At 71.7% G+C, this 112578-nt stretch carries 106 protein-coding genes and 1 pseudogene (1 of these 107 only partly in view); 50 read left to right on the forward strand and 57 right to left on the reverse strand.

What is annotated here, in order from left to right; translation table 11 throughout:
• Together ACSMXR_RS23575 and ACSMXR_RS23580 are read right to left on the reverse strand one after the other, a co-directional pair.
• Nucleotides 1-639, reverse strand: partial view of a polysialyltransferase family glycosyltransferase gene (locus ACSMXR_RS23575; RefSeq protein WP_473169857.1) — the 5' portion only. It extends 831 nt beyond the left edge of the window; 639 of the gene's 1470 nt are visible here — the first part of the coding sequence; its start codon is at nt 637-639; the stop codon falls past the left edge of the window.
• On the reverse strand, nt 636-1616 hold the full coding sequence (locus tag ACSMXR_RS23580; protein ID WP_137232348.1) for a glycosyltransferase family 2 protein: 981 nt from the start codon (nt 1614-1616) through the stop codon (nt 636-638). The genes ACSMXR_RS23575 and ACSMXR_RS23580 overlap by 4 nt, the downstream gene beginning before the upstream one ends.
• A 208-nt stretch (nt 1617-1824) precedes the next feature.
• Here ACSMXR_RS23580 and ACSMXR_RS23585 point away from each other — a divergent pair, with 208 nt between their 5' ends.
• From ACSMXR_RS23585 to ACSMXR_RS23640, 12 genes are all read left to right on the forward strand, one after another.
• Complete coding sequence (locus tag ACSMXR_RS23585; RefSeq protein ID WP_137232347.1) at nt 1825-3207, forward strand: DUF6716 putative glycosyltransferase; 1383 nt, start codon at nt 1825-1827, stop codon at nt 3205-3207.
• Between the two features lie 53 nt (nt 3208-3260).
• Entirely contained in the window at nt 3261-4505 is a 1245-nt protein-coding gene (locus ACSMXR_RS23590) for a cytidylyltransferase domain-containing protein (RefSeq protein WP_473169858.1), read from the forward strand.
• Between the two features lie 12 nt (nt 4506-4517).
• Nucleotides 4518-5450 carry an N-acetylneuraminate synthase family protein gene (locus tag ACSMXR_RS23595; protein WP_381790179.1) on the forward strand — a complete coding sequence of 311 codons (933 nt, stop codon included), beginning with the start codon at nt 4518-4520 and terminating at the stop codon, nt 5448-5450.
• A gap of 10 nt (nt 5451-5460) precedes the next feature.
• On the forward strand, nt 5461-6492 hold the full coding sequence (locus ACSMXR_RS23600; RefSeq protein ID WP_137232344.1) for a hypothetical protein: 1032 nt from the start codon (nt 5461-5463) through the stop codon (nt 6490-6492).
• 171 nt (nt 6493-6663) lie between these two features.
• Complete coding sequence (locus ACSMXR_RS23605; RefSeq protein WP_137232576.1) at nt 6664-7899, forward strand: amidohydrolase; 1236 nt, start codon at nt 6664-6666, stop codon at nt 7897-7899.
• Nucleotides 7900-8073: 174 nt separating this feature from the next.
• Nucleotides 8074-9120 (forward strand): BMP family lipoprotein, encoded by a 1047-nt coding sequence (locus ACSMXR_RS23610; RefSeq protein ID WP_137232343.1) that lies wholly within the window; start codon nt 8074-8076, stop codon nt 9118-9120.
• Between the two features lie 311 nt (nt 9121-9431).
• Entirely contained in the window at nt 9432-11015 is a 1584-nt protein-coding gene (locus ACSMXR_RS23615; protein WP_218526454.1) for an ABC transporter ATP-binding protein, read from the forward strand.
• Nucleotides 11012-12130 (forward strand): ABC transporter permease, encoded by a 1119-nt coding sequence (locus ACSMXR_RS23620; protein ID WP_137235662.1) that lies wholly within the window; start codon nt 11012-11014, stop codon nt 12128-12130. Before ACSMXR_RS23615 ends, ACSMXR_RS23620 begins: the two co-directional genes overlap by 4 nt.
• Nucleotides 12127-13392, forward strand: a complete 1266-nt coding sequence (locus tag ACSMXR_RS23625) for an ABC transporter permease (protein ID WP_381790169.1) — start codon at nt 12127-12129, stop codon at nt 13390-13392. The genes ACSMXR_RS23620 and ACSMXR_RS23625 overlap by 4 nt, the downstream gene beginning before the upstream one ends.
• Complete coding sequence (locus tag ACSMXR_RS23630) at nt 13389-13805, forward strand: cytidine deaminase (protein ID WP_137235664.1); 417 nt, start codon at nt 13389-13391, stop codon at nt 13803-13805. Before ACSMXR_RS23625 ends, ACSMXR_RS23630 begins: the two co-directional genes overlap by 4 nt.
• A 118-nt stretch (nt 13806-13923) precedes the next feature.
• On the forward strand, nt 13924-15201 hold the full coding sequence (locus ACSMXR_RS23635; protein WP_473169859.1) for a thymidine phosphorylase: 1278 nt from the start codon (nt 13924-13926) through the stop codon (nt 15199-15201).
• A gap of 97 nt (nt 15202-15298) precedes the next feature.
• Entirely contained in the window at nt 15299-15889 is a 591-nt protein-coding gene (locus ACSMXR_RS23640; RefSeq protein WP_473169860.1) for a Uma2 family endonuclease, read from the forward strand.
• Nucleotides 15890-15970: 81 nt separating this feature from the next.
• Here ACSMXR_RS23640 and ACSMXR_RS23645 read toward each other — a convergent pair whose 3' ends face one another.
• Nucleotides 15971-19309, reverse strand: coding sequence for a S8 family peptidase (locus ACSMXR_RS23645; RefSeq protein WP_473169861.1), 3339 nt, complete (start codon nt 19307-19309; stop codon nt 15971-15973).
• Between the two features lie 200 nt (nt 19310-19509).
• On the opposite strand from ACSMXR_RS23645, the gene ACSMXR_RS23650 reads away from it, so the two are divergent.
• A complete protein-coding gene (locus tag ACSMXR_RS23650) occupies nt 19510-19884 on the forward strand; it encodes an STAS domain-containing protein (RefSeq protein ID WP_473169862.1) in 375 nt (124 codons plus the stop codon).
• A 98-nt stretch (nt 19885-19982) separates the two neighbouring features.
• Here ACSMXR_RS23650 and ACSMXR_RS23655 read toward each other — a convergent pair whose 3' ends face one another.
• From ACSMXR_RS23655 to ACSMXR_RS23665, 3 genes are all read right to left on the reverse strand, one after another.
• A complete protein-coding gene (locus ACSMXR_RS23655) occupies nt 19983-21008 on the reverse strand; it encodes a sigma-70 family RNA polymerase sigma factor (RefSeq protein WP_364889374.1) in 1026 nt (341 codons plus the stop codon).
• A gap of 191 nt (nt 21009-21199) precedes the next feature.
• Nucleotides 21200-21916 (reverse strand): L,D-transpeptidase family protein, encoded by a 717-nt coding sequence (locus ACSMXR_RS23660; protein WP_030084635.1) that lies wholly within the window; start codon nt 21914-21916, stop codon nt 21200-21202.
• Nucleotides 21917-22051: 135 nt separating this feature from the next.
• Entirely contained in the window at nt 22052-23362 is a 1311-nt protein-coding gene (locus tag ACSMXR_RS23665) for an MFS transporter (RefSeq protein WP_218524993.1), read from the reverse strand.
• 62 nt (nt 23363-23424) lie between these two features.
• On the opposite strand from ACSMXR_RS23665, the gene ACSMXR_RS23670 reads away from it, so the two are divergent.
• On the forward strand, nt 23425-24378 hold the full coding sequence (locus ACSMXR_RS23670; RefSeq protein WP_137235672.1) for a LysR family transcriptional regulator: 954 nt from the start codon (nt 23425-23427) through the stop codon (nt 24376-24378).
• Between the two features lie 27 nt (nt 24379-24405).
• Entirely contained in the window at nt 24406-25155 is a 750-nt protein-coding gene (locus ACSMXR_RS23675; protein WP_473169863.1) for a hypothetical protein, read from the forward strand.
• A gap of 23 nt (nt 25156-25178) precedes the next feature.
• Here the strand turns inward: ACSMXR_RS23675 and ACSMXR_RS23680 are convergent, their stop codons facing one another.
• Nucleotides 25179-25856: an alpha/beta hydrolase gene (locus tag ACSMXR_RS23680; RefSeq protein ID WP_137235685.1), complete on the reverse strand. Its 678-nt coding sequence runs from the start codon at nt 25854-25856 to the stop codon at nt 25179-25181.
• A 187-nt stretch (nt 25857-26043) separates the two neighbouring features.
• Between ACSMXR_RS23680 and ACSMXR_RS23685 the strand changes: the two genes are divergently transcribed.
• Both ACSMXR_RS23685 and ACSMXR_RS23690 read left to right on the forward strand, forming a co-directional pair.
• On the forward strand, nt 26044-27198 hold the full coding sequence (locus ACSMXR_RS23685; protein ID WP_137235674.1) for an adenosine deaminase: 1155 nt from the start codon (nt 26044-26046) through the stop codon (nt 27196-27198).
• Nucleotides 27199-27332: 134 nt separating this feature from the next.
• Nucleotides 27333-27635 carry a hypothetical protein gene (locus tag ACSMXR_RS23690; RefSeq protein WP_030084645.1) on the forward strand — a complete coding sequence of 101 codons (303 nt, stop codon included), beginning with the start codon at nt 27333-27335 and terminating at the stop codon, nt 27633-27635.
• Nucleotides 27636-27720: 85 nt separating this feature from the next.
• Here the strand turns inward: ACSMXR_RS23690 and ACSMXR_RS23695 are convergent, their stop codons facing one another.
• The 5 genes from ACSMXR_RS23695 to afsQ1 form a co-directional block, all read right to left on the reverse strand.
• The gene (locus ACSMXR_RS23695; RefSeq protein WP_030084647.1) at nt 27721-27930 is read right to left on the reverse strand and encodes a PspC domain-containing protein; all 210 of its coding nucleotides are present in this window, start codon (nt 27928-27930) and stop codon (nt 27721-27723) included.
• A 94-nt stretch (nt 27931-28024) separates the two neighbouring features.
• Entirely contained in the window at nt 28025-28597 is a 573-nt protein-coding gene (locus ACSMXR_RS23700; protein WP_137235675.1) for a VanZ family protein, read from the reverse strand.
• Between the two features lie 103 nt (nt 28598-28700).
• Nucleotides 28701-29339, reverse strand: a complete 639-nt coding sequence (locus ACSMXR_RS23705; RefSeq protein ID WP_218524991.1) for a hypothetical protein — start codon at nt 29337-29339, stop codon at nt 28701-28703.
• The gene (locus ACSMXR_RS23710) at nt 29336-30865 is read right to left on the reverse strand and encodes an ATP-binding protein (protein ID WP_376185880.1); all 1530 of its coding nucleotides are present in this window, start codon (nt 30863-30865) and stop codon (nt 29336-29338) included. The genes ACSMXR_RS23705 and ACSMXR_RS23710 overlap by 4 nt, the downstream gene beginning before the upstream one ends.
• The gene (gene afsQ1 / locus ACSMXR_RS23715; protein ID WP_006127084.1) at nt 30862-31539 is read right to left on the reverse strand and encodes a two-component system response regulator AfsQ1; all 678 of its coding nucleotides are present in this window, start codon (nt 31537-31539) and stop codon (nt 30862-30864) included. Before afsQ1 ends, ACSMXR_RS23710 begins: the two co-directional genes overlap by 4 nt.
• A gap of 182 nt (nt 31540-31721) precedes the next feature.
• Here afsQ1 and ACSMXR_RS23720 point away from each other — a divergent pair, with 182 nt between their 5' ends.
• On the forward strand, nt 31722-32489 hold the full coding sequence (locus ACSMXR_RS23720; RefSeq protein WP_473169864.1) for a SigE family RNA polymerase sigma factor: 768 nt from the start codon (nt 31722-31724) through the stop codon (nt 32487-32489).
• A gap of 207 nt (nt 32490-32696) precedes the next feature.
• On the opposite strand, the gene ACSMXR_RS23725 is transcribed toward ACSMXR_RS23720, so the two are convergent.
• Entirely contained in the window at nt 32697-33404 is a 708-nt protein-coding gene (locus tag ACSMXR_RS23725; protein WP_137235678.1) for a uridine kinase family protein, read from the reverse strand.
• A 62-nt stretch (nt 33405-33466) separates the two neighbouring features.
• Here ACSMXR_RS23725 and ACSMXR_RS23730 point away from each other — a divergent pair, with 62 nt between their 5' ends.
• Complete coding sequence (locus ACSMXR_RS23730; protein WP_103512210.1) at nt 33467-33886, forward strand: hypothetical protein; 420 nt, start codon at nt 33467-33469, stop codon at nt 33884-33886.
• Between the two features lie 78 nt (nt 33887-33964).
• On the opposite strand, the gene ACSMXR_RS23735 is transcribed toward ACSMXR_RS23730, so the two are convergent.
• From ACSMXR_RS23735 to deoC, 3 genes are read right to left on the reverse strand one after another with little or no spacing between them, the layout of a single operon-like run.
• Complete coding sequence (locus ACSMXR_RS23735; protein WP_473169865.1) at nt 33965-34882, reverse strand: aldehyde dehydrogenase family protein; 918 nt, start codon at nt 34880-34882, stop codon at nt 33965-33967.
• Nucleotides 34875-36311, reverse strand: coding sequence for an aldehyde dehydrogenase family protein (locus ACSMXR_RS23740; RefSeq protein ID WP_356569626.1), 1437 nt, complete (start codon nt 36309-36311; stop codon nt 34875-34877). Before ACSMXR_RS23740 ends, ACSMXR_RS23735 begins: the two co-directional genes overlap by 8 nt.
• Before the next feature lie 5 nt (nt 36312-36316).
• Nucleotides 36317-37264, reverse strand: coding sequence for a deoxyribose-phosphate aldolase (gene deoC, locus ACSMXR_RS23745; RefSeq protein WP_473172436.1), 948 nt, complete (start codon nt 37262-37264; stop codon nt 36317-36319).
• Between the two features lie 134 nt (nt 37265-37398).
• Between deoC and ACSMXR_RS23750 the strand changes: the two genes are divergently transcribed.
• Nucleotides 37399-38037: a PH domain-containing protein gene (locus tag ACSMXR_RS23750; RefSeq protein WP_137235681.1), complete on the forward strand. Its 639-nt coding sequence runs from the start codon at nt 37399-37401 to the stop codon at nt 38035-38037.
• A gap of 73 nt (nt 38038-38110) precedes the next feature.
• Here the strand turns inward: ACSMXR_RS23750 and ACSMXR_RS23755 are convergent, their stop codons facing one another.
• From ACSMXR_RS23755 to ACSMXR_RS23765, 3 genes and pseudogenes are all read right to left on the reverse strand, one after another.
• Complete coding sequence (locus tag ACSMXR_RS23755) at nt 38111-39751, reverse strand: phospho-sugar mutase (protein WP_473169866.1); 1641 nt, start codon at nt 39749-39751, stop codon at nt 38111-38113.
• A gap of 137 nt (nt 39752-39888) precedes the next feature.
• Nucleotides 39889-40712: pseudogene (locus ACSMXR_RS23760) on the reverse strand (purine-nucleoside phosphorylase).
• 115 nt (nt 40713-40827) lie between these two features.
• Nucleotides 40828-41265, reverse strand: coding sequence for a gamma-glutamylcyclotransferase family protein (locus ACSMXR_RS23765; protein ID WP_007458837.1), 438 nt, complete (start codon nt 41263-41265; stop codon nt 40828-40830).
• Between the two features lie 294 nt (nt 41266-41559).
• Between ACSMXR_RS23765 and ACSMXR_RS23770 the strand changes: the two genes are divergently transcribed.
• Together ACSMXR_RS23770 and ACSMXR_RS23775 are read left to right on the forward strand one after the other, a co-directional pair.
• Nucleotides 41560-42999, forward strand: a complete 1440-nt coding sequence (locus ACSMXR_RS23770; RefSeq protein WP_137232030.1) for an NAD(P)H-quinone dehydrogenase — start codon at nt 41560-41562, stop codon at nt 42997-42999.
• A gap of 186 nt (nt 43000-43185) precedes the next feature.
• Nucleotides 43186-44148 (forward strand): DeoR/GlpR family DNA-binding transcription regulator, encoded by a 963-nt coding sequence (locus tag ACSMXR_RS23775; RefSeq protein ID WP_078611261.1) that lies wholly within the window; start codon nt 43186-43188, stop codon nt 44146-44148.
• Nucleotides 44149-44302: 154 nt separating this feature from the next.
• Here ACSMXR_RS23775 and ACSMXR_RS23780 read toward each other — a convergent pair whose 3' ends face one another.
• Both ACSMXR_RS23780 and ACSMXR_RS23785 read right to left on the reverse strand, forming a co-directional pair.
• Complete coding sequence (locus tag ACSMXR_RS23780; RefSeq protein ID WP_444545324.1) at nt 44303-44845, reverse strand: TetR/AcrR family transcriptional regulator; 543 nt, start codon at nt 44843-44845, stop codon at nt 44303-44305.
• Between the two features lie 175 nt (nt 44846-45020).
• A complete protein-coding gene (locus tag ACSMXR_RS23785; RefSeq protein ID WP_137232028.1) occupies nt 45021-46775 on the reverse strand; it encodes an acetyl/propionyl/methylcrotonyl-CoA carboxylase subunit alpha in 1755 nt (584 codons plus the stop codon).
• A 352-nt stretch (nt 46776-47127) separates the two neighbouring features.
• Here ACSMXR_RS23785 and ACSMXR_RS23790 point away from each other — a divergent pair, with 352 nt between their 5' ends.
• Nucleotides 47128-47583 carry a hypothetical protein gene (locus ACSMXR_RS23790; RefSeq protein ID WP_364886807.1) on the forward strand — a complete coding sequence of 152 codons (456 nt, stop codon included), beginning with the start codon at nt 47128-47130 and terminating at the stop codon, nt 47581-47583.
• Between the two features lie 22 nt (nt 47584-47605).
• Here the strand turns inward: ACSMXR_RS23790 and ACSMXR_RS23795 are convergent, their stop codons facing one another.
• From ACSMXR_RS23795 to ACSMXR_RS23810, 4 genes are all read right to left on the reverse strand, one after another.
• Nucleotides 47606-48217, reverse strand: coding sequence for a nucleoside triphosphate pyrophosphatase (locus ACSMXR_RS23795; protein WP_381853358.1), 612 nt, complete (start codon nt 48215-48217; stop codon nt 47606-47608).
• 26 nt (nt 48218-48243) lie between these two features.
• A complete protein-coding gene (mmpB, locus tag ACSMXR_RS23800) occupies nt 48244-48372 on the reverse strand; it encodes a morphogenic membrane protein MmpB (protein ID WP_010058523.1) in 129 nt (42 codons plus the stop codon).
• A 75-nt stretch (nt 48373-48447) separates the two neighbouring features.
• Nucleotides 48448-48654, reverse strand: coding sequence for an acyl-CoA carboxylase epsilon subunit (locus ACSMXR_RS23805; RefSeq protein ID WP_137232025.1), 207 nt, complete (start codon nt 48652-48654; stop codon nt 48448-48450).
• A gap of 29 nt (nt 48655-48683) precedes the next feature.
• Nucleotides 48684-50264, reverse strand: coding sequence for an acyl-CoA carboxylase subunit beta (locus ACSMXR_RS23810; RefSeq protein WP_030086854.1), 1581 nt, complete (start codon nt 50262-50264; stop codon nt 48684-48686).
• Between the two features lie 155 nt (nt 50265-50419).
• Here ACSMXR_RS23810 and ACSMXR_RS23815 point away from each other — a divergent pair, with 155 nt between their 5' ends.
• From ACSMXR_RS23815 to ACSMXR_RS23830, 4 genes are all read left to right on the forward strand, one after another.
• On the forward strand, nt 50420-51328 hold the full coding sequence (locus ACSMXR_RS23815; RefSeq protein WP_473169867.1) for a biotin--[acetyl-CoA-carboxylase] ligase: 909 nt from the start codon (nt 50420-50422) through the stop codon (nt 51326-51328).
• 178 nt (nt 51329-51506) lie between these two features.
• The gene (locus ACSMXR_RS23820; RefSeq protein ID WP_473169868.1) at nt 51507-52706 is read left to right on the forward strand and encodes an adenylate/guanylate cyclase domain-containing protein; all 1200 of its coding nucleotides are present in this window, start codon (nt 51507-51509) and stop codon (nt 52704-52706) included.
• Nucleotides 52707-52845: 139 nt separating this feature from the next.
• Nucleotides 52846-53658: an enoyl-CoA hydratase/isomerase family protein gene (locus ACSMXR_RS23825; RefSeq protein ID WP_137232022.1), complete on the forward strand. Its 813-nt coding sequence runs from the start codon at nt 52846-52848 to the stop codon at nt 53656-53658.
• Nucleotides 53659-53771: 113 nt separating this feature from the next.
• Nucleotides 53772-54926, forward strand: a complete 1155-nt coding sequence (locus ACSMXR_RS23830; RefSeq protein ID WP_030086860.1) for a GGDEF domain-containing protein — start codon at nt 53772-53774, stop codon at nt 54924-54926.
• 115 nt (nt 54927-55041) lie between these two features.
• Here ACSMXR_RS23830 and ACSMXR_RS23835 read toward each other — a convergent pair whose 3' ends face one another.
• The gene (locus tag ACSMXR_RS23835; RefSeq protein WP_473169869.1) at nt 55042-55779 is read right to left on the reverse strand and encodes a translation initiation factor IF-2; all 738 of its coding nucleotides are present in this window, start codon (nt 55777-55779) and stop codon (nt 55042-55044) included.
• Between the two features lie 122 nt (nt 55780-55901).
• Here ACSMXR_RS23835 and hutH point away from each other — a divergent pair, with 122 nt between their 5' ends.
• Complete coding sequence (hutH, locus tag ACSMXR_RS23840) at nt 55902-57452, forward strand: histidine ammonia-lyase (protein ID WP_137232020.1); 1551 nt, start codon at nt 55902-55904, stop codon at nt 57450-57452.
• A gap of 96 nt (nt 57453-57548) precedes the next feature.
• Here the strand turns inward: hutH and ACSMXR_RS23845 are convergent, their stop codons facing one another.
• Complete coding sequence (locus ACSMXR_RS23845; protein WP_473169870.1) at nt 57549-57863, reverse strand: hypothetical protein; 315 nt, start codon at nt 57861-57863, stop codon at nt 57549-57551.
• Between the two features lie 108 nt (nt 57864-57971).
• Here ACSMXR_RS23845 and ACSMXR_RS23850 point away from each other — a divergent pair, with 108 nt between their 5' ends.
• From ACSMXR_RS23850 to ACSMXR_RS23860, 3 genes are all read left to right on the forward strand, one after another.
• The gene (locus ACSMXR_RS23850) at nt 57972-58421 is read left to right on the forward strand and encodes a hypothetical protein (RefSeq protein ID WP_242741381.1); all 450 of its coding nucleotides are present in this window, start codon (nt 57972-57974) and stop codon (nt 58419-58421) included.
• 235 nt (nt 58422-58656) lie between these two features.
• A complete protein-coding gene (locus ACSMXR_RS23855; protein ID WP_137232018.1) occupies nt 58657-59925 on the forward strand; it encodes a L,D-transpeptidase in 1269 nt (422 codons plus the stop codon).
• Nucleotides 59926-60157: 232 nt separating this feature from the next.
• Nucleotides 60158-60529, forward strand: coding sequence for a DUF1330 domain-containing protein (locus tag ACSMXR_RS23860; protein WP_381906542.1), 372 nt, complete (start codon nt 60158-60160; stop codon nt 60527-60529).
• Nucleotides 60530-60603: 74 nt separating this feature from the next.
• Here the strand turns inward: ACSMXR_RS23860 and ACSMXR_RS23865 are convergent, their stop codons facing one another.
• The gene (locus ACSMXR_RS23865) at nt 60604-61056 is read right to left on the reverse strand and encodes an RDD family protein (RefSeq protein ID WP_364886796.1); all 453 of its coding nucleotides are present in this window, start codon (nt 61054-61056) and stop codon (nt 60604-60606) included.
• A 487-nt stretch (nt 61057-61543) separates the two neighbouring features.
• On the opposite strand from ACSMXR_RS23865, the gene ACSMXR_RS23870 reads away from it, so the two are divergent.
• The 3 genes from ACSMXR_RS23870 (at nt 61544) to ACSMXR_RS23880 (ending at nt 64184) form a co-directional block, all read left to right on the forward strand.
• Nucleotides 61544-61720: a hypothetical protein gene (locus tag ACSMXR_RS23870; RefSeq protein WP_170994527.1), complete on the forward strand. Its 177-nt coding sequence runs from the start codon at nt 61544-61546 to the stop codon at nt 61718-61720.
• A 345-nt stretch (nt 61721-62065) separates the two neighbouring features.
• A complete protein-coding gene (gdhA, locus tag ACSMXR_RS23875; RefSeq protein WP_137232016.1) occupies nt 62066-63454 on the forward strand; it encodes an NADP-specific glutamate dehydrogenase in 1389 nt (462 codons plus the stop codon).
• A gap of 157 nt (nt 63455-63611) precedes the next feature.
• Complete coding sequence (locus ACSMXR_RS23880; RefSeq protein ID WP_473169871.1) at nt 63612-64184, forward strand: hypothetical protein; 573 nt, start codon at nt 63612-63614, stop codon at nt 64182-64184.
• A 20-nt stretch (nt 64185-64204) separates the two neighbouring features.
• Here ACSMXR_RS23880 and ACSMXR_RS23885 read toward each other — a convergent pair whose 3' ends face one another.
• Nucleotides 64205-64615: a YrdB family protein gene (locus ACSMXR_RS23885; RefSeq protein ID WP_473169872.1), complete on the reverse strand. Its 411-nt coding sequence runs from the start codon at nt 64613-64615 to the stop codon at nt 64205-64207.
• Nucleotides 64616-64792: 177 nt separating this feature from the next.
• Between ACSMXR_RS23885 and ACSMXR_RS23890 the strand changes: the two genes are divergently transcribed.
• Nucleotides 64793-65278 (forward strand): helix-turn-helix domain-containing protein, encoded by a 486-nt coding sequence (locus ACSMXR_RS23890; RefSeq protein ID WP_473169873.1) that lies wholly within the window; start codon nt 64793-64795, stop codon nt 65276-65278.
• A gap of 89 nt (nt 65279-65367) precedes the next feature.
• Here ACSMXR_RS23890 and ACSMXR_RS23895 read toward each other — a convergent pair whose 3' ends face one another.
• Entirely contained in the window at nt 65368-66288 is a 921-nt protein-coding gene (locus tag ACSMXR_RS23895) for an alpha/beta fold hydrolase (protein ID WP_473169874.1), read from the reverse strand.
• Nucleotides 66289-66387: 99 nt separating this feature from the next.
• On the opposite strand from ACSMXR_RS23895, the gene ACSMXR_RS23900 reads away from it, so the two are divergent.
• Nucleotides 66388-67092 (forward strand): TetR/AcrR family transcriptional regulator, encoded by a 705-nt coding sequence (locus tag ACSMXR_RS23900; protein ID WP_473169875.1) that lies wholly within the window; start codon nt 66388-66390, stop codon nt 67090-67092.
• A gap of 66 nt (nt 67093-67158) precedes the next feature.
• On the opposite strand, the gene msrA is transcribed toward ACSMXR_RS23900, so the two are convergent.
• Entirely contained in the window at nt 67159-67824 is a 666-nt protein-coding gene (gene msrA, locus ACSMXR_RS23905; RefSeq protein WP_137232010.1) for a peptide-methionine (S)-S-oxide reductase MsrA, read from the reverse strand.
• Between the two features lie 75 nt (nt 67825-67899).
• Nucleotides 67900-68799: a LysR family transcriptional regulator gene (locus tag ACSMXR_RS23910; protein ID WP_137232009.1), complete on the reverse strand. Its 900-nt coding sequence runs from the start codon at nt 68797-68799 to the stop codon at nt 67900-67902.
• Nucleotides 68800-68901: 102 nt separating this feature from the next.
• On the opposite strand from ACSMXR_RS23910, the gene ACSMXR_RS23915 reads away from it, so the two are divergent.
• Nucleotides 68902-70113, forward strand: coding sequence for an MFS transporter (locus ACSMXR_RS23915; protein ID WP_473169876.1), 1212 nt, complete (start codon nt 68902-68904; stop codon nt 70111-70113).
• A 53-nt stretch (nt 70114-70166) separates the two neighbouring features.
• Here ACSMXR_RS23915 and ACSMXR_RS23920 read toward each other — a convergent pair whose 3' ends face one another.
• Nucleotides 70167-71270 (reverse strand): hypothetical protein, encoded by a 1104-nt coding sequence (locus ACSMXR_RS23920; RefSeq protein ID WP_030086884.1) that lies wholly within the window; start codon nt 71268-71270, stop codon nt 70167-70169.
• A gap of 66 nt (nt 71271-71336) precedes the next feature.
• Here ACSMXR_RS23920 and ACSMXR_RS23925 point away from each other — a divergent pair, with 66 nt between their 5' ends.
• Nucleotides 71337-72482: a cystathionine gamma-synthase gene (locus tag ACSMXR_RS23925; protein WP_218524972.1), complete on the forward strand. Its 1146-nt coding sequence runs from the start codon at nt 71337-71339 to the stop codon at nt 72480-72482.
• 95 nt (nt 72483-72577) lie between these two features.
• Here the strand turns inward: ACSMXR_RS23925 and ACSMXR_RS23930 are convergent, their stop codons facing one another.
• The 4 genes from ACSMXR_RS23930 to ACSMXR_RS23945 form a co-directional block, all read right to left on the reverse strand.
• On the reverse strand, nt 72578-72775 hold the full coding sequence (locus ACSMXR_RS23930; RefSeq protein ID WP_137232005.1) for a DUF1059 domain-containing protein: 198 nt from the start codon (nt 72773-72775) through the stop codon (nt 72578-72580).
• 70 nt (nt 72776-72845) lie between these two features.
• On the reverse strand, nt 72846-73103 hold the full coding sequence (locus tag ACSMXR_RS23935) for a hypothetical protein (RefSeq protein WP_242741373.1): 258 nt from the start codon (nt 73101-73103) through the stop codon (nt 72846-72848).
• Complete coding sequence (locus ACSMXR_RS23940; RefSeq protein ID WP_473169877.1) at nt 73100-73576, reverse strand: sigma factor-like helix-turn-helix DNA-binding protein; 477 nt, start codon at nt 73574-73576, stop codon at nt 73100-73102. Before ACSMXR_RS23940 ends, ACSMXR_RS23935 begins: the two co-directional genes overlap by 4 nt.
• A 74-nt stretch (nt 73577-73650) precedes the next feature.
• Nucleotides 73651-74181: a MarR family winged helix-turn-helix transcriptional regulator gene (locus tag ACSMXR_RS23945; RefSeq protein WP_218524970.1), complete on the reverse strand. Its 531-nt coding sequence runs from the start codon at nt 74179-74181 to the stop codon at nt 73651-73653.
• A 158-nt stretch (nt 74182-74339) separates the two neighbouring features.
• Here ACSMXR_RS23945 and ilvA point away from each other — a divergent pair, with 158 nt between their 5' ends.
• From ilvA to ACSMXR_RS23965, 4 genes are all read left to right on the forward strand, one after another.
• Nucleotides 74340-75569, forward strand: a complete 1230-nt coding sequence (ilvA, locus tag ACSMXR_RS23950) for a threonine ammonia-lyase (RefSeq protein WP_218524969.1) — start codon at nt 74340-74342, stop codon at nt 75567-75569.
• 124 nt (nt 75570-75693) lie between these two features.
• Nucleotides 75694-76665 carry an ATP-binding cassette domain-containing protein gene (locus tag ACSMXR_RS23955; RefSeq protein ID WP_218524968.1) on the forward strand — a complete coding sequence of 324 codons (972 nt, stop codon included), beginning with the start codon at nt 75694-75696 and terminating at the stop codon, nt 76663-76665.
• A complete protein-coding gene (locus ACSMXR_RS23960) occupies nt 76662-77528 on the forward strand; it encodes an ABC transporter permease (RefSeq protein WP_473169878.1) in 867 nt (288 codons plus the stop codon). The genes ACSMXR_RS23955 and ACSMXR_RS23960 overlap by 4 nt, the downstream gene beginning before the upstream one ends.
• Nucleotides 77529-77557: 29 nt before the next feature.
• A complete protein-coding gene (locus ACSMXR_RS23965; protein WP_137232000.1) occupies nt 77558-78385 on the forward strand; it encodes a DUF899 family protein in 828 nt (275 codons plus the stop codon).
• A gap of 112 nt (nt 78386-78497) precedes the next feature.
• Here the strand turns inward: ACSMXR_RS23965 and greA are convergent, their stop codons facing one another.
• Both greA and ACSMXR_RS23975 read right to left on the reverse strand, forming a co-directional pair.
• Entirely contained in the window at nt 78498-78995 is a 498-nt protein-coding gene (gene greA / locus ACSMXR_RS23970; RefSeq protein ID WP_030086899.1) for a transcription elongation factor GreA, read from the reverse strand.
• Between the two features lie 195 nt (nt 78996-79190).
• Nucleotides 79191-79607: a DUF4307 domain-containing protein gene (locus ACSMXR_RS23975; protein ID WP_030086901.1), complete on the reverse strand. Its 417-nt coding sequence runs from the start codon at nt 79605-79607 to the stop codon at nt 79191-79193.
• A 171-nt stretch (nt 79608-79778) separates the two neighbouring features.
• On the opposite strand from ACSMXR_RS23975, the gene mca reads away from it, so the two are divergent.
• Complete coding sequence (mca, locus tag ACSMXR_RS23980) at nt 79779-80660, forward strand: mycothiol conjugate amidase Mca (RefSeq protein WP_137231999.1); 882 nt, start codon at nt 79779-79781, stop codon at nt 80658-80660.
• Nucleotide 80661: 1 nt separating this feature from the next.
• A complete protein-coding gene (locus tag ACSMXR_RS23985) occupies nt 80662-80892 on the forward strand; it encodes a hypothetical protein (protein ID WP_030086905.1) in 231 nt (76 codons plus the stop codon).
• Between the two features lie 217 nt (nt 80893-81109).
• On the opposite strand, the gene ACSMXR_RS23990 is transcribed toward ACSMXR_RS23985, so the two are convergent.
• The 9 genes from ACSMXR_RS23990 to ACSMXR_RS24030 form a co-directional block, all read right to left on the reverse strand.
• Complete coding sequence (locus ACSMXR_RS23990) at nt 81110-84331, reverse strand: tetratricopeptide repeat protein (RefSeq protein WP_473169879.1); 3222 nt, start codon at nt 84329-84331, stop codon at nt 81110-81112.
• A 241-nt stretch (nt 84332-84572) separates the two neighbouring features.
• Nucleotides 84573-86189 carry a hypothetical protein gene (locus tag ACSMXR_RS23995; RefSeq protein WP_473169880.1) on the reverse strand — a complete coding sequence of 539 codons (1617 nt, stop codon included), beginning with the start codon at nt 86187-86189 and terminating at the stop codon, nt 84573-84575.
• A gap of 180 nt (nt 86190-86369) precedes the next feature.
• Entirely contained in the window at nt 86370-86573 is a 204-nt protein-coding gene (locus ACSMXR_RS24000) for a hypothetical protein (RefSeq protein WP_473169881.1), read from the reverse strand.
• Nucleotides 86574-87064: 491 nt separating this feature from the next.
• Nucleotides 87065-87733 (reverse strand): C40 family peptidase, encoded by a 669-nt coding sequence (locus ACSMXR_RS24005; RefSeq protein WP_381853419.1) that lies wholly within the window; start codon nt 87731-87733, stop codon nt 87065-87067.
• 292 nt (nt 87734-88025) lie between these two features.
• Entirely contained in the window at nt 88026-88865 is an 840-nt protein-coding gene (locus ACSMXR_RS24010; RefSeq protein ID WP_381853422.1) for a carbohydrate ABC transporter permease, read from the reverse strand.
• A complete protein-coding gene (locus tag ACSMXR_RS24015; protein ID WP_381853425.1) occupies nt 88855-89808 on the reverse strand; it encodes a carbohydrate ABC transporter permease in 954 nt (317 codons plus the stop codon). The genes ACSMXR_RS24010 and ACSMXR_RS24015 overlap by 11 nt, the downstream gene beginning before the upstream one ends.
• A 7-nt stretch (nt 89809-89815) precedes the next feature.
• Nucleotides 89816-91084, reverse strand: a complete 1269-nt coding sequence (locus tag ACSMXR_RS24020; RefSeq protein WP_381853429.1) for an ABC transporter substrate-binding protein — start codon at nt 91082-91084, stop codon at nt 89816-89818.
• Between the two features lie 15 nt (nt 91085-91099).
• Nucleotides 91100-92695 carry an FAD-dependent oxidoreductase gene (locus ACSMXR_RS24025; RefSeq protein WP_473169882.1) on the reverse strand — a complete coding sequence of 532 codons (1596 nt, stop codon included), beginning with the start codon at nt 92693-92695 and terminating at the stop codon, nt 91100-91102.
• Nucleotides 92696-92745: 50 nt separating this feature from the next.
• Nucleotides 92746-93759 (reverse strand): LacI family DNA-binding transcriptional regulator, encoded by a 1014-nt coding sequence (locus ACSMXR_RS24030; protein WP_381853435.1) that lies wholly within the window; start codon nt 93757-93759, stop codon nt 92746-92748.
• A gap of 500 nt (nt 93760-94259) precedes the next feature.
• Here ACSMXR_RS24030 and ACSMXR_RS24035 point away from each other — a divergent pair, with 500 nt between their 5' ends.
• From ACSMXR_RS24035 to ACSMXR_RS24045, 3 genes are all read left to right on the forward strand, one after another.
• The gene (locus ACSMXR_RS24035) at nt 94260-96479 is read left to right on the forward strand and encodes a glycosyl hydrolase family 28-related protein (RefSeq protein WP_473169883.1); all 2220 of its coding nucleotides are present in this window, start codon (nt 94260-94262) and stop codon (nt 96477-96479) included.
• A 5-nt stretch (nt 96480-96484) separates the two neighbouring features.
• On the forward strand, nt 96485-97447 hold the full coding sequence (locus ACSMXR_RS24040; RefSeq protein ID WP_473169884.1) for a glycoside hydrolase family 26 protein: 963 nt from the start codon (nt 96485-96487) through the stop codon (nt 97445-97447).
• Between the two features lie 283 nt (nt 97448-97730).
• The gene (locus ACSMXR_RS24045) at nt 97731-99752 is read left to right on the forward strand and encodes a thioredoxin domain-containing protein (RefSeq protein WP_473169885.1); all 2022 of its coding nucleotides are present in this window, start codon (nt 97731-97733) and stop codon (nt 99750-99752) included.
• Nucleotides 99753-99819: 67 nt separating this feature from the next.
• On the opposite strand, the gene trhA is transcribed toward ACSMXR_RS24045, so the two are convergent.
• Complete coding sequence (gene trhA / locus ACSMXR_RS24050; protein WP_137231995.1) at nt 99820-100512, reverse strand: PAQR family membrane homeostasis protein TrhA; 693 nt, start codon at nt 100510-100512, stop codon at nt 99820-99822.
• Between the two features lie 222 nt (nt 100513-100734).
• Here trhA and ACSMXR_RS24055 point away from each other — a divergent pair, with 222 nt between their 5' ends.
• On the forward strand, nt 100735-102561 hold the full coding sequence (locus tag ACSMXR_RS24055) for a phosphoenolpyruvate carboxykinase (GTP) (protein ID WP_473169886.1): 1827 nt from the start codon (nt 100735-100737) through the stop codon (nt 102559-102561).
• 169 nt (nt 102562-102730) lie between these two features.
• Here the strand turns inward: ACSMXR_RS24055 and ACSMXR_RS24060 are convergent, their stop codons facing one another.
• From ACSMXR_RS24060 to ACSMXR_RS24090, 7 genes are all read right to left on the reverse strand, one after another.
• Nucleotides 102731-103423: a hypothetical protein gene (locus ACSMXR_RS24060; RefSeq protein WP_240805896.1), complete on the reverse strand. Its 693-nt coding sequence runs from the start codon at nt 103421-103423 to the stop codon at nt 102731-102733.
• A 130-nt stretch (nt 103424-103553) separates the two neighbouring features.
• Nucleotides 103554-105176: a vWA domain-containing protein gene (locus tag ACSMXR_RS24065; protein WP_381906516.1), complete on the reverse strand. Its 1623-nt coding sequence runs from the start codon at nt 105174-105176 to the stop codon at nt 103554-103556.
• 14 nt (nt 105177-105190) lie between these two features.
• Nucleotides 105191-106471 carry a toxic anion resistance protein gene (locus tag ACSMXR_RS24070; RefSeq protein WP_473169887.1) on the reverse strand — a complete coding sequence of 427 codons (1281 nt, stop codon included), beginning with the start codon at nt 106469-106471 and terminating at the stop codon, nt 105191-105193.
• 52 nt (nt 106472-106523) lie between these two features.
• Nucleotides 106524-107612 carry a hypothetical protein gene (locus ACSMXR_RS24075; protein ID WP_473172437.1) on the reverse strand — a complete coding sequence of 363 codons (1089 nt, stop codon included), beginning with the start codon at nt 107610-107612 and terminating at the stop codon, nt 106524-106526.
• A 159-nt stretch (nt 107613-107771) separates the two neighbouring features.
• Nucleotides 107772-108179, reverse strand: coding sequence for an SCO4983 family protein (locus ACSMXR_RS24080; RefSeq protein WP_137231991.1), 408 nt, complete (start codon nt 108177-108179; stop codon nt 107772-107774).
• A gap of 119 nt (nt 108180-108298) precedes the next feature.
• Nucleotides 108299-109510, reverse strand: coding sequence for a pyridoxal phosphate-dependent aminotransferase (locus ACSMXR_RS24085; RefSeq protein WP_137231990.1), 1212 nt, complete (start codon nt 109508-109510; stop codon nt 108299-108301).
• Between the two features lie 296 nt (nt 109511-109806).
• Nucleotides 109807-110619, reverse strand: coding sequence for an arylamine N-acetyltransferase family protein (locus ACSMXR_RS24090; RefSeq protein ID WP_473169888.1), 813 nt, complete (start codon nt 110617-110619; stop codon nt 109807-109809).
• Between the two features lie 258 nt (nt 110620-110877).
• Between ACSMXR_RS24090 and ACSMXR_RS24095 the strand changes: the two genes are divergently transcribed.
• A complete protein-coding gene (locus tag ACSMXR_RS24095; protein ID WP_137231988.1) occupies nt 110878-111207 on the forward strand; it encodes a hypothetical protein in 330 nt (109 codons plus the stop codon).
• 76 nt (nt 111208-111283) lie between these two features.
• On the opposite strand, the gene ACSMXR_RS24100 is transcribed toward ACSMXR_RS24095, so the two are convergent.
• Nucleotides 111284-112111 carry an NAD(P)-dependent oxidoreductase gene (locus tag ACSMXR_RS24100; RefSeq protein ID WP_473169889.1) on the reverse strand — a complete coding sequence of 276 codons (828 nt, stop codon included), beginning with the start codon at nt 112109-112111 and terminating at the stop codon, nt 111284-111286.
• 95 nt (nt 112112-112206) lie between these two features.
• On the opposite strand from ACSMXR_RS24100, the gene ACSMXR_RS24105 reads away from it, so the two are divergent.
• Nucleotides 112207-112578 (forward strand): winged helix-turn-helix transcriptional regulator, encoded by a 372-nt coding sequence (locus ACSMXR_RS24105; RefSeq protein WP_032790973.1) that lies wholly within the window; start codon nt 112207-112209, stop codon nt 112576-112578.

Consider the following 112578-nt stretch of genomic DNA (forward strand, 5'->3'; position numbering starts at 1 on the left):
CGCGCCCGTCAGCTTCAGGGCCGGGCCGACCGCGCCGGACAACTCCTCGTCCAGGTCCGCGAGTTCGCCCACCACCTTGGTGATCGCCCCGGCCGGAACGGTCTGCGGCTCCACCCCGTACTCACCCAGCAGCAGCGGGCGCACCCCGGGGACCAGGTCCGGATGGAGCAGCCGCCGCACCCGGGTCCCGGCCGGCGGCGGGAGCTTCTCGCCGGTCGGGCCGTAGCCGCCGGGCCCCTCGGCGTACACATCGACCGGCACCCCGGCGAAGACCTGGGTGAGGGCCCGGGCGGGCCCGGCGTGCGGGGAGTCCACGACCAGCTCCAGCGGCTCGTCGCCGAGCCCCCAGGCCCGCCGGAAGTGGCGTTCCCACAGCGGGGCGTCGTCGGCCCGGGGCAGCCAGCCGTCCGGGTGGAAGGGGAAGATCGCGTCGTTCCACGAGAGCACCTCGTCGAACCGGGCGCGCAGCCGCTCGAAGCCGTGGCTCTCCGAGACATCGGCGCCGGCCTCCGGAGCCGGTCCGGTCCGGGACAGCAGCAGGATCCGGCGGTCGGGCTCGGTGAAGCAGCACGCGTCGATCGCCGCGGCGAGCAGCACCGTCGCGGCGGGTGAGGAGGCGTGGAAGATCCGGATGGTCATGCGGCCGAGGCCCCTTTCGCGGCCGGGCGGCGGCGCAGCCTGCGCACCCGGGTCGCCCGTGTCACGTCCATGGAGTCGAGAGCCTCGTCCAGCAGTTTCCGCGGCAGGCGTCCCAGGGCCGCCGCGCCGCGCGACTTCAGTTCGCGGGCCACGGCCGGTTCGAATTTATCGAGATCGCCCAGATGGTGGGCGATGACCGCGCAGTACGTACGTACGGCCTTCGGCAGAAACAGCTCCGCCTCGCGGTCCGTGGCCGTATCGGCGATCACCTGGTCGAAAGCGCGCAGGAAATCGAGCTGGCGGACGTCACCGATCTGGGTCAGGGACGTGGCGACGCCCCGCCGGTAGAAATGGCCGAGCAGACCGAGGACGGCGAAGGATTCCGCCTCCCGGTGCAGCCGCCAGATCCACGGCCGGTCCTCGGCGGTGCGCAGCCCGTCGGTGAAGTGCAGCAGCCCCCGGTCCAGCAGCCGCCGGTGGTAGAGGCCCGCCCAGGCGAACGCGTAGTCCACCGACGTGGTGCGGTGGGCGGGCAGGATCGCGGACCGGGGGTCGCTCACCACACCGTGCGGCCCGTGCGGAACCCGGCGTACGGTGCGCGAACTGCCGTTCACCTGGACGTGGTCGGTGCGCACGAAGTCGCAGCCCAGCGCCTCGGTCCGGGCCAGCAGTCGGGCGTAGTGGCCGGGGGCCAGCCAGTCGTCGCCGTCCAGGAAGGCGATGTACTCGCCGCGGGCGGCGTCCAGACCGGTGTTGCGCGCGGTCGCCAGACCCCCGTTCACCTCGTGCCGCAGCAGTACGGCCCCGGGAATCCCGGCGGCGGCCCGGTCCAGCAGTTCCCGCGTCCCGTCGGTCGAACAGTCGTCGACGAGAAGGAATTCGACGTCCTCGCGGGCGTTGGCCCGCAGACTTCTGAGGGTGTCGGGCGCGTAGGTCTGCACGTTGAAGAACGGCACGATGACGGAGAGCTTAACCACGCACATCACCTTAGGTGCGGCCTCGGACCCTTCCTTTTCCGCAATGCGCCCAGCAGGTGAACAACGTCCGACGCCCAGGTGAATCACCTTTTCCGAACCGGGAATTGAGGGCGTATTCGGGGCCGCTCCCCAATCGTCGGCTCGCTGTTAACCATCTGTTGCCATCGCGTTGGGCCGCGCATCGAAATGCCTTCCTAGCTTCTAGGACGTGCCCCCACGTACCAGCAATGAGGCCGAACCGGCCGAAACTCCCGCCGCACCCCGACCGGCGCTGCGGGTCGCCGTCCTCGCCGACTCCGACACCCGGTGGAAATGGGGCGCGCTCACCGCGCGCCGCCTGACCGCCGGAGCGGACGGACCGGACGCGCGGCCCGTCGAGGTCAGCGGGCTGCTGCTGCGCGGCCGGGCCACCCCGACGCCCCGCCAGCTCGCGGAGGTCGGCGAGGTCGGGATCGACGCCGAGCGGGTCCGCGAGGTCACCGCCGTCGAGTTCCTGCACACCGTGCGCGAGGAGGGGTACGACCTTCTCGTCCTCGCCCTCGTCGGCGGCGGCGTCCAGGCCATGCTGCACGGACTGGCCGCCCTGGACCTGCCGCGCCGGCCCGTCATCGTCACCGGGTACGTCGGGGTCGTCTACGAGAAGCTCGCCGACGGGCTGCTGCTCCGCCACGGGGCGGACGTCGTCCTCGCCAACTCGGCCCACGACGCGGGGCGTTTCCGCGCGGTGTACGAGGGGGTGGGCGCCGACGCCTCGGCCGTCACGGAGGCCGCGCTGCCCTTCCTCGGCGGAGCCCCGTACCGCCCCGAAGAGGGCCGCGACACCGTGGTGTTCGCCGCCCAGCCCTCCGTACCGGCCTCCCGCGCCGACCGTACGTATCTGCTCCGCCGGCTCGTCGAGCACGCCCGGCTGCACCCGCGCCGCGAGGTGCTGCTGAAGCTGCGCTCCAAGCCCGGCGAGCACACCACCCACATCGAGGAACTGCCCTACCAGCGGCTCGCCCAGAAGCTGCCCGGCGGGCTGCCGCCCAACTTCCGCCTGGTGTACGGGCACATGGGCGAGGTCCTGGACCGCACCGACCTCCTGGTGACCGTCTCCTCGACCGCCGCGCTGGAGTCCCTGCACCGCCGCATCCCGACCGCGATCCTCACCGACCTCGGCGTACGGGAGACCCTCGGCAACCACCACTTCGTCGGCTCCGGGCTCCTCACCTCCTGGGACAAGCTCGACGGCGGGATCCGGCCCCGGCCGGACGCGGAGTGGGTGGCCGGGCAGGGCGTCGCCGCCGACGGCTCGTACGGCACCGCCTACGACACCGCCCGCGCCAAGGTCACCGCCCTCCTCGACGGCGGTCAACTCCCGCCGCTCGCCCCCTACTACACCCCCGCCAGCGCCCCCGGTTACCTCCCCGGCATCCTCGCCCGCCACCACCTGGCCCCCGACGGCACGCCCCTGCCCGGCGCGGCCGCACCGCAGGAGACGGGCCGGGTCCGGGGCGCGGTGCGCGAAACCGTCCGCAACGCGGCGCGCGGCGCCTACCGCCAGGGCGTCCAGCGCGTCGCCCCGGTGATCCGCCGGATGGGGGAGCTGTGACCACGCCAGCGGCCTCGACCACCTCAGGAACCGCCACCACACCAGGAGCAGCGATGCAGCCGCCCCCGACCCCGACCGTTCTCGCCGTGATCCCCGCCCGCGGCGGATCCAAGGGCGTCCCCGCCAAGAACCTCGCCGAGGTCGGCGGCATCCCCCTGGTCGCCCGCGCCGTCCGCGCCGCGCTCGGCGCCCCCGAGGTCACCGACGTCGTCGTCACCACCGACGACGGGGCGATCGCCGAGGCCGCCCGGAGCGCCGCCGCCGACCTCCGGGCCGCCCACCGGCTGCACTGCGTCGAGCGCCCCGCCGCCATCGCGGGCGACACGGCGACCAGCGAAGCGGCCGTGCTGCACGCCCTGGACGTCTACGAGGCCGAGCGCGCCCGCACCGTCGACGTGGTCCTCCTCGTCCAGTGCACCAGCCCGTTCGTCTCCCGCGAGGACATCGACGGCGTGGCCCGGGCGGTGGCCCACGAGGGCGCGGACACGGCCGTCACGGTCGCCCCGTTCCACGGCTTCGTCTGGCGCGACGGGCACGCGGTCGAGGAAGGAACGTACGGCGTCAACCACGACAAGTCCGTACGCCCCCGCCGCCAGGATCGCCCCCAGGACTACTTGGAGACCGGCGCGGCCTACGCGATGGACGCGGCGGGCTTCCGTACCCACCGCCACCGCTTCTTCGGCCACACCGCCCTCGTGCCCACCGACCCGGCGCGGGTGCTGGAGATCGACGACCCGCACGACCTGGCCCGCGCCCGTGCGCTCGCCCCGCTCCTGGACCCCGCCCCGCTGCCCTCCCTCGCGGACGTGGACGCGGTCGTCCTGGACTTCGACGGCACCCAGACCGACGACCGGGTCATGATCGACTCCGAGGGCCGCGAGACGGTCGCCGTGCACCGGGGCGACGGACTCGGGATCGCCGCCCTGCGCAAGGCCGGCGTCCCCCTCCTGATCCTCTCCACCGAACAGAACCCGGTCGTCGCCGCCCGCGCCCGCAAGCTCCGGATCCCCGTCCTGCACGGCATCGACCGCAAGGACGAGGCGCTGAAGCGCTGGTGCGACGAGCACTCCATCGCCCCCGACCGGGTCCTCTACGTCGGCAACGACGTCAACGACCTCCCCTGCTTCTCGCTCGCCGGCTGGCCCGTCGCCGTCGCGAGCGCCCACGACTCGGTACGCGCCGCCGCGCGCGCCGTCACGACCACCCCCGGGGGCTACGGCGCCATCCGCGAGATCGCGGCCTGGCTGCTGGGCCCCACCCTCACCTCCACTCCCTCCCCTTCTGTCCCCACCAAGTAAGGAAGCACCACCATGAGCACCTCCCGCCTGCGCACCTTCGGCACCCGCACCGCCGGCCCCGGCCGGCCCGTCTACATCACGGGCGAGATCGGCATCAACCACAACGGCGACCTCGACAACGCCATCGCGCTGATCGACGCGGCCGCCGAAGCCGGCTGCGACGCCGTCAAGTTCCAGAAGCGCACCCCGGAGATCTGCACCCCGCGCGACCAGTGGGACATCGAGCGCGACACCCCCTGGGGCCGGATGACGTACATCGACTACCGCCACCGCGTCGAGTTCGGCGAGGCCGAGTACACCGCCATCGCCGAGCACTGCGCCGAGCGCGGCATCGACTGGTTCGCCTCCCCGTGGGACACCGAGGCCGTCGCCTTCCTGGAGAAGTTCGACGTCCCCGCCCACAAGGTGGCCTCCGCCTCGCTCACCGACGACGAGCTGCTGCGCGCCCTGCGCGCCACCGGCCGGACGATCATCCTCTCCACCGGCATGTCCACCCCGAAGCAGATCCGCCACGCGGTCGAGGTCCTGGGCAGCGACAACATCCTGCTCTGCCACGCCACGTCGACGTACCCGGCGAAGGCCGAGGAGCTGAACCTGCGGGTCATCAACACCCTCCAGCAGGAGTTCCCGAACGTCCCGATCGGCTACTCCGGCCACGAGACCGGCCTGCAGACCACGCTGGCCGCCGTCGCGCTCGGCGCCACCTTCGTCGAGCGCCACATCACCCTGGACCGCGCCATGTGGGGCTCCGACCAGGCCGCCTCCGTCGAGCCGCAGGGCCTGACCCGCCTGGTCCGCGACATCCGCACCATCGAGCAGTCGCTCGGCGACGGCGTCAAGAAGGTGTACGAGTCCGAGCTCGGCCCGATGAAGAAGCTCCGCCGCGTCGCGGGCGTCGTCGCCGAGACCGAGAACGCGCCGGCCCCCGAGCCGGTCGCGGTCTGAGCGCCGACCGGTGAACCTCGCCTTCGTCGAGAGCCCGGTCCAGCTCCTGAACGTCCTGGAGTGGGTTCACACCCAGGGGGGAGACGATCCGGCCGCCACCACGGTCGTCGTCCTCCCCCCGGTCGACCCGATGTCGCGCGGTCAGCTGCGCCGGATGGCGGAGCTGGCCCGCGACGAGGGCATCGCCGTCCGCTGGCAGGAGGCGCGCGGCGAGTCCGGCGCCCCCCTGAAGGCCCTGCGCGCCCTGGCCGGACTGGTCCGGCGCGCGGACCACATCGTGATCGGGGACCCGTTCTCCCGTTACGTCCAGCTGCTGCTGACCCTGGTCCGCGCCGACCGCCTCACCGTGGTCGACGACGGCACGGCCACCATGGAGTTCGTCGCCCAGCTGGCCCGGGGCGAGCGGCTGACCCGCTGGCACCGCCGGGGCCGTACGGGACCGCGCGAACTGGTCCTGGCCCCGGTCACCGCCACGGCCCGCCGCCGCTTCACCCCGACGGCGCGCCACACGGTCGAGGTGTTCACCGCGATGCCGGTCGAGGCTCCGCCCGGCATCGCGGTCACCCCGAACACCTTCGCCTGGACCCGGGCCCGCTTCGGCCCGCCCAGCATCGGCAAGGGCGCGGACCTGGTCGGCACCTCCCTGGTCGAGACCGGCGTCGTCGACCCCGTCCCGTACCAGGAGGCGGTCGCCTCCCTGGCCCGCGCCCACGGCGCCACCCGCTACTTCGCCCACCGCCGCGAGTCCGCCGAGAAGCTCCACGCCCTGGAAGCCGCCACCGGCCTGGAGATCGTCCGCCCGGACCTCCCGCTGGAACTGATCGCCCGCCGCGGCCCCATCGGCCGCACGATCGTCAGCTTCCCCTCCACGGTCGTCCACACCCTCCCGCTGGCCCTGGCCGGCACGGGCGTGAACGTCGCGGTCTGCGACATCGCCCCGGAATGGCTCCGCGCCACGGCCTCGCCGCGCGCCCAGGGCTTCCTGAGCGGCGTCACGGAGACGGCGCGGGGGGTGCAGCGACTGTCGTCGGTGGCGACCTGAGGGCTACGCCCGCAGAGGCGTGGACCCCGGTGCGGAAGACGAACGGGTATACCCGCAACCACCCAGCGTCACACGTGCTCACAGGAAATTTGTTCGCCTGAGCGGCTGAAGTTTTGTTGATCTGTGGCCAGTTGAGGGGGCAGGGGGCCTACGCTTCCTAAGGTGAACCAGTTGAAGTCCCGCGCCTCCCGCCCCCACCACCCGGCCGGCCAGCCCGGGGGAGGTGCGCTGCCCGGCAGGCTCTCCGACGAACTCCGTGCCGAGCTGATCGCCTTCCGCCGCGACCTCCACATGCACCCCGAGCTCGGCAACCAGGAGTTCCGCACCACCGCGGCCATCAAGGACCGGCTGGAGAAGGCCGGGCTGAAGCCGAAGGTTCTCGCCGTGGGGACCGGGCTCATGTGTGACGTGGGGGAGTGGGACGGGGTGACGCCCATGCTGGCGTTGCGGGCGGACATCGACGCGCTGCCGATCCCGGACACCAAGGCGGGCGTGCCCTACCGGTCCACCGTGCCCGACCGGGCACACGCCTGCGGGCACGACGTGCACACCACCACCGTGCTCGGGGCGGGCCTCGTGCTCGCCGATCTCGACCGGCAGGGGCTGCTGCCCAACGCCGTGCGGCTGATCTTCCAGCCCGCCGAGGAGGTCCTGCCCGGCGGCGCGGTCGACGCGATCGAGTCCGGGGTGCTGGAGGGCGTCGGGCGGATCATCGGCGTGCACTGCGACCCGAAGGTGGACGTCGGGCGGATCGGGCTGCGGATCGGGGCCATCACCTCGGCCTGCGACCGGCTGGAGATCACCCTCGACGGCCCCGGCGGACACACCGCCCGCCCGCATCTGACCACCGACCTGGTCACCGCCGCCGCCCGGATCGCCGTCGACGTGCCCGCCCTGCTCGCCCGCCGGGTCGACGCCCGCTCCGGGCTCGCGCTGACCTGGGGCCGCCTGGAGACCGGGCACGCCCCCAACGTCATCCCGCAACACGCCGAGCTGTCCGGCACCGTCCGCTGCCTCAACCTGGACGCCTGGCGCGAGGCCCCCGACCTGGTGCACGCCGCCGTGGACGAGGTGGCCGGAATGCATCGGGCCAAGACCGTCATCAACTACGTCCGCGGTGTGCCGCCCGTGGTGAACGACGCCGAGTCCATCGGCCTGCTGGACGCCGCGATGACCGAGCGCCGCGGATCGTATGCGATCGAGGACACCGAGCAGAGCCTGGGCGGCGAGGACTTCTCCTGGTACCTGGAGCAGGTCCCCGGCGCGATGGCCCGCCTAGGCGTCCGCACCCCGGGCGACACGCGCGGGCTCGACCTGCACCGCGGCAACTTCGACGTGGACGAAGAGGCCATCACCGTAGGAGTCGAGCTGTTCACCGCCTCGGCGCTGCTCGACGGGAAGCGTTAGTGAAGCGTTGACACACTCTTCGTAGGCCGTTCGTGGACCTGCGGGCGGCCTTCTGTTCACGACGATCCGATAACGGCTTCCGTACGTGCTCTTATCTGACATCTACGCGCGTTACGATCGCCGCGAAACCAGCGCCGGAAGAGGCGCTTCGGTCAGGTTTGAAGGAGCCTTCCCTTGCGCCGGATCACCAGGATCACCACCGTGGGCATTGCGTCCGCGGCGCTTGCCCTCAGCGTCACCGCGTGTGGCGAGAACTCGTCGGACTCCGGGTCCGGCTCGGGCGGCGACAAGGCCGCCATCGCCTATGACATCGGCGGCCGTGGCGACCAGTCGTTCAACGACGCCGCCTACGCCGGTCTCGCCAAGGCGGAGAAGGAACTCGACATCTCCGGCAGCGAGGCCGAGCCCTCCGACGGTGAGGGCGACGCGGACAAGGTCCAGCGCCTCACCGAGCTGGCCCGCTCCGGCAACAACCCGGTGATCGGCGTCGGCTTCGCCTACGCGCCCGCCATCAAGAAGGTCGCGCCGAAGTTCCCGAAGACCACCTTCGGCATCATCGACGACGCCTCGGTGACCGGCGACAACATCGCCAACATCGTCTTCAACGAGGAGCAGGGCTCCTACCTCGCCGGCGTCGCCGCCGCCAAGGTCACCAAGTCGAAGACGGTCGGCTTCATCGGCGGTGTCGAGACCCCGCTGATCAAGAAGTTCGAGGCCGGCTTCATCCAGGGCGTCAAGGACACCGACGCCTCGGTCAACGTCCTTCCGCAGTACCTGACGCAGCCGCCGGACTTCGGTGGCTTCTCCAAGCCCGACCTCGGCAAGGCCGCCGCCCAGGGCCAGCTCGACAAGAAGGCCGACGTGATCTACTCGGCCGCCGGTCTGGCCGGTTCCGGTGCCATCGAGGCCGTCTCGAAGGCCGGCAAGTGGAACATCGGCGTCGACTCCGACCAGTACAAGCAGAAGGGCCTCGCGGCCTACAAGGAGTCCATCCTGACCTCGGTCACCAAGGACGTCGAGGACTCGGTGTTCAACCTGATCAAGTCGGTCCAGGACGGCAAGCCGGAGACCGGTGAGATCCGCTACGGCCTGGACAAGGACGGCGTCGGCCTGTCGATGTCCAACCCGGCCTTCACCAAGATGACCGATGTCATCGAGGCCGTGGACAAGGCCAAGCAGGAGATCATCGACGGCAAGATCACCGTCAAGACCGCTCCGTAAGCAGCTCGGCACCTCTCCTGCCGAACGGCTGGTTTCCCCAGGCCCTGTCCGTCCCCGCGCCGCACCCCGGCCGGCGGACGGACAGGGCCGCGGGCCCATCCCCGCCCGACGGCCAGGTCGTCCGCAGCACCACTCGAAGAAGATCCGCCTCTCGCAGTGCTCTCCCACCCGGTCCGGACCGCGCGTCCGGACCGTGACGTGCATCTGTGTTTCACGATTCGGCAGCGCTACGCGTGTAGACAGCCCTCCGGCGCGATAACTTCACCCCGCCCCCCAGGGCCCCCGAGCCCCCAGCCCCTCCGCCCCCGCTCCTGTCCGGCCAAGGAGAGTGCGTCATCAACGCGTCCAGCAGTCCCCCTGCCGTAGAACTGCACGGCATCACCAAGCGCTTCCCCGGCGTCGTCGCCAACCACGACATCGACATCACCATCGGCAAGGGCACGGTCCACGCGCTCGTCGGTGAGAACGGCGCCGGCAAGTCCACCCTGATGAAGATCCTCTACGGCATGCAGAAGCCGGACGAGGGCACCATCGCGATCAACGGCGAGCAGGTCTCGTTCTCCAACCCGGGCGACGCCATCGAGCGCGGCATCGGCATGGTGCACCAGCACTTCATGCTCGCCGACAACTTCACCGTCCTGGAGAACGTCGTCCTCGGCGGCGAGAAGCTGTACGGCATCGGCGCCGGCGCCCGGAAGAAGATCAAGGAGATCTCGGACGCGTACGGGCTCGGCATCCGGCCCGACGCGCTCGTGGAGGATCTCGGGGTCGCGGACCGGCAGCGCGTGGAGATCCTCAAGGTCCTCTACCGGGGCGCCCGCATCCTCATCCTGGACGAGCCGACCGCGGTCCTCGTGCCGCAGGAGGTCGACGCGCTCTTCGCCAACCTGCGCGAGCTCAAGGCCGAGGGGCTGACCGTCATCTTCATCTCGCACAAGCTGGGCGAGGTGCTCTCCGTTGCCGACGAGATCACGGTGATCCGCCGCGGCACGACCGTGGGTACCGCGGACCCCGCGAACACCACGACCAAGCAGCTCGCCGAGCTGATGGTCGGCAGCGAGCTGCCCTCGCCGGAGACCCGCGAGTCCACCGTCACCGACGTGCCGGTGCTGCGGATCCAGGACCTGCGGCTCACCGTCACCGACCCCGACGGCACCGTCCGCGACGTGCTCGCGGGCATCGACTTCACCATCCACCAGGGCGAGGTCCTGGGGATCGCCGGAGTCGAGGGCAACGGCCAGACCGAGCTCATCGAGGCCCTGATGGGCATGCGGGACCCGGACGCCGGAGTGATCACACTCGGCACGGACGACATCTCGCACGCGCCGACCCGTAAGCGGCGCGAGTCCGGCATCGGCTACATCCCCGAGGACCGCCACCGCCACGGTGTCCTGCTGGAGGCGCCCCTCTGGGAGAACCGCATCCTCGGCCATGTCACCGAGAAGCCCAACAGCCGCGGCTGGCTGCTGGACAACAAGGCGGCCCGCGCCGACACCGAGCGCATCGTGCGCGAGTACGACGTGCGCACCCCCGGCATCGAGGTCACCGCGGCCTCGCTCTCCGGCGGCAACCAGCAGAAGCTGATCGTCGGCCGCGAGATGAGCCACGCGCCCAAGTTCCTGATCGCCGCCCACCCCACCCGTGGCGTGGACGTCGGCGCCCAGGCCCAGATCTGGGACCAGATCCGCGAGGCCCGCCGCGAAGGACTGGCCGTCCTGCTGATCTCGGCCGACCTGGACGAGCTGATCGGGCTCTCCGACACCCTGCGCGTCATGTACCGCGGCCGACTGGTCGCCGACGCCGACCCGGCCACCATCACCCCGGAGGAACTGGGCTCGGCCATGACCGGCGCCGCCACCGGTCACCTCGAAAGCCCGGAGGACGAGGCCCGATGAAGAAATTCGACAAGGACCGGCTGATCCTGGGCTTCGCCGGTCCGGTGCTCGCCCTGGTCGTCGCCGTCGCGCTGACGACCGTGGTGCTGCTGGCATCCGGGCAGAACCCCTTCGAGCCGTACCGGATCATGTTCGAGTCGGCCGGCTACGCCGACGTACAGGTCCTGATCATCAACCAGGCCGGTACGTACTACCTCGCCGCACTCGCGGTGGCCGTCGGCTTCCGGATGAACCTCTTCAACATCGGCGTCGACGGGCAGTACCGCCTCGCCGCCATGATGGCCGCACTGGTCGGCGCGAGCGTCGACCTGCCGGGGCCGCTGCACATCGCGCTGATCGTGATCGTCGCGATGCTCGTAGGCGCGTTCTGGTCCGGTATCGCGGGCTTCCTCAAGACCACCCGCGGGGTGAGCGAGGTCGTCTCGACGATCATGCTCAACTCGATCGCCACCGCGCTGGTCGCCTGGATGATCCTGCCGAAGAACTTCGGCGAGCAGCCGGCCGGCTCCAACAACCTGACCACCGGTGAGATCCCGGAGTCCGGCTGGTTCCCGGGGCTGCCGATGGGCGACCAGGCCGGTGAGATCTACGGCTTCACCTTCGTCGCCGCGGGCTGCGGCCTCCTGTACTGGTTCGTGCTGAACCGCACCCGGTTCGGCTTCGACCTGCGCGCCACCGGCGCCAGCGAGAGCGCCGCCCAGGCGTCCGGTGTGGACGCCAAGAAGATGATCCTCACCTCGATGCTGATCTCCGGCGCGGTCGCGGGCCTGGCGGGCATGCCGACGCTGCTCGGCGACACCCACACCTACAGCCTCGACTTCCCCACGGGCATCGGCTTCACCGGCATCACCATCGCGCTGCTGGGTCGGAACAACCCGCTCGGCATCGCCCTCAGCGCCCTGCTGATCGCGTTCCTGGACAAGTCCTCGGCCTCGCTCGACCAGTACGGGTACGAGAAGGAGATCGCCACGATCATGCAGGGCCTGATCGTGATCTCGGTCGTCGTCTCCTACGAGCTGGTCCGCCGTTACGGCATCCGCCGCCAGCAGCAGAAGGTCGGCGAGGAACTCGCCGCCGGACACGCCCTCACGACCGAGAAGGAGGCGGCCCTGTGAGCACCAGCAAAACCATCGCCGCACGCCCCGCCCCCAAGAAGGGCAACGGCCGCCGTAAGCTCACCCTGCCCGTCGTCCTGCTGATCATCGCGGGCGCGCTCGCCCTGGTCTCGCTGGTGCGCCTGATCAGCGGCGCCGAGGACATCACCTCGGTCGGCCAGGTCGCCGGCGCCCTGGAACTCGCCGTGCCGATCGGCCTCGCCGGCCTCGGCGGTCTGTGGGCCGAGCGCGCGGGCGTCATCAACATCGGCCTCGAAGGCATGATGATCCTCGGCACCTGGTTCGGCGCCTGGGCCGGATTCCAGTGGGGCCCGTGGATGGGCGTCCTCTTCGGCGTCCTCGGCGGCTGCGTCGGCGGTCTGCTGCACGCGGTCATCACCGTCACCTTCGGCGTGAACCACATCGTCTCCGGTGTGGCCATCAACATCCTCGCCGTCGGCGTCACCCGCTACCTCTCCAACTTCGCCTTCGACGGCATCCAGGGCGGCTCCTCCAAGCAGTCCCCGCGCATCGATCCCATCGACAAGATCACCATTCCGGGGCTCTCGGACTGGCTCCAGGACCTTCAACAACAGCACTGGTTCCTGATCTCCGACATCGCGGGCATCGTCGGCGGCCTGGTCACCGGCCTGTCCCTGCTCACCGTCGTCGCCCTGCTGCTGATCCCCGCCACCTGGTGGATCCTGTGGCGCACCCCGTTCGGGCTGCGGCTGCGCTCCTGCGGCGAGAGCCCGGTGGCCGCCGAGACGCTCGGCGTCAACGTGTACAAGTACAAGTACATCGCCGTCACCATCTCCGGCGGTCTGGCGGGCCTCGGCGGCGCGTTCCTCGCGATCGTCGCCACCGGCATCTACCAGGAGGGCCAGACCGGCGGCCGCGGCTACATCGGCCTCGCCGCGATGATCTTCGGCAACTGGATGCCGGGCGGCATGGCGCTGGGCGCGGGCCTCTTCGGCTTCACCGACAGCCTCAAGCTGCGCGGCGGCGCCGAGAACGTCCACGCGATGCTGCTCCTGCTGGCGATCCTGCTGGTCATCGCGGTGTTCTGGCAGCTGTACAAGAAGAAGTACGTCTCCGCGGTGATCGCGGCGGCCGTCTCGGCGCTGCTGTTCACCTGGTACTTCCTGACCGACCAGGTGCCGAGCCAGTTCGTCGACGCCGCTCCGTACGTCACCACGCTGCTGGTCCTCTCGCTCTCCGCGCAACGGCTGCGGATGCCCAAGGCCAACGGTGTGCCGTACCGGAAGGGCGAGGGCAAGTGACGCCGCCGCCCGCCGCCGTGCCTTTCGGCGAGGCCGACTGGGAGGCCCTGCGGGAGGCCGCACGGGACGCCATGTCCCGTGCGTACGCCCCCTACTCGGGCTTTCCGGTCGGGGTCGCCGCCCGGGTGGACGACGGCCGCACGATCACCGGCTGCAATGTGGAGAACGCCAGCTACGGCCTCTCGCTCTGCGCCGAGTGCGGTCTGGTCTCCACGCTCCAGGCCACCGGCGGCGGTCGGCTGACCCACTTCACCTGTGTGGACGGCACCGGGGCGATCCTGGTGCCGTGCGGCAGGTGCCGGCAGCTGCTGTACGAGTTCGGCGGCCCGGAACTCCTCCTGGAGACGCCCGACGGGCGGCGCACACTGGACGAGATGCTGCCGCAGTCGTTCGGCCCCCAGCACCTCGGCTGAACCCCGTATCTCCCGGCGGTGGCCCTTCCCTTCCCGGAAGGGCCACCGCTCTTCCCTCTCTCTATGCGCGTAGAGTCAACGAGGACTCTTGCGTACGCACCCGGCCGGAAGGACTCCCATGGACGCCATCTCCGTCATCCGCACCAAGCGGGACCGAGGCGAGCTGACCCCCGAGCAGATCGACTGGGTCATCGACGCGTACACCCGCGGCGAGGTCGCCGACGAGCAGATGTCCGCCCTCGCCATGGCGATCCTGCTCAACGGGATGAACCGCACCGAGATCGCCCGCTGGACCGCCGCGATGATCGCGTCCGGCGAGCGGATGAACTTCGACGCGCTCTCCCGCCCCACCACCGACAAGCACTCCACCGGCGGCGTCGGCGACAAGATCACCCTGCCGCTCGCCCCGCTGGTCGCCGCCTGCGGCGCTGCCGTGCCGCAGCTCAGCGGCCGGGGCCTCGGCCACACCGGCGGCACCCTGGACAAGCTGGAGTCCATCCCCGGCTGGCGGGCCCACCTGTCCAACGCCGAGATGCTGAACGTCCTCGACACCACCGGCGCGGTCATCTGCGCCGCCGGTGACGGTCTCGCGCCCGCCGACAAGAAGCTGTACGCGCTGCGCGATGTCACCGGCACCGTCGAGGCGATCCCGCTGATCGCCAGCTCGATCATGTCCAAGAAGATCGCCGAGGGCACCGGAGCGCTCGTCCTGGACGTCAAGGTCGGCTCCGGCGCCTTCATGAAGACCATCGAGGACGCCCGCGAACTGGCCTCCACCATGGTCGCGCTCGGCACCGACAGCGGGGTGCGCACGGTCGCCCTGCTCACCGACATGTCCACCCCGCTCGGCCTCACCGCGGGCAACGCCCTGGAGGTCCGCGAGTCGGTCGAGGTGCTGGCCGGCGGCGGCCCGCAGGACGTGATCGACCTGACCCTCGCCCTCGCCCGCGAGATGCTGGACGCGGCGGGCCTCAAGGACGCCGACCCCGAGAAGGCGCTCGCCGACGGCTCCGCGATGGACGTCTGGCGCCGCATGATCTCCGCCCAGGGCGGCGACCCGGACGCCACCCTCCCGACCGCCCGCGAGCAGCACGTGGTGACGGCCCGCTCCTCCGGCGTCCTGACCCGCCTGGACGCCTACGACGTCGGCGTCGCCGCCTGGCGCCTCGGCGCGGGCCGCGCCCGCAAGGAGGACCCGGTGCAGGCCGCCGCAGGCGTCGAACTGCACGCCAAGCCCGGCGACACCGTCACCGAGGGCCAGCCCCTGATGACGCTGCACACGGACACCCCGGAGAAGTTCGACTACGCCCTCAAGGCACTGCCCGACGCGTACGACATCGCCCCGGCCGGCACGTCGTTCGCACCGCTGCCGGTGGTGCGGGAACGTATCGCCTGACCTGCGGTTTCCTCGTACGGGTGAACGGGACCGGTGGACTGCCGCCGGTCCCGTTCGGCATGCTGGACTCGGTGACGTACCGATAGAGGAGACCGCCATGAGCGCACTCACCGTCGACCCCGCGCCGGGCCCTGGCCAGGACTGGGACGACCTCGTCCGGATCTGGGAGGAGACGGACGCGCCCGAGGGCTGCAAGGTGGAGATCATCGAGGAGATCGTCACCGTGTCGCCGCCGCCGTCCAAGGACCACAACACCACCGCTGCGCTGCTGCAGCGCAGGCTCTACACGGTGATCCCCGAGGACTGGGAGATCTACCAGACCCTCGGCCTCTCCCTCCCGGGGCGGGGCGGGATCTACATTCCCGACCTCGTCGTCGTGGACCGCGCCTCCGCCACCGGGCCGGGCAACACCGTCCCCGCCGAAGAAGCCCGCCTCGTCGTGGAGATCACCTCCCGAGCCAACGCCAACCACGACCGCGTCAGCAAGGTCAACGGCTATGCCAAGGCCGGAGTGGAGCTGTTCCTGCTCCTCGACCCCTGGCACTCCGGCCGCCCGACCGCGACGCTCTACGGAGAGCCGGAGGGCGGTACGTACCGAGTGCTGGAGACGGTCGAGTACGGGCGTGAGCTGACCCTCCCCGAGCCGTTCGGGCTGGTCCTGGACACCGGCGTCTTCCCTATCAGCTGACACGCGGACGGCCCGCCGTACGGATGCTCTCCGTGCGGCGGGCCGCCGTCATGCGTGGGGTGAACTACCCGCGAGTGCCCGTCACTTGCCCAGGTACGCGCCGTAGATCTTCACCGACGAGGTGTTGCCCTTCTTGTCGGTGACCTTGGCGGAGAAGGAGATCGCCTTGCCCTTGGCCGGGTTCTTGACGGTGATCTTGCCCTTCTTGACCGTGACCTTCTTCCAGGTCTTGCCGCCGTTGTAACTGACGTACGTCTTCAGCGACTTCAGGTTCTTGCCCGCGGCCGCGCCGTGCACCTTCACCGGTACCGAGACGGTCTTGCCCGCCTTGACCCGGCCGTCGGCGCCCACGGCCGGGGTGAACCGGACGGTGGAGACGGGGAGCATCGTGAACGCGGTCTTCTTCGAGCGGAACGTCCACGCCGCGTCCACCCGGGTGGAGAGCGGGTTGACCTTCGCGCTGTGCTTGACCGTGGTCGTCAGCTTGTAGTCGGCCGCGCCCGCCGGGACCTTGAAGAACTCGTAGCCGGTCACCGGGTCGGTGTTCTGGCCGAGCTTCTTGCCGTTGCGGTAGAGGACGGTCTTGGCCGAGGTGAACACCATCCCGCCCGCGTTGCCCTGACCGTCGGCCAGCAGCGGGAGGGAGCCGGTGATCTCGTTGCCCTCACGGACGACGCCGTAGTTCTTGTCGACCAGCGGGCCGAACACCCCGGTGTTCACGGACTTCGTGTACGTCTTGCCCGCCTTGTACGCGGCCTCCTTGCCGACCTGGTAGTTGGCCTCGTACGTCGGCCAGCCGTCCGCGTCGAGCGGGCCCTGCTGGTCGAAGTCGAAGCTCCAGGCCACCTTGTCCGCGGTGGAGACGTACAGCGTGCGGGTGCCGGGCAGCTTCTGGTCGATCGAGGTGGCCCAGCTCCCGCCCTGCGTGGGCAGGAAGGGGAAGGCGGTGATCGAGCCCTTCTTCTTCGGCGCGGCCGAGCCCATGGCGATCTTCACCTTGGCCAGCTGCGCTGCGGTGAACTTCCGGTCGAAGCCGGTGGCGAGCTGCTTGACCGTGCCGCCGACCGCGATGTCGTACTCGGTCGACGCGCCCTTGCTCCAGGTGCCCGACCAGTGCTGGGCGAGCGAACCGTCGGTGATCTTCGGGCCGACGTGGAGCGTACGGATACCGGCCGGCGAGTCCATCAGCCAGCCGAAGGAGACCGCGTCGTCCGCCGCCTCCACCACGTAGTCCGGGGAGAACAGCTCAGCCTTCGCCTTGGCGTCCGGCAGCGTGACCTTCACCGGCTTCGCCTTGCGGGCGTCGAACGTCAGCGAGGTGTTCTTGGTGACCGCGACCTTGGGCTGCGCGATCCAGTCGGCGCCCTTGGTGACGTCGTCCGGGTCCTTGTACACCGTGGAGTTGGCCACGTACGTGCCCTTGGGCACCCGGATCTTCGCCGTGCCGTCGACGACCTGCGGGCTCAGGAACGGGTTGCCGGACTCCGCGCCGAAGCGGAAGAGCGTGCTGTCCACGTAGACGGCCGGGCGGCCGTCCCGCCCGAGGTGCTTGATGGAGACGTCGTAGCTCTCCACCTCGCGCTCGACCGCGGCGGCCGTGCGCACGGTCTGCCCGCCGCCGGTGGCCACCAGGTAGGCGGAGTACGTGCCGTCGACGGTGCCGCCGAGCCGGGTGTCGGCGGTCAGCGTGACCTCCGCCGTGCCGCCCGCCGGAACGGTGACCTTGTCCGCGCCGAGCGTGAAGAAGCCGGCCGGAGCGGGCTTGCCCTTCGGGTTGGTGCCCGTCGCCTTCAGATCGAGGGTGACGTCGCTCGTGCCGAGGTTGCGGTACGTGACCTTCTCGGTGACCGGCTTGTCGTCGGCGTGCGGCCACTGCTGCACCCCGAAGCTCACCGAGACCGGTTCGGCGATCACGGTCTGGGCGATCGCCCGGTCCACCGCGATCCGGCCGGAACCCTGCTGGAACGGGTTGTACGCACCGGGCTTCGTCGACGCGGTCAGCGCGCCCTTCAGCTCGGTGTACGTCCAGTCGGGGTGCTGCTGCTTGAGCAGGGCGGCCGCGCCCGCGACATGCGGGGTGGCCATCGACGTACCCGAGATGGTGGCGTAACCGGCGGGCTTCTCGCCCACCTCCCGGGCGATCAGCGAGCCGGGCGGGATGGCCGCCGTGGTGTCCACGCCGGGAGCCGTCACATCCGGCTTGATCGCACCGTCACCGATCCGCGGGCCCCGGCTGGAGAACTCCGCCAACTGGTCCTTGTCGTCGACCGCGCCCACGGTCAGCGCGGCGTCCGCGCTGCCGGGCGAGCCGACGGTGCCCGCGCCGTCGCCCTCGTTGCCCGCGGCGATGGCGAACAGCACGCCCTTCTCGGCCGACAGCTTGTCGACCGCCGCCTCCAGCGGGTCCACCTCCGGGGTGTCGGACCCGCCGAGGCTCAGGTTGACGATGTCGGCGCCCTGGGCGACCGCCCACTCCATTCCGGCCAGGATGCCGGAGTCGTCGCCGTACCCGTCGTCGTCGAGCACCTTGCCCGCGAGCAGTTTGGCGTCCGGGGCCACGCCCTTGAACTTCCCGCCCGACTTGGCGCCGGTGCCCGCCGCGATCGACGCGACGTGCGTACCGTGGCCGACCCGGTCCTTGGTGTCCTTGGCGGCGCTGAAGTTCTTCTCCGCCAGGACCTGGCCCTTGAGGTCGGGGTGGGTGGTGTCCGTCCCGGTGTCCAGGACCGCGATCTTCACGCCCTTCCCGGTGAACCCGGCCTTCCAGGCCGCCGGAACGCCGATCTGCGCGACGCTCTTGTCGAGGCTCGCCCGGCGCACCCCGTCCAGCCAGACCCGGTCGATGCCGGCCGCGGTGGTGACCCGCTCGCCGTCCGTGCCCCGGTCGGTGAGGGCCTTCCAGATGTCCGGCGCGTCGGCGGTCGGCGTGGTCACCGACTCGGCGTTCAGCGAGGTGAGGCTCCGGCCCACCTCGGTACCGCCCGCGTCGCGGACCTGCGCCTTCGCGGCGGCGGCCTGCTTGCCCCGGTAGCCGACGATCAGCTTCAGGCCGTCCTTCTGGGCCCGGAGGTTCTCCGGACGGCTCAGCTCGGTGACGTCGAACAGCCGGCGGTCGAGCTTGCCGGAGACGATCAGCCGGTGGGCGTCGGCCGGGACGACGAGGGTGTGGCCCTTGGTGCTCATCCGCTGGACCGGGATGTTCTCCCGGCCCTTCGCGGGCCGGAAGGCGACCGGCTTGCCCTGGGCGTCGACGGTGACCCGGTCACCGGTGACGAGCGTCAGCTGACGCGACTCCCGGTCCTTGGCCCGGGTGCCGGACGCCCCCTTCGGATCCGGCTGGGCGACGGCGGTCTGGGTCATGCCCGCCGCCAGCGCCACGGCCACCGCCGCGGCGACCGCCGGTATGCACGCGTTCCTCACGTGTCTGCGCAACTCTCCCCCTGGAGAACTCGATGGTTCCTCAACCCGCCGGTCCGCAGAGACGCAGGAATGACGGCTGCGGCCGTCGGTTCACCGAACTAGAGGGAAAGTTGGGGGGATTGGTTCACAGAAGGAGCACAGGTCTTCCGGAGTTGACGCGAAACAGCCCCTCCGTGGCCGGGGTCACGCACGGGGCTCCGATGAATTTCGCCCGCCGCTCCGGTCTGCCTGGTGTGGATGCCGAGAATCCGATCGCCCTGACCGTGACCGGCCGGGTCAGCCGCGCCGTCGTACCCGACCTCTGCGCCGAACTGGAGCGCGCCCTGGCGGGTCCTCGCGGGGCCGCGCTCGCCCCGGGCGCGGCGGTGGACTGCGATGTGGGCGCAGTGGTCCGGCCCGATCTGACCCTCGTGGAGGCGGTGGCCCGGCTGGGCCTCGTCGCCCGCCGGTCCGGCCGCACCCTGCGGCTGCGCCGCGTACCGCCCGAACTCCGGTCACTGCTGGACCTGGTGGGGCTGGCCGATGTGGTGACCCTGGAGGAGGACCCGGCGGAGCGGGTGCCGGACGCGCGCTGACGACGGAGGAACGGCGCCGGGCGCGCGCCGACGTACGGGCCCGGCGGCTGCCGGACCCGTACGGACGGGCGTACGTACTTATGTACCGCCGAAGGCTGTTACGCGTCCGCCGGCAGCCGGTCCGGCAGGCCGAACAGCGGGAACCAGCGCGGGACGTCCAGGAAGCAGTGCATCCCGGTGATCGCCCCGTCCTGGACGTCGATGACCTGGACCGCCCACGGCACGAACCCGGATCCGTCCTCGGCGGGCTTGTAGTGCGCGAAGGCGGGGGAGCCGTTGGCCGAGACGGGCACCAGCTTGGAGCCGGCGCAGGCCGCGCCGATGGTGGTCATGAAGCCCGTGATGTCGCCGGTGCCCCGGAGCCACAGGTCGAACGGCGGCATCGTCATCACCGCGTCCTCGTGGAGCAGCGCGGTCAGGGCGGCCATGTCATAGCCCTCGAACGCCTTCACATAGCGCTCCAGGAGCTTCTGCTGCTCCTCGTCCAGCGGGTCCGCCGCGTCGCCCGGCCGGCTCTCCGTCTCGGTCAGCGTGGCGCGGGCCCGCTGGAGCGCGCTGTTGACCGAGGCGACGGAGGTCTCCAGTAGCTCGGCGACCTCGGCGGCCTTCCAGGCGAGGACCTCGCGCAGGATCAGCACGGCCCGCTGCTTGGGCGGCAGATGCTGGAGGGCGGCGACGAACGCCAGGCGCACCGACTCGCGCGCCACGGCCGCCTCCGCCGGGTCCTGGAGCGACGGCAGGATCCGGCCGTCGGGCATCGGCTCCAGCCAGACGTTCTCCGGGCGGGGGCTCAGCGCGGCCTGGGCGAGCGGGGTCGGGCCGGTCAGATCGACCGGGCGGGCCCGCTTGTTGCCCGCGTTCAGCATGTCCAGGCAGACGTTGGTGGCGATCCGGTAGAGCCAGGAACGCAGCGAGGAACGGCCCTCGAACTTGTCGAAGTTGCGCCAGGCGCGGACGAGGGTGTCCTGCACCGCGTCCTCGGCCTCGAAAGCGGAGCCGAGCATCCGGTAGCAGTAGCCGGTCAGCTCGACCCGGTGCCCCTCCAGACGGCTGTCGATCCCGGCATCGCCGCCCTCGGCGCCCGCCGCCGCTCCCGCGTCCGTCGTCGTGGTCAGGTCGCTCATCGCTCCACCCCTGTCGCGCGCAGCCGCGCTGTGGCATCCGTCACCCGGTACGTCGGAAGCTACCGCAGGCCACTGACAGCCGGGGCGTAAAGAGGACAAGGGGTACCGGACGCCGTGGCTCCGGCCACGAACGTCCGGCACCCCTCGGGAGTATCCGTCCGGCACCCCTCGGGATGCGCTCAGCGCCTCGCTCAGGTCCCGGGCTTGCGCCCGTACACGTACACGTCGTCGCCGTTCTTCAGCAGTTTCCAGTATGCCTTCGCGTCGGCGGGGCGCATGTTGACGCAGCCACCGGAGCCCGGCGGGTTGTACATGGACTTGGTGACCGAGTGGAACGCCTGGCCGCCGTCGAAGAACTGGGAGTGCGGCATCCAGACCTTGTAGATGGTCGACCAGTGCTTGATGTTGCGCCAGTAGATCTTCTTGGCGCCGGTCCGGGTCTCCGCGCCGTCCCGGCCGGTCCGCACCGGCACCGGCCCGTACTTCAGCTTCTTGCCGTCCTGGATCCAGCTCAGTTGCCGGGTCAGGTCGACACAGGCGATGCGTCCCTTGTTGGTGGGGCACTTCTTCGCCTTGTTGGGGTTCTTCCCGGCCGCCTTCTGGGCGAGCATCGTGTTCATCGTGCGCCAGGTCAGCGGACCGGCGTAGCCGATGGTCGGGGTGATCCCGTGCTTCTTCTGGAACTTCTGGGTCGCCTTGCAGTCGGCCGTCGACTGCTTGCCGTCCACGGGCCGCTTCAGGAACTTCTCGACCTGCTTCTGGTGCGGTCCCACCGACTTGGTGCAGGACGCCGCGTGGGCGGCGGTGCCGGTGCCCAGGACCAGGGCCGGGGCGGCCACCAGTCCGGCGACGGACAGTGCCACCCCACGCCGCAACCGTCTTCCGGGTATCTTCGCCGTGACTCCCATGCGCGCCAACTCCCCTTCGCCCACAGTGCGTTGTTGGTTACGCCTGGTAGACGTGCGAAGGGGAGCCGTGGTTGCGCGCCGGAATGTCTCGGTTGTGCTTCAGCGGCCGGCGGAGCGGGGCAGGAGGGCAGCGGTTCAGCGGGTGGCCGGGACGAGCGCCCGCCGCTCCGCACGCGCCACCCGGGTCCCGTACAGGGTGATCGAGACGACGCCGAGGACCGCGAGCAGGCCGAGCGCCACCGTCGCCGTCCAGCCGCCCGCGTGGAAGGCGACCGCGCCCAGCGTGCCGCCCGCGCTGGAGCCCAGGTAGTACGCCGACTGGTAGAGCGCCGAGGCCTGCGCCCGGCCCGTCGTGGCCGTCCGGCTCACCGAGGACGAGGCGACCGCGTGCCCGGCGAAGAATCCGGCCGTGATCAGCACCAGGCCCAGCAGCACGGCGGCCAGCTGGTCCGCGAGCGACAGCAGCAGCCCGGCGGCGGTCGTGGAGACCGCCAGATAGAGCGCGCCCCGGCGGCCGAGCCGGGCCACCAGACGTCCGGCGGCGGCGGAGGAGACCGTACCGACCAGATAGACGAGGAAGATCGACCCGATGACGCCCTGCGGCAGGCTGAACGGCTCCTCGACCAGCCGGTAGCCGATCACCGTGTAGACCGCGCCGAACACCGTCATGAACAGCGCGCCGATCGCGTACAGCCGCACCAGCAGCGGATCGGCCAGATGACCGGCGACGGTCTTCGCGAGCGCCTTCGGGTTCAGCGAACCGGGGCGGAAGTTCTTCGCCTTCGGGATCAGGAAGTGGAACACGACGGCGCACGCCAGCGCGAGCAGCCCGACCGCCGCGAGCGCGGCGCGCCAGCCCCAGGCCTGGGCGACCCAGCCGGTGAGGATGCGGCCGCTCATACCGCCGATGCTGTTGCCCGCGACGAACAGCCCGATCGCGGCGATCAGCGCCTTGGGCCGGACCTCCTCCGCCAGATACGCCATCGCGGAGGCCGGCAGCCCGGCGAGCGCCGCACCCTGGACGGCGCGCAGCGCGATCAGCGCGCCCATCGACGGGGCGAACGGCACCAGCAGCCCGACCAGTACCGCGATGGTCAGCGAGGCCGTCATCATCTGCCGCCGCCCGAACCGCTCCGAGAGCGCGCTCAGCGGCAGCACGAACAGGGCCAGCGCCCCGGTCGCCGCCGACACCGTCCAGCTCGCCTGCCCGGCGGTCGCGTCGAACGACGCGGAGACGGCGGGCAGCAGCGCCTGGGTGGAGTAGAGGAGGGCGAAGGCCGCGACACCGGCGGCGAAGAGGGCGAAGCTCATCCGGCGGTAGCCGGGGCGGCCGGGCTCCAGACGCTCATGGGTGGCGGCGTCGGGCGCGGCGGTGGTGGTGACGGGGGACGACGGGGCAGAGGCATCCACGGCGATGGTGGATGCCCCGGTACTGGCGGGAGGCATACGTCGAAAGTAGAGCGAGACGTTTCATGCGTCCAATGCATGAAACTGCCATAATCGATCCCATGGTGCATGAACGCAGCTCAGGGCCTCGGCTGTCACCGAGCAGTTACGAAGAAGACATCCGGGCCGTGCTCGCGCCCCGCCTCGCGTACTTCGAGGCGGTCGCCCGCCACGAGCATGTGACCCGCGCCGCACACGAGCTCGGCGTTCCGCAGTCCACGCTCTCGCGCGCCATGGTCCGGCTCGAAACGGACCTGGGCGTCGCCCTGTTCGCCCGCAAGGGCCGCACCGTCTCGCTCACCCCCGCGGGCCGCACCTTCCTCGGCTCGGCGGAACGGGCCCTGGCCGAGGTGGAGAAGGCCGCCGACTCGGTCCGGGCGGACGCCGACCCGACGGCGGGCCGGGTCTCCTTCGGCTTTCTGCACACCATGGGCTCGGAGACCGTGCCCGCCCTGATCCGCGCCTTCCGGGTCGACCACCCGAGGGTCCGCTTCCAGCTCGTGCAGAACTACGGCGAGGCGATGATCGAACGGCTGCGCGCGGGCGGCCTCGACCTCTGCCTCACCTCACCCGTGCCCGACGCCCCCGATCTGGTCGCCCGCCGCCTCGACGAACAGCGGCTGCGCCTGGTGGTCCCCGACGACCACCGCCTCGCCTCCCGCCGCCGGATCCGCCTCGCGGAGGCCGCCGACGAGACGTTCGTGACGCTGGAGCCCGGTTACGGGCTGCGTCGGATCACCGACGACCTCTGCGCCGAGGCGGGCTTCACCCCCAAGGTCGCCTTCGAGGGCGAGGAGGCGGAGACCCTGCGCGGACTGGTCGCCGCCGGGCTCGGGGTGGCCCTGCTGCCGCCGCCCGCGGTCGCCCGCCCCGGAGTCGTCGAACTGACGGTCACCGCCCCGCGCGCGGCCCGCGAGATCGGCGTCGCCTGGCTGGACGGACACCCCGACACCCCGCCCGTCGCCGCCTTCAAGCGCTTCCTGCTCTCGCGCCGGGGGAACCTGCTGCCGGACTGAGGGGAACGGGCGAGCGAGAATGGGCCGGTGAATCAGTCTCCCGCTCCTTGGCCCGAGCAGCGGCCCGCCGGGCTCCCGAGCCTGAAGGGCGTCGTCTTCGCGTCCGTCGTCGGCTCGGTGCTGGTGCTCGCCGCCGCCGTCCTGTTCGCGCTGCTGCCCGGGGCGCTCTCCGAGGCCGCCGACTTCCGGGCCGCGCGCCCGTGCTCGGAGGTCTCCGCGCCCGAGAGCGGCGACTGCCTCTCCGAGTGGCCCGCCACCGTCGTCTCCACCGGGACCGGCCGGTCGAACAAGGCCGTCACCAACTGGGTCACGCTCGACGGCGAGGCCGAGGAACCGCCGTTCAGGATACGGATGCGGGGCCACGGACCCGTCTGGGAGAAGCTGGCGCCCGGGGACCGGGTCACCGTGCTGTCCTGGCGCGACGTGGTGTGGGCGGTGGAAGCGGGGGAGCTGCGCCAGGACACGACCGACGAGCCGGGCCGCGACGCGACCGTCCGACTGGCCGTGGGGCTCGCCCTGCTGATCGTCGGCAGCGTCTTCCTGCGGGGCGCGGGGTGGCTGCACCGCCGCCGCGCCACCCGCGCCACGGACACCCCGACGGCACAGGTCGTCGTGGTGATGGCGGCGACCCTGCTGGCGGCCGGCATCGCCGCCACCGCCGCCACCGCCACGGACACCCTCTGGCTCGTCCTGCTGGTCGCCGCCGCCGGCTGCGCGGCCGCGTGGACGGCCGCGGCGCTGCTGCTCCGGGGCCTGGCGCGGCGGCGGACGGCCTGACCCGCCCCGATCCGTCGTCCCCCTCAGTGCCGCAGCGACCGCCCGAACCCGGCGGCCAGCGGCATCCGCAGCCCCAGCGGCGGCGGTGCGGCGAGCGCGTCCGCGACCGGGCGGGCGTAGGACCGGGCGAAGAGCGAGCCGCGCACGAAGTCGGCGGCCAGCGCCACCACTTCGGAGCGGTGCTGGCGCAACGCGTGCCCGTCGGAGTGCACTTCGAAGCGGCAGGTGTCCCGGTTGGCCTTCTTCGCCCGCTCGGCCAGCCGGTAGGACAGCTCCGGGTCGGTGCGTTCGTCGTTGGTGCCGTGCACGATCAGCACCCGCCGCCCCATCAGCTGCTTCACCGGTTCCGCTCCGTCCGCCGTCCGCTCCGGCAGCCACGGCGCCATCGCCAGCACCGAGGTGACCGCGCCGTGCCCGGCGGCCCGCAGCGCCGCCCGCCCGCCCATCCCGTGCCCGACCAGGCAGACGGGCACATCGCCGTACCGCCGCTGGACCTCGTCGGCGGCCCACGCGGCGTCCTCGGCGGGGTGCGCGTCGTCCGCGTTCCAGCCGCGCCAGCGGTAGCGCAGCACATGCACCGCGAGCCCGTCGCCCACCCCGGCCCGGGCCAGCGAACGGGCGAACGGCAGCTGTACCGCGTACGACAGGGTGGAGGGGCGGCGGCGTGAGGCGGCCTCGCCGTCCGGGAGCAGCAGAACCACGCCGCTGACCTCGTCCGTTGCTCCGGCCGTCTGTACGGCCCGTCCCAGCCTGGCTTCGGGCAGGGGAAGTGCGCGCTGTGCCATGACAGAACAGTGTCAGAAGGTGAGGTGTACTCCACCCGACTTCGCGGTCACTGTTACGCATCGACACGAGGCGCTCTACGCGCGTAGGCGCTAGAGTGCCAAGATGACGAGCCAGACCCCGAATGTCCCTGATTCCGACCAGATCCGGCGCGCCCCCAAGGTGCTGCTCCACGACCACCTCGACGGCGGCCTGCGGCCGGGCACCATCGTCGAGCTGGCCCGCGCGCAGGGTTACGACTCCCTCCCCGAGACCGAGGCCGACAAGCTCGGCATCTGGTTCCGCGAGGCCGCCGACTCCGGTTCGCTGGAGCGCTACCTGGAGACCTTCGCCCACACCTGCGCCGTCATGCAGACCCGTGACGCGCTGTTCCGGGTGGCCGCCGAGTGCGCCGAGGACCTCGCCGAGGACGGTGTCGTCTACGCCGAGATCCGTTACGCCCCCGAGCAGCACCTGGAAGGCGGCCTGACCCTCGAAGAGGTCGTCGAGGCCGTCAACGAGGGCTTCCGCGAGGGCGAGCGCATCGCCCGGGCCAACGGCCACCGCATCCGCGTCGGCGCCCTCCTCACCGCGATGCGGCACGCCGCCCGCGCCCTGGAGATCGCCGAACTGGCCAACAGCTACCGCGACCAGGGCGTCGTCGGCTTCGACATCGCGGGCGCCGAGGCCGGGTTCCCGCCCACCCGCCACCTCGACGCGTTCGAGTACCTCAAGCGCGAGAACAACCACTTCACGATCCACGCGGGCGAGGCGTTCGGCCTGCCGTCCATCTGGCAGGCCCTCCAGTGGTGCGGCGCCGACCGGCTCGGCCACGGCGTGCGGATCATCGACGACATCGAGGTCGCCGATGACGGCTCGGTCACCCTCGGCCGTCTCGCCTCCTACGTACGCGACAAGCGCGTCCCGCTGGAGATGTGCCCGACCTCCAATCTGCAGACCGGCGCCGCCACCTCGTACGCCGAGCACCCCATCGGGCTGCTGCGCAAGCTGCACTTCCGGATCACCGTGAACACGGACAACCGGCTGATGAGCGGGACGAGCATGAGCGGAGAATTCGAGCGGCTGACCGAGGCCTTCGGATACACGCTCGACGACATGCAGTGGTTCACCGTCAATGCGATGAAATCAGCATTCATTCCTTTCGACGAACGTCTCGCGATGATCAATGACGTCGTCAAGCCCGGATACGCCGAGCTGAAGTCGGAGTGGCTTTTCCGTCAGACCGCTGTGACCAGTGGTTCTGCGGTCTCCGGAGGCTGATGAACGCACCAGCTGAAAGGGCCGGGAGGCGAAATCCCGGCCCTTTTCCGCGTGTCGCGATGTTTGCGGAGGGGGCTGCGGGATGGCTAGCTTGCAGAGCCGCTCACATCCCCTTCCCCAAGGATGAATTCTCCATGAAGAAGTCTGCTGCCAAGACTCTCGGTGTCGCCGCTCTCGGTGCCGCTTTCGCCGCTGCCGCCGCCGGCAGCGCCTCCGCCGCCCCCTCGCTGCCGCTGGACACCGCGGCCGGGGCGCTCCCCGTCTCGACGATGGCGCTCGACACCGTCGCCAAGGCTGCCCAGAACGCGCCGGTCCAGGACACCGTCGGCAAGGTCCTCGGCGGCGACGCCACCGACGCGGCCGCCCCGGTCACCGGCCTGCTCGGCGGCCTGCCCACCCAGGGCCTCTCCGCCAACGGGATCCCGCTCGGCGGCTGAACCGGCTGAAACCACCAGTGGGGCGCACACCCTGGACCAGGGTGTGCGCCCCACTGCGCGTATCCGCTCCCCGTGGTGCCGCGCGTCACCAGGCCGTCGCGGAGGAGGCGGACTTCTCCGAGGGCAGCAGCGCCCACAGCGCCAGGTAGAGCAGGAACTGCGGGCCGGGCAGCAGACAGGAGACGACGAAGATGACGCGCATCGTGCCTGCGGAGATACCGAAGCGCCGGGCGAGGCCCGCGCAGACTCCACCGATCATGCGGCCTTCGCGGGGGCGGACAAGTGCGGCAGCCATGGCGGGCTCCTTCACGAACCGTAGCGGCGGGAGCAGCTTTCTCCGCTCCCCGATGTATCCATGGTGCCGCCGCGAAGGGGTACAAAGCATCGCTCTACGGTGCGAGGCCGACCCCGGTAATCGTCGGGGTCGACCCCCCAGGGGCCTCGTCCCTGAGACGGGTCTCCTGGCGGTAGTGGGGCAGATCCCGCACCCCGGGCAGCCCCGCACGGCGCAGCCGCGCCCGGCAGGCCGGCACGACCAGCAGATGGGCCAGCACCACCCCGGTGGTGTTCAGCAGCAGCGAGTCGATGTCGACGACCTGACCGGGCACCCCGGTCTGCCCCAGCTCGATGGCCAGCGAGATCAGCGCCCCGGCGGCGACCGTACGCAGCAGCGAGACCCAGGGCGAGACGAAGATCCGGCCCCCGGCCATCGGCAGCAGCACCCCGAGCGGGGCCAGCAGCAACAGCGCACCGCCGATCCGGCGGGCCGCCTCGGCCGGTCCCAGCGCGAGATCCGCCCTGATCCCGGCGAGCGGCTCGAAATTCGCCGCCGTGATCCAGGGAACGTCCAGCGGGCGCAGCGTCAGCCACCCGACGAACAGCAGATGTGCGACCAGGAGAGTGACGCCCGCCGCGCGGAAGTGGATGACGGTCTGGCCGTCCGAACTGTGACGCACGTCCACCAAGACGCCACGACCGGCAGGATCGGTTCCGTACCCTCGCGGCCCGCTGCGTAGAGACGCCCCTGCGGGCCCGATCGCACGGGCGCGGGGCACCCGGCCCGGCTCAGTCCAGCCGGATCGCGTCCGGGGTGGCCAGATCGCCCGGCCGGGTCTTCGTCTGCGAGGTGCACAGATAACCGCGCGGCGGATAGTCCCCGGGCCCGCCCAGCACCACCGAACCGTCCCGGACCAGCGTCTCGCTCTCCGCGTACGTGCACACCAGCTGGGCCAGCGCCTCCGCCGACAGGTCCTCCGGCTGACTGCTCAGCCGCAGGGCGCCCGCCGGATCGCCGTCCCTGGCCGGATCCACCCGCAGCCCCGCCGGAACCGCGGTGGTGAACCCGGCCCGCCGCTCGCTCGCGGGCGGCGCCTGCTGGACCTCCTTGAGCAGCGCGCGGGCGACCGCCACCCGGTCGGAGCCGACCGCCTCCGCCGTCACCGGACGGTCCACGGTGACCAGCTGCGAGGCGCACACCAGATACACCTCGGCGGTCACACTGTCCGGCGACCGGGTGGTGACGTCGGAGGACGACAGCCGGCACGGCACCCGGGAGGGCGCGGCGCCCGCGTCCACCGGCACCGAGGTCGTACGGATCCCGCACCCGGAGGCCAGCGCCCCGGCCGCCACCAGGACGGCCAGCGAGACGGCCGTGCGCCGCCGCAGCGGGCTCCGCCCCCGGTACGTCACATCGCCGCGCTTCACGTCGCCCCGTCCTCGTCCGGGGCCCCCGCGCCCGCCTCGTCGTTCCGTGCGAGCTTCTCGGCGTCGCGCGGCAGCCGCAGCTCGAAGACCGCACCGCCGTCCGGGGAGTTCGCCGCCGTGATGTCACCGCCGTGGATGTGCGCGTTCTCCATGGCGATGGAGAGGCCGAGCCCGCTGCCCTCCGACCGCGGCCGGGAGGCGCTGGCCTTGTAGAACCGGTCGAACACGTGCGGCAGCACATCCTCGGGGATGCCCGGACCGTGGTCCCGTACCTCGATGACCAGCTCCTCGCCCTCGGTCCGCACCCGGACGCCCACCGGCGAACCCCCGTGCTTGAGGGCGTTGCCGATCAGATTGGCCAGGATCACATCCAGCCGGCGCGGGTCGAGCCGGACCATCATGCCGCGCTCCGCGTCCAGGTCCACCGCGTCCAGCCAGGCCCGTGCGTCGATGCACGCGGTCACCTGGTCGGCGACGTCGACCGTGTCCAGCACCAGCCGGGCCGTGCCCGCGTCGAAGCGGGTCACCTCCATCAGGTTCTCCACCAGGTCGTTCAGCCGCCGGGTCTCGCTGACCACCAGATGCACGGCGGGCGCGATCATCGGATCGAGGGTGTCCGCCTCGTCCTCCAGCACCTCCGCCACCGCGGTGATCGCCGTCAGCGGGGTGCGCAGCTCGTGCGACATGTCGGCGACGAACCGGCGGCTCGCCTCCTCCCGCGCGCTCATGTCCGCGACCTTCTTCTCCAGCGAGCTGGCCGTTCTGTTGAACGTACGGGAGAGATCGGCGAGTTCGTCCGTGCCGGAGACGGTGAGCCGGGTGTCGAGCTTGCCCTCGCCGAGCTTGCGGGCCGCGTCGCCGAGCCGCTGCACCGGGCGCAGCACCGTCGTCGCGGCGGCCTGCGCGAGCAGCGCCGAGCCGACCAGCGCGAGGGCGGTCGCGATCCCCAGCGACCAGGCCAGCGAGTTGAGGTCCTGCCGTTCCTGGTCGAGGGACTTGAGCATGTAGCCGGTCGGGCCGCCGCCGATGATCCGCGTACCGGCGACCAGATACGGCGTGCCCGCGATGCTCGTCCGCTGCCAGAACAGGTGGTACTCGTGCTCGTTGCTCGACGTCAGCGGCTGCTTGCGGGCCACCTGCTTGCGCAGCGAGTCCGGTACGTCGGACAGCGTGAAGGTGTCCAGGTCGGAGTAGCCCACGATCGGCTTGCCGCGCTCCCGCTCGGCCTCCAGCAGCACGCTGTAGCCCGGGCTGCTGGACGCCATCTCCCCGGCGGCCCGCTGGAGATCGTCCTTGGTGGGACGGGTCGGCAGCCCCGCGGCGGTGTCCTGCATCTGCCGCCGGAAGTCGTCGAGCGCGGTGTCCTGGGTACGGGTCAGCACGGCCTCGCGGTTCAGCCAGTACGCGATCCCCGACGCGGACACCGCGGCCACCAGCGCCACCAGCGCGAACACGACGACCAGCCGCATGCGCAGACTGGTCCAGCGCAGGCCGGCGCGCAGCGACCGCTTGGCGGTTCCGGTCACTGAGGCGAGTCCAGCCGATAGCCCACGCCCCGCACCGTACGGATCAGGGTCGGCGAGGACGGCACGTCCTCCACCTTGGCGCGCAGCCGCTGCACACAGGCGTCCACCAGCCGGGAGTCGCCCAGGTAGTCGTGCTCCCACACCAGACGCAGCAACTGCTGCCGGGACAGGGCCTGGCCGGGCCGGCGGCTCAGCTCCAGCAGGAGCCGCAGCTCGGTCGGCGTGAGCTGCAGATCCTCCCCGTCCTTGGTGACGGTCATGGCGGAGCGGTCGATCACCACATTGCCGAAGGTCGCCGAGTCGGTCGACTCGCGCTCCCCGCGGCGCAGCACCGCCCGGATCCGGGCGTCCAGCACCCGGCCCTGGACAGGTTTCACCACATAGTCGTCCGCGCCGGACTCCAGTCCCACCACGACGTCGATGTCGTCGCTGCGCGCGGTCAGCAGAATGATCGGCAGTTGGTCGGTGCGGCGGATCCGCCGGCACACCTCGAAACCGTCGATCCCGGGCAGCATCACATCCAGCACGACCAGGTCGGGCCGCTGCTCGCGCAGCAGCTCCAGGCCGTCCTCTCCCGTCGCCGCGGTGGCCACACGGTGGCCCTGGCGTGACAGCGAGAGTTCGAGGGCCGTGCGGATGGCGTCGTCGTCCTCGATCAGCAACAGGAAAGGCACGAACGTCATTCTGGCCCATGGTGGCGCTTCAGTTCGACCTGCGGTCCGGTCCGATTGTCCGGGCACGGCCGCAACTGCCCCTGTGACAGGCCTGTGACAGTCGGGGGACAGCGCCATGAAACTGCCCCGGCAAGCTCTTGGTCAGCAGGGAACGAACGGACTCCACCGATAGGGGGCGCGAGATGAACGCACTGCACAGCACCAGCTCAAGCGCAGTTGTCACGCGTCTCCACGACGTCGGCCGGAGCATGGAGAAGTCCGGTGCCGTGAACGTACGGGGGTGTGTTCGAGGCACCGGGCGTCAGCACCAGACGGCTGCGGAGCAGGTGCGCATGCCGTACATGGCGGTGGTCGACGCACCCAAGGCGGCGGCCGGCGTGTACGGGGAGGCCACGGGGGATCGCGGAACCCGGACGGAGAACGCGGACGCCGAAGCGGCGTTCACGGCCTACGTCCAGGAGCGACGGGCCTCCCTGTACGCGACCGCCTACCACCTGACCGGCGACCGGTTCGAGGCCGAGGACCTGCTGCAGAGCGCCCTCTTCTCGACCTACCGGGCGTGGGACCGGATCAGCGACAAGGCGGCCGTCGGCGGCTATCTGCGTCGCACCATGACCAACCTGCACATCAGCGCCTGGCGCCGGCGCAAGCTCAACGAATACCCGACCGAGGAGCTGCCGGAGACGGTGGGCGACACGGACGCGATGCGTGGCACGGAGCTGCGGGCGGTGCTGTGGCAGGCACTCGCCCGGCTGCCCGAACTCCAGCGCACGATGCTGGTCCTGCGGTACTACGAGGGCCGCACCGACCCGGAGATCGCGTCGATCCTCGACATCAGTGTCGGCACGGTGAAGTCCAGCATCTGGCGCTCCCTGCGCCGGCTGCGCGAGGACGAGGTCCTCAGCTTCGGACGTGACGAGCAGGAGTCCTTCGGCGAGCTGGTGGCCTGAGGCTGGGCCCTCCGCTTCGGGGGAGGCGGGGGCCACGGGGGAAGTACGGGGGAACACGGGGGAGCAGTAAAACGGGGACCGAGGGGGATCCGGGGGAATACGGTGGGGTCGTACGGGCTGGGGGCCTGTACGACCCCACCGTGCGTGTACGGGCCTTTTCCAGCCCCTCCGGCGTTTGAAGGAGCGGGGTCCGGGGCGGAGCCCCGGTTACGGCGTCCGCGCCGCGGGAGCCCCCCGCCGGCACCGCCCCGCCGCCGCCGCGGCGAACCGGCCCAGCGCCTCCTCCTTGCCGCAGGGATACGCCCCCAGCGCCGTCTGACGGGCCACGATGCGCCGCTCGGCCCGCATCAGCCGCCAGCCGCGCCGCAGCAGGAACGGCACCGACTTGCGGCCCTCGCGCAGATCGCGCACCAGCCGGCGGCGGAACGTCGTGGTCGGCCGGCCGCGCAGGCACAGCGCGTCCGCCAGCAGGCCCAGCTCCTGGCAGCGCTGCACGATGTCCGCCGCGAAGATGCCCTCCGCCACGAACAGCGGCGACCGCTCGATGTGGAAGGTCTCGTGGCCCGTGCGGGAGCTGGTGGCGATGTCGTACACCGGAACGTCCGTGCGGCCGCACCGGCACAGCTCGGCGATGGCGGCCACCGCCGCCTCCGCGTCCCAGGACGCGGCGGAGTCCCAGTCGATGTCCGTGGAGCCGGGTACCCGGGGCAGCGTCGGGTCACCCGTCTCCTTGTAGAAGTCGTCGAGGCGCAGCACCGGAAGGCCGGTGCGGGCGGCCAGCACGGACTTGCCGGAGCCGGAGGGGCCCGCGAGCAGCACGACGCGGGTCGGGATCGGTTGGGAACTCACAGAACAGAAGTGTGAGGCATTGACCCGCGCAGGGGACCCCTCGGGCCTCCTGTTGGTATCCAGCATCACACCTCAACTACTCTGCGCGTACGGACGATTACCCGACCAGGCTCGATCAGGTGGAAAACATGGCACTTCATGCACGTAAGCCCGAACGTCGCGCCCTGCTGCGCGCCGGTCTGACCTTCACCGCGCTGGGAGCCGCCCTGGGGGCCGGTGCGGGCGCCGCGCAGGCCGTCCAGCTGCCGGCCGCGGCCGAGGTCCCGGAGCAGGGCGTCTCCGCCCTCCAGGCGGTCGGCGAGACGGCCGGGCCCGCGGTGACCAGCGCGCTCGGGACCTCGCTGGCCAGCAGCGTCGCCCCGATCACCGACCTCCAGCTGGACCCGCTGGCGGGCACCGGGGTGGATCCGCTGGACAACGCCGTGGGCACCCAGATCGCCGACTTCAAGCCGGTGACCACGGCGATCGTCACCGACCCGATCACCAGCGGCGGCGCGCTGAGCGATCTGCCCGTGGTGGGGTCGGTGACCAAGCTCGTCACCGGCTGACGCACGCGGACACGGCGAACGGGGCCGCCCCGGGGTGGGAGGGCGGCCCCGTCCGGGTATCTGCCGGGCGGTCCGTACTCAGTACGAGGAGCCCGCGGCTCCCAGCGCGCCCGTCGGGTGCCAGACCGTCTTGGTCTCCAGGAAGGCCGTCAGGCGGTGCGTGCCGGGCGAGGCCGACCAGTCGGCGGAGTCCGACGCACCGTCCGCGTCCACAGGCTGTGGGCGAAGGACGCGCTTCAGGTTGTCCGCCGCCGCGATCTCCAGCTCCTTCGCCAGCGCGGTGTCCGCGCCGGTGAGGTCGATCGCGTTGACGTCCTGGTGGGCGGCGAGTGGGGCCGCCAGCTCCGCCGTGACGCCGGACAGGATGTTGACCACGCCGCCGGGAACGTCCGAGGTGGCCAGCACCTCGCCCAGCGACAGCGCGGGCAGCGGGGCGTCCGCCGAGGCGATGACGACCGCCGTGTTGCCGGTCGCGATGACCGGGGCGATCACCGAGACCAGGCCGAGCAGCGAGGACTTCTGCGGTGCGAGGACCGCGACCACACCGGTCGGCTCGGGCGTGGAGAGGTTGAAGAACGGCCCCGCGACCGGGTTCGCCCCGCCGGAGATCTGGCCGATCTTGTCGGTCCAGCCCGCGTACCAGACCCAGCGGTCGATCGCCGTGTCCACCACGGCCGCCGCCTTGGACTTCGACAGCCCCTCGGAGGCGGCCACCTCGCGGACGAACTGGTCCTTGCGGCCCTCCAGCATCTCCGCGACGCGGTAGAGGACCTGGCCGCGGTTGTACGCGGTCGCGCCCGACCAGCCGCCGAACGCCTTGCGCGCGGCCACGACCGCGTCGCGCGCGTCCTTGCGGGAGGACTGCGGCGCGTTGGCCAGCCATGCGCCCTTGGAGTCGGTCACCTCGTACACCCGGCCGCTCTCGGAGCGGGGGAACTTGCCCCCGACGTACAGCTTGTAGGTCTTGAAGACGCCAAGACGGTTCTGGTCAGACATCGAGGTACGCCTCCAGGCCGTGGCGGCCGCCCTCGCGGCCGTAGCCCGACTCCTTGTAGCCGCCGAACGGCGACGTCGGGTCGAACTTGTTGAACGTGTTGGCCCAGACGACGCCCGCGCGGAGCTTGTTCGCCACCGCGAGGATGCGGGAGCCCTTCTCCGTCCAGATGCCGGCCGAGAGGCCGTACTGACTGTTGTTGGCCTTGGCGACCGCCTCGTCCGGGGTGCGGAACGAGAGCACCGAGAGCACCGGGCCGAAGATCTCGTCACGGGCGACCGTGTGGGCCTGGGTGACGTTGGTGAAGAGCGTCGGCGCGAACCAGTAGCCCGACGACGGCAGTTCGCACGGCGCGCTCCAGCGCTCCGCGCCCTCCGCCTCGCCGGTCTCCACCAGGGAGGTGATCCGGGCCAGCTGCTCGGCGGAGTTGATCGCGCCGATGTCGGTGTTCTTGTCCAGCGGGTCGCCGAGCCGCAGCGTCGAGAGCCGCCGCTTCAGCGCGTCCAGCACCTCGTCCTGGACCGACTCCTGGACCAGCAGCCGGGAGCCCGCGCAGCAGACCTGGCCCTGGTTGAAGAAGATGCCGGTGACGATGCCCTCGACGGCCTGGTCGATCGGGGCGTCGTCGAACACGATGTTCGCGCCCTTGCCGCCCAGCTCCAGCGTGACCTTCTTGTCCGTGCCCGCGACGGAACGCGCGATGGCCTTGCCGACGGCGGTCGAACCCGTGAAGGCGACCTTGTTGACGTCCGGGTGCGTGACGAGGGCCTCGCCCGCGTCCCCGTACCCCGTCAGGATGTTGACGACGCCCTTCGGCAGACCCGCCTGGCGGCAGATGTCCGCGAAGAACAGCGCGCTCAGCGGGGTCGTCTCGGCGGGCTTCAGGACCACCGTGTTGCCGGTGGCGAGCGCCGGGGCGATCTTCCACGCGAGCATCAGCAGCGGGAAGTTCCACGGGATGACCTGGCCCGCCACGCCCAGCGGCCGGGGGTTCGCCCCGTAGCCCGCGTGGTCCAGCTTGTCGGCCCAGCCCGCGTAGTAGAAGAAGTGCGCGGCGACCAGCGGGAGGTCTGCGTCGCGGGTCTCCTTGATCGGCTTGCCGTTGTCGAGGGTTTCGAGAACGGCCAGCTCGCGGCTGCGCTCCTGGATGATCCGGGCGATCCGGAACAGGTACTTCGCGCGCTCGGAGCCGGGCAGCGCCGACCACTTCTCGAACGCCTTGCGTGCCGCCTTCACGGCCCGGTCCACGTCCGCCGCGCCCGCCTGGGCCACCTCGGAGAGGACCTCCTCGCTGCTCGGCGAGACGGTCTTGAAGACCTTGCCGTCGGCGGCCTCGGTGAACTCGCCGTCGATGAACAGCCCGTAGGACGGGGCGATGTCGACGACGGAACGGGACTCCGGCGCCGGTGCGTACTCGAATGCGGATGCCATGGCTATCAGTCCACCGTCACGTAATCGGGGCCGGAGTAACGGCCGGTGCTGAGCTTCTGGCGCTGCATCAGCAGGTCGTTGAGGAGGCTGGAGGCGCCGAACCGGAACCAGTGCGGGTCCAGCCAGTCCTCGCCCGCCGTCTCGTTCACCAGCACCAGGAACTTCACCGCGTCCTTGGTGGTGCGGATGCCGCCGGCCGGCTTCACGCCGATCTGTACGCCGGTGGCCGCCCGGAAGTCGCGCACGGCCTCCAGCATGAGGAGCGTGTTGGCCGGGGTGGCGTTGGTGGCCACCTTGCCGGTCGAGGTCTTGATGAAGTCCGCGCCCGCCAGCATCCCGATCCAGGAGGCCCGGCGGATGTTGTCGTACGTGGACAGCTCGCCGGTCTCGAAGATCACCTTGAGGCGGGCGGCCCCGCACTCCGCCTTCACGGCGAGGATCTCCTCGTACACCTTCAGGAACCGGCCGGAGAGGAACGCCCCCCGGTCGATCACCATGTCGATCTCGTCGGCCCCGGCCGCCACGGCGTCGCGGACGTCCGCGAGCTTGACGTCCAGCGCGGCACGGCCCGCCGGGAAGGCGGTCGCCACGGACGCCACCTTCACACCGGAGCCGGCCAGCGCGGCGGCGGCGGTGGCGGCCATGTCGGGGTAGACGCAGACGGCCGCGGTGCGCGGGGTCGTGCGGTCGGTCGGGTCGGGGTTGACGGCCTTGGCGGCGAGAGCCCGGACCTTGCCCGGGGTGTCCGCGCCTTCCAGCGTCGTCAGGTCGATCATCGAGATGGCGAGATCGATGGCGTACGCCTTGGCCGTCGTCTTGATCGAACGGGTTCCGAGGGAGGCGGCGCGCGCTTCGAGGCCGACGGCGTCGACGCCGGGCAGCCCGAACAGGAAGCGGCGCAGCGCACTGTCGGACGCCGTCGCGTCGGAGAATGCGGGAGCAGTGGTGGGCATGGTCACCACATGAGCATATCTACGCGCGTAGCGACCTGTACAGGGGGCCGGGCCATCCGTGCGATCCGCCCCTGGGGCACGAGCGCGGGCGGGCGCTCCGCCGGGTCGGACGCCCGTCAGGCAGAATCGGCCCCATGACGAGCCCCACACCTCCCGCAGAGCCGCCCCACGGCGACCGGACCTACCGTTCCGTGGCCGCACTGGTCTGCGGGTCGCTGCTGCTTCTGCTGATCGCCTGGATGGCCGGGGACGCCATGATCCGGGGCGAGGGCCGGGTGCCGTGGCTCGCGGCGGCCGCGCTGCTCCTCGTGGTGCCGCTGGTCGTGGCGTTCACCCTGCGGCCCGCCGTCTTCGCGAACGACGAGCGCATCCGGATCCGCAACCCGTTCCGGACGATCCAGCTCCCCTGGACCGAGGTCGCCGACGTACGGGCCTCCTACTCCTCCGAGCTGCTCGCCCAGGACGGCACGAAGTACCAGCTGTGGGCGATCCCCGTCTCGCTGCGCGCCCGCAAGCGCGCGGCACGCAGCGCCGCCCGCGCGGCCCACGACGACCCCTACGGCCGGACGTCGGTCAGCGCCGACGTCCGTGACACCGCCGCGCGCACCGCGTCCGCCGACCAGACCGTCCGCGATCTGCGGGACATCGCCGAGCGGGCCGGTGACACGACCCCCGAGGGCGCGGACCGGGGCTCGGCGCGCTGGGCGTACGAGGTGATCGCCCCGGCCGTCGCGGGCGCCGTCCTGCTGGCGGTGCTGGGGGCGACCGGCTGAGCCCGACGCCACCGAACGCCGAAGGGCCGGCACACCCGGGAGGGGGCCGGCCCTTCGGCGTGAAAGCGGTCCGTCAGATCCCCGCGGCCGCCGCGAGGTCCCGCTTGATCCCGTCCAGCAGCTCCGCGCCCCGGGCCCGGGCGGCGGGCAGCCCGGCCGCGTCCGCCACCGGGACGACGACCTCCAGGTAGCACTTCAGCTTCGGCTCGGTGCCGCTCGGGCGGACGATCACCCGGGCGCCCTCCAGGTGGTAGCGGAGCCCGTCGGTGGGCGGCAGCCGGTCCGTGCCCCGCGACAGGTCCTCGGCCGAGGTGACGGCGAGGCCGGCCAGCGCGGTCGGCGGCTGCTCCCGGAGCCGGGCCATGGCGTCCGCGATGACCGACAGGTCCTCCACCCGCACCGAGAGCTGGTCGGTGGCGTGCAGCCCGTGGGCGAGCGCCAGGTCGTCCAGCAGGTCCAGCAGCGTACGGCCCTGCTCCTTGAGTACGGAGGCGAGCTCGGCGACGAGCAGGGCGGCGGTGATGCCGTCCTTGTCGCGGACGCCCTCGGGGTCGACGCAGTAACCGAGCGCCTCCTCGTAGCCGTAGCGCAGACCGTCCACCCGGGCGATCCACTTGAAGCCCGTCAGCGTCTCCTCGTAACCGAGGCCCGCCTTCTCGGCGATCCGGCCGAGCAGCGAGGACGACACGATCGACTCCGCGAACACGCCGGTGGCGCCCCGCTCCACCAGGTGCGCGGCGAGCAGCGCGCCCACCTCGTCGCCGCGCAGCATCCGCCAGCCGCCCTCCGTGGCGGTGTCGGGCACGGCGACGGCACAGCGGTCCGCGTCCGGGTCGTTGGCGATGATCAGGTCCGGCGCCGCCCGGCGTGCGGTGGCGAACGCGAGATCCATCGCGCCGGGCTCCTCCGGGTTGGGGAAGGCCACGGTGGGGAACGCGGGGTCGGGCTCGGCCTGCTCGGCGACGAGCACGGGCGCGGGGAACCCGGCGCGCTCGAAGGCGGCGGTCAGCACGGAGGTGCCGACGCCGTGCATCGCCGTGTAGACGGTGCGGGCGGTACGGGGGCTGCCGGGGGCCAGGACGGCGTCCGTACGGGCGAGGTAGGCGGCCAGGACCTCGTCGCCGAGGGTCTGCCAGCCGTCCTCGGGGCGTACGACGTCCGCCAGCGGGCCGACCGCCGCGATGGCGGCGGCGATCTCGCCGTCGGCCGGGGGCACGATCTGCGAGCCGTCGCCGAGGTAGACCTTGTAGCCGTTGTCGCGCGGCGGGTTGTGGCTGGCGGTGACCTCGACGCCCGCGACCGCCCCCAGATGCCTTATGGCGTACGCCAGTACGGGGGTGGGGAGCGGGCGGGGGAGCACGGCGGCGCGGAGTCCGGCGCCGGTCATCACGGCCGCCGTGTCGCGCGCGAAGTCCGCCGACTTGTACCGGGCGTCGTAGCCGATGACGACGAGCCCGCCCTCCTCGCCCTGGGCCTTGAGATAGGCGGCGAGGCCCGCCGCCGCCCGGATCACCACGGACCGGTTCATCCGCATCGGCCCGGCCCCGAGCTCCCCGCGCAGTCCGGCGGTGCCGAACTGGAGCGTGCCCGCGAAACGGGCCGCGAGCTCCTGGGTGTCACCCGCCTCGATGATCGCGCCCAGCTCCGCGCGCGTCTCGGGGTCGGGGTCCTCGGCCAGCCAGGTCCTGGCCTGCGCGATGAGGTCGTGCTGCACGGGGTCCGCCTTTCGGGGTCTGCGGAAGGGGGTACGGGGGCGGGGGTACGGGGTGGTGGGGTGCGGGCGGTCCGGGGCGAGGCCGGGGCTCCGCCCCGGACCCCGGTCCTCAAACGCCGGACCGGCTGCGGCAGGCCCTAGATGCGTTCCAGCACCCGTGCCAGCAGTGCGCCCATCCGGGTCGCCGAGTCGCGGCCGGCCTGGAGGACCTCCTCGTGGTTGAGGGGTTCTCCGGACAGGCCCGCCGCCAGGTTGGTGACCAGGGAGAGGCCGAGGACCTCGGCGCCCGCCTCGCGGGCCGCGATGGCCTCCAGGACCGTGGACATGCCCACCAGGTCGCCGCCCATGACCCGGACCATGTTGATCTCGGCCGGGGTCTCGTAGTGCGGGCCGGGGAACTGGACGTACACGCCCTCTTCGAGGGAGCCGTCGATCTCCTTGCACAGCGCGCGCAGCCGCGGGGAGTACAGGTCGGTCAGGTCGACGAAGTTGGCGCCGATGATCGGGGAGGCGGCCGTCAGGTTGATGTGGTCGCTGATCAGGACCGGCTGCCCCGGGCGCATGCCCTCGCGCAGACCGCCGCAGCCGTTCGTCAGGACGACGGTCTTGCAGCCCGCGGCCACCGCCGTACGGACCCGTGGGCGACGGCGGCGACGCCCCGGCCCTCGTAGTAGTGCGTGCGGCCGAGGAAGACCAGCGCGCGCTTCTCACCGATCTTGTACGAGCGGACCGTGCCGCCGTGGCCCTCGACGGCGGGCGCCGGGAAGCCCGGCAGCTCGGTCACGGGGAACTCGGCCTCCGGGACGCCGAGCGCTTCGCCCGCGGGCGCCCAGCCGGAGCCCATGACCAGGGCGACGTCATGGGTCTCGGCGCCGGTCAGCTCGCGCAGACGGGCGGCGGCCCCGGCAGCGGCTGCCTGCGGGTCGCCCTGGATGTTGTCCGGAATAACAGATGCGTTCACGCGGATGAGCGTAACCGCTGAATCCCTACGCGCGTAGATGCACGGGCGCAAAGACGCGTCGGAGGTCTTTGTGCTTTCGCACGAAGAGGGCCCGGCCGGACCTGTTCCGCCCAGGTCAGCAGGGGCGCTTGCGCAGCTCCATCACATAGTCGTGAGGTGCGCCGGCGGATTCCGCGGCGTCGGCGATCTCACCGAGATAGCGCGCCGAGGGCAGCCCGCCCTCGTATCCGTTCAGCACGTACATCCAGGCCGGCTCCTCGCCGTCCAGGGTGTGCACCCGCACCCGCATGCGCCGGTATATGTCCAGCCCGACGCCCTCCCAGCGGTCCATGGAGTCCTCGTCCATCGGCGCCAGGTCGTACAGCGCGACGAAGACCTGGGAGCGCGGCGCCTCCACCACGGTGGCCAGCGCCCCCTCCCAGCCCATCTGCTCCCCGCCGAAGGTCAGCCGCCAGCCGTTGAGCCAGCCGGTGCTGCGCATCGGGGAATGCGGGGCGCGGCGGGTCATCAGCCGCGCGTCGAGGTTGCCGGCGTACGCGGCGTAGAGCGACATGGGACCGAGGGTACGGGAGGTGGGCGCGGGAGCGCCGGTTCCTGTGACGAAGGCCCCGGTCGGGGGAGTACGGGGAGCGGCGCGGCGCCGGCTCCGGCGGCCCGTCCCCGTACGCCGGAAGCTCCGGTTCCCGTACGGCGGACGCCCTCTTTCCCGTATGGAGGGCCCCGGGGCGAAGCACTTTGGCGCGTGCGGGACAATGGAGTACGTACTGCATTCCCCCGGGGCGATCCCCCGGACCCCCGGCCGGGGCGGCAGGCGGCCGCGGGTTACACAACGCGAGGCGGACTTTTCGTGACCCGGATCGTGATCATCGGCGGCGGCCCCGGCGGCTACGAGGCAGCCCTGGTGGGCGCCCAGCTCGGCGCGGAGGTGACCGTCGTCGACTGCGACGGTCTGGGCGGGGCCTCGGTCCTCACCGACTGCGTGCCCTCGAAGACCCTGATCGCGACGGCCGAGGTGATGACCACCTTCGACTCCTCCTACGAGGAGCTCGGCATCATCGTCGCCGACGACACCCCGCACGTGGAGCAGGCGGCCCGGGTCGTCGGCGTGGACCTCGGCAAGGTCAACCGCCGGGTCAAGCGCCTCGCGCTCGCCCAGTCCCACGACATCACCGCCTCCGTCACCCGGGCCGGCGCCCGCGTGATGCGCGGCCGGGGCCGGCTCGACGGGCTCCAGGCGGCCGACGGGTCCCGCCAGGTCGTCGTCACCGCCGCCGACGGCACCGAGGAGCGGCTCACCGCCGACGCCGTGCTGATAGCGACCGGCGGTCACCCGCGCGAGATCCCGGACGCGCAGCCGGACGGCGAGCGCATCCTGAACTGGACCCAGGTCTACGACCTCGACGAGCTCCCCGAGGAGCTCATCGTGGTCGGATCCGGCGTCACCGGCGCCGAGTTCGCCGGGGCCTACCAGGCGCTCGGCTCCCGCGTCACCCTCGTCTCCTCCCGCGACCGGGTGCTGCCCGGCGAGGACCCGGACGCCGCCGCCGTCCTGGAGGACGTCTTCCGCCGCCGCGGCATGAACGTCATGGCCCGCTCCCGCGCCCAGTCCGCCAAGCGCGTCGGCGACCGGGTCGAGGTGACGCTGGCCGACGGCCGGGTCATCACCGGTTCGCACTGTCTGATGGCGGTCGGCGCGATCCCGAACACCGCGGGCATGGGCCTGGAGGAGGCCGGCGTACGGCTCAAGGACTCCGGGCACATCCTCACCGACCGGGTCTCGCGCACCAGCGCCCCCGGCGTCTACGCGGCCGGCGACGTCACCGGGATCTTCGCGCTGGCCTCGGTCGCCGCGATGCAGGGCCGGATCGCGATGTACCACTTCCTCGGCGACGCGGTCGCCCCGCTGAACCTCAAGGCCGTCTCCGCCAACGTCTTCACCGACCCGGAGATCGCCACCGTCGGCTACAGCCAGGCCGAGGTCGACGCCGGCAAGATCGAGGCGCGGGTGGTGAAGCTGCCGCTGCTGCGCAACCCGCGCGCCAAGATGCAGGGCATCCGCGACGGCTTCGTCAAGATCTTCTGCCGTCCCGGTACGGGGATCGTGGTCGGCGGCTGCGTGGTCGCGCCGCGCGCCAGCGAGCTGATCCACCCCATCTCGATCGCGGTCGACAACAACCTGACGGTGGAACAGATCGCAAACGCTTTCACCGTGTACCCGTCCCTGTCCGGATCGATCGCCGAAGTGGCCCGGCAGTTGCACACCCGCAAGCTCACGGGCGAGGGCTGAGCACCCGGGAAACCCGACATTCCCCGGCAACCCCCGGCAGTCCGGACGGTGCTGTGACCGCCTGACGATCACCGCCGAACAACAAAGGGGCCTCCTATACCACTTGGAGGCCCCTTTGAAGTACAACTTCTGTTATTCGGCGCAAACTGCTGAAAACTCACCGACGGCCAGGTTACTGTCAGTTTCGTGTTCGCTGCAGAACGTCGTCAGTTGATCCTCGAAATGGTGCGCGCCAACGGGGCGGTATCGCTCCGTGAGCTCGCCCGCGTCGTCCAGACCTCCGAAGTGACCGTACGGCGGGACGTGCGGGCACTGGAGGCAGAAGGACTCCTCGACCGCCGGCACGGCGGTGCGGTCTTGCCGGGCGGTTTTACGCGGGAGTCCGGCTTTCCGCAGAAATCCCATCTCTCCACCGCGGAGAAGACAGCAATCGCCGACCTGGCCGCGGGTCTTGTCGGTGAGGGCGAGGCCATCGTGGTCGGCGCCGGTACGACCACGCAGGAGCTGGCCCGACGGCTCGCGCGGGTCCCCGGTCTGACCGTCGTCACCAACTCCCTGCTGGTGGCCCAGGCGTTGGCCCACGCCAACCGGGTCGAAGTCGTCATGACCGGCGGCACCCTGCGCGGGAGCAACTACGCGCTGGTGGGCAGCGGGGCCGAGCAGTCCCTCCAGGGGCTGCGGGTCTCCCGGGCCTTCCTCTCCGGGAGCGGTCTCACGGCGGAGCGTGGCCTGTCCACCTCCAACATGCTCTCGGCCAGCGTCGACCGGGCTCTGGTGCAGGCCGCCGCGGAGGTGGTGGTCCTGGCGGACCACACCAAGCTCGGCTCGGACACCATGTTCCAGACGGTGCCCACGGAGCTGATCACCCGTCTGGTGACGGACGAGCCGCCGCTCCACGACGAGCGGGCCGCCGCCGAGCTCCAGGCCCTGGCGGACCAGGGCGTGGAGATCACGGTGGCCGGACCGGAGTCGGACGCGTCCGGCGGCGACGGCCCCCCACCGGGGAGCCGGCCCCGCCGTGACATGCCGCTGCCCGGCCAGCGGCGCACGCAGAACGGCGGCCTCGGCCCGCAGTTGCGCAGTGCTTCCGCCCTGGCGGACGTGCCGGGCGAACAGCGGGCCCGGGTGGCGGACCTGCGCCGGCGGTAGGCCCGGGTCGGGGGCGCTGCCCCCGAACCCCCGCTCCTCAAACGCCGGAGGCTGGATTTCGCGGCTGCGACGCCCGCTTGTTCGCTTTTCAGCCGCTCCGGCGTTTGAGGAGCGGGGATTGGGCGCGCCGGGCGCAGGGGCCCCTAAAGGCCCGCTACTTCAGCCCGCGCAGTGTCAGCCGCAGCAGTCGCTCCGCCAGCTCCGGATCGTCCGGCGACTGCTCGGCCGCCAGCGCGATCGCGTTGGTCAGCTGCAACAGATCGTCGATCGAGACATCGCCCCGCACCGACCCGCTCTCCTGGGCCCGGCGCAGCAGCCCCGCGCCCGCCTCCCGGAGCGGCAGATGGCACTGCACGAGTGCCGAGGTCTCGTCGCGCGAGGCGGACATCAGGCCGTGCGCCAGGCCGCGGTACTCACCCGCATGAGTGACGATCGCACCCAGCCACTCCACCAGCGCCCGGCACGGGGCCTCCGCCGCCGCCAGCTCCCGTGAGCGGTCCAGGAGTGAGCACAGGGCGTCCTGGAAGACCGCGTTCATCAGCGCGTCCCGGTTCGGGAAGTGCCGGTAGAGGGTGCCGATGCCCACGCCCGCCCGCCGGGCGATGTCCTCCAGCGAGGCGTCCGTGCCGTGCTCGGCGAAGGACCTGCGCGCTTCGCCCACCAACCGGTCGTGGTTCCGGCGCGCGTCCGCGCGCATCGGCCGCGTCGGCGGTCGCGCCGTGCTCGTCTCCATCGGGATCGCCCCTGCCATGGCTTCCGCCCCTCCCTCGGTCCCTCAGGACCTTCGTGGGTTCCAGGATGCCACTGGTGACGAAGGGGCCCGGCCCACGTCTCATGACGCGGTCCGGGCCCCTTCGGAGCGTGCGCGGCGGTCAGTCCTTGATCTCGCAGATCAGGGCGCCGGAGGAGACGGAGGCGCCGACTTCGGCGGTGAGGCCCTTGACGGTGCCGGAGCGGTGCGCGTTGAGCGGCTGCTCCATCTTCATGGCCTCCAGGACGACGACGAGGTCGCCCTCCTTGACCTCCTGGCCCTCCTCCACCGCGATCTTGACGATGGTGCCCTGCATGGGCGAGGCGAGGGAGTCGCCGGAGGCGGCCGAGCCGGCCTTCTTGGCCGCGCGGCGCTTCGGCTTGGCGCCGGCCGCGAGGCCGGTGCGGGCCAGGCTCATGCCCAGCGAGGACGGCAGCGAGACCTCCAGGCGCTTGCCGCCGACCTCGACGACGACGGTCTCGCGTCCGGCCTCGTCCTCCGCGTCCGCGTCGGCGGGCGCGGCGAAGGGCTTGATGTCGTTGACGAACTCGGTCTCGATCCACCGGGTGTGGACGGTGAACGGGTCCGCGGTGAAGGCGGGGTCGGCGACGACGGCCCGGTGGAACGGGATCGCGGTGGCCATGCCCTCGACCTGGAACTCCGCCAGTGCGCGGGCGGCCCGCTGGAGCGCCTGCTCACGGGTCGCGCCGGTCACGATCAGCTTGGCGAGGAGCGAGTCCCAGGCCGGGCCGATCACGCTGCCGGACTCGACGCCCGCGTCCAGCCGGACACCGGGGCCGGTCGGCGGGGCGAAGGTGGTGACGGTGCCGGGGGCGGGCAGGAAGCCGCGGCCCGGGTCCTCGCCGTTGATCCGGAACTCGAAGGAGTGACCGCGAACGGCCGGGTCGCCGTAACCCAGCTCCTCGCCGTCGGCGATACGGAACATCTCGCGTACGAGGTCGATTCCGGTGACCTCTTCGGTGACCGGGTGCTCGACCTGAAGACGGGTGTTGACCTCCAGGAAGGAGATCGTGCCGTCGACGCCGACGAGGAACTCGACGGTGCCCGCGCCGACGTAACCGGCTTCCTTCAGGATCGCCTTGGACGCCGCGTACAGCTCGTCGTTCTGCGCCTGGGTCAGGAAGGGGGCCGGGGCCTCCTCCACGAGCTTCTGGTGGCGGCGCTGGAGCGAGCAGTCACGGGTGGAGACCACGACGACGTTGCCGTGGGTGTCGGCCAGACACTGGGTCTCCACGTGGCGGGGCTTGTCGAGGTAGCGCTCGACGAAGCACTCGCCGCGTCCGAACGCGGCGACGGCCTCGCGGACCGCGGAGTCGTACAGCTCCGGGATCTCCTCCAGCGTGCGGGCCACCTTCAGACCGCGGCCGCCGCCGCCGAAGGCGGCCTTGATCGCGATCGGGAGGCCGTTCTGCTCGGCGAACGCGACGACCTCGTCGGACCCGGAGACCGGGTCCGGGGTGCCGGCCACGAGCGGGGCGCCGGCGCGCTGGGCGATGTGCCGGGCGGCGACCTTGTCGCCGAGGTCGCGGATGGCCTGCGGCGGCGGGCCGATCCAGGTCAGCCCGGCGTCCAGGACGGCCTGGGCGAACTCCGCGTTCTCCGACAGGAATCCGTAACCGGGGTGGATCGCGTCCGCCCCCGAGTCGGCCGCGGCCTGCAGCACCTTGGCCATGTCCAGATAGCTGGCGGCCGGGGTGTCACCGCCCAGAGCGAACGCCTCGTCGGCGGCCCGGACATGCAGAGCGTCCCGGTCCGGCTCGGCGTAGACCGCGACACTCGCGATCCCCGCGTCCCGGCACGCCCGAGCAACGCGGACAGCGATTTCGCCACGGTTGGCGATGAGCACCTTGCGCACGATGACTCCCTCCTCGAAACAAGCTGAGTTTAGGGACTACCGACACGGCCGTACGACCCGTCCCCAATGGTGAGCTTGCCCACACGGAGTGTGATCCGAGGCTTGCCCCAGTAGTGAAATCCCTTGTGGCACCACGGTACGCCGGGATCCTCAACCGCACAGTAACCACCCGGTGTGGTGCAGGTCTCTGTCTTTAAGGTCAACGCCTCACGGCGATTCTTTGTGGACTCCCTACGAACGGCCGCTGGATTCTTTGCCCGTCGCCCGGGCCGTTCAACCTCTTGTCCGAAGGAATACCCATGAGTAGGGTCCGCGCTACGCACGTACCAGAGGTAACAGGGGTGGGACGCAGATGCGCAGACCGGTGGCGATCGTGACGGCGCTCGTGCTGTTCGGGGAGGCGGTGGGCATCGTGCTCATCAACGCCGTCCTGGCCACGGTCGCGGAGAACCAGAACATGTCGCTCGCCGGAATGGACCCGGACGCCATGTCCACCGGCACCTGGGTGATGGGCGGCGTCTCCGGGCTGCTGCTGGTCCTGTGCGGGCTGATAGCGCTGATCGCCGGGATACGCGACCGGGCTCCGGGGCGCGCCGGACGGATCGTCCTGATCGGCTGCGCGGTCGTGCACGGTGTCCTCGGCGCGGTCACCGTCGGCCTGGTGGGCTGGGGCGCCTTCGCGTTCATGATGGTGGTGCTGGCCCTGCTGGTGCTCACCCTGGTGTCGTACGGGCCCGAGACCCGGGCCGAGGGCACCGGCGGCACCGACGACACGGCGGACGGGAAGACCGCCCCGGCGCCGGCCTAGGGGGTGTCCGGCGGCTCCGGTCTCAGACCCACAGCTCCGTGACGGAGACGTCCAGCTCGCCCAGCAGCCGCCGCAGCAGCGGCAGCGAGAGCCCGATGACATTGCCGTGGTCGCCCTCGATGGAGTCGACGAACGGCGCCGAGCGGCCGTCCAGGGTGAACGCCCCCGCGACATGGAGCGGTTCGCCCGAGGCGACATAGGCGGCGACCTCGGCGTCGCTCGGTTCGCCGAACCGTACGACGGTGGACGCCGTCGCCGATGCCGTACGGCCGGTGGCGGTGTCGATCACGCTGTGCCCGGTCTGCAGGACGCCCGCCCGGCCGCGCATCGACTTCCAGCGGGCGGTGGCCTCCTCGGCGTCGGCGGGCTTGCCGAGCGCCTCGCCGTCCAGCTCCAGCACCGAGTCGCAGCCGACGACCAGGGCGTCCGCCGCCTCGGGGCGCTCCGCGACCGCCGCGGCCTTGGCACGGGCCAGGACGAGCGCCAGCTCCGCGGGGGTCGGTGCGCTCAGGGCGTCCTCGTCCACACCGCTGACGATCACCTCGGGGGCGAACCCGGCCTGGCGCAGCAGACCGAGACGGGCGGGGGAGGCGGAGGCGAGCACGAGACGGCGCTGATCAGTCATGCGGGCCATCGTAGAAGGGCCACGGGCCTGATGGGTCAGTGGATGCCGAGCACGAACATCGCCACCAGCATCGCCAGCGCCAGCAGCACGCCGGCTCTGCGCATCATGGCCTGGGCGTCGCGCAGTTCCTTCGGCGGCTTGTTCTCGGGGTCGGACCACAGCATGCTTCCGATCCTGCTGCGCCGGGCGCCGCCGCGCCTGAGTACGGGTACTCAAGAGTCCGCGGCGCCCGGTTCCGCTCAGGCCGGCCAGTACGTCCTGGCCCAGGCGCGGGGGCCCGGACGCGGGCGGTCCGTGCGGGCGATGCGCCCCGGGTCGGACCACTGCTCGGGCGGCAGCGGCGCGCCGGACGACACGGCGGACGCCGCCGCGGCGCGCGCCCGGACCACCGCCAGTGCGGCGGCCAGCTCCTCCGGGGTGGGGTTGCCCCGTACGACCTTGATCATGGGCAGGCCTCTCTGGGAAGTGCCGACGGCTACAGCGGGATGTTGCCGTGCTTCTTCGGGGGAAGGGATTCCCGCTTCGTACGGAGTTGACGCAGGCCCTTGACGATGTGGGCCCGGGTGTCGGACGGCATGATCACCGCGTCGACGTAACCGCGCTCGGCCGCCACGTACGGGTTGAGCAGCGCGTCCTCGTAGTCCGTCATCAGCTCGGCACGGGTGGCGTCCGGGTCCTCGGCGGCGGCGATGGTGCGGCGGTGCAGGATGTTCACCGCGCCCTGCGCCCCCATGACGGCGATCTGCGCGGTCGGCCAGGCCACGTTCAGGTCGGCGCCCAGGTGCTTGGAGCCCATCACGTCGTACGCCCCGCCGAACGCCTTGCGGGTGATGACGGTGATCAGCGGGACCGTCGCCTCCGCGTAGGCGTAGATCAGCTTCGCGCCGCGCCGGATGATGCCGCCGTACTCCTGGTCCACGCCCGGCAGGAAGCCCGGTACGTCCACGAAGGTGATGACGGGGACGTTGAACGCGTCGCAGGTGCGGACGAAACGGGCCGCCTTCTCGCTGGCGTTGATGTCCAGGCAGCCGGCGAACTGCATCGGCTGGTTGGCGACGATGCCGACCGGGTGGCCCTCGACCCGGCCGAAGCCGGTGATGATGTTCGGCGCGAACAGGGCCTGGGTCTCCAGGAATTCGGCGTCGTCCAGGACATGCTCGATCGCGGTGTGCATGTCGTACGGCTGGTTCGCCGAGTCCGGGATCAGCGTGTCCAGCTCACGGTCCTCGTCGGTGGTGGCGAGGTCCGCCTCCTCCGGGAACGCCGGGGCCTCGGAGAGGTTGTTCGAAGGCAGGTACGACAGCAGCGACTTGACGTACTCGATGGCGTCCTTCTCGTCGCCCGCCATGTGGTGCGCCACCCCGGAGGTGGTGTTGTGCGTACGGGCGCCGCCCAGCTCCTCGAAGCCGACGTCCTCACCGGTGACCGTCTTGATGACGTCGGGGCCGGTGATGAACATGTGCGAGGTCTGGTCCACCATCACCGTGAAGTCGGTGATCGCGGGGGAGTAGACCGCGCCGCCCGCGCACGGGCCGACGATCAGCGAGATCTGCGGGATCACCCCGGAGGCGTGCACATTGCGGCGGAAGATCTCGGCGAACAGGCCGAGCGCCACGACGCCCTCCTGGATCCGCGCGCCGCCGCCGTCGTTGATGCCGATCACCGGACAGCCGGTCTTCAGCGCGAAGTCCATGACCTTGACGATCTTCTCGCCGTAGACCTCGCCGAGCGAACCGCCGAAGATCGTGAAGTCCTGCGAGTACACGCAGACCGGGCGGCCGTCGACCGTGCCGTAACCGGTGACGACACCGTCCCCGTACGGGCGGTTCTTCTCGATGCCGAAGTTGGTGGAGCGGTGCCGGGCGAACTCGTCGAGCTCCACGAAGGAGCCCTCGTCCAGCAGCAGCTCGACCCGCTCACGGGCCGTCAGCTTGCCCTTGGCGTGCTGCTTCTCGACCGCACGGGCCGAACCGGCGTGCGTCGCTTCGTCGATGCGGCGCGTCAGGTCCGCGAGCTTGCCCGCGGTGGTGTGGATGTCGCTTAGCGGCTCGGACATCGGGGGGCGGCTCCCTGCCTGGTCACGGGGACGACGTCTGGCACCGGTCACGGGGGGACGGCCAGCCGTCAGTCCGGCTCTGGCTACTGACTCGTAGGGTATCGGCGCGCCTCCGGAAAGGCAGTGCGTCCTTTGCCACACCTAGGCTGGGTTGCATGACACCACCGGATGCGCCACACAACCGCTGGTCGGACCTGGACCGGCCGCCCCTCAACGTGACCGCGCTGCGCCGCGGACTGCTCCGGCCGGACGCGCTGTGGACGTCGCTGGAGGTCGTGGAGTCCACCGGGTCCACCAACACCGACCTGGCAGGACAGGCCCGTACCGGGGCGGCGGGCGAGGGCACCGTGCTGGTCGCCGAGGAGCAGACCGCCGGGCGCGGACGGCTGGAGCGGAGCTGGACCGCACCGCCCCGCTCCGGGCTCTTCCTCTCCGTCTACCTGGAGCCCGGCGACATCCCCGTGGAGCGCTGGGGCTGGGTGCCGCTGCTGGCCGGGGTCGCCGCCGCGACCGGGCTCGCGAAGTCGGCGGGTGTCGACATGTCGCTGAAGTGGCCCAACGACCTGCTGGTGACGATCCCCAAGGGCTCCGACAAGCTCCGTCCAGGGGAGACCCCACCGGGGGAGGAGCGTAAGACGGGCGGCATCCTCGGCGAGTTCGCCGGGGACGGCATCGTCGTCGGCCTCGGCATCAACGTCTCGCTGCGCGCCGACGAGCTGCCCGCCCCCACCGCCGGATCCCTCGCGCTCGCCGGAGCCGTCTCCACCGACCGCGAGACCCTGCTGCGCGCCGTCCTGCGCTCGCTGGAGGACTGGTACGGCCGGTGGAAGGCGGCCGGCGGCGACGCGGCCGCGAGCGGGCTCCAGGCCGCCTACGCGGCGGGCTGCGCGACCCTGGACCGGACCGTGCGGGCCGAGCTGCCGGGCGGGAAGTCGCTGGTCGGCGAGGCGGCCGCGATCGACGGCGACGGGCGGCTCGTCCTCTCCACCGAGGGCGGGCTCCAGCAGCCGGTGTCGGCCGGGGACATCGTCCATCTGCGGGGCGCGGCGGGCGGCCTGACCTGAGGCGGCTCCCGCCCCCGATGGGCGTACGGGCGGATACCGCGTATGCCTGAGTTGTCACGCGCGACGCACCGACGGCGGGCAACCAAGGACGTGAGCTGGGGCACACCTGCCGTATCGTTGAGGCGATCCAGCGACAGATCGGCAGGGCAGTGCGCAGGGAACGGGCAGGAGGCGGCTGGTGACCGTCGGCGACACGACGTCCGGCGCGGGTGAGGAGCCCGGGCCGGACTCCTCGGTCCACGCCACACCCCACCACGAGGTCGACCACACGGTGGAACCGACCGACGACCCCCTCGCCATCCGCCTGGAAGCGCTGATCCTGGGGGCCGACCGGCGCTACACGCCCTTCCAGGCGGCCCGCACCGCCGGGGTCTCCATGGACCTGGCCTCCCGTTTCTGGCGGGCCATGGGCTTCGCGGACATCGGCCAGGCCAAGGCGCTCACCGAGGCCGATGTGCTCGCCCTGCGGCGGCTCGCCGGTCTCGTCGAGGCCGGGCTGCTCAGCGAGCCGATGGCGATCCAGGTCGCCCGCTCCACCGGGCAGACCACCGCCCGGCTGGCCGAATGGCAGATCGACTCGTTCCTGGAGGGTCTGACCGAGCCGCCCGAGCCCGGCATGACCCGCACCGAGGTCACGTACCCGCTGGTCGAGCTGTTGCTCCCGGAGCTCCAGGAGTTCCTCGTCTACGTGTGGCGGCGCCAGCTGGCCGCCGCCACCGGCCGGGTCGTGCAGGCCGCGGACGACGAGGAGATGGTCGACCGGCGCCTCGCCGTCGGCTTCGCGGACCTGGTCGGCTTCACCCGGCTGACCCGGCGGCTGGAGGAGGAGGAGCTCGGCGAGCTGGTCGAGTCCTTCGAGACGACCGCCGCCGACCTGGTCGCCGCGCACGGCGGACGGCTCATCAAGACCCTCGGCGACGAGGTGCTCTTCGCCGCCGACGACGCGGGCACGGCCGCCGAGATAGCGCTCCGGCTGATCGAGGCGATGTCCCAGGACGAGACGATGCCGGCCCTGCGCGTCGGCATCGCCTTCGGCACGGTCACCACCCGGATGGGCGATGTCTTCGGCACCACGGTGAACCTCGCCAGCCGGCTCACCTCGATAGCTCCGAAGGACGCCGTCCTGGTCGACGGGGCGTTCGCCAAGGAGCTGGTCCGCCACGGCGAGGCCCCGGAGTCCGAGGCGCAGGCCGCCGAGGCCGTCGCGGCCGCCGCCGAACGGGCCCGGCTCGCCGAGAAGGAGGGCCGCGAGCCCGCCGGCGAGCCGCCGCTGCCCACGTACCGCTTCGGTCTCCAGCCGATGTGGCAGCGCCCGGTGCGCGGGCTCGGCGTGGTCGAGCCGTGGCTGCTGGCCCGCCGGGGCAAGACCGGCTCCTGAGCGGTGCCCGACCACCCCTGGGGCCGGTCGGTCACGGCTTCGGACCGTCGGTGCCCTGTCGGCGGTCCGGCGGTCCTGTCTAGGATTCCTGCCGGGTAACGCTCGTTAACGGGCGCCGTCGACCGACAGGGGTGCAGCCATGACCGTCACGTCCGAGCAGCGGTACGGGGAGTTCGTCGTCGTACGGCGGCACGAGGGGCAGGACCACGTCGCCGAGCTGGTCCTCGACCGGCCCAAGGCCATGAACGCCGTCTCCACCGACATGGCCCGCTCCATCGCCGCCGCCTGCGAGGCGCTCGGCGCCGACCGGGACGTCCGGGCCACCGTCCTCACCTCCAGCCACGACCGGGCCTTCTGCGTCGGCGCGGACCTCAAGGAGCGCAACTCCTTCACCGACGCCGACCTCGTACGCCAGCGGCCCACCGCCCGCGCCGCCTACACCGGGGTCCTGGAGCTGCCGATGCCGGTGATCGCCGCCGTGCACGGCTTCGCCCTCGGCGGCGGCTTCGAACTCGCCCTCGCCTGCGATGTGATCGTCGCCGACGCCACCGCCGTGGTCGGACTGCCCGAGGTGTCCGTGGGGGTCATTCCGGGCGGTGGCGGTACGCAGCTGCTGCCGCGCCGGGTGGGTGCGGCGCGCGCCGCCGAGCTGGTGTTCAGCGCCCGCCGCGTCGAGGCCGCCGAGGCGCGCGAACTGGGCCTGGTGGACGAGCTGGTCGAGGCGGGCCGGGACCGCGAGGAGGCCCTCGCGCTGGGCGGCCGGATCGCCGCCAACTCGCCGGTCGGGCTGCGCGCGGCCAAGAAGGCGCTCCGGCTGGGCCAGGGCCTCGATCTGCGGGCGGGCCTGGAGGTCGAGGACGCGGCCTGGCGGTCGGTGGCCTTCTCCGGGGACCGGGCGGAGGGCGTGGCCGCGTTCAACGAGAAGCGGCGCCCCGACTGGCCCGGCGAGTGACGACGCGCGTGCCTCACGCAGAGTGAGCGCGGCGCGAAGAAATAGTTGAAATTAGTTACGCATCAAGCTGATCAAGCCGCTCAAAAGGGGACAAATCTACATAAACTACAGAAATGGGTGGTGACGATGTGCGGCTGCGAGCCGTGGTTTCGCTGGCGCAGACCATGGCCGCGGCCTACACGCCGCGGGAGTCGTGGCGGGCGGCGGCGCTGGGCGCCTGTGAGGCGCTGAGCGGCAGTTTCGCCGCGCTCTCCGTGTGGGAGCGGGACCGGGGCAGGCTGCGGGTGCTGGTGAACGCGGGTCAACGGGCCGAGGGGGAGGAGGAGTTCCCCGAGGAGGAGGCCTACCCGGTCCATGAGTTCCCGGAGATCACCGAGTTCCTGCACGAGCGGTGGGCCGGCGGTGGCGAGCCCGACGCCTGGGTGGAGACCGCCGACGGGCTGCCCGGCGCGGGCGGACCGGCGCGCGGCGCCCGCCCGTACTGCCACCAGCGGGTCGCCGCGCTCCGGCGGCGCGGCCGGGGCTGCTGCGTGGTCGCGCCGATCGTGCTGCACGGGCGGGCGTGGGGCGAGCTGTATGTGGCGCGGCCGGCCGGGCAGCCCGTCTTCGACCGGGCCGACGCGGACTTCGCGACCGTGCTCGCCGCCGTCGTCGCCTCCGGGATCGCCCAGACCGAGCGCCTGGAGGAGGTCCGCAAACTGGCCTTCACCGACCCGCTGACCGGTCTCGCCAACCGCCGCGCGGTCGACATCCGGCTCGACGAGGCCATCGAGCTGCACCGCGTCGACGACACCGTCGTCAGCCTCGTCGTCTGCGACCTCAACGGCCTCAAGGCGGTGAACGACACCCATGGCCACGCCGTCGGCGACCGCCTGCTGGAACGTTTCGGCTCGGTGCTGTCGCTGTGCGGGGCGATGCTGCCCCAGGCGCTGGCGGCCCGGCTCGGCGGCGACGAGTTCTGTCTGCTCGCGGCCGGCCCCCCGGCGGACGCGGTGGTCGGCGTGGCCACCGAGCTCTGCGACCGGGCGGCGGTGATCGAGCTGGGCGACGGGGTGGCCTGCGGGGTCGCGTCGACCGGCGACCCGATCGGTCCGGTGCGCTCGGCCCGGCGGCTGTTCCGGCTCGCGGACGCCGCCCAGTACCGGGCCAAGGCGGCGCGTTCGCTGGGGCCCGTGGTGGCCGGGCGGGACGGCGAGGTCATCCGGCTCGCGGACTCCCCGCCGAAGTCCGCGCACGACCGGCGCAGGCTGCGCGGCAACCGGCCGTGAGCGGTGGCGGCGTCGGGTGCCAGGTGCCAGGTGCCAGGTGTCAGGCGTCGGGTGTCAGGCGTCAGGTGTAGAGGCGTCAGGTGTCAGGCTTTCGGCGAGGCCGCGGCCCAGGTCATCAGTGCGGCGGCGGCATCGGGGTCAGGGCGTTGCCGATGGTGCAGCCGCCCTCTCCGGGCATCCGCTGGATCCGGGACGGCACCCACACCTCGGTGGAGCCGGGGCGCACATGGCCGAGGAGGCAGTCCTGCGGGTCGTAGCCGTTGCCCTGGACCGACAGCAGGACGCCGACCCGGTCGCCGTCGGCCTTCACCTCGGTACGGATCGTCGCGTCCAGGTCCAGCGCGGCGACCGCGCGCCGGATCTCCGCCTCGTCCACCCGGCCGCCCTCCGGCACCCGCGGCAGCTTCGCGCGCAGCTCCTCGTACGGCAGCGGGGGCGGTTCCGGCGGCGGGGCGAAGGTGGGTCGGGGGCCGTCCGGGCAGTCCACGTCACGCGGGGTCTCGCGCCACTCCGACTTCGGCGACACCCGTATCGCGAAACAGCGCCGCACGGTGACCGGATCGGGGTCGAACATCTCGTTGTACGCCGAGCCGGACGTCCGGACGGTCACCTCGACGCCGTCCCCGTCATGGGTCGAGGCGCCCTTCACGCGCAGCACCTCCACCCCGTCGATGCCGGAAGCGGAGTACCCGACCTCCTCCGCCGTACGCGGACGCTGGCTGCGCAGCCGGTCGCCCGCGCTCCTGGCCACATCCCGTGCCGCGTCCGTCGCCTCGCCCTCGGAGGACCGGAGCACGCCGCAGCCGGAGACGGTGAGCAGCAACAGCGGGGCGAGCAGCAGGAGTCGGCGCATGCGTGCAGCTTCCACGCATCGCGCACGGCGGGCAACCCGCTCACGTACTCGGGCCGCCCCGTAAGGGGCCCTGCTCGGTACCACTAGTGACATGAAGGCTTTCAATCCGTACGCTGCTGAATATGGATATGCACACTGTTGTGGTGGGGACGTCCGGAACCACCGCCGAGGACGTCGTCGCCGTGGCCCGCCACGGCGCCCGGGTCGAGCTCTCCGCCGCCGCCGTGGAAGCCCTGGCCGCCGCCCGGCTCATCGTGGACGCGCTCGCCGCCAAGCCCGAGCCGGTCTACGGCGTCTCCACCGGCTTCGGCGCGCTCGCCAGCCGCCACATCAGCCCCGAGCTGCGTGCGCAGCTCCAGCGCAACATCGTCCGCTCGCACGCGGCCGGCATGGGCCCCCGCGTCGAGCGCGAGGTGGTCCGCGCGCTGATGTTCCTCCGGCTGAAGACGGTCGCCTCCGGTCACACCGGCGTACGCCCCGAGGTCGCCCAGACCATGGCCGACGTGCTGAACGCGGGCATCACGCCCGTCGTCCACGAATACGGCTCGCTCGGCTGCTCCGGCGACCTCGCCCCGCTCTCGCACTGCGCGCTCACCCTGATGGGCGAGGGCGACGCGGAGGGTCCCGACGGCACGGTCCGCCCGGCGGGCGAGCTGCTCGCCGCGCACGGCATCGCCCCGGTCGAGCTCCGCGAGAAGGAGGGCCTTGCCCTCCTCAACGGCACCGACGGCATGCTCGGCATGCTCGTCATGGCCCTCGCCGACCTCAAGAACCTCTACACCTCGGCCGACATCACCGCCGCCCTCTCCCTGGAGGCGCTGCTCGGCACGGACAAGGTCCTCGCCCCTGAGCTGCACGCCATCCGCCCGCACCCCGGTCAGGGCGTCAGCGCGGACAACATGCTGCGGGTGCTGGCGGGTTCGGGCCTGACAGGTCATCATCAGGACGACGCGCCCCGGGTCCAGGACGCCTACTCGGTGCGCTGCGCCCCCCAGGTCAACGGCGCGGGCCGCGACACCCTCGACTACGCGGCCGTCGTCGCCGGGCGCGAACTGGCCTCCTCCGTCGACAACCCGGTGGTCCTTCCCGACGGCCGGGTCGAGTCCAACGGCAACTTCCACGGGGCGCCCGTCGCGTACGTCCTCGACTTCCTCGCGATCGTCGCCGCCGACCTCGGCTCGATCTGCGAACGCCGCACCGACCGGCTGCTCGACAAGAACCGCTCGCACGGCCTGCCGCCGTTCCTCGCGGACGACGCCGGGGTCGACTCGGGCCTGATGATCGCCCAGTACACGCAGGCCGCCCTGGTCAGCGAGATGAAGCGGCTCGCGGTCCCGGCCTCCGCCGACTCGATCCCGTCCTCCGCGATGCAGGAGGACCACGTCTCCATGGGCTGGTCCGCCGCCCGCAAGCTCCGTACCGCCGTGGACAACCTGGCCCGGATCGTCGCCGTCGAGCTGTACGCGGCGACCCGCGCCGTCGAGATCCGGGCCGCCGAGGGGCTCGTCCCGGCCCCCGCCTCGCAGGCGGCCGTGGCCGCGCTGCGGGCCGCCGGAGCCGAGGGGCCGGGCCCGGACCGCTTCCTCGCGCCGGACCTGGCCGCCGCCGACACGTTCGTACGCGAAGGGCGCCTGGTCGCGGCCGTGGAGCCGGTCACGGGGCCGCTGGCCTGAGGCCACCGCCGTACCCGCGACACCGACGACGAAGGGCTGCCGCGCCTGTCCGGAGCGGCAGCCCTTCGTCGTATGCACAGGATCGGACGTACGGGATCAGAGCGCCGGGCGCGTACCCGTCACGGAGCGGCGGACCGAGTAGGTGACGAAGGCGGTGCCGAGGCCCAACAGGGCGGTGCCGCCGACGAGATACGGGGTGGTCTCCGGGCCGGGACCGGTGTCGGCGAGGCGCGCGTCCGAAGAGTCGTCAGCGGCGCCGGCGGCCGCGCGGTCGGCCGTGGCGGCCGGTGCGGACTGCGGGCGGTTCTCCCCGGTGTCCCCGGTCGCGTTGGCCGACGGGACGAACCAGAGAGCGGCCAGCAGCGTGCCTGCGGCGGTGGCGGTCAGCAGTGTGCGACGAGCGACGGACACAGATTCGATCCCCTTGCGACAACCATGAGTTAGCCCCGTGGGCCGATGCTAAGCAAAGCAGCGGGTCGGTGGAAAGTCGCGGCCTCGCCGAGCCTTACGCTCCGGCTTATGAGCACAGAAGAGACATCCAGGTTTGTTCGACTTCGCGTGGAGATGGTGCTGGAGGTCACCGACCTCGACGCCCTGACCGGCACCGCCCTCGAATCCATCGCCGCCGAGTACGGGGACCCCGTCGCAGCGGTCGCCGGAACCGACACCGCCGAGGAGCGGATGCATGCCGAGGCCACGGTCCGGGCAGACGGTGCTGAGGCCCTCGCTTCCCTGGTCGACCCGTTCGACCTGGTCAGCGAGGTGCCCGGGGTCGAACTCGCCCAGGCCTCCTGGAGCAGCGAGTCCATCGAGTACGACCCCGACGCGGAGGGCTGGGACGACGCGGACGACGGCGACGAGGGCCTCTTCCTGCCGCAGGACGAGGGCGACGAGGAGGGGTACGGCGACGCGGTCGCGCACAATGGGAAGAACGACGGCGAGGACGGTGACCCCGCGCAGCGGGTGTGACGTGTGAGAACACCGGCCCCGGCCCCGCTCACCCGCGGACCGGGGCCGCGCCGTGCGGCGACGGAAACCGGGGCCCGATCTCGGGAACCGCCGCGCGCGGGGCCGCGTCGATGAGTGGTGTTCCCCACATCTGTCGTGGATGCGGAACGGAGCACCCGTTCCGGGTGTTCTTGGAACATTGACGGGGAATAGCCGCCTGGCGGCCCCGTCCGGGGATTTTGGGGAATCGGCAACGATGGAGAAGCGTGTGATGACGGACAGCAAGCGGCGCAGGGGCCTCGTGGCCGTGTCCGCACTGCTCGGCGGCGTGCTGGTGCTTTCGGCCTGTACCGACGACGGCGACAAGGGCGGAAAGACGAGCGCCGGGAGTTCGGAGTCGTCGCAGCAGGAGGTGGACAAGGCGGCAGCCGAGGACGCCTCCGAGGCGCAGATAGCGATCAAGCCGAAGAACGGCGCGACCAACGCCAGCATCAACAACGCGGCCCAGGTCACCGTCGCCAAGGGCAAGCTCACCGAGGTCGTCATGACCACGGCCGACGGCACCCCGGTCGAGGGCACGCTGGCGGCCGACGGGTCCAGCTGGAAGCCCGCGGGCCAGCTGGAGCGCTCCACCACGTACAAGATCGACGCCACGGCGGAGGACTCGAAGGGCCGCAAGGCGCACGAGAACAGCTCCTTCACCACCGTCTCGCCCGACAACAGCTTCATCGGGAACTTCACCCCCGAGGACGGCTCCACGGTCGGCGTCGGGATGCCCGTCTCGATCAACTTCAACAAGGCGATCACGGACAAGAAGGCCGTCCAGGACGGCATCACCGTGACCTCCAGCAGCGGCCAGGAGGTCGTCGGCCACTGGTTCAACTCCCAGCGCCTGGACCTGCGCCCGCAGGACTACTGGCAGGGCGGCTCCACCGTCACCCTGAAGCTGGCGCTGGACGGTGTCGAGGGCGCGGACGGCGTCTTCGGTGTCCAGCAGAAGACCGTGACCTTCAAGATCGGCCGTAACCAGGTCTCCACCGTCGACGCGAAGACCAAGACGATGACGGTCACCCGCGACGGCAAGACCATCAAGACGATCCCGATCTCCGCGGGCTCCCCCGACAACCCCACGTACAACGGTCAGATGGTGATCTCCGAGAAGCACAAGGAGACCCGGATGAACGGCGCCACCGTCGGCTTCACCGATGACGACGGCAAGGGTGAGTACGACATCAAGGACGTGCCGCACGCCATGCGGCTGTCCACGTCGGGCACCTTCATCCACGGCAACTACTGGGGCAAGGGCATCTTCGGCAACGCCAACACCAGCCACGGCTGTGTGGGCCTCGCCGACGTGAAGGGCGCGAACGACCCCAACGCGCCGGGCGCCTGGTTCTACGACAACTCGATCGTCGGCGACGTGGTCATCGTCCAGAACTCCCCGGACAAGACCATCACCCCGGACAACGGCCTCAACGGCTGGAACATGAGCTGGGCCGAGTGGACGGCCGGCTCCCAGGCCTGATCCACGGCCTGATCCACCGGACCCGCCCGGTCCACCCGCTTTCCCCTCGCACCACCCCCGTCCCCGCCCGAAGGCGGCGGCCCCGGAACACTCCGGGGCCGCCGCCTTCGGCGTTGCCGGGCACCGCATGACCTCCGAGGTAATCGACGCCCTCCGCCCGGCCCGGCAGCATCGTGGGTGTCCCGGAGACCGCCCCGGGAGCCGCCCCGCCGCCACCACGGAGGACCGGATCATGACCGCGTACGCCATCGCCCACCTGCACCCCGCCGACGGCCCCGTCCAGGACGAGGTGCTGAGCTACATCGAGCGGATCCAGGCCACCATGAAGCCCTACGGAGGCCGCTTCCTGGTGCACGGCGCCGAGGTGGAGGTGGTGGAGGGGGCCTGGCCCGGCGGGCTGGTCGTCGTCGGCTTCCCGGGGGTCGAGGAGGCCCGCGCCTGGTATGCCTCGCCCGCGTACCGGGAGATCCTGCCGCTGCGTACCCGGCATCTCGGCGGTGACGTGATCATCGTCCCGGGCGTCGGTCCGGAGTACGACGCGCCGGCCACCGCGGCGGCGATGCGGGCGGCGCGGGACCGTGCGGCCGGGGAGCGTACGGCGTAGGACGCGTAGGACCGCACGACGCAGGTCGGTGCGATGCAGGACGGTACGGCGCGGGAGGCCGAGGGCAACCCGGCTCAGCCCGTACGCTCCTCCGCCACCGCCGCCCGGTAGCTCCGCAGGTCGCTGCGGAGCACCTGGCGCACCCCCGCGAGGTCCTCGTGACCCTCCGCGGGGCAGCCGCCGGGCCGCTCCGGGCCGCTGGGCGACGCAGGGCCCCGGAGCCGGTGCCAGGGCTGGAGCGGCAGCCAGAGGAGCCCGTACAGCCAGCGCAGCACCAGCCTCCGGAACTCCGGCCGGCCCGCGTCGGGCAGCCGGATCACCCGGACGCCCATGATCAGCTTTCCGGCGCTCGCCCGGACCGCCAGCGTCAGCAGCACCTGGTTGGCGAACGACAGCACGACCAGCTGGACCACCAGCAGGCCGACCGCGCGCCCCGTCCCGCCGGAATCCAGACAGGACCGCACCAGCAGCCCCACGGCCAGCAGGCACAGATAGGCGTCGAGCCCGACCGCCAGATAGCGCCGCATGTCACCCGTGCCCTTGGGGATGCGCGGCCGCCCCCGGGGCGCCGGGGAGGGGTACACCGAGGCGCGGGCGTACGCCGGGTACGCGGCCCGTGGAAGCGCCTGCCCGTACGGCGCCGGAGGCCGTGCGGGGGGCGGGTCCGGACGGGACAGCGCGGGGCCGCTCCCGGCCCGGCGCACTCCGTACAGCGCCCGTAACTCGTCAGGAGGCTGCCCTCTCCGACGCCCCCGCGGCTTCGTCATGGGGGCATCATGACTGATCGTCAGGCGGGGTGTCCCCGTTCCTGACGGGTAACTCCCACGGCCCCGCGTTGTTTCACCGGACCCTTACGGTTGGCGTCCCCCGGGCACACGGAAGGGGCGTTCCCGGCCGCGCGGCGACGGCGGGGGTGTAGCCCGCTCCACCCCCGATACGGGGGCGCTCTCCCTCCCCGCCGCGCGCCCCGGCCGACAGACTCGGAGCATCACCGACCACGGAGGCATCGCCGTCATGAAGTCCCTGCTCTGGCTCGTCCTGTCCGCCGCACTCGCCGCCAACGTCTTCCTGAGTCTCGCCGTCGAGGAGAGCGGCCTCCAGATCGCCCTGAGCGTCGCCGCGGGTGTCACCGCCATCGCCTCCGGGGTCGGGCTCTGGATGCTGCGCGACCCGCAAGAGAGCGGAACGTGAAGGTGACCTTCGTCACTCGAACGGTCTACGGCCGGGGCGCGGGCCGGGGCCGCGCGCGCCGCCCGTAACAGCGGATCAGCGGGCGGCGCAGAGCCCGGCAGAGCGCTCCGGACGCTGATCAAAACGCCTGATCATGGTCAATATGTGGATGGTCCTCGAAGATCATCGGGCCGCACTGGAGAATCGGACCGTACGACGGTCCTGCGTATCGCCCGGCCGGGCGACGGCCGCGCGGTCCTCCCGAGCGGGAGTCCGCGGGGCCCCGGCGGGGGAGACGGACCGGTGGCGCCCTCCGGGACGGGGGCGCCGACGCACACGAGCCCGACCACGGAAGGTCAGAATCAGATGCCGGTCATCCCCGACTCGCCCGACTCCGCCCGCACGCACGACGCCGCGGCCCGTGTCATCGAGCCGCTCTACGCCGAGATCCTGCGCCGCAACCAGGGTGAGCAGGAGTTCCACCAGGCGGTCCGCGAGGTCCTGGAGACGCTCGGGCCGGTGCTGACCCAGCGGCCCGAATTCGTCGACGCGCGCATCATCGAGCGGATATGCGAGCCCGAGCGCCAGCTGATCTTCCGGGTGCCGTGGTCGGACGACTCCGGCGACATCCACGTCAACCGCGGCTTCCGGGTGGAGTTCTCCAGCTCGCTCGGCCCCTACAAGGGCGGCCTGCGCTTCCACCCCTCGGTCAACCTCGGCATCGTGAAGTTCCTCGGCTTCGAGCAGATCTTCAAGAACGCCCTCACCGGCATGCCCATCGGCGGCGGCAAGGGCGGCGCGGACTTCGACCCCAAGGGCCGCTCCGACGCCGAGATCATGCGGTTCTGCCAGTCCTTCATGACCGAACTCCACCGCCACCTGGGGGAGTACACCGACGTACCGGCCGGTGACATCGGCGTCGGCGGCCGCGAGATCGGCTATCTCTTCGGCCAGTACAAGCGGATCACCAACCGCTACGAGTCCGGTGTCCTCACCGGCAAGGGCCTCGGCTGGGGCGGCGCACAGGCCCGCACGGAGGCCACCGGCTACGGCACGGTCCTGTTCACCGCCGAGATGCTGCGCAGCCGGGGCGAGTCGCTGGAGGGCCAGACCGTCGCGGTCTCCGGTTCCGGCAACGTCGCCATCTACGCCGTCGAGAAGGCCCAGCAGCTCGGCGCGACCGTGGTGACCTGCTCGGACTCCGGCGGCTATGTGGTCGACGAGAAGGGCATCGACCTCGCCCTCCTCAAGGAGATCAAGGAGACCGGCCGGGGCCGGGTCTCGGAGTACGCCGAACGACGCGGCGCACACGCTCGGTTCGTGCCCGGTACGGGGGTGTGGTCGGTCCCCGTGGACGTGGCCCTGCCCTGCGCCACGCAGAACGAACTGCACGAGGCGGACGCGCTGGACCTCGTACGCAACGGGGTCAAGGCGGTCGCGGAGGGCGCCAACATGCCCACCACCCCGGAGGCGGTACGGGTGTTCCAGGAGGCGGGCGTCGCCTTCGCCCCCGGCAAGGCGGCCAACGCGGGCGGGGTCGCGACGAGCGCGCTGGAGATGCAGCAGAACGCGTCCCGGGACTCGTGGACCTTCGCCCACACCGAGGAGCGGCTCGCCGAGATCATGCGGCACATCCACGACTCCTGCTACACGACCGCCGAGCGGTACGGGAGCCCCGGCAACTACGTGGTGGGCGCGAACATCGCGGGCTTCGAGCTGGTCGCGGACGCGATGCTGGCGCAAGGTCTGATCTGACCGTACGTCCGGTGACGGGGCGGCGGCCCGCGCCCCGTCACCGGGAACCGCCACCCCGTGTGGGCGAGGCCGCCAGGGGGTGGTCTCCCCCGCGCGGGGGAGCGGGTTGGCTCGCGCGGGGGATTTCTCGGCGTGCCTGCTCCGCGAGGGTGGAGTCATGACGCCGAAGATCCTTCACCGCCCGCCGTCCGTCGATGACACCGAGCGGCCCGTTCCCCGCTGGGCGATGCGCCTGGCCTACGCGTTACCGCTGTTACTGCTGCCGGCGTGCCTGTGGCGGCTGCCCTTCGCCGTGCACTACACGATGGGGCAGGAGGCTCAGGACGGCAGCCTGCCGGCCTACTGGCTGAGCATCCCGTACGTGCTCGGGCTCAGCGTGCTGACGGAAGTGATCGCGATCCTGACCATCGGACTGGTCCGGGGCTGGGGAGAGGTGGCGCCCGCCTGGATACCGCTCATCGGCGGCAGACGCGTCCGGCCGATGGCGGCTGTCGTCCCCGCCGTGCTCGGCGGCCTGATCCTCACCTTCCTGTTCACAGCCGTCCCGCTGGGCGACAACCGCGACCTCACCCTGCACGGCGTCGTCGACTCCATCGGGTACACCAACGGCGCCTGGAACGCGCTGGCGACGGCTGTCGGTACCCCTCTCGCCGCTTGGGGACCCATCACCATCGCTCTCGCGATCGCCTACTACCGTCGCCGGCGGGCAGCCGCCGTCGCCGTCTCCTGATGAGCCCCGGAAGGAGTCGTTCACGCGGGCGGGCGCCGGCGGTAGTACTCCGCGCAGCCTGTGTTCAGGAACAGCACGACGGCGAACACCCCGGCCGCGACCGGGTGCCCCGTCCCGTACACCGCCGCCGTGCCACCGCCGAGGACCAGCGCCTTCACCGCCAGCACTCCCGCGAGCGGAGGCCCGAACCGGGCGCGGGGCGCGGCGAACAGCCCCCACAGGGTCACGGCCGCGGCGGGCACCCCGAGACCGAGCAGCACCGATACGAGGACTCCGTCCATGGCGGTGAAGCCCCACCAGGCGAGGCAGCCGATCGCCGCGAGCTCCAGCAGGAAGGCGAGGGCTTCGTTGGCGGCGAACCAGGGGCGCTGCCGGAGCGCGTGCGGATCGTGGTGCCCCGCAGGCCCTGCGGCCTGCCGTTCTCGCCTCATCCTGATCCCCTGAAGAGAACCCGCTGTCGGTCGGGACGATAGCCCGGGCGTGACCACGACGGCTGCCCTTGCCCTTCGGAACCGGCGGGCTGTCACGCGACTTCGCCGTCAGCAGATCCGCCCGGAGCGCAACGCCGGGGCCGTGTCGGGGCGGTGCCGCGCTCCTAGGCTGGGACGGTGAGCATCCGAGCGACGAACCAGGCCGACGTGATCCCTCTGCGCCCGCTCCCGACGGCGGCGTCTCCGGCGATCCCCGCGACACCGGAGCTGTCGGGCCTGCCCCGGGAACCGCTCTGGCGTGACCTCGTCGGAGAAGTGCTGCGCCGTGAACGGCGGGCGCAGGGGCGGACGTTGAAGGAGGTGTCCGAGGCGGCCCGGATCTCCATGGCGTACCTCTCCGAGGTGGAGCGCGGCCGCAAGGAGGCCTCCTCCGAGGTGCTGGCCGCCGCCGCCCAGGCGCTCGGCCTGAGCCTCGCGGACGTCCTGGCGCTGGCCGGGGAGCGGCTGGTCAGCCTCACGGCGGTGCGGTCCCGGTCCCGGTCCGGGGTCGGGTCGCTGGGGGCGGCGGGCGGTCACCGGTCGGTGCGGACGACAGGCCCGGCCCGTCCGACTCGTCCGGCCGGCCCGGCGGGCCCGATGGGCGGCGTGCTGCTGGCGGCCTGACCCGAGGGGGCGTGAGGGGGTGTTACGGGTGGGCCCGCCCGGCACCCGGGAGGGGTGTTACGTATGGTCGCCCGGCACTCGGGAGGGGCTTACGGGCGGTCGTGGTCACCCCGGGGTGTCTGGTCCGCGAGGGCTCGTAGCTCGGCGGCGACGGCGGCGTGCCGTTCGCGCGGGATGTCGTGGCCGACCCCCGGCTGGAGGACGAGGCGGGCGTCGCGGATCGCGGCGGCGGTGGCCCGGCCGGCCGAGGGCTTGAGCAGCGGGTCGTCCGTGCCGTGCAACACCAGGGCGGGGAGGCGCAGTTCGGACAGGGACGGGCCGTTCCAGGGGGCGCCGATCTGGCGGGACTGGGCGTCCGGGTCGGCGATGCCGGTGTCCACGTCGGCGGTGATCCGCGCCAGGGCCTCCGCCTCGTCGAACGGGTAGCCGGGCGAGGCGCAGAGCCGCGCCACCGCGAGCCCGGTCGCGATGCGCCCCGCCCGGTCCCGGGCGGGCTTGATGCGGGCGAACTTCGCGAGCGTGCCGAGCCGTAGATGGCGGAAGGCGCCCAGCCCGCCGACATCGCTGGGAAGCGCGGCGGACGAGGTGAGCGTGCGCACCCGGTCCGGGTGGCGCAGGGCCACGCGCTGGGCGACGACCCCGCCCAGCGAGTGCCCGAAGAGGTGCGCCGACTCCCAGCCGAGCGCGTCCAGGACGGCGACCGCGTCGTCGGCCATGTCCTCGGCGGTGTAGGCCGCGCCGCGACCGGCGGCCAGGGCGGCGAAGGGGTTGCCCCGGGAGGCGGGCTTCGGCAGCCGGGTGGACTCGCCCGCGTCCCGCTGGTCGTAGCGGGCGACGGCGAACCCGGCGTCGGCGAAGGCCGCGCACAGCTCCCCGGGCCACCAGTGCCGGGAGACCGCAAGCCCCATCACCAGGAGCAGCGGTTCACCGCCCGCGCCCTCCCGGAGCCGGTCGTGGGCGAGCTCGACCGCACCGTTGCGGGCGAAGCGGCGTTCGGTCCAGGTCGTCATGACGGGCTCCTTCGGCGCCGGGCGGCAAGATACTGCGAACGGTGTTCGCGGTATTAGACTACAGGCCGGTTCAGAACGACCGAGGGGAAGGTGCGGACCGTGGCCGACCGCGAGACCCGGCCGACGACCGTCTGGTCACGTCCCGTGCGGGGCGCGCGCGGACCCGCGCCCGAGCGGAGCCGTGCCGAGATCACGACGGCCGCCCTCGCCCTCGCCGACGCGGAGGGCCTGGCGGCCGTGTCGATGCGCGCGCTCGCGCAGCGGCTGGGCACGGGGCCCGCCTCGCTCTACCGCTACGTGGGGAGCCGGGACGAGCTGCTGGACCTCATCGCGGACGCGGTCGCGGCCGAGCTGGACCTCTCCGCGGCACCCACCGGCGACTGGCTGGACGATCTCGTCGGCCTGGCCCGCCAGTCCAAGGCCGCGCACGTCCGGCACCCGTGGCTGGCCGATCTGAACGACCGGCGCGGCGAGGTGCTGGGCCCGCACGCGATCGACTACCTCGACCACGCGCTCCGGATCCTGGCCCCCGCACCCGGCACCGCAGGCCAGAAGCTGGAGGCCATCGGCCTGCTCGGCGGCCTGGCCACGCTCTTCGCCCGCCGGGAGGCCCTCGCGGCGGACACCGAGGCCCCGCCCGCCCGGGCGGCCCACCTGGCCGCGATCGCCGCCGAGGGACACCACCCGCACCTGCTCGCCGCCCTCACCGCGGCGGGCGCCCCGCCCACGGCCGGGGCCGACGACCGGGACGCCCTCTTCGTACGGCTGCTGCGGCGGGTGCTTCCGGCGATGCTGACCGGCTGACGCAGGACGCAGGGCCCCGGGCAGGCGGCCCGGAGACTCCTGCGGCCGGGCGGCCGGGCGGCGGGCTCAGCCCTCGGCCGGGGCCACGCCGATCGGGCAGGAGACGCCCGTACCGCCGATGCCGCAGTAGCCGCCCGGGTTCTTGTCCAGGTACTGCTGGTGGTACGCCTCCGCCGGCCAGAACGGGCGGCCCTCGGCCGGGAGGATCTCCGTGGTGATCTCCTTGTGGCCCGAGGCCGTCAGGACCTTCTGGTACGCCTCACGGGACGCGTCGGCGGCCGCTGCCTGGGCGGGGGAGTGGGTGTAGATCGCGGAGCGGTACTGGGTGCCCACGTCGTTGCCCTGGCGGAAGCCCTGGGTCGGGTTGTGCGACTCCCAGAACAGCTTCAGCAGCTCCTCGTACGAGACGACGGCCGGGTCGAAGACGACGCGCACCGCCTCCGTGTGGCCGGTCAGGCCCGAGCAGGCCTCTTCGTACGTCGGGTTCTCCGTGTAGCCGCCCTGGTAGCCGACGAGCGTCGTCCAGACGCCCTCGGTCTGCCAGAACTTCCGCTCCGCGCCCCAGAAACAGCCCAGAGCGAAGTCCGCCACCTCCAGGCCCTCGGGGTACGGGCCCACCAGCGGGTTGCCGAGGACCGTGTGGCGGGAGGGGACGGTGAACTCGGGGACGGGGCGGCCGCGCAGGGCCTGCTCCGGGGTGGGGAGCTCGGGGGTGCGGCGGTTCAGGAACATGCGGGGGCTCCTCCGGGGGTCGGTTTTCGGTACGTACAACAAGGGAGCGGCCGCCGGGATTCCGGGCCCCGACGCTCACCCCGTGGCCCCGGCGACGTCCGCCAGGGCCCGGGCGAAGCCCCGTGTGCGGGCCGTCTCGTGGTTCCGGTGCCAGACCAGCGCCAGGGCGGAATCCGGCAGGCCGGTCACCGGGACGAAGGTCACCGCGTGGCTGCCGTAGTAGTCGGCCGTCGGGTCGCACAGCAGCATCGCGCCCCGGTCCGCCCGCACCAGGGCCAGGCCCTCCTGGAGGCTGCTCACCGCGGGACCGGCCGGAATCGCGCGGCCACCGGGCGTGACGGCCGGGGCCTGGGCCAGCCGCCAGTACTCCGGGGCCGCCCCGTGGACGCCGATGAGCGGGCTGCCCGCCAGGTCCTCGGCGTCGATGCGGGGGCGGCGCGCGTACGGGTGCCGGTCGGAGACGGCGAGGGTCAGCGGGCGGGCGGAGAAGACCGGGCCGAGCACCAGCTCCTCGTCCCGGACCGGCATCAGCACCACCGCCGCGTCCACCTCACCGCGGCGCACCGCGCCGAACGGGTCGGAGAGCGGGATCTCCACGATCTCGGCGGCACAGTCCGGATGACCGTCCCGGAAGGCCACGACCGCCCGCATGAACGGGTCGTTCGCCGTCCCCTGGAAGCCGACACGGAACAGCCCGCCCACGCCGCGTGCCACGTCACGGACCTCGTCGAGCGTCCGCACGATCGTGTCGAAGGCGGGCCGCAGCCCCGCGTGGAGCCGCTCGCCGAGCGGGGTGAGCCGGACCCGGCGGCTCGTGCGGTCGACCAGCCGTCCGCCGATCCTGCTCTCCAGCGCCCGCAGCAGTTGGCTGATCCGGCTCTGCGAGAGATACAGACGCTCCCCGGCCCGGCCGAAGTGGAGCTCCTCGGCCAGCGCGAGGAAGGCCTCCAGCTCCCGGATCTCCGGATTGCTCATGGGCTTCCCCGCCTTTCCCCGGTCCGGATCCATGAGTTCAGCTCATAGAAGGATGAGAGATCAGCCGTTGTTCCCGGCCTCCGGCCCCCGTTGGCTGAGGACATGACGCAGGTTCAGGAATCCTCAGGCGCCCCGGCCGCCCGCCCGGCCCCCGTGCGCGACGGATGGTGGGGCGTGGCGGTCCTCGCGCTCGGCACGTTCACCGTGGTCACCTCCGAGATGCTGCCCGTCGGGCTGCTCACACCGATGGGCCGCTCGCTCGGCGTCCCGGAAGGCGTGGCCGGTCTGACACTGACCATCACCGGTCTCGTCGCGGCGCTCTCGGCCCCGGCCCTCGTCCCGCTGCTCGGCCGCGCGGACCGGCGTACGGCCCTGTGCGCGCTGGTCGCCGTGCTGGTCGTCGGCAATCTCGGTGCGGCGTGGGCGCCGGGCTTCGGGACCATGGTCGTCGCCCGTGTCCTGGTCGGCATCGGCATGGGCGGCGTCTGGGCCGTCGCCGCCGGGCTCGCGGTGCGCCTGGTCCCGGCGCGGTCCGCCGGGGCCGCCACCTCCCTGGTCTTCAGCGGCATCGCCGTGGCGTCCGTGCTCGGCGTCCCGGCCGGAACGTACCTCGGGGACCTCGCCGGCTGGCGCGCCGCGTTCCTGGCGGCCGCGGGGCTCGGTCTGGCGGTGCTGCTCGCGGCCGCGCTCGTGCTGCCCCGGCTGCCCGCGGAGCGCACGGTTCCGCTCGGCGGGGTCCTGCGGCTGACCCGCGACCCCCGGCTGCGTACCGGGCTCCTCGTCGTCGGCTTCCTGGTCACCGGGCACTTCGCCGCGTACACGTACATCAGGCCGGTCCTGGAGGACGTCTCCGGCGTCGGCGCGGGCACGATCGGCGTCCTGCTCCTGGTGTACGGGACCGCCGGCGTGGCCGGGAACTTCCTCGCCGGGGCCGGAGCGGCCCGCTCGCCGCGCAGGACGCTGCTGGTGATCGGCGCGGTCCTGGCCCCCACCGTGGCGGCGCTGCCCTGGCTGGGCGGTTCCCCCGCCCTCGCGGCCGTACTGATGGCCGTCTGGGGCCTCGGCTACGGCGGTGTCTCGGTGTCCACGCAGACCTGGGTGCTGCTCGCCGCCCCCGACGCCCGCGAGGCCGCCTCATCGCTGTTCGTCGCGGTGTTCAACGGGGCCATCGCGCTCGGGGCGCTGGCCGGCGGGCTGGTGGCGGACGGCATCGGGATCACGGCCGTCACGGCGACCGGCGCGGCGCTCGTGGCGGCCGCGCTGACGACCGCCGCGGTGGGCCGGGCCCCCGCACCCGCCCGCGCCGAGCCATGAAGCCGTACGGAGAGCCGTGAAGCTGTACGCGGATCGGTGAAGCCGTACGGGAATCAGTGCGGCAGCGTCGCCGGGCTGCCGCCGTTCGCCTCGTACCCCGCGACCGCCAGCGCCCGGTAGACCGTGTACTGCGCGGCCGGGTCCGGGCCCGCCGTCCACGGCAGCGCGCCCACGTGCCCGTCGATCCGGACCAGCTGGTGCATCGCCTCCGACCAGCGCTCCATGTGCACCAGGAACAGCACCAGGAGATGGCGTACGTGGGCCAGCATCGGGTCGTCCGGACGCGCCGCGTGCACCGCGAACATCGCGCCCTCGACCGCCTTGGTCACCACCTGGCCCCGGTAGAAGCTCTGCACCAGATTGACCTCCGGCAGATGCTCGTACACCGCGAACAGCGGCAGCGCCGCCAGCAGCGAACCCTGCGGGGCGCGGGCGGCGGCGGCCGTGGCGAACGCGTCGGCGTCCTTGCGCGAGCCGTGCCACTTCTCGCAGTGGAAGTGCAGCGCCGCGATGTGCGCGCCCATGTGCGCCGGAGCCCGGTCGATGATCTTCGCCCAGAGCTGGTCGAACTGCTCGGGGGTGTAGTTCAGGCCCCGGGCCACCGCCAGCTCCACGATGTACGGAACGGGGTCGCCCGGCGCGAGGAGGGCCGCCTCGCCGCAGACCGTACGGGCCTCCTCCAGGATGATCCGGAAGTCGTCGCTGCCCGCGGCCGAGGACCGCCAGGCCTGCTGCACCAGGAACTCCGCGTGCACCGCCGCACCGCCCGCGTCCTTCGGGGACTCCGCGCGCCAGGTCCGCAGCCAGGCGCCGCCCACCCCGGGCCGCTGCGCCAGCTCCAGCGAGGCCGCGCCCGCGAAGGCCTGGATCCGCTGCCAGCGCACCTCGCCCTCCTTCGGCGTCCCGGCCAGCAGCTGGGAGGCCGCGCGCCAGTCCTGGGTGCCCTGGACGACGTCGAGCACGTCCAGGAGATCCTGGTCGGGGCCCGGCATCCGGACGTCCAGCTCCTCCTGGCGGGCGAAGCCGTACGTGTCCGGGTCGGCGGCGTCCGGCGCACCGGGTTCGACCTGGCGGATACCGCCCCGGCGACGCATGACCCAGGGGCCGACGATCGCCGCGAGCATGCACATCGCGAGCAGGAACAACAGAATCTCCATGGCCCCATTGTCCCCGGAGCGGCGAGTGGCCGGTAAGGGCCCTCTTCACGAACTACGCTCGGCCCCATGAGCGACCAGCACAGCTTCGAAACCCTCGCCATCCACGCGGGGAACACCGCCGACCCCCTCACCGGCGCGGTGGTACCGCCGATCTACCAGGTGTCCACGTACAAGCAGGACGGCGTGGGCGGACTGCGCGGCGGATACGAGTACAGCCGCAGCGCCAACCCGACCCGCACCGCCCTGGAGGAGAACCTCGCGGCCCTCGAAGGCGGCCGCCGCGGTCTCGCCTTCGCCTCCGGCCTCGCCGCCGAGGACTGCCTCCTGCGTACGCTGCTGACCCCCGGCGACCACGTGGTCATCCCGAACGACGCCTACGGCGGCACGTTCCGGCTGTTCGCGAAGGTCGCCGCGCGGTGGGGCGTGGAGTTCTCCGTGGCCGACACCTCGGACGTGGCGTCCGTACGGGCCGCGATCACCCCGCGCACCAAGGCGATCTGGGTGGAGACCCCGTCCAACCCGCTGCTCGGCATCACCGACATCGCCGCCGTGGCCCAGGTCGCCCGGCAGGCCGGGGCCCGCCTCGTCGTCGACAACACCTTCGCCTCGCCCTACCTCCAGCAGCCCCTCGCGCTCGGCGCGGACGTCGTCGTGCACTCCACCACCAAGTACATGGGCGGCCACTCCGACGTCGTCGGCGGCGCGCTCGTCGTCAGCGACCCGGAGCTCGCCGACGAGCTGGCGTTCCACCAGAACGCCATGGGCGCGGTCGCCGGACCCTTCGACGCCTGGCTCGTGCTGCGCGGCATCAAGACGCTGGCCGTCCGCATGGACCGGCACACCGAGAACGCCACCAAGGTCGCCGACCTGCTGACCCGGCACCCCAAGGTCTCCCAGGTCCTCTACCCGGGCCTGCCCGAGCACCCCGGCCACGAGGTCGCCGCCAAGCAGATGAAGGCCTTCGGCGGCATGGTGTCCTTCCGCGTCGCGGCCGGCGAGGAGGCGGCGGTCGAGGTCTGCAACCGGGCGAAGCTCTTCACGCTCGGCGAGTCCCTCGGCGGCGTGGAGTCGCTGATCGAGCACCCGGGCCGGATGACGCACGCCTCCGTCGCGGGCTCCCTGCTGGAGGTCCCGGCCGACCTGGTCCGGATCTCCGTCGGCATCGAGAACGGCGACGACCTGCTCGCCGACCTCACGCAGGCGCTGGGCTGATCCGGCAGCAGCGACACAGCAGTGACACGAGGGCGCCCGCCGGTGACGGCGGGCGCCCCTCGCATTCAGACGTTCGCATGCAGGCGCTCAGGCGCTCAGGCGCCCACCTTCTCGTCCGCGTCCTCCAGCATGCCCCTGATCTGCTCGCGCAGTTCGGGACCGTTCTCGTGTCCGTGGACCGACGCGGCGTGCTCGCTCGCGGCCCGGACGACCTCGTCCTCCTCACCGACGATGGTGAGGGTGCAGTTCATCTCGCTCGGATACTTGCGGCAGTCCGCCGTCTTCCTGGTCATCACGGCCTCCTCGGCTCGTCCGACGACCGACCCCTCCAGCGTAGGCCTCCCACGCCGGGGGCCCAACGGCTCACCAGCCCTCCAACGGTGGTGTGACCTGGGCGGGCTCGGTCGCCCACGGCTGCTCGACGCCGACCCAGACGAGGAACGCGGCGAGCGCCAGGCCCAGCAGCCAGGCCGCCGTCCGGACCGCCGCCCGGCGCAGCCGCAGCCGCCGCCCGCCGTGCCGGACCGCCCGCGCGGCCAGGTCCGGCGGCAGGACCGGGTGCGGGCCGTCCAGCATCCGGCGGACCTGCTCCTCGCGCGGATCGCGGCGCCCCGCGCTCACGGCGTCACCCCGGCCGCCCCGCGCCGGGGCCCGCCCGATCGCAGCGACGCCACCGCGCGGGCGCACACCGCGCGGACCCGGTCGGCCGGCAGCCCGAGCAGCGCCGCCGTCTGGTCCTCGCCGACCTCCTCGTACATCCGCAGCACCAGCACCAGCCGCTCGATCGGGGTCAACCGGTCCAGCAGACCGCCGCGCGGCCGCTGGTGGCGCCGGGCCTCCCGGGCGAACCGGAGGGCCAGCTCCCGGCGGGCCAGGTCGTAGGGGTCGCCGCCGTGCAGCCGGTCCCAGCCGGCGTAGGTACGGGCCAGCGCCGCGCGCAGCAGCCGCTCGGCCCGTACGTACGCGCCCGGCGGCTCGGCCGGTTCACCGGTGAGCAGCGTCGCCGTGTGCAGCAGGCGTCCGCCCGCGCCCGCCACGAAGGCCTCGAACTCCAGGGCGCGGAGCCGGTCCCGGTGGGTCGCCCGCTCTGCCATGGACCACATACGAGCCCCGGTGCACCGCCCCGGTCAAGAGCCCGGACGCGGCCGGTGCGCGCGGGCCGGGGCCGTCAGTCGGACTGCGGCGGCTGGTGCGCGGCCTGCCGGGCGGCCAGCGAGCCGTTGAACCGCGTGAGCAGGGTGCAGAAGATGTCCCGCTCCTCCTCCGTCCAGCCGTCCGTCACCTGGGACATCAGCTCGCGCCGCGAGGCGCGGACCTCGTTCAGCCGGGCCTGACCGCGCGGCGACAGCTGGAGCACCACGGCCCGGCCGTCCTCCGGGTGCGAGGTGCGCTTGACCAGCCCGGTGTCGACGAGCGGCGCGACCTGCCGCGTCACCGTCGAGGAGTCGATACCCATCCCGGCCGCCAGCGCTTTCACGCCCATCGGACCTTCCCGGTCAAGACGGTTCAGCAGCAGGTACGCCGCCCGGTCCATCGAGTTGCGGACCTGGCCGACACCGCCGAGGCGGGTCTGCTCGGCACGGCGGGCGAAGACCGCCACCTGGTGCTGGAGCGAGTCCAGCAGGCGGTCGGGGCCCGGGTTTTCGGGGGCGGCGCCCCCGGAAGGAGACGCAGCAGTCGTCATGTCCTGAGGGGGCATGGCCGGGGGCTCTCTTCAGTGCGGTGTCGGATGGGTGGGGGACAGAGTACGCGGCCCCGGGGCAACGCGTACCAGTGCCGCACAAACCTGCGGACACCACCGCAGGCCGCCATGAGACAAGTCTGCCGCGTGCTCTTCGAGCTGCAAGACTTGCGGACATGAGCTTCCGCGCGACCGCCCCCCACCCGGCCCTGATCCTCGACGACGTCCGGGGCGCGCAGAAAATGCTGTCCGGGGTGGCCCGGGTGACCGCCCTGGAGGGCAGCCGGCATCTGACCGAGCTGGTCGGCGCCCCGGTCCACCTCAAGTGCGAGAACCTCCAGCGCACCGGCTCCTTCAAACTGCGCGGCGCCTACGTCCGGATCTCCGGCCTCACCCCGGTGGAGCGGGCGGCCGGGGTCGTCGCCGCCAGCGCCGGGAACCACGCCCAGGGCGTCGCGCTCGCCTCGTCGCTCCTCGGCGTACGCTCCACGGTCTTCATGCCCGTCGGGGCGCCGCTGCCCAAGGTCGCCGCGACCCGGGAGTACGGGGCCGAGGTGCGGCTGCACGGCCAGGTCGTCGACGAGACCCTCGCCGCCGCCGAGCGGTACGCGGAGGAGACCGGCGCGGTCTTCATCCACCCCTTCGACCACCCGGACATCATCGCGGGCCAGGGCACCGTCGGCCTGGAGATCCTGGAGCAGTGCCCGGAGGTCCGCACGATCGTCCTCGGCATCGGCGGCGGCGGGTTCGCCGCGGGCGTCGCCGTCGCGGTGAAGGCTCTGCGCCCCGACGTCCGGATCGTCGGCGTCCAGGCCGAGGGCGCCGCCTGCTACCCGCCCTCCCTGGCCGTCGGGCACCCCGTCTCGCTGGACTCCCCGGCCACGATGGCCGACGGCATCAAGGTGGGCCGGCCCGGCGACGTACCGTACCGGCTGGTCGAGGAGCTGGTCGACGAGGTCCGCACGGTCACCGAGGACGAACTGTCCAGCGCGCTGCTGCTCTGCCTGGAGCGGGCCAAGCTGGTCGTCGAACCGGCCGGGGCCAGCCCGGTGGCCGCGTTGCTCAGCGACCCGAAGGCGTTCCGGGGGCCGGTGGTGGCGGTGCTGTCCGGCGGCAACGTCGACCCGCTGCTGATGCAGCGGATCCTGCGGCACGGGATGTCCGCGGCGGGCCGCTATCTGAGCCTGCGGCTGCGGCTCACCGACCGCCCGGGGGCGCTGGCCGCCCTGCTGGCCGCGCTGACCGTGGCCGACGCCAACGTCCTCGACATCAGCCATGTGCGCACCGACCCGCGCCTGGGGCTGACCGAGGCGGAGGTCGACCTGCATCTGGAGACGAAGGGCCCGCAGCACTGCGCCGAGGTCGAGGCGGCGCTGCGCGCGGCGGGCTACCGCGTGATGAGCTGACCGTCCGCTTCGCGCCGATTGGCCGGATCTCGGTATTCGCCGCGCGGTGGAGCCCGGCGAATCCTAGGATCGCGAAGAGGCCACGTACGGGTGCGGTCAGCCGCGATGACGGGGGAGTTCCGCTATGCCAGGTGCGATCCACGCCGAAGGTCTGGTGAAGACCTTCGGTGACGTACGAGCCCTCGACGGCGTCGATCTCGACGTCCCCGAAGGCACCGTCCTCGGACTGCTCGGGCCCAACGGCGCGGGCAAGACCACCGCCGTACGGGTGCTGACCACGCTGCTGCGCCCGGACAGCGGCACGGCCGTCGTGGCCGGGATCGACGTCCTGAAGAAGCCCAACGAGGTACGCCGCTCGATCGGGCTCTCCGGGCAGTTCGCCGCGGTCGACGAGTATCTGACCGGCCGCGAGAACCTCCAGATGGTCGGGCAGCTCTACCAGCTGAGCGCCCGGGACGCGAAGGCCCGCGCGGCCGTCCTGCTGGACCGGTTCAACCTCTCCGACGCCGCCGACCGCACCGCCAAGACGTACTCCGGCGGTATGCGCCGGCGGCTCGACCTCGCGGCGGCGCTCGTCGTCTCGCCGCCCGTGATGTTCATGGACGAGCCGACGACCGGCCTCGACCCGCGCAACCGGCAGCAGCTCTGGGACGTGATCGAGGACCTGGTGGCGGGCGGTACGACCCTGCTGCTGACCACGCAGTATCTGGAGGAGGCCGACCGCCTCGCGAACGACATCTGCGTCATCGACCACGGCAAGGTCATCGCCCGCGGCACCTCCGACGAGCTGAAGGCCCGCACCGGCGGCGAGCGCGTCGAAGTCGTCGTGCACCGCCCCGACGAGATCGAGCCCGCCCGGACCGTGCTGACCGCCCTCGGCAAGGGCGAGGTCACCGTCGTCCGGCTCTCCCGGAAGCTGACCGTCCCGGTGAGCGGCGGGGCCAAGCTGCTCGCCGAGATCATCCGCGACCTGGACGCCCGGGGCGTGGAGATCGACGACATCGCCCTGCGCAGGCCCACCCTGGACGACGTCTTCCTCTCCCTCACGGGCCACGCGGCCGAGGTTTCCGAGCCGAGCAAGGAGGACGCCCAGTGAGCGCGATCGCCAAGGACGAGGCCCCGGCGCTGCTTCCCCGCCCCTCCGGGGGCGTCACCCAGTCCGTGAAGGACTCCCTCGTCGTCGCCAAGCGGAACCTGATCCGGATGACCAGGATCCCCGAGATGGTGATCTTCGGACTGATCCAGCCGATCATGTTCGTGGTGCTGTTCACCTACGTCTTCGGCGGCTCGATCAGCATCGGCGGCTCCACCGATCCGCAGCTGTACAAGGAGTTCCTGATGGCGGGCATCTTCGCCCAGACCGTCACCTTCGCCACCGCGGGCGCTGGCGCGGGCATCGCCGACGACATGCACAAGGGGCTCATCGACCGCTTCCGGTCGCTGCCGATGGCCCGGGGCGCGGTCCTCACCGGACGGACGCTCGCCGACCTCGTACAGACCACCCTCACCCTCGTCGTGCTCGCGGGGGTCGCGCTGATCGTCGGCTGGCGCACCCACGAGAACATCGGCAAGGTGCTCTGCGGCTTCCTGCTGCTGCTCCTGCTCGGCTACGCGTTCTCCTGGATCGGGGCGCTGATCGGCCTGTCCGTGCGCACCCCGGAGGCGGCGACCTCCGGCGGGCTGATCTGGCTGTTCCCGCTGACGTTCATCTCGAACGCCTTCGTGCCGGTCACCGGCATGCCGACGTTCCTCCAGCACGTCGCCGAATGGAACCCCTTCAGCGCCACGGTGGCGGGGGCCCGTGAGCTCTTCGGCAACACCATGCCGAACATGCCGAAGTCGGTCACCGGGGCCTGGCCGATGGAGCACCCGATCCTCGCCTCGGTCATCTGGTCGATGCTGATCATCGTGGTCTTCCGGACCCTCGCGGTCCGCAAGTACCGCTCGGCGGCCGTCTGACGGCCGCCGCCCACACCACGGAGGACACCATGACCGCCACCGCTCCCGACGACCACGACCACGACCCGGCCCCCGAGCGGCCCGGCCGCGCGCCCGTCGTCGACCGGGCCACCTGGCAGGCGGCCCGGGACGAGTTGCTGGTCCGCGAGAAGGCCCACACCCGCGAGGGCGACGCGATCGCCGCGGCCCGCCGACGGCTGCCGATGGTGGAGACCGACGGGACCGTCGAGGTCGTCGGACCCGAGGGCCCGGTTCCGTTCCTGGACCTCTTCCAGGGCCGTGACGAGCTCGTCGTCTACCAGCACATGTGGTACGACGGCGCACCGCACCAGGGCCAGTGCGAGGGCTGCACCGACGCGGTCTGGCACATGAGGGACGCCGTCTACCTCAACGCCCGGGGCGTCTCGTTCGCCGTTCTGACCTCGGGGGCCTGGGAGGAGGTGGCCGCCTTCACCGCGTTCATGGGCTACACCCAGCCCTGGTACTCGGTGCGGGGCCTGGACGCGCCGATCGGCGGCGAGATGGGGCACCTCGCCTGCTTCCTGCGCGAGGGCGACCGCGTGTTCCTCACCTACTCCACGACGGGCCGCGGAATCGAGCCGGCCAACGGCTCCTTCGGGCTGCTCGACATGACGCCCTACGGCCGCGGCGAGGCGTGGGAGGACAACCCCGAGGGCCGGCCGGTGCTCGGCCGGGCCCGCGAGGGGTATCCGGGGGAGGGCGGGCCCTGCTGGTACTGGCGCACGGACGCGGACGGCACCGCCAGCTGGGGTCCGGCCAGCCGCCCCACCCCGCAGTGGACCCGCCCCGGCGCGACCCCGGAGAAGACCCTCGGCCGCACCGGCGACCACTCCTGACCTGCCGGGACGCCCGCCCGCCCGCCTGGCCGAGCCGCGGCGCGACGACGCACGGGAGCCCCGGCCTCCCTGAGGCCGGGGCTCCCGTGTCGTTCGGTCGTGGTCGGCCGGGTCAGCCGGAGTAGGGCTTCGCCGCCAGGATCTTCACCGTGGCGGTCTTGCCGTTCGGCAGCTCGTAGTCCGCGTCGTCACCGGTCCGCTTGCCGTTCACACCGAGGCCGAGCGGGGACTGCGGGGAGTACGTCTCGATCTCCGTGCTGGCGTATTCACGGGAGGCGAGCAGGAAGGTCAGCGTGTCGTCCTCGTCGCCGTCGAAGGCGATGGTGACGACCATGCCGGGCTCGACCACGCCGTCGTCGGCCGGCGCCTCGCCGACCTTCGCGTGCTCCAGGAGCTGGGTCAGCTGGCGCACCCGCAGCTCCATCTTGCCCTGCTCCTCCTTGGCCGCGTGGTACCCGCCGTTCTCCCGGAGGTCACCCTCCTCACGGGCCGCCGCGATCTTGACGGCGATCTCCGTGCGCGCGGGACCAGACAGGTACTCCAGCTCGGCCTTGAGCTGGTTGTACGCCTCCTGCGTGAGCCAGGTGACGTTTTCGCTGGTCTGGGTCACAGGTGCTCCTCGTCGGTACTGGGAAGTGCTGGGAAATACAAAGCATCGCCCTACCCAGAAGCATGTGCCTCTGCGGGTGGGCGAAACCACGAGCCTAACAATTCCCCAGGAAAAGGGGGAGAAGGTAAACCGTCACACGCCAGGACCGGCCGCTGCGACCCGTATCGTCGCAGGTCACACGGGGTGTGCTGCGGATCAGCCGGTCGGGCCGTCGTCGGCGGTGCAGCCCATCGGCTCGACCGCCGTCGCCCGGGACCGGGTCACCACGTTCACGACCTCGTCGATCCGGTCCTCGGCCCGGTCGAACCGGACCTCCTTGCGGCCCACCTCGGAGCCGTCCTCGCTGAGCGCCCGAACCAGGCAGTAGCCGTGGCCCTCGCGGTCCTTGCGGACCTCCAGGTGGACGTCGGCCCGGGTGTCGGAGACGATCTTGAACTTGATCATCTCGGCGCTGATGCCCTGGCCGCCCACGTAGTCGAAACCGATCCACCCGATCACGCCGAGCAGAGCGACGCCCAGGACCGATCCGACGATCTTCAGCTTGCGGTCCGCACGCTGATCCTCGGTCCGGCCGTACCGCCCCTCGGGCGCAGCCTCGCGAACCGCCGTCATGATCGTTCCCTCCGGACCGGGCATCGAGGAATTTTCCGGTCCCTCGTTCAGTCACTATAGAAGCCGCCCGCCCGTCACCCGACCGCGCCCCACACCGACGTCGCGCGGGCCGGCACCTCTCTTCGAACCAGAGCGACCGAACCAGAGCGACCAATGACTGAGGATCGAGCTTTGACTGAGCAGCTGCGACTGATGGCCGTTCACGCCCACCCCGACGACGAGTCGAGCAAGGGCGCGGCCACCATGGCCAAGTACGTGTCCGAGGGGGTGGACGTGCTGGTCGTGACCTGCACGGGGGGCGAGCGCGGCTCCATCCTCAACCCGAAGCTCCAGGGTGACGCGTACATCGAGAAGAACATCCACGAGGTGCGCAAGAAGGAGATGGACGAGGCCCGGGAGATCCTGGGCGTCCAGCAGGAGTGGCTCGGCTTCGTCGACTCGGGCCTGCCTGAGGGCGACCCGCTGCCGCCGCTGCCCGAGGGCTGCTTCGCCCTGGAGGACGCCGAGGTCGCGGCCGGGCGCCTGGTGGCGAAGATCCGCGCGTTCCGGCCGCAGGTCATCACCACGTACGACGAGAACGGCGGCTACCCGCACCCCGACCACATCATGACGCACACGATCTCGATGATCGCGTTCGACGGTGCGGCCGACGCGGAGCGGTTCCCCGAGGACGAGTTCGGCCCGGTCTGGACGCCGCGGAAGCTCTACTACAACCAGGGCTTCAACCGGCCGCGCACCGTCGCGCTGCACGAGGCGCTGATCGCCCGGGGCCTGGAGTCCCCGTACGGCGAGTGGCTGGAGCGGTGGAAGGAGTTCGAGCGCGTCGAACGCACGCTGACCACGCACATTCCCTGCGACGAGTTCTTCGAGATCCGCGACAAGGCGCTGATCGCGCACGCCACGCAGATCGACCCGGAGGGCGGCTGGTTCCGGGTTCCGATGGACATCCAGCGCGAGGTCTGGCCGACCGAGGAGTACGAGCTGGCGAAGTCTCTGGTCGATACCTCCCTCCCCGAGAGCGACCTCTTCGCGGGCATCCGCGACAATGCCTGATATGTACGCGACCCAGGCACTGACGCACCTCGTCCCGTTCGCCGCCGAAGAGCTCGACAAGAACAAGGTCACCCCCGGCGTCCTCGGCTTCCTCGTGTTCGCCGCGCTCGCCGTCGGCGTGTGGGCCCTGATGAAGTCGATGAACCGCCACATGGGCCGGGTGAACTTCGAGGAGGCCCCCGACCCGGACGCCGAGCCGGCCGCCGACGCGGCGGCCGCGCCCCGGAAGTAGCCGGCGCGGCAGGCCGTACGGGTACGGAAGGGCGTCCGGCCCGGTGCCGGACGCCCGTCGGGTACGGGAACGGGGCGGGCGCCCGTCGAGTACGCGAACGGGCGCCGGGGCTTCCCCGACGCCCGCCCGCCCGGTCACAGCCGTGCGGCCCCCGGCGTCACGGCCGGGCCGTCCCCGAGGTCACGGCCGGGCGGTCCCGGGCATCACCGCCCTGCCGTCACGGCCGGGCCGGCTCCGTCGGTACGCCCATGATCTGGCCGGCGCTACGGGTCGGAGTGAGCCCGAGCCGCCACGCCTGCCAGCCGTCCTCCAGGTCCACACCCCGCTCCAGGGCCACCGTGAACGCCGCCGCGGACTGCTCCAGCTTGCCGTCCCGGGCCGGATGCCGGGCCTCGACCAGCTCGGCCAGCTCCTGCTGGGCGACCACCGTGCCCACCTCGATGCCCCCGGGCGAGGCGTACGGCAGCAGCGTGCACCGCAGGAACCTGGCCCAGTCACCGCCCCGCGCGTCCCCGTACGAGTCGAACAGCTCCGCCGCCTCACCGCACAGCTCCAGCGCCTGCGGGGCCCGCCCGTTGCCCGCGTCGATCAACGCCAGTTCCACGCACGCCCAGGCCTCGCCGTACGGCACCTTGATCCGCCGGAAGTCCGCCCGCGCGTCCATCAGCAGCTGCCGGGCGAACCCCGAATTGCGCAGGTTGCCCGTCTGCGCGGCCCGCTGGTCCCGGGTCACCCGGCCCGAATGGTGCCGGGCGCACGCCAGCCCGTACACGTCCCGCATCCGGGAGAACATCGTGCGGGACCGCTCCAGCTCACGCACCGCCTGATCGGTGTCCCCGTCCTCCTCCAACGCCTGACCCAGGTAGTACAGGGTCCACGCCTCACCGCGCGCGTCCTCGTTGTCCCGGTGCCGGTCCAGGGCCTCGCGCAACTGCTCCAGCGCGGCCGCCGGATCGCCGTCCAGCAGCCGGGCCCGGGCCAGCTGGGTGATCGCCCAGGCCTCACCGCGCCCGTCGCGGGTACGCCCGTACAGCTCCAGGGCCGTACTCAGCGCCTCCTCGGCCGCCGCCACCTCGCCCGTGCGCAGCCGCACCTGCCCCAGCTGGAACTGCGTCCACGCCTCACCGTGCAGCGACTCGCCCTCCCGGTGCAGCCGCAGCGCGTCGTCCAGCAGCGCGAGCGCCTTCACCAGATCGCCCCGGTCACGTTCCACGGCGGCCAGCGCGTGCAGGGTCCAGGCCCGGTCCTCGGCCTGCGCCTGCGAGGACTGCAGGGCCAGCGCCTCGCCCAGCCGGGCCGCCGCCTCGGTCAGATTGCCCTGGTGGTGCAGGGTGATGCCGAGCGAGCACAGCGCCAGCGCCTCGCCCGCGTCGTTCTGCGCCTCGTGGTAGAGCCCGACGACGGAGGACAGCGTGGTGCGGGCCTTGTCCAGCTCGCCGAGCTGCCGGGCCGCGATGCCCGTACGCCACTGCACCGAGCGCTCCAGCAGCCCCTGGTCCACGGCCTGCGTCAGCTCGCTGATCTCGCCGAGGCGGTAGAGGTCGCCGCGCAGCAGGCAGTAGTCGCACAGCGCGCCCAGCAGATGCAGCACCGTGCCCTGGTCGACGCCCTCCGCGTGCCGCAGCGCCGCCGTGATGAAGCTCGACTCGTCGTCCAGCCAGCGCAGCGCCGAGTCCAGCGAACCGAAGCCGTGCGAACCGAACTGCCCGGCGCGGGTCGACATCTTCCCGTCGACCATCCGGATCACCGCGTCGGCCAGCTCCGCGTAGTTGGTCAGCAGCCGCTCCTGCGCCGCCGTCCGCTCGGCCGGCTCCTCCTCGTCCAGCAGCCGGGCCAGCGCGAACGCCCGCACCAGATCGTGCAGCCGATAGCGCGATCCCCGTACGCGGGTGAGCAGCCCGGCCCGGGCCAGCACGGTCAGCAGCCGCTCCGCCTCCTGCTCGTCGGCGGAGAGCAGCGAGGCCGCGGCTGCCGCGCCCAGGCTCGCCCGGCCCGCCAGTGCGAGCCGCCGCAGCAGCCGCCGGGCCTGATCGCCCTGGTCGGTGTAGCGCAGCCACAGCGCCCGCTCCACCGGATCCACCGGCCCGTACGCACCCAGGTCCTCCGCCAGCGTGTGCCGACTGCGCGCGCCCAGCGCGGAACCGGCCACCCGCAGCGCCAGCGGCAGCCCGCCGCACAGCTCCACGATCGCGTCCGTGGACGGATAGTCGTACGGCCCGGTCTCCTCCTCCTCGGCCACCTCGCGCAGCAGCTCCTCCGCGCCCGCCGCCTCCAGCGGGCCGACCGGCAGATGGTGCACCCAGGCCGGCAGGTCCTCGGGCAGCTCCAGCGGCTCCCGGGCGGTGACGATCACCAGACTGTCCGAGCGCTCCGGCACCAGGGTGCGGACCTGCCCGGCGTCCGTCGCGTCGTCGAGCACGACGGTGACCGGCGTCCCGGTGAGGTGCTGGTGGTACAGCTCGGAGAGCCGCCGCACCTGCTGCTCCGCCGAAGCGCCCTCCCGGAACAGCAACTGCTCGCGCGGCGCGCCCAGCCGGTTCAGCAGATGCAGCAGCGCGTCCCGGGTCGGCAGCGGGCTCTCCCCGGCCACCTGGCCGCGCAGATCGACCACGCACGCACCCCGGAACTGGTCCTTGAGCGCATGGGCGGCCCGCACCGCGAGCGCGGTACGCCCCGAGCCCGGCTCACCGTGCAGCACGACGACGGTCGGCCGGGTCTGCGTGGAGGCGCGGGCCGCGTGCACCCACTGGGCGATCTGCGCCAGTTCGGCCCGCCGCCCGGTGAACGGCCCCTCCGCGTGCGGGAGATGACCGAAGGACTGCTCCAGCACCACCCGGGTGCGGGCCGCCGCGCTCCGGTCACCGCCGCGCAACGGGCGCCCCGCCGGGGCGGCCTGCTTCTTCGGGGCGCGGGCGGCCGGAGTCAGCATGCGCTGCTGGTCCAGATACGGGCGGATGCCCCGTACCTCCAGGGCGGTCAGCCACTGGAGCCGCAACTGCTCGGCGCCGCCCGGCTGTCCGGCGGCGGCGGCCCGGCGGTGGGCGGCGGGCCAGTGCGAAGCGGTCACCTTCGCCACGGTCGTCGCCGTGCCGGCCACCGCGACGACCGCACCCGCACCGAACGCCAGACCGGTGTTCGCGCCGAGCGCCAGATCGGCCCCGAACGCGGCGGCCGCGGCAACACCCGTCACCAGCAGGGGCGTTCCCAGGGTCGCTCTGCTGAAGCGCTCCGCGAGCGGCCGATCGCCCGCCGCCACCGAGTCCAGCGCCTGCGTGTACGCGGCGTACTCCTCGCCCGCGCTGGCCGCCATGGTGTCGAGCGCCGCCCGCGCTCGCGACATCAGCGCCCCGGCATCGGTCCGCCCGCCGGTACGCCGCGCCTCCTCCTCCACGGCGCGCACCAACAGCCTCTCGGCTTCCGCCCGATGGCTGTCCCGCATATGTGTCCCCCTCCGAGAGCTGCGTCGAGCTGCGCTCCGAACCTCGGGTTCCGGAGCGTCAGTTACCGAACGTCAGTTACCAAGCGTCGGGGTCAAGTGTCCTGCGTAGCGCGCTCCGGCGCGAGGGGCACCGGGCAAGGGGACGGTCAAGGCGCGGCCGGAGAGTGGTGACGGAGGGGTGGCTGCGGGAGTCCGCGTGGCCGCCGCAGGGGCGGCAGTACTGCCGCCCCCACCCCCCGGATCACCGGTTGGCGAAGGTCACCGCCTTCGCGTCCTCCTCGTACTCGAAGGAGCCGGTGAAGCCCCAGTTCTTCCAGCCGCCGTCACCCCGGTTGGTGATCGTCCCGCTGTCGACGGCGAACACGTCGACACCGTCCACCACCGCGAGGTGCTCCAGCCCGGACACCCCGGAGAAGGAGAGGTCGTTGAAGGACTTGGCGGTGATGATGTTCTTGTCGGGGAAGCTGCGGCCGTACTCCTCCAGGAGCGAGTGCGTCAGTTCGGCCTTGTCGCCGGGCACCTTGCCGGAGTAGTCGGTGCCGGGATACGGGCCGCCACCGGTGTACTTCGGTGTCTCGTCGTTGAAGTGGACGGTGCCGGATCCGGTGGCCGTGGAGTCGGCGTCCAGGTCGGCGGGGGCCGGCCGGTCGAAGGTCGCCTCCATGCCGTCGCGCTCGAAGTTCCCGTACATGGCCCAGTTGGTGTAGCCGCCGTCGCCGTCGTTCCTGAACGTGCCCTTCTCGAAGACGTAGACGTCGAACACGGCCCGGCCCGAGGCGATGTCGTCGCCCTTCTCGTCCTCGTGGTACTCGGTGGAGTTCAGCCGGTAGCGGCCCTGGTGCACGAAGGAGTCCGGTTCGTCGACCCAGTGCGAGTCCTGCTCGGAGTGCATCGCGACGACGTTGTAGTCGGGGTAGCAGCGGCGCATGTCGTTCACCAGCATCCGCACCGCCTGGGTCGATCCCTCGTTGTCCAGAGGTGAGTACGTGTTGTAGTACCGGCTGCGGTCGGGCGGCTCCTGGCCCTCGACCTGGCAGCCCTCGTCGCCCGGCTTCCAGCCCTCCTTCCGCTTCGGCTTGGGCGGCTCCTGGAACGTGACGGTGCGGCGGTCCTCGCTGACGTCGAACACACCGTGGAACGCCCGGTTCTTCCAGCCGAGGTCGGCGTCCTCGGCCCAGGTGAACTTCCCGGTCCTGAAGGCGTAGACGCGGTAGGTCGTGCCGCTGATCTTTACGGTCTCGATCAGCGCGGTGCCGTCCATCTCCTGGAGGTTTCCCTCGTGCGGCTGGGCGATGACGATGTTGTAGTCCGGCAGGCAGTAGGCGAGGTCGTCGAGCGCCAGCTTGACCCGCTTCTCCTTGTTCTTCTCGTTGTCGATCTTGTCGATGACGAAGTTGACCAGCCAGGAGTAGCCCCAGGCCGCGGTGTTGCCGAGCACCCCGCTGCCCGGCACCTTCACCGAGGAGTTCGACTCCCGGGGCTCGAAGCACAGGTCGGGCAGCGCGTTCGGGGTGCTGCCGGGAGGCAGTTCGACGGACTTGCGGACCGGCTCGTCGAGCGTCCGGCCGAGGGGCTCATCGGCTCCGTCGTCGGCCGGCGCACCGGAGTCGGCGCCGCTCGGCTTCTCCGCCCCAGCAGTGTCGACATCGTTGTCATCGGAACAGTCGACGCCCCCGAATCCCGCCGGGCCGATGCGGCAGACCTGCGCATGGACGGTACGGGAGAGCGAACCCCCGATGCCGGTCGCGACGATCGCACCGACCACGGCGACCACCACGGCGATCAGGGCCAGGTACTCGATGGCGGTCTGCCCGCTGCTCGCGCGCACACCCAGGCCAATCCGGTCGCTGCGTTTCACGCGTCACCTCGTCCTCGCCGCCGTATCACCGGGCCGCACGCCCGCCGGGAACGAAGGTAGCGACGCATCGGTGGGCGGGAGTAGGGCCCAGGGACCCGGGGGAGGGGCCCAAATCGCCGCGACGGAGGCCGCGGTGGCCGAGCTCCTCGCCTCACCTTCCGTACATGCGCAGCGGGTCGGTCATGTGACGGAGCTTCGGAGCGACGTCACCGCCGACCTCGCCTCTGCCGTCGTAGCGCCGACGGGGGTCTCCCACAACAGGTCGTACAGCGTGTCGGCCGCAGGCAGATCGGAGGTGCGGCCGGTCAGTTCCTCGGGGGCGGTCATGGCGGTGCCGGTGGCGAAGGCGCCGGCGAACAGTGCGGTCACGATGAGCTTCTTCACGGTTTTCGTATCCGTCGTGACGGTGGCGGTGGCCACCGTCGGGGGTCGGGGCCCGCAGACGCCGAGCCGTCCTGGAACGCTTCCGCAGATACGTTCCTGCGAAAGCGACACGACGACACGGGCGAGCAAGGGCCGGGTTCGGGAATTCCTGACTTCCCAACGAGGCCGTCCCCTCCGGGGAACGCCGCACTCCGGTGATGCCACCCGAACGAGGAACCCTGCGATCGGCCTGTGGACATGCACGACGGGCCCTGCCCCGAGACGCCCGGGCGCCCAGGAGAAGACGAGCACGTGCTGCTCGGCCTCGGGTAGGGCGGCTGTCCTTGGCGCGACTTCGGCACCTTCCGAGATGCCGAACCCGGGACTCCGGGGCGACCACGTCATCCGGACTGTCGAACCGGCCGGAAGAGACAGTCGCGCCCGGAGCCCCTGGAATCCCGCGGTCTCACGATCGACCGACCGGTTCCCTAGATGTGAAGGGCCGCCCGCACTCAGAAGACCCGGTGGTAGGTCGGACTGTCCCAGACGTTGACGAGGGCGACCTCACCGCGGCTGCGGGAGGCGTTCCATACCTTGCCGTTGCCCGCGTAGATGCCCACGTGGCCAGGCCAGTGCATGAGATCACCGACAAGGCGCTCGGACGCGGGCACCTTCTTGACGGCTGCGGCCTGGTTGGCGGAGGTGCGTGGCAGAGTGATGCCGATCTGCTGGTAGGCGCGGAGGGTCAGGCCGGAGCAGTCGAAGGTGTTGGGGCCTTCGGCGCCCCAGACGTACTTCTTGCCTTTCTGCGCGGCGGCGAAGTTGATGACCGTCCGGGCCTTGGCGTCACGGGAGGAATCACCGATCGAGAGCAGGGCGGCCCAGGTCTTGGGTCCCACGACACCGTCCGCCGCCAGGCCGCGGCTGGACTGGAAGGCCCGCACGGCCTTGTCGGTGGCCGGGCCGAACTTGCCGTCGACGGTCAGGCCCGCACCGGTGGCGTTCAGACGGCACTGCGCCTCGCGTACCGAATTGCCCGTTGACCCCTCACGGATCTTCACCCGGTCGGAGGTGACGCAGGAGACGGCCGTTCCGGCGGCCGAGGCCGGCTGCGTCAGTACGGTCAGGCCGCCGGCCGACAGCAGGGTGCAGGCCAGCAGGGCCACGGCTTGCTTCTTCATCTTCACGCGCATTCCAATCTTTGGCTGGAAAATGGGTGAACGCACTTCTCGGAGCGATGAGCGCGGGGCCGGACGCGTCAGACGTACGGCGGGATCCCGGGCTGTTCGCTTCGAAGATCGATGACGTCAATCGCCTTTCGTGAAAGGTGAAATGACGATCCATCGAGTGCTGATTCCCGTGGTTGCCCCGTTCCGGGGTGTCTCCCGTCCGGCCGCTAGGCCGGTGGATCGGTGGCGCCACGGGACGGAGCAGGGCAGATGGGGCCGTCAGGGTGCCTCAACTGCCCTGCCGCTATTTGAGGCCCGTATGGGCCAGGCCCTCGACGAACTGCCGTTGGGCTACGACGAACACGGCGAGGACGGGAAGTGCCGTGAGGGAGGCAGCAGCCAGCTGGACGTTCCACATGGGTCCGCCGTAGGCGTCGACGTACTGGGTCAGGGCTTGCGGGAGCGTGAACATCTCCGGTGTGGAGAGGTACACGATGGGTTCGAGGTAGAGATTCCAGCTGTGGAGGAAGGTGAAGATGGCCACGGCCGCCAGGGCGGGCCGTGCGAGGGGCAGCGCGATCCGGTAGAAGATCGCGAACCGGCCCAGGCCGTCCACGCGGGCGGCTTCCTCCAGCTCTCCCGGGAGTGCGATGAAGAACTGCCGCATGATGAAGGTCGCCAGGACGCTGGGCGCACCCAGGATGGGGACCAGTATTAGGGGCCAGTGGGTGTCGATCATGCCCCATTTGTTGAACATCTGGAACAGGGGAACGATCGTCACTTCGCTCGGGATCAGCAGCCCGGTGAGGACGACGAGGAAGAGTGCGTTCTGGCCCCGGAACCTGATCCGGGCGAAGGCGTAGCCGGCCAGGGAGGACACCGCGAGTGTGCCGAGCGTGACCAGGACCGCGATGTACATGCTGTTGATGTACTGCTGGAGGAACGGCTGTCGCTCGAAGACCTGGGTGTAGGCGTCCAGACTCGGGTTCGCGGGGAACAGCGAGGGCGGGAAGGCGAAGATGTCGCCGGCCGGCTTGAGCGAGGAGGTCACCATCCACCACGTGGGGAAGACGAACGGCACGCACAGCACCAGCAGGATCCCGTAGAGCGCGACCTTGGCGCGCGGGGAGAGCTTATGACTCATGGAAGACCCACTTCTTGCGCATCTGCCACTGGATCACGGTCAGGACGAGCACGATGAGGAACAGCAGCACCGAGAGGGTCGCGCCGTAGCCGAAGTGGTGGAATGTGAAGGCCTGTTGGTAGAGGTAGTAGACGAGTACGGTCGTCGAGTCGCCGGGTCCGCCCTGGGTGAGGACGGCGATCTGTGCGAAGACCTGGAGCGAGCCGACCACGGTGATGATCGAGGTGAGCAGGACCGTCGGGCTGATCAGCGGCAGGGTGATCTGCCGGAACTGCCGCCAGCGTCCGGCGCCGTCCACCGTGGCGGCCTCGTAGAGCTCTCGCGGCACCCCCTGCAGGGCGGCGAGGAAGAGCACCATGTTCAGGCCGACGTTCTTGAAGACCTGGACGACGATGACCGAGACCATGGACCAGGTCTCGTCACGGAGCCAGTTGGGGCCCTTGACGCCGATGAGGTCGAGGCCGGCGTTGATTCCGCCGTTCTTCTGGAGCAGGAAGCCCCAGACGATGGTCCAGGCGACCAGGGAGACGACGACGGGGGAGAAGAAGAAGGTGCGGAAGGTGGTGGAGCCGCGCAGTTTCTGGTTGAGCAGGACCGCCAGGGCCAGGGCGAGCGTGAGGTTCAGGGCCACCAGCCCGACGGAGAAGACGGCGGTGGCCCGCAGCACCCCGGGGAGCTTGGGGTCGTCGAGCAGGTGCCGGTAGTTGTCCGCACCGACCGGGTTGAAGGTGCCGGCGAGGGTGTTCCACTCGTGGAAGCTGTACCAGAAGACCAGAACCAGAGGGACGAGGACGAACAGGATGCTGCCGGCGAGCTGGGGCGCGATGAAGAGGTAGCCGGCGAGCTGGTCGCGGCGGCGCATCGTCCAGAAGGGCCGTCCGTCCCGGCTGGTGCTCGTGCCAGGGGGCGGAGCGGTGGCTCGGGGGAATTCGAGTGTCTTCACGGGCTTGTCACTTCCGCAGCTGCGGTTCGATGGCCTTGCAGACGTCGGCGAGCACCTTCTTCACGTCCGCTCCCGGCTTCCACAGGGGGTCGAGGGCCGAGCGCACGGTGTCGGAGATCTCGGCGGCACCGGTGTGGCTGGGCAGCGTCGAACCTTGCCTGATGCCCTTGACGACGACGTTCTCCAGCTGCTCCGGGGAGACCTGCGGGTTGCTCTTGGCGAGGGTCGCGGCGTCCAGCTGGGAGCTACGGGCCTGCGGGAAGAACTTCCCGAGCTTCGCCGCGTTCTTCTCGTTCGACAGGAAGGAGAGGAAGTCCTTGGCCGCATCGACGTTCTTGCCACGGGCGAAGGCGGCCAGGCCGGCCTGACCGATCACGTCGTACGAGCCCTTCGGGCCTTGGGGCAGGGGGACGAAATCCCAGGCGAACTTGTCCGTCAGCAGCGAGGCCCGGCTGATCTGCGCCACGGTCATGGCCGACTCCCCGGCGAAGAAGTCCGCGGTCGTGCCGGGGGCGAGCATCGACTCGTCCTTGAAGATCGCGTCGTGCAGACGTGTCATCGCCGCGGTCATCTCCGGTGAGGTGAAGCCGCACTTCGCGCCGCCGGTGTCCCATGCCTCGGCGCCCCAGCCGTTCCAGAAGGACGCGAGGTACTTCCACTGCTTGAAGTCGAAGTCGCGGATGACCATGCCGGTCTTGCCGGTCTTGTCGTGGACGGCGGCCCCGGCGGTGCTGACCTGGTCCCAGTTCCACTTGCCCTGCTCGATCAGCTTCGCGGGCTCGGGCTGCCCGGCCTTCTTGAGCAGGTCCTTGTTGACGAACACGCCGAACGGGGAGGTGGAGAACGGGTAGGCGTAGAGCTTGCCGTCCCGCTGCCACAGCTTCTTCGCCGACGGCAGTACGTCTTCGGTGTCCTCGATCTCGGCCAGGGCTCCCGAGGAGACGAAGTCCGGTGCCGAGTCCTCCATGATCCAGGCGAGGTCGGGCGACTTGCCTCCGGCGACCTGGGTGGTGAGGGTCGTGGTGTAGCTCTCCAGCGGCAGTGTGTCGAACTTGATCGACTCCACGTCCGGGTTCGTCTTGCGGTAGTCGGCCGCGATCTCGTTGAGGATCTTCAGGTGCTCTTCGTTGCCGGTCCAGACGGTCATGCGCAGCGCGACCGGCCCGCTGCTGTCGGCGGAGCCGCCTCCGCAGGCGGCGAGGGAGAGCAGACCGAGGGCGGCGAGACCGGCGACGGCGGCTCTGGTACACGTACGGGAGTGGGCGGGTGTCTTCATGGCGGGTGCTCCTGCTCAGTAGCCGCTGATGTCGGGCCAGCGGAGCTCGACGCCGTGGGCGATGAGCAGGCGCTGGAAGGTTTCGAGGTGCTCGGGGGTGTCACGTACGGCGCGGGGGGTGAGCCGCTGCTCGACACAGTGGGCCGCAAGCAGACCTGCGACCTCGCCGATGTTCCATTCGACGGGGTGCAGCCGGTAGCAGCCGTTGGTGATGTGGGTGGTGCCGATGTTCTTGCCGGCCGGGAGGAGGTTCTCGACCCGGCGGGGAAGCAGCGCGCCGAGAGGGATCTCGAAGGGGCTGGAGGGGACGTCGATGTAGTTGTCACCGCCGGTGGAGGGGTGAAGGTCGATCCGGTACATGCCGATGCCGACGCTGTCCGGGTAGTTCGCCGCGCCCTTGCCGCCGCGGGCGTCGAGGGACAGGTCCTGTTCGACGACGGTGTAGTCGGCGAGGATCCGCCGCGATTCGCGGATGTAGGGAGCCTGTGCGAGGCCGTCGGCGCTGCCAGTGACGTCGTGTCGCAGCCGCAGGCCGGAGAAGCCGGTACCGCCGTCGGGACGGGGTGCCTCGGTCTGCAACCAGTAGAGGTAGGAGAGCGACAACTGCTTCGCCGCCACAAGGTGTTTCGCGGCGTCGGGCACGTCGATGACCGGGCCCTCCAGGTAGTCGATCATCGGCCAGTTGACCAGGGTGATGTCACTGTCGTAGGCGCCCGGCGTGAAGTTGTCGCGGGCGGCGATACGCCGGAAGGTCCACAGGTTCATGTCGCCGCCGCTGACCCGCTGGTCGGCGATCACGTCGGCCGGGTCGTCACCCGGGTTGGGGGTGAATCCCCGGGTGACGGTGTCCAGGGTGCGCGGGTGCGGGGCGGTGAAGGACAAGAGGGGGGCGCCCCAGAAGGGCGGCTGGTACGCGCGCCAGAAGTCGTACGACTCCGGGCGGTCGATGGTGTGGTCGCCGTCGACATGATCGAGCGCGAAGCAGTACGAGACGGCCTGCATGTTCAGGGGCTGCGCGGTGTCCGGGGCGCTCGGCTCACCGGTGTCGGACTGCGCCTCGAACCCGGTGACGTACTCCGTGCCGGTCAGCGGCAGCAGCTCACCGGTCTCCGTGGCGTCCAGGATGTAGGGGGCCGTGGCCACCAGGGTCTCGCCGCTGTCGCGGTGGGAAAGGGTGACGGAGGTGACGCGGTCGCCATCGCACTCCGCGGCCACCGGCCGGTAGGGCTGAAGCACCCGCAGCCGTCCCGAGCCGCGGTACGGGGCCAGCAGCTCGTCGATCACAGCTACGGCCACCCGCGGTTCGTGGCAGAGCCGGCTCACCCAGCCGGCGCCCGGATTCAGGTCGCGGCGGGCGCGTGCCTCGGCGGTGAGCGGGTAGCGCCGCCGGTAGTAGTCCCGTATCCCGTCGCGCAGTTCGCGGTAGGAGGCGGTGGCGCCGAACTGCTCGATCCAGGTGTGTTCGTCCGGGGGGACGGCCTGGCTGGTGAGCTGTCCGCCGAGCCAGTCGTACTCCTCGGTGAGGATCACGGTCCGGCCGGCGCGCAGCGCGCCGAGGGCTGCGGCCACGCCGCCGATTCCTCCGCCGACGACGAGAACATCCGCGTGCATAGGTCTTCCTTACCGATGGGGAGAGAATTCATCACAGGTGGGTCATGAGCTCAGCGGGCCGGGGGCGCGAGGGTGCCTGTCTCGGCCAGCGTGCAGGCGAGCAGCCGCTGTACTGCTGCTTCCTCGCCGTGCAGCCGGCGGACCAGCAGGTCGACGGCCTGCCGGCCCATCTCCTGGCGAGGGATGCGGAAGCCGGAGAAGTCGACGGGGGAATCGACAGGGGAGGTCGGGTCGCCGAGGGTTACCACGGACAGATCGCCCGGCACCTCAAGACCGCGTGCCGCGGCGGCACGCGTCAGCGTGACGGCGTCGGCCTGGTACTCCACGAACACCGCCGTGATCCCGTCCTCGACGATCCGGTCGAGCGCCCCGTCGACCTCCCGCACATGCGGCGCGTCGGCTCCCGCCACCCGACGGAACCCTTCCAGTCGGTCCCGGGCGGACTCGGCGCCTGTGCCCGGCCCCACGAAGGCGAAGCGCCGGTGGCCGAGCCGCACTGCCAGCTGGCCCAACTCGGCCGTGGCAGCGGCGTAGTCGGCCCCCACGTACGGAACCGGGCGGTCGCCCGCGTCGTCGCGGCGGCCGACACATACGAACGGATACTCCTCGTCCACCAGCCTCTTCAGCTCCTCGGCGGGGATCTCCCGCCCGAGCAGCACGCAACCGTCCGCGAGACGCAGCCGGTTGTTCTCATGGAAGATCATCCGCCGCCCTTCACGCACCGGCGCGCTGGTGAACAGCAGCAGGTCGCAGCCCACCTGCTCAGCGCTCTCCTCGATGCCGTGCAGGAACGGGTAGTAGAAGTCACCGCTGGTGGACGGGAAGACCGGCTCGTAGGTGAACACCCCGAGGATCTGGTTGAGCTGCTGCAGCATCCGGCGAGCCAGCGGATCGGCCGCGTACCCGGTTTCACGGATCACCTCCAGCACCCGGTCACGGGTCTCGGGGGCGATTCGGGCGGCTGCCTCACCTCGATTGTTGAGCACCAGCGAGACGGTGGTCTGACTGACGCCCGCGAGCCGCGCGATGTCACGCTGAGTGAGCCTGCCGGGAGCTGAAGACATGAAGTTCGGAGCCTTAACCATGAGGTGCTAATACGCATTGCCTGCGTCGATGTGCAGAAGCTAGGGCTGATTCACGCCAGACGTCAAGGGGTGTTTCCGCAGAAGCAATACGGATTAGCAACCCTCCGGCATGCAGGGTCGGCGCACATTCCTGGATTCTTCGAGGTCAGGCGGGCAGTAGGCCGTTCGGCCGTCGAGCGGCCCCCGACGAAACCTGTGCGTAACCTCTTGACACCTGTCCGAAAGCTGACCAGCATCCAGCACAACCCGCCCGGCAACCGGTGCGGCAACCCGTCCGACGCGACGACGGAGAGCGCGGTGTGCCGCCTGACCCGGCGGAAGCGCTGAAGCCCCCGCCCGCCGAACGGGGGGCGGGCGTCACTCCGCCCGAACCGCCCCATCGCTTTCCCGCCACACGGAGAACGGTGAGCCGGCCACAGCCGGCTCGCCCGGAACCACAGCCACCCCCCGTACTCCGTACGTCCTCCAGGAGCCCCGCCATGCCCGATCACCTCACCGACGGAGGCCCCCGCCTGAGCCGGAGAAGCCTCGTCGCTCTCGGCGCCGCCGCGGCCGCCGCACCGATGCTGCCCGCCTCTGTGGCCAGTGCCGCTCCCACCTCGACCGGCGGCTGGGATCCGACCCGCTACGGATCGGTGTACACCGGACGACCTTCCGACCCCGCCGCCGTGCTCGTGGGCGGCCGGGACTTCGAGGTCCACGCCGACGGCACCGGGGACGACACCGCGGCACTCCAGGCCGCCGTCGACGAGGCATCACGCCGGGGCATCGCCAACAAGCTCGGGGACATCCTCGGTGGCGCCCGGGACTTCCCGCACGGGGACGGTGGTGGCGTCGTCCTCGTTCCCTCCGGCACCTATCGGCTCTCGGCGCCCATCCAGGTGCACGACTCCGTACGGATCATCGGTTACGGCCCGCGCCGCCCCGTCTTCGTCCTGGGGCCGTCGACACCCGGATACTCCTCAGGCACACCGCGAGAGCTGTTCGGCTTTCTGCGCCGTCCGCTCGGCGGGCCGGTCTCCTACGCCAACAACGACACCTTCGGCACAGCCCTGATCAACCTCGACATCAGGATCGGCCCCGGCAACCCCGACGCCATGGGCGTCCGCTTCGGTGGAGCACAACTGTGCCTGCTCCAGGACCTGGACATCGAAGTCGGTGACGGCCTCTGCGGAATCGACCACAACGCCAACCTCATCCACCGCGTCCGGGTCACCGGCGGACAGGTCGGCCTGCGCGCCTGGGCGGCATCGGCAGGCTGGCAGACGACTCTCCTCGACTGTCGCTTCACCGGTCAGAGCCACGCGGCGGTGACCATGAGCAACGACGCCAAACTGGTGGTGGTCCGAGCTGTCATCGCCAAGACCCCCCGGGCGTTCGAAGCCGCACCGGGCCAGACCCAGCACCTCTACATCCAGGACACCCACCTGGACCGCGTCAGCGACGTCGCCGTCACGCTCAACGACAGCACGTCGCTCCCCGGATCCGAGAACGACCTGGTGCGCCTCAGCAACCAACTCACCCTGCTCAACTGCACCACCGCCTCCACCCCCGACCTGCTCCTCCTCACCCCCAGCGGTGCACGGACCACGGCACCCGCACCCAACGCCCACATCCGTGAACTCACGCACGGTCTGCGGATCGAGGGTGCACTCACCGCCGATGAGTTCCGACACGAGGGCGTCTACCTGGCGGCCACGGCAGGAGCCACCACCAGCCGGATCCGGTCCGCGCTGCGCTCCGACACACCCACTCCACCACCGGTGAAGAAGTGGGTGTCCGTCACCGACGTGGCCGAAAAGCTGGGCCGCACCATCGGCCGGGGCGCGGACGACCTGGCGGTCTTCCAGGCAGCCGTCGACCAGCACGACGTGGTCTTCGTCCCCATCGGCCGCTACCTCCTGACCGGCACGCTCAAGCTCCGCCGCACCACCCGGCTGATCGGCCTCCACCCGCGCCAGACCTGGCTGCTCGCCGCGGACGGCCACCCCAACTTCTCCATCCCGCAGGCTCCCCGAGCCCTGGTGTCCACCCCCGCAGGCGGCCGCAACACCATCACCGGGATCGGCCTGGACACCGCCCGGCGCACCCCGGGCGCGGTCAACCTCCTGTGGCAATCCGCCGACGGTTCCTACCTGGCTGACATCGCCACCCAGTTCGTCAAATGGCACCCCGAGGGAGCCCCCGAGACCGGCAACCCCGGCTACACCTACCGCGGCGCACACAAATACACCATCTGGGTACGCGGAGGCGGCGGCACCTTCGCCAACATCTGGAGCGTCAACGGCTGGGCCGAGAACGGTCTGCTGGTCGAAGACACCCGCGAACCCGCCCGGCTGTACGAACTGTCCGTCGAGCACCACGAGACACGGGAAGTGGTGCTACGGCGGGTCTCCAACTGGCAGTTCCTCGGGCTCCAGACGGAGGATCACATCCACGGATGGCGCTCGCAGGCGCTGGACATCGAGCGCAGCCGCGACCTCCTGTTCGCCAACTCGGTGTTCTTCCGGGTAGCGACCGTCCGCGGGCCTCACCCCTACAGCGTCGGCATCCGGGACAGCAGGCGCATCACCCTGCGCGGCCACCGCGGGTACCGCGACAAGACGCCCGAGTACACCCAGTGGGGTGCCGCCGTCAGCGACCGGCGCACCGGACGCACCGTACCCGAAGTGGAATACACGCTGATCAGGACAAGGTGACTGGTATGAAAGCTGTCAGCAGGCGCAGCCTGATGCTCGGAGCATCGGCGATCGCGATCACCCCGGCGCTCTCGGCCCTGACCCCGCCCCCCGCGTGGGCACAGGCTGCCGGCAAACAGGATCTGGTCCCCTCCTCCGGCGCCCATTTCGGTGCCTACGTCTACGAGGGCAACGACCTCGGTGTCTCCCAGCCGGAGAACCTCGAATCGAAACTCGGCCACGGCCTGGGCATCAACCACTGCTTCCAGCCCGTCGACGTGCCGCTCCACTCGGCCCGCATGCGCAAGGACATCGCCGCCGGCCGCATCCCGATGGTGTCCTGGGCCGCAGGGGCCGAGACGAGACTCCGGCAGATCGTCGCGGGCCTGCACGACAGCTGGATCGACACCCAGGTGGACAGCCTCGCCGCGCTCGGGGCGCCCGTCCTCATGAGGCTGACGTGGGAGTTCGACCTGCGCTACACCGACACCGCCCTGTTCACCGAGATGTGGCAATACGTGTACGAGCGTTTCGCCCCAGCTCCCCAGGTGGCGTTCGTGTGGTGTCCGACATGGCGCGCCTACCGTGAGACCGCCCGGGCCGAGCCCTTCTATCCGGGAGACGCGTACGTCGACTGGATCGGAGCGGACGGCTACGCCCGTGCCCGGGAAGACAAACCGGAGTACAACTACCGGGCTTTCGACTCGATGTTCGATACGGCGCACGCCTTCGCACAGGACCACGGGAAACCGTTCGTCGTCGGCGAGACCGGGGTACACCGGGCCCCCTCGAACCCGGTTCAAGCAGCATGGCTGACAGACATGCGCGATGTCGTCAAGAGCGACTACCCGGGGCTCAAGGCCCTCGTCTACTTTCACCGGGACGGCCCCGAGGGCGACGACAACTGGCGGGTGACCGTACCGGACGGCGGGCCCGCACAACAGGCTCTCGCGGCCATCGCGACGGACTCGTACTTCAACCCCGGGTGATGGCGGGCATGGTCACGCGGCAGGGCGGGCGGCCGGCATGAACGGCCCGGCCAACCCTCTGTCTGGAAGGCGCGATCGACAGCGGCAACCGGACCTGTCCACCGGTGACCTGCCCCCCGCGATGCTCACGCTCTTCCACCTGCCCGACCTCGCACAAGCCGGCCCACAGGTACGACGGATCATGGCGATGATCAACCTCGTACGCCGTGGAGCTGCGAAGGAGGGGCCCCGAGACCCGGGTGACGCTCCCGCAGGATGGACACCGCTGCCGTAGCGTGGGGTCATGGTCAACCGACTCGCCCAGTCTCACTCGCCGTATCTCCTCCAGCACGCCGACAATCCCGTCGACTGGTGGCCCTGGTCGCCCGAGGCGTTCGAGGAGGCCAGGAAGCGGGATGTGCCCGTGCTGCTCAGCGTCGGGTACGCCAGCTGCCACTGGTGCCACGTCATGGCGCACGAGTCGTTCGAGGACGAGACCGTGGCCGCCTATCTCAACGCGCACTTCGTGCCGGTGAAGGTCGACCGGGAGGAGCGGCCCGATGTCGACGCCGTCTATATGGAGGCCGTGCAGGCGGCCACCGGGCACGGTGGGTGGCCGATGACCGTCTTTCTCACCCCGGACGCCGAACCCTTCTACTTCGGGACCTACTTCCCGCCCGAGGCCCGGCACGGCTCGCCCTCCTTTCAGCAGGTGTTGGAAGGGGTCACCGCCGCCTGGACCGACCGCAGGGACGAGGTCGCCGAGGTGGCGGAGCGCATCGTCGCCGATCTGGCGGGGCGGTCGCTGGTCCATGGTGGTGACGGGGTGCCGGGGGAGTCGGAGATCGCTCAGGCCCTGCTCGGGCTGACCCGGGAGTACGACGAGCAGCGCGGCGGGTTCGGGGGCGCGCCCAAGTTTCCGCCGGCCATGGTGGTGGAGTTCCTGCTGCGGCATTATGCGCGGACCGGGGCCGAAGGCGCCCTTCAGATGGCCGCCGACACCTGCTCGGCGATGGCCCGCGGCGGGATCTACGACCAGCTCGGCGGCGGGTTCGCGCGGTACTCCGTGGACCGGGAGTGGATCGTGCCGCACTTCGAGAAGATGCTCTACGACAACGCTCTGCTGTGTCGTGTCTACGCCCATCTCTGGCGTACCACCGGGTCCGACGAGGCCCGGCGGATCGCCCTGGAGACCGCCGACTTCATGGTGCGGGAGCTGCGCACGGCCGAGGGCGGGTTCGCCTCCGCGCTGGACGCCGACAGCGAGGACGCGGACGGCAGGCATGTCGAGGGGGCGTTCTATGTGTGGACGCCGGAGCAGTTGCGTGAGGTGCTGGGGGAGGACGATGCCGCCTTCGCCGCAGCCTATTTCGGGGTGACCGAGGACGGCACCTTCGAGGAAGGCGCCTCCGTGCTCCGGCTGCCGGGGGACGCGGGGCCCGTGGACGCCGCGCGGCTCGCGGACGTACGGGCCCGGCTGCTGGCCGCCCGTGAGGAGCGGCCGCGCCCGGGGCGGGACGACAAAGTTGTCGCCGCCTGGAACGGGCTTGCCATTGCCGCCCTTGCCGAGACCGGGGCCTACTTCGACCGGCCCGACCTCGTGGAGCGGGCCACCGAGGCCGCTGACCTGCTCGTGCGGGTGCACCTGGGCGAGGTCGCCCGGCTGACCCGTACCTCCAAGGACGGGCGGGCCGGGGACAACGCCGGGGTGCTGGAGGACTACGGAGACGTCGCCGAGGGCTTCCTCGCGCTGGCGGCGGTGACCGGGGAGGGCGCCTGGCTGGAGTTCGCCGGGTTCCTGCTGGACATCGTGCTGGAGCAGTTCACCGGCGAGGGCGGTCAGCTGTACGACACCGCGCATGACGCCGAGCAGCTCATCCGGCGGCCCCAGGATCCCACCGACAGCGCCACCCCGTCCGGGTGGACCGCTGCCGCCGGTGCGCTGCTCTCGTACGCCGCGTACACCGGGTCCGAGGCCCATCGCACCGCCGCCGAGGGCGCGCTCGGTGTGGTGAAGGCCCTCGGCCCGCGCGTCCCCCGGTTCGTCGGCTGGGGCCTCGCCGTGGCCGAGGCGCTGCTGGACGGGCCCCGCGAGGTGGCCGTGGCCGGTCCGGTCGGCGGGGAGCTGCACCGTACGGCGTTGCTGGGGCGGGCCCCGGGTGCGGTGGTCGCGGCGGGCCAGGGGCCGGGTGCGGGGGCCGAGTTCCCGCTGCTGGTGGACCGGCCGCTGGTGGGCGGGGAGCCGACCGCGTACGTCTGCCGCCACTTCGTGTGCGACGCGCCGACCACGGACGCGGGGGAGCTGGCGGACAAGCTGGGCGGGTGAGCCCACAGCATGAGTGAGGGGCCGGTCGTCCTGTGCGACCGGCCCCTCATCTGTAACCCGTCAGTGTCTATCCGTGCTGGTACGCCACCAGCGAGATGCCCACGTAGTGCGCGATGAACGCCGCCAGCGTCAGCGAGTGGAAGACCTCGTGGAAGCCGAACCAGCGCGGCGAAGGGTTCGGCTTCTTGATGCCGTAGATCACGCCGCCCGCACTGTAGAGCACCCCGCCGACGATCACCAGGACCAGCACCGCGATGCCGCCGGTCCGCATGAAGTCCGGCAGGAAGAAGACCGCCGCCCAGCCCATCGCGATGTAGCACGGGGTGTAGAGCCAGCGCGGTGCGCCGACCCAGAACACCCGGAAGGCGATGCCCGCCGCCGCGGCCGCCCAGACCGCCCACAGCAGCGGCCGGGCGGTCGACTCGGGCAGCAGGAGCAGCGTCAGTGGCGTGTAGGTGCCCGCGATGATCAGGAAGATGTTCGCGTGGTCCAGACGGCGCAGCACCGCCTCGCCGCGCGGTCCCCAGGTGCCGCGGTGGTAGACCGCGCTGACGCCGAACAGCAGACAGGCGCTGAGGATGTAGACGGCGCAGGCGATCCGGCCCGTGGTGCTGTCGGTCAGTGCGATCAGGGTGATGCCCGCGACCAGCACCGCCGGGAACATTCCGGCGTGCAGCCAGCCGCGCATCCGTGGTTTGACGGGTACGGGGTCGAGGACGACGGGGCCCGGGGTCGCGGCGCTAGCGGCGGCGTCAGTCATATCCGCATGCTACCTACGCCACCGTAAGTACTGGATATCGGGCGCAAATGAGTGGCGATGCTCACGTGTGAGGCCCCCTGGACATATGGGCGGATCGGTCGGATGATCAAATGAGTGCAGTCGGCACCGGATGAGCGCCAGGGGAATTCGAAGGGTACGAAGCATCCGGGTCGCAGCCCCCACGGGGCCTCAGACAACTGACACCCTCAACTAGGAGCGATCGTGGCGCGCGACATCGCGGCTCCCCTCACTGTCCCCACCCACCACCAGGAGCTGGTCTCCTGGGTCGACGAGATCGCAGCGATCACCCAGCCGGACCGGGTGGTCTGGTGCGACGGTTCCGAGGCCGAGTACGAGCGCCTGTGCGGGGAGCTCGTTGCCAAGGGCACGTTCACCAAACTGGACGAGATCAAGCGGCCGAACTCGTACTACGCCGCGTCCGACCCGAGCGATGTCGCCCGCGTCGAGGACCGTACGTTCATCTGCTCCAAGGAGGAGAAGGACGCGGGTCCGACCAACCACTGGAAGGACCCCGCCGAGATGCGGGAGATCTTCACGGGTGAGAACGGTGTGTTCCGTGGGTCCATGCGTGGGCGCACCATGTACGTCGTGCCCTTCTGTATGGGGCCCGTCGGCTCGCCGCTCTCCGCGATCGGCGTCGAGATCACCGACTCCGCGTACGTCGCCGTCTCCATGCGCACCATGACCCGCATGGGCCAGGCCGTCCTGGACGAGCTGGGCACCGACGGCTTCTTCGTGAAGGCCGTCCACACGCTCGGAGCGCCGCTGGCCGACGGCCAGGAGGACGTTCCGTGGCCCTGCAACACCACCAAGTACATCTCGCACTTCCCCGAGGACCGCGAGATCTGGTCGTACGGCTCCGGCTACGGCGGCAACGCCCTGCTCGGCAAGAAGTGCTACGCCCTGCGCATCGCGTCCGTCATGGCCCGTGACGAGGGCTGGCTCGCCGAGCACATGCTGATCCTCAAGCTCACGCCGCCGCGCGGGGAGTCGAAGTACGTCGCCGCCGCGTTCCCGTCCGCCTGCGGCAAGACCAACCTCGCCATGCTGGAGCCGACCATCCCCGGCTGGACCGTGGAGACCATCGGCGACGACATCGCCTGGATGCGGTTCGGCGAGGACGGCCGGCTCTACGCCATCAACCCGGAGGCCGGGTTCTTCGGCGTCGCGCCCGGCACCGGCGAGCACACCAACGCCAACGCCATGAAGACCATGTGGGGCAACTCCGTCTTCACCAACGTCGCGCTCACCGACGACGGCGATGTGTGGTGGGAGGGCATGACCGAGGAGCCCCCGGCTCACCTCACGGACTGGAAGGGCAACGACTGGACCCCCGAGTCCTCCATGCCCGCCGCCCACCCCAACGCCCGCTTCACCGTCCCGGCCGGGCAGTGCCCGATCATCGCGCCCGAGTGGGAGGACCCCAAGGGCGTGCCGATCTCGGCGATCCTCTTCGGTGGCCGCCGCGCCTCCGCCGTGCCGCTGGTCACCGAGTCCTTCGACTGGCAGCACGGCGTCTTCCTCGGAGCCAACGTCGCCTCCGAGAAGACCGCCGCCGCCGAGGGCAAGGTCGGCGAGCTGCGCCGCGACCCGTTCGCCATGCTGCCGTTCTGCGGCTACAACATGGGCGACTACATGAACCACTGGGTGAAGGTCGGCGCGGACAAGGCCGACCAGTCGAAGCTGCCCAAGATCTACTACGTGAACTGGTTCCGCAAGAACGACGCGGGCAAGTTCGTCTGGCCCGGCTTCGGCGAGAACAGCCGCGTCCTGAAGTGGATCGTGGAGCGCCTGGAGGGCAAGGCCGAGGGCGTCGAGTCCCCGATCGGCATCCTGCCGGCCAAGGGCTCGCTGGACACCGAGGGCCTGGACCTCTCCGAGGCCGACCTCGACTTCCTGCTCACGGTCGACAAGAAGGTCTGGCGCGAGGAGGCCGCCCTGGTCCCCGAGCACCTCAACACCTTCGGCGACCACGCGCCCAAGGAGCTGTGGGACGAGTACCACGCGCTCGTCGAGCGCCTGGGCTGATCCCGGCACTCCCAACGGACCCCGCGGCCGGGTCCATCGGACATCCGCCCTGACCTGTGGGGCCGAACGATCCGCCGCGGTACGGGGCCTGTCGTCGCGCCAGTCGTCGCCGACGGCCCCGGAGGGCCTGTTCCCGACCAAGGACACCCTCCCGGCCCCCGGAACCCCCTCACGGTTCCGGGGGCCGCCCCGTTTCCGCCCTTGCCGCCGAGCCGCCCCGGTCCTCCGGATACGCGAGGCCGCCCCGGTCTCCCGGATGCCCGGCGCCGCCCCGGTCCTCCAGGTACCTCGTGTGCGACCGCTGGCGCAGCTCCTCCGCCTCGCGCAACCCGTCCACCAGCCGCTGTGCCTCCCCGTGCAGTAGCGACAGCTGCCGCTCCAGCTCCTCCTCCGGAGCCCGCGCGCCCGGTGCGAGCCGCGTCCACCACCGGGTCCGCAGATAGGTGTCGACGGACTCCGGAACGTCCCGGCACACCGCCCGCGCCACCACGTGCCCGCCCTCCGGGTCGTCCGCCAGCGCCTCCGAGACCCAGCCGGGTGCCAGCAGCCCGTCCAGCAGACCGGTCAGCGCCTCCAGCCGCTCGGTCGCGGCGGGCGGCAGGTCCACCTGCTTCAGGTACGCCCGCAAGGTCGCGAGGTCGGCCCGCAGCTCGTCCAGCCGGGAGGAGGGCTCGTCGAACGCCGGGGCGGGCGGGCGGCGCGGCGGGGCGATCAGGGCGCCCGCCCCGTACAGTCCGGCGACCACCACGGGCCAGTACGCGCCCGCGAACCCGGCGAAGGTGAGGGCGAGCCCGCCGAGGGCCGCGGCCCCGCCGGTCAGATTCCGGGCCGACTCCAGATAGCCGATCACCCGGGCCGCCACGGACCTTCCGCGCGCCGGACCCGGGCCGGCAGCCGGTGGCCTCCTCCCGGCCGTGTCCGGGCCGGCAGCCGGTGGCCTCTTCCCCGCCGAGTCCGGGCCGGGAGCCGTTGGTCCCTTCCCCGCCGCGTCCCTACTGGTAGCCACGGATCTCCTCGAACGCCCCGTCCAGCGAGCCCGGGCCCTCCTTCTTCGTCCCGTCGAAGAGCCGGCCGCCGGTCAGCTCGGCGATCGCGTCCAGCTCCGTGCGGTCGGAGTCGCCGAACACGATCGGGAACACCGGGGTGACCTGCCGGGCGGCGGGCAGCGCCCGGTAGAACGCCGTGAACTCGGCCGCCGACCGGCCCGCCGTGTTCTCGCCGTCCGTCATCAGCACGATGGAGGTGAACGCGGACTCGGTGTCCGGGCCCAGATGGTCGTAGGCCGCGGCCAGCGAGGAGTAGATCGCTGTGTCCCCCTCGGCCGTCAGCGCCGCCGTGTCCGCCCGGATCGCCGCCGGGCCCGCTTTCGGGTCCGCCGGGTCGACGGTGTGGGTGCGGACCTGTTTGACGGTGGACCCGAACGGCAGCAGCGTGACCTGTTCGCGTTCCCTGAAGTCGCCGGTCAGCCCGTTCAGCGCGGACTTCAGCCGGGCCAGCCGCTCGCCCTTCATCGACCCCGAGGTGTCCAGCACGTACACGGTCCGCGAAGGGCGCCGCAGCCGGTGTTCGTACGAGGACAGCAGCCCGTCCGCGACCGATCGCGTACCGGGGAACGGCAGTTCGCGGCGCTGCTCGGGCGAGAGCGGATCGGCGGGGCGTGCGGCGGCGACGACCGGGCGGCGCAGCGTCCGCGCGGTGATCTCCCGCTGCACCTCGGTGGACCGGAAGTGCTCGGTCAGCGTCCGCACGGCGTCGCGGGCCTCCGGTGTGGCCCCGGTGAGCGCGCTCAGCGGGTAGTCGGCGGTGACCACCCCGTCGCGCGGGCGGATCACGGTCAGCCCGGCGTCGCTGTCCCGGTTCAGCGACAGCAGCACCGACTCGTAGTTGATCAGCGCGTCCACGGTGGAGCGCCGGGCGTACGCGGAGGCCAGCCAGCCCGAGGAACCGGAGGTGAGCCGCTGCCCGGCGAAGAACTCCTTCAGCTTCGGCCCGGCCCTGCGGACATCGGCGTCGGTGAGCGCCGCCTGGGCGCCGGAGAGCCCGGAGGCGATCGAGATCAGTGCGGAGAAACCGGAGTTGGAGCGGTTCGGGTCGGTCATCCCGTACGTCAGGTCCCCGGCCGCGACCGCCCGGTGGACCTGCGCCCAGCTGACCGTATCGGCGTCCCAGCCGAGCCGTCGCACCGTCGCGGGCCGCACGCCGAGCGCGACCGGGGACGCCATCAGCGGGGTCTCGGACGCGATGCGCCGGGCGGCCTCCGGGTCGAGCCGCAGATAGTCGTTGGACGACAGCCAGACCGCGTCGAACGCCCCGTCCGCCTTGCCCGACGCCAGCCGCTCCACCGCGTCCAGCGTGCCCGCCCAGGTGGGCCGCACGGTGATCCCGGTCGCCTCGCGGGCCTTCTCCAACAGCGGTTCCATGTCGCTCAGTTCGCTGGAGGCCAGGATCCGGAGCGTGCCCGTGCGCGCCCGCCCGTCGTCGCCGCCCCGGCCGGTGTCCGGCCCGGCGTCCCGGTCCGTCGTGCAGGCGGCGAGCGGGACGAGCAGAAGCGCGGCCAGCAGCGGGAGCAGCGCGCGCCGGGCCACCTGGGCGCGCCGGGCGGGAAGAGCTCTCATCGGGCGGCGGTCTCTCATGAGCGGCCTCCGTCCAGCGCCGAATTCGTCGTGCGGCTTCCGTCCAGTGCCGAGTCCGTCGTGCGGCTGCGGTTCAACCGGGCCCCGGCCTCCTGGAGTTCGGCGGTCAGCGTCTGCACGGTGGCCGCCATGGTCTCGGTCGCCCGCGCCTTGTACGTGTCGATCGCGTCGAGCGTCGCGTAGATCTGCCCGAACGCCGTGCGCAGGGTCTCGACGCCGACCGCCGGATCGGCCGCCAGCTGCTGGATCTCCCCGCTCTGCGTGGCGAGCATCTCCGCGTTCCCGCGGATCAGGTCCTCGGTGGTGGAGCGCAGCACCTGCACCTGCTCGGTCACCCGGCGCTGGTTCTCCAGCGCCGAGGACAGCATCACCGCGATCCGCAGCGCGGACACGGTCGTGGTGGCCGCCCGGTCGACGCCCTTGATCAGCTCGTCGTTGTTGCGCCGCACGACGTCCATCGCCAGATACCCCTGGGCGCAGACCGCGATCTGGGTCAGCAGATCCTGGTGCTTCTGCCGTACGGGGAAGAGGACGTCGGCCCGCAGCGCGTCCGCCCGCACCGGATCGCCCGCCGCCTCGGCCTCCGCGACGCGCCGCTCCACGACGCCGTCCAGGGCCTCGGTGAGCACCACGTACTCCTGGAGTTTGCCCATGGATTCCCAGAGGCGGGTGCGCTCGGTGTACAACGCGGCGTTGTCGCGCCGCAGTTCGTCCTGGCCGCCGCGGAGCGAGCGCACGATCCGGTCGAGGGTGCCCTTGGCGGAGGCGTACTTCGCGACGTGGTCGCGCAGCCCCCGCCCGCCCGGCAGCCGGGACAGCAGCCGGCGGGCCCCGCGCCTCGGGGTGTCGCGCGGATCGAGGTCCTCCACCGTGCGGCGCAGCTCGACCAGTGAGGAGCCCACCCGGGCCGGGGCGTCGCCCTCGCCGGAGGCGAGCGAGCGGACGGTGCGGTCCAGCATCCGGTTGGACTGCTGGGCGGCGCTGCGGATGTCGTTCTGCCCGAGCGCGGCGATCTCCCCGACGCGGGCGCCGAACTCGGGTGAGCGGGCGTCGAGTCCGGCGAGGCCGTCGACGTACTCCTCGGCGCGCCGGACCATGTCGGCCCGCACGGCTTCCTCGACGGGGACGAGCCCGGCGGCCTGCTCGGCGCGGACGGGGGCGACGGGCGCGGGCGGGGTGAGTACGAGAGGGGTGGTCGGCGGGTCGTACGGCCTTCGGGGGTCCTGGGGGCCGGGGTTCTCGGGCCCTGCGTTCCGGGGCCCGGCGTTCTGGGTCATGGTGGAGGTCTCCTGACTGCGGGGAGCTGGGCCGGTTGCGGGCCGGGCGTCGTCAGCCGCGGGCCCGCTGTGCCATCGAGCGCAGCACCTCCGCGGTGGGCACGGGCGCCTGGCGTACGCCGGTCAGCCGCTGGTCGATGTAGGCGGTGTGATCCGCGGTCGCGGCGCTGAACTCGGCCGCCGCGCCCTGGGGCCGGAAGCCGTGCCGTACCGCCAGCTTCCGCAGCTCGGGATCGGTGGACAGCAGCTCGCCGAGCTCGCGGCCGTGGCCGGTCAGCGGTACGAGGGTGTGGTCGCTGGAGACCGTGGTGTCCGGGTAGAGGACGACGAGGTCGCCGACCTCCTGCCGCTGACTGCTCATCAGGAGCGAGGCCACCTGCGACTCGTAGACCAGCACGAGCGGATTGCCGACCCCGCTGATGAAGTCCCGGAACGGCGCGTCGCTGCTGGTCTGCTGTGCGCCCTGCACCTGGACGAGCTTGCGCAGCAGCGGCGCCGTGCGTTCCACGGCCTTCGCGTCCGTGGCCACCCGGCCGCCGTCGGCGACGTACGAGGCGGCAGCGAGGTAGAGGGCGCCGGAGTTGGAGGAGACGGGGTCGGTGCTGGTGATGAACACCGTGCCGCTCAACTCGGCATGCCCGGAAGCCCCCTTGAGCTGCTGCCAGGTCCGGTCGTCCTTCGCCGCCGCCAGGTAGGGGTCCATCAGCAGCGTGCCCTGTGTGGTGAACTTCGAGCCGCCGTCGGACCGCAGCCGGGCCAGGCCGTTGTCGGCGAGGACCTCGGCCGCGTTGCGGTGGGCCACCACGACGAGCGGCGAGTAGAACGGCCGCAGCGGGCCGCCCTGGGCATCGGCTCCCCGGCGCAGCTCGTCGGCCGGCGCCTTGGAGCCGGGGAAGGCGAAGTCGTAGCCCTTCAGGGGCAGTCGGTCCATGTCCCAGGACCCGGAGGTCTCCGTACGGACGGTGAACCCCTTGGCGGCGAGGGCCTTCACGGTGTCGGGGTCGGCGAAGAACTCGGCCTTCTCCGACCCGATCACCCCGCGCACGGTCTTCGCGGCCGTGCCGCTGTCCCCGCTGTCACGGCCCAGGGCGACGGCCGCCGCCACTCCGGCGATCAGCACGACCGCCAGGACGATTCCCACGATGCGTCTCACCCTGCGCAGCGTGCTCGCGGAAACCCACATTCCGGGCCGAGTTGGGTGGACGGCAGATGAAGGAGCCATCCCAGTACGCAACGGCCCCGGCCGGTGAAGGCCATGGCGCCCGGTCCGCACGCCTGCGCGGCATGCGGACCGGGGCCGTCAGTGGGCGCCGACCAGCTGCCCGGAGGGGGCGGCGTCGGCGAGCGCGGCCAGGGCCGCGGTGTGGGCGTCCATCCGCTCGGCGGAGAGGATGGCGGCGGTCGTGTCGGCGCGGGACGCGGCCACCAGCAGAGCGCGGCCCGCCAGCGCGTGGGCGCGGCGGTGCAGGTCCGCGGGGGCGGCGTCGGTCAGGCCGGCGTGCCGGGCGGGCGGTGCGCCGCGCAGCCGAGCCACCTGCTCGGCGATGCGGTCGCCCGCCGCGCCGAGGCCCAGCTCGTCGGTGACCGCGAGGAGGGCGGCCAGATGCCCGGCGAGCTGGATGTCCAGCTCCTCCTCGCGACTGCGGTGCGGAAAGTCCGCGTCGTCGGCCGGGGTGTGGACCGAGGGGCTGCGGATCGGCTCGTACATGGATGGCCTCCCGATGGTGCGTGGAACCATCCTACATTGGAATGAGTCTAAAGTTGTGCTCGATCCGGAATGTGGTCGCGCTACGGCTGTCCGTAACCGCCGGAAGCCGTCCCAGCGCGCTACGGCTGTCCGTAACCGTCCAGGAACGTGCCGATCCGGGTCACCGCGTCGGTCAGGTCCTCCACCGTCGGCAGCGTGACGATCCGGAAGTGATCGGGCTCGGGCCAGTTGAAGCCGGTGCCCTGCACGACCATGATCTTCTCGGCCCGCAGCAGGTCCAGCACCATCTGCCGGTCGTCCTTGATCTTGTAGACCTTGGGGTCGAGCCGGGGGAAGAGATACAGCGCCCCCTTCGGCTTCACGCAGGTCACCCCGGGGATCGAGGTCAGCAGGTCGTACGCCACATCCCGCTGCTCCAGGATCCGGCCGCCCGGCAGCACCAGGTCCTCGATCGACTGCCGGCCGCCGAGCGCGCTGGCCACCGCGTACTGCGAGGGCATGTTGGCGCAGAGCCGCATATTGGCGAGGATCGTCAGCCCCTCGATGTACGAGGAGGCGTGCGCCTTCGGGCCGCAGACGGCCATCCAGCCGGAGCGGTAGCCGGCCACCCGGTAGTTCTTGGAGAGCCCGTTGAAGGTCAGCACCATCAGGTCCGGCGCCAGCGAGGCCGTCGGGGTGTGGGTCGCGCCGTCGTACAGGATGCGGTCGTAGATCTCGTCGGAGCAGACGATCAGGTTGTGCCGCCGGGCGATCTCGGTGAGACCGCGCAGCATCTCGTCGTCGTACACCGCACCGGTCGGGTTGTTCGGGTTGATGATCACCAGGGCCTTGGTGCGGTCGGTGATCTTCCGCTCGATGTCCGCGAGGTCCGGCATCCAGTCGGCCTGCTCGTCGCACCGGTAGTGCACGGCCGTCCCGCCCGCCAGCGAGACCGATGCGGTCCACAGCGGATAGTCGGGGGCCGGTACGAGCACCTCGTCGCCGTCGTCCAGCAGTGCCTGCATCGACATCTGGATCAGCTCGGAGACGCCGTTGCCCAGGTAGATGTCCTCGACGTCGAGGTCGATCCCCTTGGTCTGGTAGTGCTGCATCACCGCGCGGCGCGCCGACAGCAGGCCCTTCGCGTCGCCGTACCCGTGCGCGCCCGCGAGGTTGCGCAGGATGTCTTCCAGGATCTCCGGCGGGCACTCGAACCCGAACGCGGCGGGGTTGCCCGTGTTCAGCTTGAGGATGCGCTGACCGGCCGCTTCCAGCCGCATCGCCTCCTCCAGCACGGGGCCCCGGATCTCGTAGCAGACGTTGGAGAGCTTCGTGGACTGGATGACCTGCATGTCCGCGAGCTTACGGCCGCGTTTCGCGGGGTGCTCGGGGATCGCTCCGGCCGTACGCCCTCCGGGGCACGCCCGGGCCCCGGCCCGTCTTCCATCGCCATGTCCGCCACCGCCCCGGACCGTGGGATCGCCCGGTCGGGGCGGCGTCGCGGCTTGGAAAGGAGGTGTGGGCGGCCGGAACGGGTGAGATGCGCCACGCGGGCCACACCGGCGGCGGAGACCGGCAGGGCATACGGCGGAAGGGATCACTCCGGCAGGCGGGTACCGCGCCCGGCGTGCTTCGCCGCCGGATGTGGTCACTCCGGCAGCCGGGTGCCCGCCGGGAGCCGGATGTCGAAATCGTCCGCAAGGACTCGCAGCGCCTCGTCGCCGTCCTTCAGCCGCCGCTCGCGGACCGTACCGTCGTCGGCCGTCTCCACCAGGTCGAGCCCGGACAGCGCGAGGTGGAAACCGATCCGGGTGCGCTGCGCGTACACCGCCTGCCGGAACGGCGAGCGCGGGTGCGTGGCGATGAACCAGTTGATCACCTCGTAGTCCGGCTTCTCGTACGGATCCAGGGTGAACGTGTACTGCGGCTCCCACGACCCGCCCTGGTCGGTCTGCAGCTCCCACAGCGGCAGCGGACCCTGGTGCGGCGTGTGGACCAGGCGGTGGCGGCGCGGCGCGTCGAACAGCTCGGCGCCCTCCACCAGCTCGATCGGCTCCAGCAGCGCCCCGACCGTCCCGAAACCGACGTCCGCCAGATACGGGTGCGGCTCGCCCACCACGTCCACCCGCATCAGCATGTGCGTACGGGGCCGGATGTCGCCCGGCGCCGCGCCCAGCACCACCCGGGCCGTCAGCGGTGTCACGGAGAAGCCGATCTGCCGGAGCGCGGTGGAGAAGAGGGTGTTGTGCTCGTAGCAGTACCCGCCGCGCCCGCCGCGTACGAGCTTCGCCTCCAGGTCGTCGAGTGCCAGCGACGGCGCGGAGCCGAGGACGGCCTCCAGGTTCTCGAACGGGATGCCGAGCAGATGCGCGCGGTGCAGCGACCGCAGCACCTCCAGGGTGGGGCGGGGCTCCCCGGTCCAGCCGATGCGGGCGAAGTACGCGTCGAGGTCGAGTGTCATACGCCGACCGTACGCAGCCGGGGCGCGGGCGCGCCTCCGGCTGCGGACCGACATGTGCGGCCGAAGGGCCTCGGTCCCGGGACCGAGGCCCTCCGGGCGGGTTCCGGGCGGGGCCGGTGCACCGGGGCGGGGGAAGCGGCGCGGCGCGGCACACGGCAGGGGGCAGGGCGCGGCGCACGGCACGGCAGGGCAGAACAGGGCGGCTCAGATCTTGCTCAACTCAAGTGAGAGCCGGGCCGGCCGGGGAAGGGTGGGCCCATGAGCCTGTTCCGGAAGCCCCAGCCCCTCGCCGTTCTCGTCCTCCACGACGCCCCCGAAGTCGTCGCCGGGATCCGGAGTGCGCTGGAGACCGCCACGGACGCCGAGCGCCCCGGCCTGGAGCGCGCCCTCGCCCTCGCCGAGGAATCCGCCGGGCGCCCGGAGACGGAGCTGCGCGGCCGGTGGGTGCGGCAGCGCCTCGCCGCCGCCGGGCACGAGGGCCCGGCGGACTCCGTGGCGGCCATCAAGATCCTGCGCGAGGCCGAACGCGGTCTGACGCTCCTCCAGGCGGTGACGTACGCGAAGGAGGCCGCGGCGGCCGACGCCTGACGCGCCCGGGCCCCCGGGCCTCTGGGCCTCCGGGCCTCTGGGCCTCCGGGTCACTGGGCCTTCGGGCCCCCGGGTGTCAGATCCCGTTCATCGAGCCCGCCGACGCGATCAGCAGGGCGGTGTCGACGCCCTGCTCCCGGGCCGTACGGAGCAGCGTCGCGTCCCCCGCCTCCGCCACGGCCGCGCTGGTGGGGTCGTCGGGCAGCGGGCCGCCCGCGTACGCCGCCGTCGACGGGGCCATCGCCGTGAGCCAGCCGGCCACCAGCGCGCCGAACTCCTTCTCGTCGACCCCCGACCCCGCGACCAGCGCGGCCGCGTGCCGGGCCCCGGCGAACATGGCGGTCATCGCGCTGAGCAGCGCCACGTCGTGGAGTGCGGCGAACCCGGGGTCGGTGCCGACGTACCGGGTGGCGACGGGTACGGACAGCACCTCCTGGTGGGCGTCGAAGACCTCGCGCGTACCGCTGTAGAAGACGTAGCCGCCGGCCTCCGGCACGCCGATCATCGGCGGAACGGCCATGATTCCGCCGTCCAGGAAGCGGGCGCCGCGCTCGTTCGCCCAGACCGCGCGGGTGCGCGACTCGGCGGGGGTGGAGGTGGTGAGGTCGACCAGGTCCTTGCCCGTCAGGTCGGCGTCGGTCAGCGCCTCGCGGACCGAGGCGTCGTCCAGGAGGCAGGTGACGACGAGCGGGCTGGCGGCCACCGCCTCGGCCGCCGTGGCGGCCACCCGCGCTCCGGCGGCGGCGAGTTCGGCGCTCCGGCCGGGGCTGCGGTTCCAGACGGTCAGCGGGTGCCCGGCGGCGAGCCAGGTACGGGCGAGCGCGGCGCCCATCGCGCCGAGGCCGAGCAGGGTGAGAGGGGTGGGCGGGGTGGGCGGAACGGAAACAGCGGTGTTGTCGGACATGCCGATTAGGCTGGTCGACGGTGCCGGAGGCGACAAGTACGCACTATGGAGTGGGTGGTTACCTCGTGGTGAGCGAGCAGGTGGGGGAGCGGGCGATGAAACGGATCGTACGGAGGCCGGGGGCTTTCGTCTGCGGGATCGACGCGGCGATGGATGTGATCGGCGGCAAATGGAAGGTGCTCATCCTGTGGGCGCTGAACGAGCGGACCTGCCGCTTCGGTGAGTTGCGCCGGGCCGTGCCCGGGGTGACCGAGAAGGTGCTCAGCTCGCATCTCAAGGAGCTGGAGGACGACGGCATCGTGCACCGCGAGGTGTATGCCGAGGTGCCGCCGCGCGTGGAGTATTCGCTCACCCCGCTGGGCCTCTCGCTGAACGCGGCGCTGGAGCCGCTGGGGCAGTGGGGGCGCGACCACATCTACCGCGGTGCGGCCGAGGCCGGCGCCGTGGCCGGAATTGACCCCTTGTGA

The organism is Streptomyces sp. DSM 106670 (assembly GCF_055792845.1).

Coding starts and splice junctions, on each gene's coding strand:
- ACSMXR_RS23815 (WP_473169867.1), top strand. CDS start 50,420: ATGACACCACCGGATGCGCCACACAACCGCTGGTCGGACCTGGACCGG.
- ACSMXR_RS23660 (WP_030084635.1), bottom strand. CDS start 21,916: ATGGGAGTCACGGCGAAGATACCCGGAAGACGGTTGCGGCGTGGGGTG.
- ACSMXR_RS23590 (WP_473169858.1), top strand. CDS start 3,261: ATGCAGCCGCCCCCGACCCCGACCGTTCTCGCCGTGATCCCCGCCCGC.
- ACSMXR_RS23795 (WP_381853358.1), bottom strand. CDS start 48,217: ATGGCCCGCATGACTGATCAGCGCCGTCTCGTGCTCGCCTCCGCCTCC.
- ACSMXR_RS23850 (WP_242741381.1), top strand. CDS start 57,972: ATGAGCACAGAAGAGACATCCAGGTTTGTTCGACTTCGCGTGGAGATG.
- ACSMXR_RS24100 (WP_473169889.1), bottom strand. CDS start 112,111: ATGTCCGACAACACCGCTGTTTCCGTTCCGCCCACCCCGCCCACCCCT.
- ACSMXR_RS23965 (WP_137232000.1), top strand. CDS start 77,558: ATGACCGCCACCGCTCCCGACGACCACGACCACGACCCGGCCCCCGAG.
- mmpB (WP_010058523.1), bottom strand. CDS start 48,372: ATGCTGTGGTCCGACCCCGAGAACAAGCCGCCGAAGGAACTGCGCGAC.
- ACSMXR_RS24020 (WP_381853429.1), bottom strand. CDS start 91,084: ATGAAGACACCCGCCCACTCCCGTACGTGTACCAGAGCCGCCGTCGCC.
- ACSMXR_RS23640 (WP_473169860.1), top strand. CDS start 15,299: ATGAGCGCACTCACCGTCGACCCCGCGCCGGGCCCTGGCCAGGACTGG.
- ACSMXR_RS24070 (WP_473169887.1), bottom strand. CDS start 106,471: ATGACCCAGAACGCCGGGCCCCGGAACGCAGGGCCCGAGAACCCCGGC.
- ACSMXR_RS23855 (WP_137232018.1), top strand. CDS start 58,657: ATGGAGAAGCGTGTGATGACGGACAGCAAGCGGCGCAGGGGCCTCGTG.
- ACSMXR_RS23830 (WP_030086860.1), top strand. CDS start 53,772: ATGGGTGGTGACGATGTGCGGCTGCGAGCCGTGGTTTCGCTGGCGCAG.
- ACSMXR_RS23940 (WP_473169877.1), bottom strand. CDS start 73,576: ATGGCAGAGCGGGCGACCCACCGGGACCGGCTCCGCGCCCTGGAGTTC.
- ACSMXR_RS24090 (WP_473169888.1), bottom strand. CDS start 110,619: ATGACACTCGACCTCGACGCGTACTTCGCCCGCATCGGCTGGACCGGG.
- ACSMXR_RS23650 (WP_473169862.1), top strand. CDS start 19,510: ATGAATTTCGCCCGCCGCTCCGGTCTGCCTGGTGTGGATGCCGAGAAT.
- ACSMXR_RS24005 (WP_381853419.1), bottom strand. CDS start 87,733: ATGAAGAAGCAAGCCGTGGCCCTGCTGGCCTGCACCCTGCTGTCGGCC.
- ACSMXR_RS23880 (WP_473169871.1), top strand. CDS start 63,612: ATGACGCCGAAGATCCTTCACCGCCCGCCGTCCGTCGATGACACCGAG.
- ACSMXR_RS23670 (WP_137235672.1), top strand. CDS start 23,425: ATGGTGCATGAACGCAGCTCAGGGCCTCGGCTGTCACCGAGCAGTTAC.
- ilvA (WP_218524969.1), top strand. CDS start 74,340: ATGAGCTTCCGCGCGACCGCCCCCCACCCGGCCCTGATCCTCGACGAC.
- ACSMXR_RS23920 (WP_030086884.1), bottom strand. CDS start 71,270: ATGGAGATTCTGTTGTTCCTGCTCGCGATGTGCATGCTCGCGGCGATC.
- ACSMXR_RS23740 (WP_356569626.1), bottom strand. CDS start 36,311: ATGGCATCCGCATTCGAGTACGCACCGGCGCCGGAGTCCCGTTCCGTC.
- gdhA (WP_137232016.1), top strand. CDS start 62,066: ATGCCGGTCATCCCCGACTCGCCCGACTCCGCCCGCACGCACGACGCC.
- ACSMXR_RS23860 (WP_381906542.1), top strand. CDS start 60,158: ATGACCGCGTACGCCATCGCCCACCTGCACCCCGCCGACGGCCCCGTC.
- ACSMXR_RS23835 (WP_473169869.1), bottom strand. CDS start 55,779: ATGCGCCGACTCCTGCTGCTCGCCCCGCTGTTGCTGCTCACCGTCTCC.
- ACSMXR_RS24105 (WP_032790973.1), top strand. CDS start 112,207: ATGAAACGGATCGTACGGAGGCCGGGGGCTTTCGTCTGCGGGATCGAC.
- ACSMXR_RS23985 (WP_030086905.1), top strand. CDS start 80,662: ATGTACGCGACCCAGGCACTGACGCACCTCGTCCCGTTCGCCGCCGAA.
- ACSMXR_RS23990 (WP_473169879.1), bottom strand. CDS start 84,331: ATGCGGGACAGCCATCGGGCGGAAGCCGAGAGGCTGTTGGTGCGCGCC.
- ACSMXR_RS23665 (WP_218524993.1), bottom strand. CDS start 23,362: ATGCCTCCCGCCAGTACCGGGGCATCCACCATCGCCGTGGATGCCTCT.
- trhA (WP_137231995.1), bottom strand. CDS start 100,512: ATGACTGACGCCGCCGCTAGCGCCGCGACCCCGGGCCCCGTCGTCCTC.
- ACSMXR_RS24065 (WP_381906516.1), bottom strand. CDS start 105,176: ATGAGAGCTCTTCCCGCCCGGCGCGCCCAGGTGGCCCGGCGCGCGCTG.
- ACSMXR_RS23720 (WP_473169864.1), top strand. CDS start 31,722: ATGAACGCACTGCACAGCACCAGCTCAAGCGCAGTTGTCACGCGTCTC.
- ACSMXR_RS24080 (WP_137231991.1), bottom strand. CDS start 108,179: ATGTACGAGCCGATCCGCAGCCCCTCGGTCCACACCCCGGCCGACGAC.
- ACSMXR_RS23975 (WP_030086901.1), bottom strand. CDS start 79,607: ATGACGGCGGTTCGCGAGGCTGCGCCCGAGGGGCGGTACGGCCGGACC.
- ACSMXR_RS23885 (WP_473169872.1), bottom strand. CDS start 64,615: ATGAGGCGAGAACGGCAGGCCGCAGGGCCTGCGGGGCACCACGATCCG.
- ACSMXR_RS24025 (WP_473169882.1), bottom strand. CDS start 92,695: ATGCACGCGGATGTTCTCGTCGTCGGCGGAGGAATCGGCGGCGTGGCC.
- ACSMXR_RS23685 (WP_137235674.1), top strand. CDS start 26,044: ATGACGAGCCAGACCCCGAATGTCCCTGATTCCGACCAGATCCGGCGC.
- ACSMXR_RS23595 (WP_381790179.1), top strand. CDS start 4,518: ATGAGCACCTCCCGCCTGCGCACCTTCGGCACCCGCACCGCCGGCCCC.
- ACSMXR_RS23955 (WP_218524968.1), top strand. CDS start 75,694: ATGCCAGGTGCGATCCACGCCGAAGGTCTGGTGAAGACCTTCGGTGAC.
- msrA (WP_137232010.1), bottom strand. CDS start 67,824: ATGTTCCTGAACCGCCGCACCCCCGAGCTCCCCACCCCGGAGCAGGCC.
- ACSMXR_RS23925 (WP_218524972.1), top strand. CDS start 71,337: ATGAGCGACCAGCACAGCTTCGAAACCCTCGCCATCCACGCGGGGAAC.
- ACSMXR_RS23780 (WP_444545324.1), bottom strand. CDS start 44,845: ATGCGCGCGGACGCGCGCCGGAACCACGACCGGTTGGTGGGCGAAGCG.
- ACSMXR_RS23725 (WP_137235678.1), bottom strand. CDS start 33,404: ATGCTGGATACCAACAGGAGGCCCGAGGGGTCCCCTGCGCGGGTCAAT.
- ACSMXR_RS23730 (WP_103512210.1), top strand. CDS start 33,467: ATGGCACTTCATGCACGTAAGCCCGAACGTCGCGCCCTGCTGCGCGCC.
- ACSMXR_RS23765 (WP_007458837.1), bottom strand. CDS start 41,265: ATGTCGCTCTACGCCGCGTACGCCGGCAACCTCGACGCGCGGCTGATG.
- ACSMXR_RS24035 (WP_473169883.1), top strand. CDS start 94,260: ATGCCCGATCACCTCACCGACGGAGGCCCCCGCCTGAGCCGGAGAAGC.
- ACSMXR_RS23825 (WP_137232022.1), top strand. CDS start 52,846: ATGACCGTCACGTCCGAGCAGCGGTACGGGGAGTTCGTCGTCGTACGG.
- ACSMXR_RS23790 (WP_364886807.1), top strand. CDS start 47,128: ATGCGCAGACCGGTGGCGATCGTGACGGCGCTCGTGCTGTTCGGGGAG.
- ACSMXR_RS24085 (WP_137231990.1), bottom strand. CDS start 109,510: ATGCAGGTCATCCAGTCCACGAAGCTCTCCAACGTCTGCTACGAGATC.
- ACSMXR_RS23895 (WP_473169874.1), bottom strand. CDS start 66,288: ATGACGACCTGGACCGAACGCCGCTTCGCCCGCAACGGTGCGGTCGAG.
- ACSMXR_RS24010 (WP_381853422.1), bottom strand. CDS start 88,865: ATGAGTCATAAGCTCTCCCCGCGCGCCAAGGTCGCGCTCTACGGGATC.
- ACSMXR_RS23805 (WP_137232025.1), bottom strand. CDS start 48,654: ATGATCAAGGTCGTACGGGGCAACCCCACCCCGGAGGAGCTGGCCGCC.
- ACSMXR_RS23690 (WP_030084645.1), top strand. CDS start 27,333: ATGAAGAAGTCTGCTGCCAAGACTCTCGGTGTCGCCGCTCTCGGTGCC.
- deoC (WP_473172436.1), bottom strand. CDS start 37,264: ATGCCCACCACTGCTCCCGCATTCTCCGACGCGACGGCGTCCGACAGT.
- ACSMXR_RS23635 (WP_473169859.1), top strand. CDS start 13,924: ATGGACGCCATCTCCGTCATCCGCACCAAGCGGGACCGAGGCGAGCTG.
- ACSMXR_RS23870 (WP_170994527.1), top strand. CDS start 61,544: ATGAAGTCCCTGCTCTGGCTCGTCCTGTCCGCCGCACTCGCCGCCAAC.
- ACSMXR_RS23620 (WP_137235662.1), top strand. CDS start 11,012: ATGAAGAAATTCGACAAGGACCGGCTGATCCTGGGCTTCGCCGGTCCG.
- ACSMXR_RS23750 (WP_137235681.1), top strand. CDS start 37,399: ATGACGAGCCCCACACCTCCCGCAGAGCCGCCCCACGGCGACCGGACC.
- ACSMXR_RS23655 (WP_364889374.1), bottom strand. CDS start 21,008: ATGAGCGACCTGACCACGACGACGGACGCGGGAGCGGCGGCGGGCGCC.
- ACSMXR_RS23945 (WP_218524970.1), bottom strand. CDS start 74,181: ATGCCCCCTCAGGACATGACGACTGCTGCGTCTCCTTCCGGGGGCGCC.
- ACSMXR_RS23910 (WP_137232009.1), bottom strand. CDS start 68,799: ATGAGCAATCCGGAGATCCGGGAGCTGGAGGCCTTCCTCGCGCTGGCC.
- ACSMXR_RS24030 (WP_381853435.1), bottom strand. CDS start 93,759: ATGTCTTCAGCTCCCGGCAGGCTCACTCAGCGTGACATCGCGCGGCTC.
- ACSMXR_RS24040 (WP_473169884.1), top strand. CDS start 96,485: ATGAAAGCTGTCAGCAGGCGCAGCCTGATGCTCGGAGCATCGGCGATC.
- ACSMXR_RS23930 (WP_137232005.1), bottom strand. CDS start 72,775: ATGACCAGGAAGACGGCGGACTGCCGCAAGTATCCGAGCGAGATGAAC.
- ACSMXR_RS24045 (WP_473169885.1), top strand. CDS start 97,731: ATGGTCAACCGACTCGCCCAGTCTCACTCGCCGTATCTCCTCCAGCAC.
- ACSMXR_RS23695 (WP_030084647.1), bottom strand. CDS start 27,930: ATGGCTGCCGCACTTGTCCGCCCCCGCGAAGGCCGCATGATCGGTGGA.
- ACSMXR_RS23865 (WP_364886796.1), bottom strand. CDS start 61,056: ATGCGGCGCTATCTGGCGGTCGGGCTCGACGCCTATCTGTGCCTGCTG.
- ACSMXR_RS23735 (WP_473169865.1), bottom strand. CDS start 34,882: ATGTCTGACCAGAACCGTCTTGGCGTCTTCAAGACCTACAAGCTGTAC.
- ACSMXR_RS24095 (WP_137231988.1), top strand. CDS start 110,878: ATGAGCCTGTTCCGGAAGCCCCAGCCCCTCGCCGTTCTCGTCCTCCAC.
- hutH (WP_137232020.1), top strand. CDS start 55,902: ATGGATATGCACACTGTTGTGGTGGGGACGTCCGGAACCACCGCCGAG.
- ACSMXR_RS23810 (WP_030086854.1), bottom strand. CDS start 50,264: ATGTCCGAGCCGCTAAGCGACATCCACACCACCGCGGGCAAGCTCGCG.
- ACSMXR_RS23915 (WP_473169876.1), top strand. CDS start 68,902: ATGACGCAGGTTCAGGAATCCTCAGGCGCCCCGGCCGCCCGCCCGGCC.